Source organism: Bacillus sp. BC05(2025) (genome assembly GCF_056725905.1).
The window spans coordinates 115,343-230,685 of sequence record NZ_JBWYRA010000006.1 but is presented as its reverse complement, the minus strand read 5'-3'; the positions used below and the strand labels follow the sequence as shown (position 1 = coordinate 230,685).

The 115,343-nt window shown below is 36.1% G+C and carries 132 protein-coding genes, 3 pseudogenes, 1 riboswitch and 1 other annotated feature (2 of these 137 running past the window's edge); of the genes and pseudogenes, 45 read left to right on the top strand and 90 right to left on the bottom strand.

Annotated elements, in window-relative coordinates; translation table 11 throughout:
• Both ACZ76X_RS20135 and ACZ76X_RS20130 read left to right on the top strand, forming a co-directional pair.
• Positions 1-362, top strand: partial view of a GyrI-like domain-containing protein gene (locus ACZ76X_RS20135; protein ID WP_479851489.1) — the 3' portion only. 115 nt of this gene lie to the left of the window's left edge; only the last 362 of its 477 coding nucleotides appear in the window; the start codon falls outside the window, past its left edge; it ends in the stop codon at positions 360-362.
• A gap of 175 nt (positions 363-537) precedes the next feature.
• Entirely contained in the window at positions 538-1,785 is a 1,248-nt protein-coding gene (locus ACZ76X_RS20130; protein WP_327922662.1) for an MFS transporter, read from the top strand.
• Positions 1,786-1,802: 17 nt separating this feature from the next.
• On the opposite strand, the pseudogene ACZ76X_RS20125 reads toward ACZ76X_RS20130, so the two are convergent.
• Together ACZ76X_RS20125 and ACZ76X_RS20120 are read right to left on the bottom strand one after the other, a co-directional pair.
• Positions 1,803-2,141: pseudogene (locus ACZ76X_RS20125) on the bottom strand (helix-turn-helix domain-containing protein); the annotation flags it as partial.
• Positions 2,142-2,294: 153 nt separating this feature from the next.
• A pseudogene (locus ACZ76X_RS20120) lies at positions 2,295-2,838 on the bottom strand (helix-turn-helix domain-containing protein); the annotation flags it as partial.
• A gap of 79 nt (positions 2,839-2,917) precedes the next feature.
• Between ACZ76X_RS20120 and ACZ76X_RS20115 the strand changes: the two are divergent.
• A complete protein-coding gene (locus ACZ76X_RS20115) occupies positions 2,918-3,379 on the top strand; it encodes a 2-thiouracil desulfurase family protein (protein ID WP_479851488.1) in 462 nt (153 codons plus the stop codon).
• A 27-nt stretch (positions 3,380-3,406) separates the two neighbouring features.
• On the opposite strand, the gene ACZ76X_RS20110 is transcribed toward ACZ76X_RS20115, so the two are convergent.
• The 4 genes from ACZ76X_RS20110 to ACZ76X_RS20095 form a co-directional block, all read right to left on the bottom strand.
• Positions 3,407-3,760, bottom strand: coding sequence for a YxeA family protein (locus tag ACZ76X_RS20110; RefSeq protein WP_479851487.1), 354 nt, complete (start codon positions 3,758-3,760; stop codon positions 3,407-3,409).
• A 227-nt stretch (positions 3,761-3,987) separates the two neighbouring features.
• Positions 3,988-4,341, bottom strand: a complete 354-nt coding sequence (locus ACZ76X_RS20105; protein ID WP_000573822.1) for a HesB/IscA family protein — start codon at positions 4,339-4,341, stop codon at positions 3,988-3,990.
• A gap of 41 nt (positions 4,342-4,382) precedes the next feature.
• Positions 4,383-5,249, bottom strand: coding sequence for a diaminopimelate epimerase (dapF, locus tag ACZ76X_RS20100; protein ID WP_479851486.1), 867 nt, complete (start codon positions 5,247-5,249; stop codon positions 4,383-4,385).
• A gap of 244 nt (positions 5,250-5,493) precedes the next feature.
• Complete coding sequence (locus ACZ76X_RS20095) at positions 5,494-5,733, bottom strand: YuzB family protein (RefSeq protein ID WP_000595026.1); 240 nt, start codon at positions 5,731-5,733, stop codon at positions 5,494-5,496.
• Between the two features lie 352 nt (positions 5,734-6,085).
• Between ACZ76X_RS20095 and ACZ76X_RS20090 the strand changes: the two genes are divergently transcribed.
• From ACZ76X_RS20090 to ACZ76X_RS20075, 4 genes are all read left to right on the top strand, one after another.
• Positions 6,086-7,156 carry an NAD(P)/FAD-dependent oxidoreductase gene (locus tag ACZ76X_RS20090; RefSeq protein WP_000682075.1) on the top strand — a complete coding sequence of 357 codons (1,071 nt, stop codon included), beginning with the start codon at positions 6,086-6,088 and terminating at the stop codon, positions 7,154-7,156.
• 230 nt (positions 7,157-7,386) lie between these two features.
• Complete coding sequence (locus ACZ76X_RS20085) at positions 7,387-7,560, top strand: aspartyl-phosphate phosphatase Spo0E family protein (RefSeq protein WP_142286732.1); 174 nt, start codon at positions 7,387-7,389, stop codon at positions 7,558-7,560.
• A gap of 54 nt (positions 7,561-7,614) precedes the next feature.
• Positions 7,615-8,274 carry an ABC transporter ATP-binding protein gene (locus ACZ76X_RS20080; RefSeq protein ID WP_479851485.1) on the top strand — a complete coding sequence of 220 codons (660 nt, stop codon included), beginning with the start codon at positions 7,615-7,617 and terminating at the stop codon, positions 8,272-8,274.
• The gene (locus ACZ76X_RS20075; RefSeq protein ID WP_479851484.1) at positions 8,258-9,055 is read left to right on the top strand and encodes an ABC transporter permease; all 798 of its coding nucleotides are present in this window, start codon (positions 8,258-8,260) and stop codon (positions 9,053-9,055) included. The genes ACZ76X_RS20080 and ACZ76X_RS20075 overlap by 17 nt, the downstream gene beginning before the upstream one ends.
• 174 nt (positions 9,056-9,229) lie before the next feature.
• Here ACZ76X_RS20075 and phnA read toward each other — a convergent pair whose 3' ends face one another.
• From phnA to ACZ76X_RS20045, 6 genes are all read right to left on the bottom strand, one after another.
• Positions 9,230-9,571 (bottom strand): alkylphosphonate utilization operon protein PhnA, encoded by a 342-nt coding sequence (gene phnA, locus ACZ76X_RS20070; protein WP_000212737.1) that lies wholly within the window; start codon positions 9,569-9,571, stop codon positions 9,230-9,232.
• 203 nt (positions 9,572-9,774) lie between these two features.
• Positions 9,775-10,443, bottom strand: coding sequence for a hypothetical protein (locus ACZ76X_RS20065; RefSeq protein ID WP_479851483.1), 669 nt, complete (start codon positions 10,441-10,443; stop codon positions 9,775-9,777).
• Between the two features lie 75 nt (positions 10,444-10,518).
• Positions 10,519-11,301 carry a DUF2628 domain-containing protein gene (locus ACZ76X_RS20060; RefSeq protein ID WP_479851482.1) on the bottom strand — a complete coding sequence of 261 codons (783 nt, stop codon included), beginning with the start codon at positions 11,299-11,301 and terminating at the stop codon, positions 10,519-10,521.
• 298 nt (positions 11,302-11,599) lie between these two features.
• Positions 11,600-12,277, bottom strand: a complete 678-nt coding sequence (locus ACZ76X_RS20055; RefSeq protein WP_479851481.1) for a CPBP family intramembrane glutamic endopeptidase — start codon at positions 12,275-12,277, stop codon at positions 11,600-11,602.
• A gap of 97 nt (positions 12,278-12,374) precedes the next feature.
• Positions 12,375-13,253 carry a nucleotidyltransferase domain-containing protein gene (locus ACZ76X_RS20050; protein WP_479851480.1) on the bottom strand — a complete coding sequence of 293 codons (879 nt, stop codon included), beginning with the start codon at positions 13,251-13,253 and terminating at the stop codon, positions 12,375-12,377.
• Entirely contained in the window at positions 13,222-13,530 is a 309-nt protein-coding gene (locus ACZ76X_RS20045; protein WP_000248590.1) for a YuzD family protein, read from the bottom strand. The genes ACZ76X_RS20050 and ACZ76X_RS20045 overlap by 32 nt, the downstream gene beginning before the upstream one ends.
• A 206-nt stretch (positions 13,531-13,736) precedes the next feature.
• Between ACZ76X_RS20045 and ACZ76X_RS20040 the strand changes: the two genes are divergently transcribed.
• Complete coding sequence (locus ACZ76X_RS20040) at positions 13,737-13,973, top strand: NifU family protein (protein ID WP_000431159.1); 237 nt, start codon at positions 13,737-13,739, stop codon at positions 13,971-13,973.
• 318 nt (positions 13,974-14,291) lie between these two features.
• Complete coding sequence (locus tag ACZ76X_RS20035; protein ID WP_479851479.1) at positions 14,292-14,507, top strand: carbonic anhydrase; 216 nt, start codon at positions 14,292-14,294, stop codon at positions 14,505-14,507.
• 58 nt (positions 14,508-14,565) lie between these two features.
• On the opposite strand, the gene yutH is transcribed toward ACZ76X_RS20035, so the two are convergent.
• A complete protein-coding gene (gene yutH / locus ACZ76X_RS20030) occupies positions 14,566-15,567 on the bottom strand; it encodes a spore coat putative kinase YutH (RefSeq protein WP_479851478.1) in 1,002 nt (333 codons plus the stop codon).
• Between the two features lie 120 nt (positions 15,568-15,687).
• Between yutH and ACZ76X_RS20025 the strand changes: the two genes are divergently transcribed.
• Positions 15,688-16,179, top strand: a complete 492-nt coding sequence (locus ACZ76X_RS20025; RefSeq protein ID WP_000665103.1) for a phosphatidylglycerophosphatase A family protein — start codon at positions 15,688-15,690, stop codon at positions 16,177-16,179.
• 176 nt (positions 16,180-16,355) lie between these two features.
• Here ACZ76X_RS20025 and ACZ76X_RS20020 read toward each other — a convergent pair whose 3' ends face one another.
• The gene (locus ACZ76X_RS20020; RefSeq protein ID WP_479851477.1) at positions 16,356-16,835 is read right to left on the bottom strand and encodes a GNAT family N-acetyltransferase; all 480 of its coding nucleotides are present in this window, start codon (positions 16,833-16,835) and stop codon (positions 16,356-16,358) included.
• A gap of 161 nt (positions 16,836-16,996) precedes the next feature.
• Between ACZ76X_RS20020 and ACZ76X_RS20015 the strand changes: the two genes are divergently transcribed.
• From ACZ76X_RS20015 to ACZ76X_RS20000, 4 genes are read left to right on the top strand one after another with little or no spacing between them, the layout of a single operon-like run.
• Positions 16,997-18,100, top strand: a complete 1,104-nt coding sequence (locus ACZ76X_RS20015; RefSeq protein ID WP_479851476.1) for an HpcH/HpaI aldolase/citrate lyase family protein — start codon at positions 16,997-16,999, stop codon at positions 18,098-18,100.
• The gene (locus ACZ76X_RS20010) at positions 18,045-19,391 is read left to right on the top strand and encodes a phosphoribosyltransferase family protein (RefSeq protein WP_479851475.1); all 1,347 of its coding nucleotides are present in this window, start codon (positions 18,045-18,047) and stop codon (positions 19,389-19,391) included. Before ACZ76X_RS20015 ends, ACZ76X_RS20010 begins: the two co-directional genes overlap by 56 nt.
• A 5-nt stretch (positions 19,392-19,396) precedes the next feature.
• Positions 19,397-20,509 (top strand): cysteine protease StiP family protein, encoded by a 1,113-nt coding sequence (locus ACZ76X_RS20005; protein WP_479851474.1) that lies wholly within the window; start codon positions 19,397-19,399, stop codon positions 20,507-20,509.
• The gene (locus tag ACZ76X_RS20000) at positions 20,506-21,321 is read left to right on the top strand and encodes an HAD family hydrolase (RefSeq protein ID WP_479851473.1); all 816 of its coding nucleotides are present in this window, start codon (positions 20,506-20,508) and stop codon (positions 21,319-21,321) included. The genes ACZ76X_RS20005 and ACZ76X_RS20000 overlap by 4 nt, the downstream gene beginning before the upstream one ends.
• Positions 21,322-21,758: 437 nt before the next feature.
• On the opposite strand, the gene ACZ76X_RS19995 is transcribed toward ACZ76X_RS20000, so the two are convergent.
• Both ACZ76X_RS19995 and ACZ76X_RS19990 read right to left on the bottom strand, forming a co-directional pair.
• The gene (locus ACZ76X_RS19995) at positions 21,759-24,332 is read right to left on the bottom strand and encodes an FtsX-like permease family protein (RefSeq protein WP_479851472.1); all 2,574 of its coding nucleotides are present in this window, start codon (positions 24,330-24,332) and stop codon (positions 21,759-21,761) included.
• Positions 24,316-25,104 (bottom strand): ABC transporter ATP-binding protein, encoded by a 789-nt coding sequence (locus tag ACZ76X_RS19990; protein WP_479851471.1) that lies wholly within the window; start codon positions 25,102-25,104, stop codon positions 24,316-24,318. The genes ACZ76X_RS19995 and ACZ76X_RS19990 overlap by 17 nt, the downstream gene beginning before the upstream one ends.
• 221 nt (positions 25,105-25,325) lie before the next feature.
• On the opposite strand from ACZ76X_RS19990, the gene ACZ76X_RS19985 reads away from it, so the two are divergent.
• The gene (locus tag ACZ76X_RS19985; protein WP_479851470.1) at positions 25,326-25,907 is read left to right on the top strand and encodes an NAD(P)H-dependent oxidoreductase; all 582 of its coding nucleotides are present in this window, start codon (positions 25,326-25,328) and stop codon (positions 25,905-25,907) included.
• Positions 25,908-25,939: 32 nt separating this feature from the next.
• Here the strand turns inward: ACZ76X_RS19985 and ACZ76X_RS19980 are convergent, their stop codons facing one another.
• The 4 genes from ACZ76X_RS19980 to ACZ76X_RS19965 all read right to left on the bottom strand — a co-directional run bounded on the left by ACZ76X_RS19980 (position 25,940) and on the right by ACZ76X_RS19965 (position 28,607).
• A complete protein-coding gene (locus ACZ76X_RS19980) occupies positions 25,940-26,470 on the bottom strand; it encodes an iron ABC transporter substrate-binding protein (RefSeq protein WP_479851469.1) in 531 nt (176 codons plus the stop codon).
• Between the two features lie 112 nt (positions 26,471-26,582).
• Positions 26,583-27,347, bottom strand: coding sequence for a TIGR01457 family HAD-type hydrolase (locus ACZ76X_RS19975; RefSeq protein WP_001974289.1), 765 nt, complete (start codon positions 27,345-27,347; stop codon positions 26,583-26,585).
• 107 nt (positions 27,348-27,454) lie between these two features.
• Positions 27,455-28,087, bottom strand: a complete 633-nt coding sequence (locus tag ACZ76X_RS19970; protein ID WP_479851468.1) for a helix-turn-helix transcriptional regulator — start codon at positions 28,085-28,087, stop codon at positions 27,455-27,457.
• 79 nt (positions 28,088-28,166) lie between these two features.
• Positions 28,167-28,607 (bottom strand): DUF86 domain-containing protein, encoded by a 441-nt coding sequence (locus ACZ76X_RS19965; protein WP_098668841.1) that lies wholly within the window; start codon positions 28,605-28,607, stop codon positions 28,167-28,169.
• Between the two features lie 147 nt (positions 28,608-28,754).
• On the opposite strand from ACZ76X_RS19965, the gene glpX reads away from it, so the two are divergent.
• The 3 genes from glpX to ACZ76X_RS19950 all read left to right on the top strand — a co-directional run bounded on the left by glpX (position 28,755) and on the right by ACZ76X_RS19950 (position 30,880).
• On the top strand, positions 28,755-29,726 hold the full coding sequence (glpX, locus tag ACZ76X_RS19960; protein ID WP_479851467.1) for a class II fructose-bisphosphatase: 972 nt from the start codon (positions 28,755-28,757) through the stop codon (positions 29,724-29,726).
• Positions 29,727-29,742: 16 nt separating this feature from the next.
• A complete protein-coding gene (locus ACZ76X_RS19955; protein ID WP_000392610.1) occupies positions 29,743-30,009 on the top strand; it encodes a DUF3055 domain-containing protein in 267 nt (88 codons plus the stop codon).
• 373 nt (positions 30,010-30,382) lie between these two features.
• Positions 30,383-30,880, top strand: coding sequence for a cytoplasmic protein (locus tag ACZ76X_RS19950; RefSeq protein WP_479851466.1), 498 nt, complete (start codon positions 30,383-30,385; stop codon positions 30,878-30,880).
• 36 nt (positions 30,881-30,916) lie between these two features.
• On the opposite strand, the gene ACZ76X_RS19945 is transcribed toward ACZ76X_RS19950, so the two are convergent.
• Positions 30,917-31,219 carry a YutD family protein gene (locus ACZ76X_RS19945; RefSeq protein WP_000435943.1) on the bottom strand — a complete coding sequence of 101 codons (303 nt, stop codon included), beginning with the start codon at positions 31,217-31,219 and terminating at the stop codon, positions 30,917-30,919.
• A 118-nt stretch (positions 31,220-31,337) separates the two neighbouring features.
• Here ACZ76X_RS19945 and ACZ76X_RS19940 point away from each other — a divergent pair, with 118 nt between their 5' ends.
• A complete protein-coding gene (locus ACZ76X_RS19940; protein ID WP_000744032.1) occupies positions 31,338-31,916 on the top strand; it encodes a YhcN/YlaJ family sporulation lipoprotein in 579 nt (192 codons plus the stop codon).
• 37 nt (positions 31,917-31,953) lie between these two features.
• Here ACZ76X_RS19940 and ACZ76X_RS19935 read toward each other — a convergent pair whose 3' ends face one another.
• The gene (locus tag ACZ76X_RS19935) at positions 31,954-32,685 is read right to left on the bottom strand and encodes a MerR family transcriptional regulator (RefSeq protein WP_479851465.1); all 732 of its coding nucleotides are present in this window, start codon (positions 32,683-32,685) and stop codon (positions 31,954-31,956) included.
• Positions 32,686-32,785: 100 nt separating this feature from the next.
• Here ACZ76X_RS19935 and ACZ76X_RS19930 point away from each other — a divergent pair, with 100 nt between their 5' ends.
• The gene (locus tag ACZ76X_RS19930) at positions 32,786-33,601 is read left to right on the top strand and encodes a YhfC family intramembrane metalloprotease (RefSeq protein WP_479851509.1); all 816 of its coding nucleotides are present in this window, start codon (positions 32,786-32,788) and stop codon (positions 33,599-33,601) included.
• Between the two features lie 24 nt (positions 33,602-33,625).
• Here the strand turns inward: ACZ76X_RS19930 and ACZ76X_RS19925 are convergent, their stop codons facing one another.
• Positions 33,626-34,069, bottom strand: coding sequence for a hypothetical protein (locus ACZ76X_RS19925; RefSeq protein ID WP_263698084.1), 444 nt, complete (start codon positions 34,067-34,069; stop codon positions 33,626-33,628).
• Between the two features lie 135 nt (positions 34,070-34,204).
• On the opposite strand from ACZ76X_RS19925, the gene ACZ76X_RS19920 reads away from it, so the two are divergent.
• Positions 34,205-34,759: a histidine phosphatase family protein gene (locus tag ACZ76X_RS19920; protein ID WP_479851464.1), complete on the top strand. Its 555-nt coding sequence runs from the start codon at positions 34,205-34,207 to the stop codon at positions 34,757-34,759.
• A gap of 74 nt (positions 34,760-34,833) precedes the next feature.
• Complete coding sequence (locus ACZ76X_RS19915; RefSeq protein ID WP_479851463.1) at positions 34,834-35,316, top strand: YbaK/EbsC family protein; 483 nt, start codon at positions 34,834-34,836, stop codon at positions 35,314-35,316.
• A 17-nt stretch (positions 35,317-35,333) separates the two neighbouring features.
• Here the strand turns inward: ACZ76X_RS19915 and lipA are convergent, their stop codons facing one another.
• Positions 35,334-36,230 (bottom strand): lipoyl synthase, encoded by an 897-nt coding sequence (gene lipA / locus ACZ76X_RS19910; RefSeq protein ID WP_000166369.1) that lies wholly within the window; start codon positions 36,228-36,230, stop codon positions 35,334-35,336.
• A gap of 189 nt (positions 36,231-36,419) precedes the next feature.
• Between lipA and ACZ76X_RS19905 the strand changes: the two genes are divergently transcribed.
• On the top strand, positions 36,420-37,403 hold the full coding sequence (locus ACZ76X_RS19905) for a M23 family metallopeptidase (RefSeq protein ID WP_479851462.1): 984 nt from the start codon (positions 36,420-36,422) through the stop codon (positions 37,401-37,403).
• Positions 37,404-37,439: 36 nt separating this feature from the next.
• Here ACZ76X_RS19905 and yunB read toward each other — a convergent pair whose 3' ends face one another.
• The 19 genes and pseudogenes from yunB to ACZ76X_RS19810 form a co-directional block, all read right to left on the bottom strand.
• Positions 37,440-38,171, bottom strand: coding sequence for a sporulation protein YunB (gene yunB, locus ACZ76X_RS19900; protein ID WP_479851461.1), 732 nt, complete (start codon positions 38,169-38,171; stop codon positions 37,440-37,442).
• A 54-nt stretch (positions 38,172-38,225) separates the two neighbouring features.
• Entirely contained in the window at positions 38,226-38,528 is a 303-nt protein-coding gene (locus ACZ76X_RS19895) for a YunC family protein (RefSeq protein ID WP_000248463.1), read from the bottom strand.
• Positions 38,529-38,593: 65 nt separating this feature from the next.
• Positions 38,594-39,985, bottom strand: coding sequence for a bifunctional metallophosphatase/5'-nucleotidase (locus tag ACZ76X_RS19890; RefSeq protein WP_479851508.1), 1,392 nt, complete (start codon positions 39,983-39,985; stop codon positions 38,594-38,596).
• Positions 39,986-40,568: 583 nt separating this feature from the next.
• The gene (gene sufB, locus ACZ76X_RS19885; RefSeq protein WP_001118827.1) at positions 40,569-41,966 is read right to left on the bottom strand and encodes a Fe-S cluster assembly protein SufB; all 1,398 of its coding nucleotides are present in this window, start codon (positions 41,964-41,966) and stop codon (positions 40,569-40,571) included.
• Positions 41,967-42,015: 49 nt separating this feature from the next.
• Positions 42,016-42,447: a Fe-S cluster assembly sulfur transfer protein SufU gene (gene sufU, locus ACZ76X_RS19880; RefSeq protein WP_000009523.1), complete on the bottom strand. Its 432-nt coding sequence runs from the start codon at positions 42,445-42,447 to the stop codon at positions 42,016-42,018.
• Positions 42,437-43,657 carry a cysteine desulfurase SufS gene (gene sufS / locus ACZ76X_RS19875; RefSeq protein ID WP_001020769.1) on the bottom strand — a complete coding sequence of 407 codons (1,221 nt, stop codon included), beginning with the start codon at positions 43,655-43,657 and terminating at the stop codon, positions 42,437-42,439. The genes sufU and sufS overlap by 11 nt, the downstream gene beginning before the upstream one ends.
• A complete protein-coding gene (gene sufD / locus ACZ76X_RS19870) occupies positions 43,657-44,949 on the bottom strand; it encodes a Fe-S cluster assembly protein SufD (RefSeq protein WP_078418196.1) in 1,293 nt (430 codons plus the stop codon). Before sufD ends, sufS begins: the two co-directional genes overlap by 1 nt.
• A 15-nt stretch (positions 44,950-44,964) precedes the next feature.
• A complete protein-coding gene (gene sufC, locus ACZ76X_RS19865; protein ID WP_000929160.1) occupies positions 44,965-45,750 on the bottom strand; it encodes a Fe-S cluster assembly ATPase SufC in 786 nt (261 codons plus the stop codon).
• A 238-nt stretch (positions 45,751-45,988) separates the two neighbouring features.
• Positions 45,989-46,165, bottom strand: a pseudogene (locus ACZ76X_RS19860) (MetQ/NlpA family ABC transporter substrate-binding protein); the annotation flags it as partial.
• The gene (gene metQ, locus ACZ76X_RS19855; RefSeq protein ID WP_458466002.1) at positions 46,156-46,968 is read right to left on the bottom strand and encodes a methionine ABC transporter substrate-binding lipoprotein MetQ; all 813 of its coding nucleotides are present in this window, start codon (positions 46,966-46,968) and stop codon (positions 46,156-46,158) included. The gene metQ and the pseudogene ACZ76X_RS19860, both read right to left, overlap by 10 nt.
• Before the next feature lie 23 nt (positions 46,969-46,991).
• Positions 46,992-47,657: a methionine ABC transporter permease gene (locus ACZ76X_RS19850; RefSeq protein WP_479851460.1), complete on the bottom strand. Its 666-nt coding sequence runs from the start codon at positions 47,655-47,657 to the stop codon at positions 46,992-46,994.
• Positions 47,650-48,675 (bottom strand): methionine ABC transporter ATP-binding protein, encoded by a 1,026-nt coding sequence (locus ACZ76X_RS19845; RefSeq protein ID WP_098668823.1) that lies wholly within the window; start codon positions 48,673-48,675, stop codon positions 47,650-47,652. Before ACZ76X_RS19845 ends, ACZ76X_RS19850 begins: the two co-directional genes overlap by 8 nt.
• 179 nt (positions 48,676-48,854) lie before the next feature.
• Positions 48,855-48,962: riboswitch (SAM riboswitch) on the bottom strand.
• A gap of 125 nt (positions 48,963-49,087) precedes the next feature.
• Entirely contained in the window at positions 49,088-49,432 is a 345-nt protein-coding gene (locus ACZ76X_RS19840) for a hypothetical protein (RefSeq protein ID WP_048528307.1), read from the bottom strand.
• Between the two features lie 154 nt (positions 49,433-49,586).
• Positions 49,587-49,895: a thioredoxin family protein gene (locus ACZ76X_RS19835; protein ID WP_479851459.1), complete on the bottom strand. Its 309-nt coding sequence runs from the start codon at positions 49,893-49,895 to the stop codon at positions 49,587-49,589.
• 3 nt (positions 49,896-49,898) lie between these two features.
• Positions 49,899-50,243, bottom strand: coding sequence for a toprim domain-containing protein (locus ACZ76X_RS19830; RefSeq protein ID WP_098668822.1), 345 nt, complete (start codon positions 50,241-50,243; stop codon positions 49,899-49,901).
• Between the two features lie 618 nt (positions 50,244-50,861).
• Positions 50,862-51,245 (bottom strand): glycine cleavage system protein GcvH, encoded by a 384-nt coding sequence (gene gcvH / locus ACZ76X_RS19825; protein ID WP_000026900.1) that lies wholly within the window; start codon positions 51,243-51,245, stop codon positions 50,862-50,864.
• A 41-nt stretch (positions 51,246-51,286) separates the two neighbouring features.
• Positions 51,287-51,652 (bottom strand): arsenate reductase family protein, encoded by a 366-nt coding sequence (locus tag ACZ76X_RS19820; RefSeq protein WP_000218968.1) that lies wholly within the window; start codon positions 51,650-51,652, stop codon positions 51,287-51,289.
• 527 nt (positions 51,653-52,179) lie between these two features.
• Positions 52,180-52,443 (bottom strand): DUF3937 family protein, encoded by a 264-nt coding sequence (locus ACZ76X_RS19815; RefSeq protein WP_479851458.1) that lies wholly within the window; start codon positions 52,441-52,443, stop codon positions 52,180-52,182.
• Between the two features lie 234 nt (positions 52,444-52,677).
• Positions 52,678-53,205 carry a hypothetical protein gene (locus tag ACZ76X_RS19810; protein WP_479851457.1) on the bottom strand — a complete coding sequence of 176 codons (528 nt, stop codon included), beginning with the start codon at positions 53,203-53,205 and terminating at the stop codon, positions 52,678-52,680.
• Positions 53,206-53,348: 143 nt separating this feature from the next.
• On the opposite strand from ACZ76X_RS19810, the gene ACZ76X_RS19805 reads away from it, so the two are divergent.
• Positions 53,349-53,996, top strand: a complete 648-nt coding sequence (locus tag ACZ76X_RS19805; protein WP_479851456.1) for a phosphatase PAP2 family protein — start codon at positions 53,349-53,351, stop codon at positions 53,994-53,996.
• Between the two features lie 57 nt (positions 53,997-54,053).
• On the opposite strand, the gene ACZ76X_RS19800 is transcribed toward ACZ76X_RS19805, so the two are convergent.
• From ACZ76X_RS19800 to ACZ76X_RS19780, 5 genes are all read right to left on the bottom strand, one after another.
• A complete protein-coding gene (locus tag ACZ76X_RS19800; protein ID WP_000666177.1) occupies positions 54,054-55,067 on the bottom strand; it encodes a PTS sugar transporter subunit IIC in 1,014 nt (337 codons plus the stop codon).
• Positions 55,068-55,089: 22 nt separating this feature from the next.
• Positions 55,090-56,040, bottom strand: coding sequence for an L-lactate dehydrogenase (locus ACZ76X_RS19795; protein WP_479851455.1), 951 nt, complete (start codon positions 56,038-56,040; stop codon positions 55,090-55,092).
• Between the two features lie 248 nt (positions 56,041-56,288).
• Positions 56,289-56,537, bottom strand: coding sequence for a spore coat protein (locus tag ACZ76X_RS19790; RefSeq protein WP_001002987.1), 249 nt, complete (start codon positions 56,535-56,537; stop codon positions 56,289-56,291).
• A 13-nt stretch (positions 56,538-56,550) separates the two neighbouring features.
• Positions 56,551-56,736, bottom strand: coding sequence for a hypothetical protein (locus ACZ76X_RS19785; protein ID WP_001180555.1), 186 nt, complete (start codon positions 56,734-56,736; stop codon positions 56,551-56,553).
• Between the two features lie 146 nt (positions 56,737-56,882).
• On the bottom strand, positions 56,883-57,596 hold the full coding sequence (locus ACZ76X_RS19780; RefSeq protein WP_479851454.1) for a CPBP family intramembrane glutamic endopeptidase: 714 nt from the start codon (positions 57,594-57,596) through the stop codon (positions 56,883-56,885).
• A 241-nt stretch (positions 57,597-57,837) separates the two neighbouring features.
• Here ACZ76X_RS19780 and ACZ76X_RS19775 point away from each other — a divergent pair, with 241 nt between their 5' ends.
• The gene (locus ACZ76X_RS19775) at positions 57,838-57,966 is read left to right on the top strand and encodes a hypothetical protein (protein WP_002193867.1); all 129 of its coding nucleotides are present in this window, start codon (positions 57,838-57,840) and stop codon (positions 57,964-57,966) included.
• Positions 57,967-58,015: 49 nt separating this feature from the next.
• Here the strand turns inward: ACZ76X_RS19775 and ACZ76X_RS19770 are convergent, their stop codons facing one another.
• The 7 genes from ACZ76X_RS19770 to ACZ76X_RS19740 all read right to left on the bottom strand — a co-directional run bounded on the left by ACZ76X_RS19770 (position 58,016) and on the right by ACZ76X_RS19740 (position 65,863).
• Positions 58,016-58,303 carry a DUF2178 domain-containing protein gene (locus ACZ76X_RS19770; protein ID WP_098624864.1) on the bottom strand — a complete coding sequence of 96 codons (288 nt, stop codon included), beginning with the start codon at positions 58,301-58,303 and terminating at the stop codon, positions 58,016-58,018.
• Positions 58,300-58,527, bottom strand: a complete 228-nt coding sequence (locus ACZ76X_RS19765; protein WP_075312353.1) for a helix-turn-helix transcriptional regulator — start codon at positions 58,525-58,527, stop codon at positions 58,300-58,302. The genes ACZ76X_RS19770 and ACZ76X_RS19765 overlap by 4 nt, the downstream gene beginning before the upstream one ends.
• Positions 58,528-58,702: 175 nt before the next feature.
• Positions 58,703-59,251 (bottom strand): TetR/AcrR family transcriptional regulator, encoded by a 549-nt coding sequence (locus tag ACZ76X_RS19760; protein ID WP_479851453.1) that lies wholly within the window; start codon positions 59,249-59,251, stop codon positions 58,703-58,705.
• Between the two features lie 3 nt (positions 59,252-59,254).
• Entirely contained in the window at positions 59,255-59,977 is a 723-nt protein-coding gene (locus ACZ76X_RS19755; protein WP_479851452.1) for an MBL fold metallo-hydrolase, read from the bottom strand.
• Positions 59,978-60,117: 140 nt separating this feature from the next.
• The gene (locus ACZ76X_RS19750) at positions 60,118-61,902 is read right to left on the bottom strand and encodes an acyl-CoA dehydrogenase family protein (RefSeq protein WP_048528292.1); all 1,785 of its coding nucleotides are present in this window, start codon (positions 61,900-61,902) and stop codon (positions 60,118-60,120) included.
• Positions 61,903-62,287: 385 nt separating this feature from the next.
• Positions 62,288-63,460, bottom strand: a complete 1,173-nt coding sequence (locus tag ACZ76X_RS19745; RefSeq protein WP_001206335.1) for an acetyl-CoA C-acetyltransferase — start codon at positions 63,458-63,460, stop codon at positions 62,288-62,290.
• Positions 63,461-63,481: 21 nt separating this feature from the next.
• The gene (locus ACZ76X_RS19740) at positions 63,482-65,863 is read right to left on the bottom strand and encodes a 3-hydroxyacyl-CoA dehydrogenase/enoyl-CoA hydratase family protein (protein WP_479851451.1); all 2,382 of its coding nucleotides are present in this window, start codon (positions 65,861-65,863) and stop codon (positions 63,482-63,484) included.
• A 235-nt stretch (positions 65,864-66,098) separates the two neighbouring features.
• Here ACZ76X_RS19740 and ACZ76X_RS19735 point away from each other — a divergent pair, with 235 nt between their 5' ends.
• Both ACZ76X_RS19735 and ACZ76X_RS19730 read left to right on the top strand, forming a co-directional pair.
• Positions 66,099-66,245 (top strand): YuzL family protein, encoded by a 147-nt coding sequence (locus tag ACZ76X_RS19735; protein ID WP_001096344.1) that lies wholly within the window; start codon positions 66,099-66,101, stop codon positions 66,243-66,245.
• A gap of 97 nt (positions 66,246-66,342) precedes the next feature.
• Positions 66,343-67,182, top strand: coding sequence for a D-alanyl-D-alanine carboxypeptidase family protein (locus tag ACZ76X_RS19730; protein ID WP_098668809.1), 840 nt, complete (start codon positions 66,343-66,345; stop codon positions 67,180-67,182).
• Positions 67,183-67,204: 22 nt separating this feature from the next.
• On the opposite strand, the gene ACZ76X_RS19725 is transcribed toward ACZ76X_RS19730, so the two are convergent.
• The 4 genes from ACZ76X_RS19725 to ACZ76X_RS19710 form a co-directional block, all read right to left on the bottom strand.
• On the bottom strand, positions 67,205-68,122 hold the full coding sequence (locus ACZ76X_RS19725) for a proline dehydrogenase family protein (RefSeq protein WP_479851450.1): 918 nt from the start codon (positions 68,120-68,122) through the stop codon (positions 67,205-67,207).
• Between the two features lie 310 nt (positions 68,123-68,432).
• Positions 68,433-68,678 carry a YusU family protein gene (locus tag ACZ76X_RS19720; RefSeq protein ID WP_001290594.1) on the bottom strand — a complete coding sequence of 82 codons (246 nt, stop codon included), beginning with the start codon at positions 68,676-68,678 and terminating at the stop codon, positions 68,433-68,435.
• 48 nt (positions 68,679-68,726) lie between these two features.
• Positions 68,727-69,029, bottom strand: coding sequence for an MTH1187 family thiamine-binding protein (locus tag ACZ76X_RS19715; RefSeq protein ID WP_098668808.1), 303 nt, complete (start codon positions 69,027-69,029; stop codon positions 68,727-68,729).
• A gap of 77 nt (positions 69,030-69,106) precedes the next feature.
• Positions 69,107-71,107: a methyl-accepting chemotaxis protein gene (locus tag ACZ76X_RS19710; RefSeq protein ID WP_479851449.1), complete on the bottom strand. Its 2,001-nt coding sequence runs from the start codon at positions 71,105-71,107 to the stop codon at positions 69,107-69,109.
• A gap of 186 nt (positions 71,108-71,293) precedes the next feature.
• On the opposite strand from ACZ76X_RS19710, the gene ACZ76X_RS19705 reads away from it, so the two are divergent.
• A complete protein-coding gene (locus ACZ76X_RS19705; RefSeq protein ID WP_479851448.1) occupies positions 71,294-72,052 on the top strand; it encodes a TrmB family transcriptional regulator in 759 nt (252 codons plus the stop codon).
• A gap of 29 nt (positions 72,053-72,081) precedes the next feature.
• On the opposite strand, the gene ACZ76X_RS19700 is transcribed toward ACZ76X_RS19705, so the two are convergent.
• The 7 genes from ACZ76X_RS19700 to ACZ76X_RS19670 form a co-directional block, all read right to left on the bottom strand.
• Entirely contained in the window at positions 72,082-74,238 is a 2,157-nt protein-coding gene (locus ACZ76X_RS19700; protein ID WP_479851447.1) for a SpaA isopeptide-forming pilin-related protein, read from the bottom strand.
• Positions 74,239-74,507: 269 nt separating this feature from the next.
• The gene (locus ACZ76X_RS19695) at positions 74,508-74,678 is read right to left on the bottom strand and encodes a hypothetical protein (RefSeq protein WP_479851446.1); all 171 of its coding nucleotides are present in this window, start codon (positions 74,676-74,678) and stop codon (positions 74,508-74,510) included.
• Positions 74,679-74,755: 77 nt separating this feature from the next.
• Complete coding sequence (locus ACZ76X_RS19690; RefSeq protein ID WP_479851445.1) at positions 74,756-76,000, bottom strand: MFS transporter; 1,245 nt, start codon at positions 75,998-76,000, stop codon at positions 74,756-74,758.
• A 99-nt stretch (positions 76,001-76,099) separates the two neighbouring features.
• Positions 76,100-77,413, bottom strand: a complete 1,314-nt coding sequence (locus tag ACZ76X_RS19685) for an APC family permease (RefSeq protein ID WP_479851444.1) — start codon at positions 77,411-77,413, stop codon at positions 76,100-76,102.
• 65 nt (positions 77,414-77,478) lie between these two features.
• Positions 77,479-77,715 (bottom strand) — a binding site (T-box leader).
• A 291-nt stretch (positions 77,716-78,006) separates the two neighbouring features.
• On the bottom strand, positions 78,007-78,822 hold the full coding sequence (locus tag ACZ76X_RS19680; RefSeq protein ID WP_479851443.1) for a hypothetical protein: 816 nt from the start codon (positions 78,820-78,822) through the stop codon (positions 78,007-78,009).
• 129 nt (positions 78,823-78,951) lie between these two features.
• Complete coding sequence (gene yidC, locus ACZ76X_RS19675; RefSeq protein ID WP_044791216.1) at positions 78,952-79,734, bottom strand: membrane protein insertase YidC; 783 nt, start codon at positions 79,732-79,734, stop codon at positions 78,952-78,954.
• Between the two features lie 28 nt (positions 79,735-79,762).
• The gene (locus ACZ76X_RS19670; protein ID WP_000394930.1) at positions 79,763-80,047 is read right to left on the bottom strand and encodes a hypothetical protein; all 285 of its coding nucleotides are present in this window, start codon (positions 80,045-80,047) and stop codon (positions 79,763-79,765) included.
• A 277-nt stretch (positions 80,048-80,324) separates the two neighbouring features.
• On the opposite strand from ACZ76X_RS19670, the gene ACZ76X_RS19665 reads away from it, so the two are divergent.
• Complete coding sequence (locus ACZ76X_RS19665; protein ID WP_001974449.1) at positions 80,325-81,218, top strand: YitT family protein; 894 nt, start codon at positions 80,325-80,327, stop codon at positions 81,216-81,218.
• Between the two features lie 93 nt (positions 81,219-81,311).
• Here ACZ76X_RS19665 and ACZ76X_RS19660 read toward each other — a convergent pair whose 3' ends face one another.
• Positions 81,312-81,836 (bottom strand): GNAT family N-acetyltransferase, encoded by a 525-nt coding sequence (locus tag ACZ76X_RS19660; protein WP_479851442.1) that lies wholly within the window; start codon positions 81,834-81,836, stop codon positions 81,312-81,314.
• 451 nt (positions 81,837-82,287) lie between these two features.
• Between ACZ76X_RS19660 and ACZ76X_RS19655 the strand changes: the two genes are divergently transcribed.
• Entirely contained in the window at positions 82,288-82,674 is a 387-nt protein-coding gene (locus ACZ76X_RS19655; protein WP_001077770.1) for a DUF3938 domain-containing protein, read from the top strand.
• 239 nt (positions 82,675-82,913) lie between these two features.
• On the opposite strand, the gene ACZ76X_RS19650 is transcribed toward ACZ76X_RS19655, so the two are convergent.
• The 10 genes from ACZ76X_RS19650 to ACZ76X_RS19605 form a co-directional block, all read right to left on the bottom strand.
• Positions 82,914-84,347 (bottom strand): sensor histidine kinase, encoded by a 1,434-nt coding sequence (locus ACZ76X_RS19650; RefSeq protein ID WP_479851507.1) that lies wholly within the window; start codon positions 84,345-84,347, stop codon positions 82,914-82,916.
• The gene (locus tag ACZ76X_RS19645; protein WP_479851441.1) at positions 84,347-85,036 is read right to left on the bottom strand and encodes a response regulator transcription factor; all 690 of its coding nucleotides are present in this window, start codon (positions 85,034-85,036) and stop codon (positions 84,347-84,349) included. The genes ACZ76X_RS19650 and ACZ76X_RS19645 overlap by 1 nt, the downstream gene beginning before the upstream one ends.
• A 12-nt stretch (positions 85,037-85,048) precedes the next feature.
• Positions 85,049-85,819 (bottom strand): ABC transporter permease, encoded by a 771-nt coding sequence (locus ACZ76X_RS19640; protein ID WP_479851440.1) that lies wholly within the window; start codon positions 85,817-85,819, stop codon positions 85,049-85,051.
• Between the two features lie 10 nt (positions 85,820-85,829).
• Complete coding sequence (locus tag ACZ76X_RS19635; RefSeq protein ID WP_479851439.1) at positions 85,830-86,648, bottom strand: ABC-2 transporter permease; 819 nt, start codon at positions 86,646-86,648, stop codon at positions 85,830-85,832.
• A complete protein-coding gene (locus ACZ76X_RS19630; RefSeq protein WP_479851438.1) occupies positions 86,645-87,373 on the bottom strand; it encodes an ABC transporter ATP-binding protein in 729 nt (242 codons plus the stop codon). The genes ACZ76X_RS19635 and ACZ76X_RS19630 overlap by 4 nt, the downstream gene beginning before the upstream one ends.
• A gap of 227 nt (positions 87,374-87,600) precedes the next feature.
• On the bottom strand, positions 87,601-87,741 hold the full coding sequence (locus ACZ76X_RS19625; protein WP_000404783.1) for a DUF3985 family protein: 141 nt from the start codon (positions 87,739-87,741) through the stop codon (positions 87,601-87,603).
• 96 nt (positions 87,742-87,837) lie between these two features.
• The gene (locus tag ACZ76X_RS19620; protein ID WP_479851437.1) at positions 87,838-88,920 is read right to left on the bottom strand and encodes a M50 family metallopeptidase; all 1,083 of its coding nucleotides are present in this window, start codon (positions 88,918-88,920) and stop codon (positions 87,838-87,840) included.
• 12 nt (positions 88,921-88,932) lie between these two features.
• On the bottom strand, positions 88,933-89,640 hold the full coding sequence (locus ACZ76X_RS19615; RefSeq protein ID WP_479851436.1) for a DUF3169 family protein: 708 nt from the start codon (positions 89,638-89,640) through the stop codon (positions 88,933-88,935).
• Positions 89,630-89,851, bottom strand: a complete 222-nt coding sequence (locus ACZ76X_RS19610) for a helix-turn-helix transcriptional regulator (RefSeq protein WP_000776168.1) — start codon at positions 89,849-89,851, stop codon at positions 89,630-89,632. The genes ACZ76X_RS19615 and ACZ76X_RS19610 overlap by 11 nt, the downstream gene beginning before the upstream one ends.
• 210 nt (positions 89,852-90,061) lie before the next feature.
• Positions 90,062-90,676, bottom strand: a complete 615-nt coding sequence (locus tag ACZ76X_RS19605; protein ID WP_098671111.1) for a DedA family protein — start codon at positions 90,674-90,676, stop codon at positions 90,062-90,064.
• A 413-nt stretch (positions 90,677-91,089) separates the two neighbouring features.
• Between ACZ76X_RS19605 and ACZ76X_RS19600 the strand changes: the two genes are divergently transcribed.
• The 10 genes from ACZ76X_RS19600 (at position 91,090) to ACZ76X_RS19555 (ending at position 101,335) form a co-directional block, all read left to right on the top strand.
• On the top strand, positions 91,090-91,533 hold the full coding sequence (locus ACZ76X_RS19600; RefSeq protein WP_479851435.1) for a DUF3978 family protein: 444 nt from the start codon (positions 91,090-91,092) through the stop codon (positions 91,531-91,533).
• Between the two features lie 30 nt (positions 91,534-91,563).
• On the top strand, positions 91,564-92,025 hold the full coding sequence (locus tag ACZ76X_RS19595; protein WP_479851434.1) for a L,D-transpeptidase: 462 nt from the start codon (positions 91,564-91,566) through the stop codon (positions 92,023-92,025).
• A gap of 364 nt (positions 92,026-92,389) precedes the next feature.
• Positions 92,390-93,055 (top strand): response regulator transcription factor, encoded by a 666-nt coding sequence (locus tag ACZ76X_RS19590; protein WP_000148833.1) that lies wholly within the window; start codon positions 92,390-92,392, stop codon positions 93,053-93,055.
• Positions 93,033-94,478 (top strand): sensor histidine kinase, encoded by a 1,446-nt coding sequence (locus ACZ76X_RS19585; RefSeq protein WP_479851433.1) that lies wholly within the window; start codon positions 93,033-93,035, stop codon positions 94,476-94,478. The genes ACZ76X_RS19590 and ACZ76X_RS19585 overlap by 23 nt, the downstream gene beginning before the upstream one ends.
• A gap of 140 nt (positions 94,479-94,618) precedes the next feature.
• On the top strand, positions 94,619-95,521 hold the full coding sequence (locus tag ACZ76X_RS19580; RefSeq protein ID WP_479851432.1) for an EamA family transporter: 903 nt from the start codon (positions 94,619-94,621) through the stop codon (positions 95,519-95,521).
• Positions 95,522-95,593: 72 nt separating this feature from the next.
• Positions 95,594-95,848 (top strand): hypothetical protein, encoded by a 255-nt coding sequence (locus ACZ76X_RS19575; protein ID WP_000154150.1) that lies wholly within the window; start codon positions 95,594-95,596, stop codon positions 95,846-95,848.
• Between the two features lie 246 nt (positions 95,849-96,094).
• Positions 96,095-96,913 carry a class I SAM-dependent methyltransferase gene (locus ACZ76X_RS19570; protein ID WP_479851431.1) on the top strand — a complete coding sequence of 273 codons (819 nt, stop codon included), beginning with the start codon at positions 96,095-96,097 and terminating at the stop codon, positions 96,911-96,913.
• A gap of 412 nt (positions 96,914-97,325) precedes the next feature.
• Complete coding sequence (locus tag ACZ76X_RS19565) at positions 97,326-99,020, top strand: methyl-accepting chemotaxis protein (protein WP_479851430.1); 1,695 nt, start codon at positions 97,326-97,328, stop codon at positions 99,018-99,020.
• 188 nt (positions 99,021-99,208) lie between these two features.
• A complete protein-coding gene (locus ACZ76X_RS19560) occupies positions 99,209-100,900 on the top strand; it encodes a methyl-accepting chemotaxis protein (protein ID WP_098254844.1) in 1,692 nt (563 codons plus the stop codon).
• Positions 100,901-101,017: 117 nt separating this feature from the next.
• Positions 101,018-101,335, top strand: a complete 318-nt coding sequence (locus tag ACZ76X_RS19555) for a metal-sulfur cluster assembly factor (protein WP_000076425.1) — start codon at positions 101,018-101,020, stop codon at positions 101,333-101,335.
• Between the two features lie 191 nt (positions 101,336-101,526).
• Here ACZ76X_RS19555 and nprB read toward each other — a convergent pair whose 3' ends face one another.
• From nprB to ACZ76X_RS19515, 8 genes are all read right to left on the bottom strand, one after another.
• Positions 101,527-103,176 carry a neutral protease NprB gene (gene nprB, locus ACZ76X_RS19550; protein ID WP_479851429.1) on the bottom strand — a complete coding sequence of 550 codons (1,650 nt, stop codon included), beginning with the start codon at positions 103,174-103,176 and terminating at the stop codon, positions 101,527-101,529.
• 152 nt (positions 103,177-103,328) lie between these two features.
• Entirely contained in the window at positions 103,329-104,027 is a 699-nt protein-coding gene (locus ACZ76X_RS19545) for a pirin family protein (protein WP_479851428.1), read from the bottom strand.
• A 50-nt stretch (positions 104,028-104,077) separates the two neighbouring features.
• Positions 104,078-104,488 (bottom strand): MarR family winged helix-turn-helix transcriptional regulator, encoded by a 411-nt coding sequence (locus tag ACZ76X_RS19540; protein WP_000845457.1) that lies wholly within the window; start codon positions 104,486-104,488, stop codon positions 104,078-104,080.
• Between the two features lie 112 nt (positions 104,489-104,600).
• On the bottom strand, positions 104,601-105,035 hold the full coding sequence (locus tag ACZ76X_RS19535) for a DUF3920 family protein (RefSeq protein ID WP_098671174.1): 435 nt from the start codon (positions 105,033-105,035) through the stop codon (positions 104,601-104,603).
• 257 nt (positions 105,036-105,292) lie between these two features.
• Entirely contained in the window at positions 105,293-105,886 is a 594-nt protein-coding gene (uptA, locus tag ACZ76X_RS19530; protein ID WP_164691188.1) for an undecaprenyl phosphate transporter UptA, read from the bottom strand.
• Positions 105,887-105,965: 79 nt separating this feature from the next.
• Positions 105,966-107,165, bottom strand: a complete 1,200-nt coding sequence (locus ACZ76X_RS19525) for a cation:proton antiporter (protein WP_000380217.1) — start codon at positions 107,163-107,165, stop codon at positions 105,966-105,968.
• Positions 107,166-107,663 carry a cation:proton antiporter regulatory subunit gene (locus ACZ76X_RS19520; RefSeq protein WP_001026071.1) on the bottom strand — a complete coding sequence of 166 codons (498 nt, stop codon included), beginning with the start codon at positions 107,661-107,663 and terminating at the stop codon, positions 107,166-107,168. It lies immediately after the preceding gene.
• Between the two features lie 55 nt (positions 107,664-107,718).
• Positions 107,719-107,892 (bottom strand): hypothetical protein, encoded by a 174-nt coding sequence (locus ACZ76X_RS19515; RefSeq protein WP_479851427.1) that lies wholly within the window; start codon positions 107,890-107,892, stop codon positions 107,719-107,721.
• 181 nt (positions 107,893-108,073) lie between these two features.
• On the opposite strand from ACZ76X_RS19515, the gene ACZ76X_RS19510 reads away from it, so the two are divergent.
• The 3 genes from ACZ76X_RS19510 to ACZ76X_RS19500 all read left to right on the top strand — a co-directional run bounded on the left by ACZ76X_RS19510 (position 108,074) and on the right by ACZ76X_RS19500 (position 110,811).
• The gene (locus ACZ76X_RS19510) at positions 108,074-109,507 is read left to right on the top strand and encodes an alanine/glycine:cation symporter family protein (RefSeq protein ID WP_479851426.1); all 1,434 of its coding nucleotides are present in this window, start codon (positions 108,074-108,076) and stop codon (positions 109,505-109,507) included.
• Positions 109,508-109,719: 212 nt separating this feature from the next.
• Positions 109,720-110,160: a Dps family protein gene (locus ACZ76X_RS19505; RefSeq protein ID WP_048528223.1), complete on the top strand. Its 441-nt coding sequence runs from the start codon at positions 109,720-109,722 to the stop codon at positions 110,158-110,160.
• Positions 110,161-110,613: 453 nt separating this feature from the next.
• Positions 110,614-110,811 (top strand): hypothetical protein, encoded by a 198-nt coding sequence (locus tag ACZ76X_RS19500; RefSeq protein ID WP_479851425.1) that lies wholly within the window; start codon positions 110,614-110,616, stop codon positions 110,809-110,811.
• Positions 110,812-110,828: 17 nt separating this feature from the next.
• Here ACZ76X_RS19500 and ACZ76X_RS19495 read toward each other — a convergent pair whose 3' ends face one another.
• Both ACZ76X_RS19495 and ACZ76X_RS19490 read right to left on the bottom strand, forming a co-directional pair.
• The gene (locus ACZ76X_RS19495) at positions 110,829-111,110 is read right to left on the bottom strand and encodes a hypothetical protein (RefSeq protein WP_479851424.1); all 282 of its coding nucleotides are present in this window, start codon (positions 111,108-111,110) and stop codon (positions 110,829-110,831) included.
• 118 nt (positions 111,111-111,228) lie between these two features.
• The gene (locus ACZ76X_RS19490) at positions 111,229-111,807 is read right to left on the bottom strand and encodes an LOG family protein (protein ID WP_048528219.1); all 579 of its coding nucleotides are present in this window, start codon (positions 111,805-111,807) and stop codon (positions 111,229-111,231) included.
• A 73-nt stretch (positions 111,808-111,880) separates the two neighbouring features.
• On the opposite strand from ACZ76X_RS19490, the gene ACZ76X_RS19485 reads away from it, so the two are divergent.
• Positions 111,881-112,204 carry a MazG nucleotide pyrophosphohydrolase domain-containing protein gene (locus ACZ76X_RS19485; RefSeq protein WP_001990794.1) on the top strand — a complete coding sequence of 108 codons (324 nt, stop codon included), beginning with the start codon at positions 111,881-111,883 and terminating at the stop codon, positions 112,202-112,204.
• A gap of 53 nt (positions 112,205-112,257) precedes the next feature.
• Entirely contained in the window at positions 112,258-112,764 is a 507-nt protein-coding gene (locus tag ACZ76X_RS19480; RefSeq protein ID WP_000949392.1) for a ferritin, read from the top strand.
• Positions 112,765-112,789: 25 nt separating this feature from the next.
• Here the strand turns inward: ACZ76X_RS19480 and ACZ76X_RS19475 are convergent, their stop codons facing one another.
• From ACZ76X_RS19475 to ACZ76X_RS19465, 3 genes are all read right to left on the bottom strand, one after another.
• Entirely contained in the window at positions 112,790-113,023 is a 234-nt protein-coding gene (locus ACZ76X_RS19475; RefSeq protein WP_479851423.1) for a hypothetical protein, read from the bottom strand.
• Positions 113,024-113,111: 88 nt separating this feature from the next.
• The gene (locus ACZ76X_RS19470; protein ID WP_479851422.1) at positions 113,112-114,293 is read right to left on the bottom strand and encodes a NupC/NupG family nucleoside CNT transporter; all 1,182 of its coding nucleotides are present in this window, start codon (positions 114,291-114,293) and stop codon (positions 113,112-113,114) included.
• Between the two features lie 350 nt (positions 114,294-114,643).
• Positions 114,644-115,343: the 3' portion of a NupC/NupG family nucleoside CNT transporter gene (locus ACZ76X_RS19465; protein ID WP_000673853.1), read on the bottom strand. Its footprint extends 482 nt past the window's final position; the window shows 700 of its 1,182 coding nt (coding positions 483-1,182); its start codon lies beyond the right edge, outside the window — the gene reads right to left on this strand; its stop codon occupies positions 114,644-114,646.

Below are 115,343 nucleotides of genomic sequence, written 5' to 3'. Positions count from 1 at the left end.
AATACTTCCAAGAACAAATCATGCATCACATCCCAAATCAACAAACGAAAGAAACATTCGCTTTCTACTCAAATTACGAATCGGATGAAACAGGTACATATAAATACACAATTGGCATGCCTGTTTCTTCATTAGAAGACATTCCTGAAAATATGACAACTTTAACAATACCTGCTGCTACGTATGCGGTATTTACAACCAGAAAGGGGCCAGTGGCTGAAGTCGTTTGCGAAGCTTGGGAATATATTTGGAAATGGTCAAAAGAAAACAAACGTGCTTTTACAACAGACTTTGAGCTTTATGATGAAAAAGCAACAGATCCAACTAACGCACAATTAGATATTTATATTGCATTAGCCTGAACGACAAAAAAGAAGATACCAAATGGTATCTTCTTTTTTGTCGTTAAATAGCCACTGTGCAAATTCCACATTATTGTCTACAATGAGAAAGTGCAGTATAGAAATATTAGAAACTGTATAAAGTGATTGTTAACAAGTTTTTTAGTTTAAATTTGTCGTATAGAAAGGAAGCAATATGGAAGAACTACAACAAAATAAATCTGCTTTAGAGGGAAGCGGAAAACCGTTATTAAAAAATACGAATTTCCTTTTTCTTTGGGCAGCTACACTCTTTTCAAGTTTTGCTTTAGCCTTTTTTACTTTTTCACAAACGTGGTACATAGCAAAAACATTAAACCTTGAGGCTTCACTCGGTGTTGTTTTCGTAGCTCTTAGTGTTCCAAGGCTTATTTTTATGATTATCGGCGGCGCTGTAGCTGATAAATTCCCGAAAAAAAACATTATGTTTTATTCTAATATTATTCGTGCAATTCTCGTCGCGACTATTCTTACATGGTTCATCGTAGGTGATGTAACACTATATACATTTGCTTTATTCGCTTTATTCTTTGGACTCGCTGATGCTTTTTTCTGGTCAGCTGATGGATCTATCTTACCTGAACTTGTAGAAAAAAGCCGTCTAACACAAGCAAACTCACTTACACAAATGACGAACCAAGCATCGGTTATTTTAGGCCCTGTACTTGGCGGCATTCTTATCAAATTTACGAACTATGAAACGATCTTTTCGATCACGATTTTATTGCTGATCGTCGCAGCCATACTCGTTCAAAAAATACAATTTACAATGCCAGAGCAGCAAAATACAGACAAAAGCATGTTCACTTCTATTAAAGAAGGAATCTTATATGTAAAGGAATCACCATTCCTTTCAACTTTCCTTATTTGTAGCGCCTTTTTAAACTTATTTTTAATCGGTCCGATGCAAGTCGGTTTCCCGCTCTTCATAAAAAATGTTCTGCACGGTGACTCGCTTCAGTTTAGTTACTTAGAAGCATCTGTAGGAGGTGGAATGGCGATAGGCGCTGTCATTGTCGGTTTAAAAAATATTAATCGTAGACGCGGTCTATTTTGCATTATCATGATGCTACTGTCTGGTGTATTCTTCTTATCCATCAACTTTAGCACCGTACTTTGGCAAGCATTATTAGCTGGCATGTTTTACGGTATTACAATCGCAATGGCAATCGTTCCACTTATGGCGATGATTCAATCGACAGTAAAAGAAGAAATGATGGGACGCGTAATGAGTTTACTTATGCTATCATCCATGGGCTTTATTCCGCTTTCTTATGCATTCACATCAATCGCGCTTGCAATAGGAATTCCGATCGTAACCGTTATGAAAAGTGGTGCAATTGCCGTTATCGTCTTCGTACTATTTGTAGCGATTCGTGTTCCAGTTGTAAGAAAGTTTGATTAGCTACTTGGAGTCATGTGTTAGACGCATGGCTCTTTTTTAGACGGATCAAATAACGATACTCCCTTACTTCTTCTCATAGCTGCTCCCCATTCTAATCCAACTTCTAAAAATAGATCCCGCACTGTACTATATAAAAGAGCCTTCACATTTTTACGGATTTCCCCATACTTATACGCTCTCACAACAATCTTCACTCGCCAAATGAAGTTTCCATACACTTCTTCATCAGCTAATATTTGCTCCAGTAACACACCTTGCTCTAGTAACCCGCTCTTTTTATACGCAAGTTCCACCTTACTCCAAAATATATTAATCTTCTTCGGATTACGCGTCATCGGCACAAGTGCGTATATAAAGTGAAACTTTAATCAGTGGGGGTTTTCTTCATCCTCCACTGATTATCAGCACTCACCAATCGGACTTTTATGGGCAGTTGATCCCCCACCTAACTTCTTTGCTTTCGCTGTATTTTGAGGTAGGGGTCTTACTGCCCATTAAAGTGGGATAAAAGGCTTCGGTATATCGTGACGGCAATACGTCTCATCAAGCTCGTACGTTTCTTTTCTATTCTCTTTTATTTGTGGAATGTTTTTAGAAAAAATTGTTTCCCCCTCATTTTTTTGCTCATTTTTACTACAGCCAGCTGCATGATTCTCACTTTCACATGCGGACATTTTCATACGGTCATCCATGCGGTCAATTGCAGATATAAGAAAAACATATAAGTTCGCACTATATCCGCCGTGCTTATGTCTTTCTTTTGTCGCAACACGCTTTATAATTCCTAACTCCTCTAACTTTGCAATAGAGCGGCGTACTGTACGAATACTTTTTCCAACATTCGTCGCAATCGTCTCCATTAACGGACAAGCAACTCCTACTGTTTTTTTGTTTCTCATTCACTGCATACTTTCCTAAAAAATGAATAATAGTAGTATCCGTTTTATTTAATTGAAATCGATAATATTTCAAAACTTGTTTTTGATATGTATTAAACTCTTCTTTACTTCGAAATTCACTATATGGTTTCATTAAATTATATAAGCTTCCCATTTTTATCACCTCACTTATAAATAAGAGGCAGGAAGAGAAATTGGCGTGATAGTTAATATTTTTTATTGGAGATGAAAATATGATTGTAATCAGTGCTTGTTTAGGTGGCATCGCTTGTCGGTATGATGGAAATGACAATCTCGTTTCAAAAATAGAGGAATTATTACAAAGTGAAGATACCTTACTTGTTTGTCCTGAAGTATTAGGAGGATTGCCAACACCTCGTCCCTCAGCTGAAATTATCGGCGGGAATGGCGATGACGTTTTAGATGGAAAAGCAAAGGTGATGACAAAAGACGGTGAAGATGTTACAGAAGCTTTCGTAACTGGTGCTTATAAAGCATTGGAACAACTGAAAGGCTTACACCCAGAATATATTATTTTAAAAGAACGTAGCCCATCTTGTGGTAGTTCTACAATTTACACTGGAGAATTTAACGGGAATAAACAGACTGGTTACGGGGTAACAACCGCTTTATTCAAAAGACATGGATTGAAAGTCATTTCAGAAGAGGATTTTGAGAATATAAAAAGGAATTGACCCTGTTCGTCAATTCCTTTTTCTTTCTTATTTCGCCCCTAATTTTTCTTTCACTTTTGCAGGAAGCTCATCTTTCTTTACTTCTTCCCAAGCTGTTACACCTTTTTTATCTGAATTGTATACGCGTAAGAATGCATCTTTACGTAAGTTTTTTTGTGCAGTAAATTCTAATTCTTTCTCTTTACCTTCCTTATCAAAACCAGTTAGTTTATATTCGTAATCTTTATACGGCTGACCATTATCGGCTTTACCATTATATTCTTTTCCATCTACTGTAATTTGAACGTAATACTCGTCCTTACCCATACGATTTAAATCACAGCCAACTAAAAGGCTTGCAAATACAACTAAAATACTAAAAAGTGCAATATATCTTTTCATTTCCTTCACCTCATGTGTTTTTCTTATATTGTTATCTTAAAGCCTAAGCTTTAGTGAAGAAATTCAAAAACATGACATGAACATTACACTTTTGTAAGATAATAATTATCTCTTCACTTTGGAGACTGTCATTCCCTTACTAATTGGACTTTCACGGCAAAAGAAAAGACCTCCTTAACGATTTTATTTCATCGCTAAAAAGGTCTTTCTCTATTTCTGCTAAAAACTTAGCACTCTTCTGGCTTACCAGCATTCGTCGCTGTACGGAATGATGATCCACATCCGCATGATGCGATTGCGTTTGGATTATCAATTGTGAATCCGCCGCCAAGCATAGATTGTTTATAATCAATTTTTACTCCTTTAACAATAGGAGCACTTTCTTTATCGATAACAAATTCGACACCGAAAAACTCAAGAACTGTGTCGTCTTCTTTTGGTTCCACTTCAAATCCTAATCCGTAAGAAAGACCACTACATCCGCCGCCATGTACAGCAAGGCGCACGTACTTCTCTCCATCTTCAGCATCTTTTAACATATCTTTAATTTGAAAAGCTGCTTGTTCTGTAACTTCAATCATGAAATACACCATCCTTTCTGTTCTCATTCTATTATACATCTTTACGCTTCTATCTTGTACTCATACACTCCGCGGCAAATTACTTCCGCTGGTCCTTTCATTAACACATTGCCTTCTTCTGTCCATGCAATCATTAAATCGCCGCCAGCTAAATGAACTGTAATTTCCTTACCACGTTCCATTTTCCCATTTAAAATAGAGGCTACAACCGCAGCGCACGCCCCCGTTCCGCAAGCTTGTGTTACACCAGATCCACGTTCCCAAACGCGGAAGTTCATCTCTTCCTCATTCAAAATTTCGATAAACTCAACATTTACTCGCTCTGGAAACATTTCATGTGTCTCAAGGACTGGTCCAAGTGTTGTAAGAGGTGCTTGTTCTACATCATCCACAAAAATAACCGCATGCGGATTCCCCATTGAAACAGCTGTAAATGCATAACGATGATTATTGTATAAGAAGTTTTCACGAATAAATGGTGTTTCACCTTCACCAAGCATCGGTATTTCTTCACGCTTTAAACGCGGTGCTCCCATATCGATTTTCGCTAATGTAACTTTCCCTTCTTCTACCGTTACTTCCGCCGTTACAATGCCAGCTAACGTTTCAATTGTGAAAACTGTATCTTCTACTAGTTTATGCTCATACGCATATTTCGCTACGCAGCGTAAACCATTACCACAGCTCTTTCCTTCTGATCCATCATTATTAAACATGCGCATTTTCACCGGAGCTACTTCAGATGGACAAATTAAAATCATTCCATCTGCTCCAATACCAGTATTAATATTTGAAACCTTTTCCGCCACAAGAGCTAAGTCTTCTTCAGGGATTTGTTCTTCAAACATATTTACATATATATAACTATTGCCAAGACCATGCATTTTTGTAAAAGAAAATCGGCTCATTTGTATTCACTCCAAAAATAATTTGTTATTTCAAGTATAAAATGCACGCTTTTAGAACACAATATGAATGTCCCCCGTTTCTCATATTTGACGACATTTGGCGATGAGCCATTCTTGCGCAAATTGTGTAAGAAAAAAGCCCTTCTAAAAGGGCCTTTTTTTATTTACACACAATATTATCCTCTCCTGTGAAACAAAATTTTATCTCATAGAAAAAGAAAGAGGTGCTGCCGATTGCAACACCTTAAAACATTGGATTTTCATCTAAATACTCATATACATTATTAACAAGTTCTTCTACTGTAGCACCTTGTACTACTTCACCATTTACAAGTGCAAACGGTCCTTCAAAACAAATACCACAATACCCTAAACAACCATACTCCATTACATCTAAATTCGGATCTTTTTCTAATTTCTCTAAAGCTGCTTGTGAACCACTTGCAAGGTTACCTACACAAAATTCAATTAATGGTTTAATCAAAATTCTCCCCCCTGTACCTACAAAACAAATTACTTTCTGACTTCATCTATAAGAAAAAAACTAAGCTGTTTCTTGTTGTTTTCATTACACCTTCTAAACTATTTAGTTACTTCATTATTTCACTTCAAAATAGATGATTCCTTCTATATAACATGCTATTTGCGATGAAATGGTAACTAAATAAGGAATACAGTTTACTCTACTTTTCTTCTTATTGTACAACAGAGTATTCATTCATGCATTGTTATTTGTTCACAAATTCGATATAATTTGATTGAGTAAAGTCAAAATATTTTATTAATATAAAATTTTATGATTAGGGGATATTTCAACAGAAAAGGGGTAATCCATCATGAAACACCTCGTAATATTAGGTGGCGGCTACGGTGGAATGAGAATTCTGCAGCGGCTACTTCCAAGCAACCAACTTCCAGATGATGTACAAGTGACATTAATCGACAAAGTACCATATCATTGTTTCAAAACTGAATATTATGCATTAGTTGCGGGTACTATTTCAGAAACGCATATTCGTATACCGTTTCCTGAACACCCACGCCTCAATATTCAATACGGCACAGTAACAAATATTGATCTCGAAGAAAAAGCTGTTCATCTCGATGGCGGCGAAGCGATCCAATATGATGATTTAATTATCGGTCTTGGCTGTGAGGATAAATATCATAACGTTCCTGGGGCGAAGGAATATACACATAGCCTACAATCAATTGAACAAACACGTAAAACATATGAACAATTAAATAGTCTAGAACCAAATGCAACAGTAGCTGTCGTTGGTGCTGGATTAAGCGGCGTTGAAGTTGCAAGTGAACTTCGCGAGAGTCGTTCTGATTTAAAAATCTACTTATTTGATCGAAAAGATAGAATTCTATTCCCATACCCAGAGAAGTTAAGTAGATATGTAGAAGAATGGTTCGTAAAACATAAAGTTACTATTATACGAAACTCTAACATTACAAAAGTAGAGCCAAATATTGTGTACAACCACGATGAGCCACTTGAATGTGATGCAATCGTCTGGACAGCTGGTATTCAAGCAAATGAAGTTGTTCGAAACCTTCCAGTTGAACAAGATGGTAGCGGACGGGTTGTTTTAACAAAATATCACAATATTCCAAATAACGAGCACGTGTATGTTGTAGGAGATTGCGCAGCACTTCCACACGCACCATCTGCACAACTTGCTGAAGGTCAAGGAGAACAAATTGTCCAAATATTATTAAAACGTTGGAATAATGAAACACTTCCTGACGAACTACCTGTAATTAAATTAAAAGGTGTTCTCGGCTCTCTTGGTAAAAAGCACGGCTTCGGTTTACTAGCAAACCAACCATTAATGGGACGTGTACCGAGATTATTAAAATCCGGTATCCTCTGGATGTACAAATATCATAACGGTTAATACTTTACAGGCTGTCTACTAAGTAGGCAGCCTCTCTTATTCGTTAAAATATAATTATCAGACACATCTTTCTCAATATGAATCATGATTTATTTTTCATTTTCATATTAAAAACTAACGATAAACAGTGTATGCTATTTATAAGTTGTTTTATTTCCTTCAAGGCCGAAACCATTCGGTCTTATTTTTTGTGTTGTAAATACTTTTACAGGAGGCATTCCATTTCACTTATGAACTTAACGAAACTAAACGATCGAATAGAAGCGAAGAAGAAAGAGTTGATTCATCTCGTTGAACAATATGGATTCACTCATCATAAAGTAATTTCTTTCAGCCAAGAATTAGATCGTTTACTTAACTTATTAATAGAACTCAAGACGAAGAAAAAACGTTGCTCTTTATAACCGTTACCTTCTCTTTTTTGATACGATATAGCTAGAATCAGAAAGGAGACATTTATGTTTATATTAAAAAATGTTACATATAAAGATATATTACACATTCCTTATTTACAGATTCAAAAAGAAAAAATCACATGTATTATCGGTGAGAGTGGGAGCGGAAAAAGTACATTGCTCCGCATGCTAAATGATTTGCAGTCTCCCACATCCGGTACAATTGAATATAACGGAAAGCTAATTTCTGACTATCCCCCTATTCAATTACGACGTGACGTAGTCATGCTTGGGCAAATTCCACCTATTTTTGATGGAACGATTAAAGACAATCTATTAATGGGACTTCGTCTTTCTGAAAAACCATTTCCAAATGATGATGCCTTGCGAAGTGCATTAACGACTGTTAGCTTAGAAAAAAATTTAGAAGACAACGCTGATTCATTATCAGGTGGGGAAAAACAACGACTTGCTTTTGCACGTATCGTACTTATGGATCCGCCTGTTTATTTATTAGATGAGCCAACATCGGCGCTAGATAGCGATACAGAACGCCGTGTTATGAAACAATTTACTACGCTAGCAAGAGAAAAGAACAAAACAGTTATCTTCATCACACACTCACAACAACTTCCAGAAGAAATTGCAGACGATATTATTGAGATTAGCAAAGCAAACGGTGCAACTAGAAAGGAAGTGCTCTCAGTTGAAGGGCGTTATTGAACTCCAAATTTGGCAACTTGCCGCTGCATATATTTTTATTCTTATATTAATTGGACTTGTAAAATTAAAAGGAATACCACGCGAAAAACAAATTGCACTCGCAACGTTCCGTATGACGATTCAGCTCGTACTTGTTGCCTATGTCCTTACATACGTATTTGAAAATAGTAATCCATTTTATACAATTGCTCTTATTACTTCTATTACTACCTTTGCAATTTTTAATATTTATAAACGAGTCAACATCCCAATGTCAAAAGATTTAAAACGAGTAGCCGCGCTTTCCATGGTTGCCGGATCAATTGGACCACTTCTACTATTTATCTTTGTTATTATCGGTCATGACCCGTGGTATGCACCGCAATATATCGTTCCTATTACCGGAATGTTAGTTGGGAATGCGATGACAGGTGTTTCTCTCGGTGCAAATACGTTCTTAAACAATATGAAATCACAAAGAGGTCAAATTGAAGGAGCACTTATGCTCGGCGCAACACCGAAAGAAGCCGCTGCTCCGCTCATACGCGAAGCTTTTGACTCTGCTATTTTACCAACAATCAATTCTATGGTCGGAATGGGAATTATAAGCTTACCGGGCATGATGACCGGTCAAATCTTATCTGGTGTATCACCATTTACAGCTATTCAATATCAAATTGCTATTATACTTGGGATTTCAGGAAGCACTGCCTTTGCTGTCATTATCTTTTTACAGCTTGGATATAAGACCTTCTTTAATAAGCGGTGTCAGTTGAAAGAAGTTGATCATGGCAGGCGGTAAATCGTGAACTGTTCATGGTAAATGAAATTATATCGACGATTTTTCGAATATATCTATCGTAACTCAAAATATATCAATGATTTTTGAAATATATCGACGATTCGACAAGGAATATCGACTTACCGACAAAAAATGACAATAAAAAAGAGGAGGCTACTCGCCTCCTCTTTTTACTTACGCCTTCTTAACGAATTGTGATTTTAACTTCATCGCTCCGAAACCGTCGATTTTGCAATCAATATCGTGATCGCCATCAACTAGACGGATACTTTTTACTTTCGTACCGATCTTCACAACTGAAGAAGTTCCTTTTACTTTTAAATCTTTAATAACAGTAACAGCATCGCCGTCTTGAAGAACGTTTCCGTTCGCATCTTTTACAACTTTTGCACCATCATTATTTTCAGCTTCTGCTTCTTGGCCCCACTCATGAGCACACTCAGGACATACGAAAAGAACGCCATCCTCATACGTATATTCTGAATTACATTTTGGACAATTTGGTAAAGTAGCCATAAATTCATTTCCTCCGTTCATTATTTATACGTAAAAATCAAAATTGATGTTTACATCTCGATAAATAAAATTTGTACAGCATTTCTTTATAGTGCCATAGTCTCACGTTATTGACAAGCCTACCTCAAATTCTCATTTTTTATTGTATTTTACAAAATTTCAATTCGTATGGTGTTTTGTATTCACACTTTTCATTAATTCGCTTATTCGACATGTACTTCTTCCATCCAGCTGCTCGTCTTAGATTTCACTACTATTAATTGCTCATTTTCCCATTTTAGTTTGCCTAAAAACCTAGAATAGACTACTTCATTCCCTACTTCTTCTACGAGCAATTTATTTACCACTCTGAGTCCTTTATCGTTATACACTTCACACATTAGCTGAAATCCTTCTGAGCGATGAATTCCTTTTAATATAGCCGTTTTCTTTCGGCTCGGGCTCTTCTTCGGTGTTTTATCCACTAAGAACACAATCTCGTAATTCTCTTTCTCTATTTCTTGAAGCGCTTCATTCACATACTCTTTAATCATTTCTGATGATATTTTTGAATATTTTTCAATAGCTGGTACAACGTAGAGGTGTACCAACTCACAAAAATGCTTATACTTCTCCTCAACTGATTCCAAATTTAAAAATTGCATATAATCATAAGGTACGAATATACGAATCTTCTCCAGAGCCTCATATAGTTCATAAGAGAGATCTTCATTAGGGTTTGCTAGGCAATATATATCTATATTTTCTAATCCAAGATCCAAGCTACTTAACTTCTTTGAAAAAATCAATTCAAAAATTCTCATTTCATGTAATCGATTATAATGTTTTTTAGGACGTTTCTTAGCCCAATCATAAAAATGAACATCTACCATACTACCTTTTCCTCCTAACATATAAAAAGAAGAACCTTCACAAGATTCTTCTTTTCAAAATAAACGAGTTTCTCTCTAGAAAAACCACATATTTTCTTCAACGTACATTTGATATTCTTCTACTTCTTCTTCACTTAACTTTTTATTATTTACATACACTTCTTGCCATTCAAAATAATCATCATTTAAGTATACAGCGAATTTAATTTTCACGTTTTTCTTTTCTTCATAATCATAACCAGTAAATTCTACTACGTCATAATCCTTTTCTTTCTTTACATACTTCCAATTTGGCTTATCTGTAATAGACTCTAAAGCCTCTCCTTCAAGGCTTAGGCGAACAACGTTTTTAATATTAGGTTCAGTTGGTACATAAGATAAACCAAAGCTAGCACCTGCAAACAATACAAATACTATCGCTTGCAAACCAATCATAAGCCCGATATGAGCGCCGCCTTTTGATTGTAAATAATACTCTTTCTTATACTCAGGTACATCTTCTACTTTATGTAAAATACGGATAACATGCTTATAATACAATCGATTTCCTTGCCATCCAGTAAACAGCATCGTTCCAGCATATATGATAAAATCTATCCACATTGGTATATCAATAAAAGTAGCTATAATGAAAGTAGGTACCGCCAATAACGTAAGTATAATAAACAACTTATACATTTTACGATAAGCTAACCAAAAAATTGGGAAGAAAAAGGCTACCCAATTCCACGTATTTCCTTGCGCTGGATTTTCTACTTTTCCCCACTTAAAGTCATAATACGCCGTATTCTTTTGAACGACTGTATGTAACTGTTGCGGAGAAATTGTTTCTTGTAAAACAGTGTCCTTCACGTACATCATCCTTTTCTTATTTCTACATACATGTATTTTATAGAAATAAAAAGAAGGAATCTAACAAAAAGTACATATATTTCATAAAAATGAACGAAAATCGAATATAATCCGACAATTATCCGTTTATTATTCCATTTTATTTTTAAATATATTAGAATACTTATGAATGATATATTTAATACACTAAGTTAATCATTTTGTATATTTGATAATAAAAATGTTTCACATGAAACTATCCATGTTTCGTATTATCTTTCCTCTACAAAATATGAAAGACGCCCTTTTCAAAAAGGACGTCTTTTTACAGTTGAAAATTTACTAATATAAAAAATGCATTATTTAATAAATGAATCCCCCATGGGACGAGTAAATTATTTGTTTTCTTATATGTGTAGGCTAAACATACACCTATACCCCAAATATATAAAACACTACCTACTGTAAGGGGATGACCTAAAGTAAATATGAAAGCACTTATAACGGCACTACTCAGTGTAGAGAAACGCTGAGATAATTTCATAAAAAACATACCTCGGAATACAAGCTCTTCCCAAATCGGTGCGAAAATCGTGAGTACAACTACATATACAATGATTTCACTTTTAGTAGGTTCTATTACTAGATTAGATTCATCCACACGAAGCCCATGTGGTAAAACTAAATTTAATACCGCAAGATATATAAGCAGTACGATCATCGTCATTACTATTGTTACATAATGCTTAAAATTATTGAACTGTATTGATTTTAATAAATGCACGCAGTAATTTCTTGCTGGTGAGTATATTAAAATAATAGTGAGAAACGTTACAGGTGGAATAAGATGATCTACATACCCTGGATATAAGGAAGAGTCATATATAAGGTTCAAAAAACCCATTCCATACATTACCCCAAAAATAATTATTATCATGCTAATTACTTCGCGTATACTCATTACTACATTCTTTTTTTCATATGTAGCTAATTCTGTATTCACCCTATCCCCTCCAGTATAATTAAACCTTTTAAACCATTATATACCATTTTTAACACAAAAACAGACGATACAATCTACTGTATCGTCTGTTTTTTCCCTACCATTTCTCTCTACACGTTTCAATTAAGTGCAGTAAGTACTTCCTCGTCATATCTGCCCTTCTCCATCTTGAGAGCATTCGCTTTTCTTTTGGATTTTTCCGTATTCTTGCTACTTCTTTTAATAAAATCTCCCATTCTTCCCCTGAACGTTCTGACAAGTATTGCAATCCTCTATCTTTTGAAACGATTGTTTTATGATCCAGTGTATATAAAATGCGGCCCATCGTAACGACTGCTGATTCTACCCACTCTTCTATAAAAAATAAATATGGCTGCTTCGCCTTTCCACTCCAGTACTGTTCTACGTTGTATTTCATCGTATTGACTACATCATCCCACCTTATTTGAAACGAAAGATCTTCCGCTTCTTTCCCGATTACTGTAATACCTTGATTTTTCAATGTCCACCATGTAACCGCATTAATATCCCAATGACCTACATTCGCTTTACCATCTGCACAATATACGTACTCATTCAGTTCATCATTGTATTTCCCTAAATCAGCAAGCGGAATATACATACCATCCATTCTTTTCCCTAACGTACTATCACTAAGTTTCTTATGAAGTTCTACGAGTTGCTGTTTTTCAGCTTCATTCACGGAATCATTTATTACCGTAACAAAATCAACATCGCTCGTTTCTGCATGAAATGCACCGAGTGCGATGGACCCGTAAATATATACGCCGACTAATTTTTCATCTAAAAAAATTTCTTTTAATTCTATTGTGTACCGCTCCATTAACTGTTGTACTTCCGTTGGTAACGCATGCTTCACTCCATTTTTCACATCTATCCCTCCAATAAAAAAAGCCTTTGCAAATTCGCAAAGACTTCCTGCTTTATAAATATTTCTCGATTTCTTCGTAAACATCCTTCAAACGAGGATTTCCTTCTCCAACAATTTCTCCATTTACAAGAACGACCGGATAAAATAAATCTTCCTCCACTACGCGCTCTGCGAATGCTTTTTTATCTTCATCTTCTTGTTCTTCTTGGAAATCGATATACTCGAAATTAAATTTATTTTCTTGTCCTTCATATTTACGACCAATTGCCGCTTGTAACCACTCAAACGTTTCTGTTGAAGATGGCATTCCAACGCAGCTCGCACAAATTACTTTCGTCCCATACACTTGCACATTAACCATTTCTTCTCCCCCACTTCTTGTTTCAACAGTATATTCAGATGTATTAGTGCATAAGCACATCATTTTACAAACTTATTCCATACCCCTATACTGAAAAAACACGTTGTAAACATGATAAAAAATTTCGACATTAAAACAAGAACAGAAAAAATAGATTTTCCCCTCTATCTTGATTATAATAAAACTGATGAAAGGAGTCGATAAAAATGGAAAACCCACATATGCAAGAACAAGTACTAGAAGTATTAGATAAATTACGTCCATTCTTACTTCGCGATGGCGGAGACGTTGAATTAGTAGACATTGAAGAAGGTATCGTAAAATTACGCCTTATGGGTGCATGCGGAAGCTGCCCAAGTTCTACAATCACACTAAAAGCTGGTATCGAACGCGCATTACTTGAAGAAGTACCAGGCGTTATTGAAGTAGAACAAGTATTTTAATTAAAAGCGGCAGCGGCTCGTTTAAAATGTGAGGGGGATGGAGCTTCTGACATAGAGGCGTTTTTTGCCTCGGCGGAAGAAGCGAAGCCACCGAACATTTTAGCCGCTGGAGCTAGATATTAATCTAAAAGCGGCAGCGGCTCGTTCAGAATCGCTTCCTAGAAAGAGACCCAAATGGGTCTCTTTTTTTTATTCAAATCATACTTCTCCTTTAACATCATAAAACAAAATTGGAAATCCTTCTCAAAAAATGAGATAATTGATACTATATAGTGAATCGTTCACACATATAAAGTAAAAAACATAGGGGGACGACACATGCCAAGAATGAGAAACACTTTTTTAACAATTCAAGAACTAGAAAAGAAAAAAGAATATTTATTAGACCTTTCATCCGTTATACCAACGTGGAATGCGAGCTACCAATTTTTATTTAAAGAAATCCAGCAAGAATTATTAAGTAAAGTAAATGAAAAAATCGAACAACATCAATTCATTTTAAATATATGTGCAGATCAACAAGTAGGGGCATAATGTATTACATACAATTGTAGTATAAAAAAAGAGACCTCACCCGGTCTCTTTTTTCATTTTAAGACAGCCAATCTAATTTTCTAATCCCGAGCTTATCAACTGGTAAACGAAGTGATCCATAAAAGTGCTTCATAAATTGCTCAGAGCGGTTCACATCGTGTAAAATGACTTCTAAGCGATCTCTATATATGCTTTTTTGTTCTTCGTTTCCCGTTTGGTAATATCGTTCGACTGTTTCGAAATAGTGAAGTGGGAACAGGAGCCTTGCAAATAATAAGCGCCAACCAAATGAGGATAGCGAATAATTTCGTTCGTAATCTGTAACAAATTGAACGATTGTTTGCTCCCAGTCTTTCTTTTTTTCTATCATCATATAGCGGATTAATTCTGCCATATCTCGAGTTGGGTGATCATATACCCAATCAAAAGGAAGTTTGAGACGCTTCGTTTGATGCCATAATAAAGGTGTGAATCGTTCTTGGCAAATGGTTGCTGCATCAGTTAGTTGCGGCGTATCATCCATCTCTGTATCAACAACATATTGAATGGCATTTTCTGCAACTCCTAAGTAATACGGGAAGGATTCAATAAACAATTGATCGAATACGTCTGTAGGGTGGTTCATCACTTGTGATTGCCAAAACTTTTCTAATTGGTCGAGCCTTTTTTCCCATAACGCTTTCCATTCACCAATACGGCTTAATTGTTCGATCTCTTCCGGAAAAAAAGCACCTCGTTTATGGAATATAGAAAGCTCACTTCCTAATGATGTAGCATGTCGTTCTAACGCACGCATACCTTTTAATAAGCAGTAATTTTGTTCTTCTATCTCACTTACATAGTAGCCGTGTATAGTCGGAACGAAAGTCGCTACAGTTATATCCCCTTGCTGGTTCATATAGTCACTGAGCTTTTTCATCTCTACAAGTACTTCTTCCTCCATTTCTCCAATTGGAACAAGTACATAAATTTTGTTGCGAATCCAAAAGCTTTTATAGGGGCCAAGGGGGATTAATTCTTTAACATGCATATGATAATGCTCATAAATATGATGAATCATCGCATTCGCCACCTATGGTTTTTCTTTATATATATGAGCTTGTGCTCGCCTTTCATTCCTATGCACGTGATAAAGCAACGAAACGTATACAAATACTAAAAAGAAAAAAAGGTGATAAACATGAAAGAATCAAATCAACTACAAGAAAGAGCATTACAACTATTACAAGAGCGCGGTGTAACAATTGACGATATTGCTGAGCTTGTTCATTTTCTTCAAAAAAAATATCATCCAAATTTAGAGATGTCAGAATGCCGTTATAACGTTGAGCGTGTATTATCAAAACGTGAAGTACAAAACGCACTGATTACTGGTATCGAACTCGATGTCCTTGCTGAAAAAGGAATGTTAAGCGAACCGTTACAAGATATCGTAAAACGTGATGAAGGCTTATACGGAATTGATGAAGTGATCGCACTTTCTATCGTTAATGTGTACGGCTCTATCGGTTTCACGAACTTTGGATATATCGATAAATTAAAACCTGGTATTTTAGAATACTTAAATGATAAATCAACTGGAAAAGTGCATACATTCCTTGATGATATCGTTGGCGGAATTGCTGCTGCTGCTTCAAGCCGCTTAGCGCACAGAGCTGAGCATTCGGAATAATAAAGTGAAACTTTAATCAGTGGGGGTTTTCTTCATCCCCCACTGATTATCAGCCCTCACCAATCGGACTTTAATGGGCAGCCCGCCCCCCACCTAACTTCTTTGCTTTCGCTGCATTTTGAGGTGGGGGTCTTACTGCCCATTAAAGCGGGATAAAACATGAAAGACCGTCAGTTTCATACTGACGGTCTTTCGTATTCCATAAGCATAAATTCTTTTCCACGGCTCAAAAAAATAGGGCCTTGCTGAAAACCTATGTTTTTATAAAGCGTAATCGCCCTTGTATTAAATGTCGCTACACTAAGTCGAAACGTTTTCGGCTTACATTCTTTAACAGCAAAGGCTATCCCAGCTTGAAAAAACATTTTCCCCAGCCCTTTCCCTGTTAACGCCGGCTTCATGCCAAGTCCGATATCAATTACATCTTCTCCACCATATAAATGAGCATCTCTTCCCCCCGGCACTTGTGCATTTTCCCCAAAACAAAAATAGCCGATAAACTCTCCCTTATCATCACAACAACCATAATACGTCCCATCTAATAATTCTTCTATTACTTCTTCCTCGCCTGAAAAACTGTATAAATTATAAGGTTCTTCGTACGTCCACGTATTTATCTCATTTGCTTCTTCTACCGTTAACTTATGTATATCCATCTTTCTCTCCCCCTATTATATTTCTACTAACACTATTCGATATCCATCTTATAATTCATCTTTCTCAATATATTTTTAAAATTTATCACTTCATTTTTATGGAAGATTTTTCTTATTATGTTACGATTAAACAGAATTATTTGAAATAAGGTGGTGACAATTTGAATTACTTTTCTTATCTCTCCTTAGAAGAACGTCAAAATTTTTTCTATAAAGAACCTCTTAGTTTTTCAAAAAGTATAGAGAAAGAGCAATTAGCGTACGCATTAGGGGCTACACTGTATACTCCTGGTACGAAAGAAACGATCGCGGAAGATATAATTAGAAAAAAACATGTGGAAGCTATCTCGATGATTCTTTGTCTAGAAGACTCTATCAGTGATGAGGAAGTAAAACTTGCAGAGCAAAACATCGTCGTTCAAATACAGCAAATCGCCAACTTAGTCAGTGCCAACATACTAAGTCAATCAGACATTCCACTTCTTTTTATTAGAGTTCGACAGCCAAGTCAAATGAAGACAATTATTACCGAATTAGGTAGTGCTGTTCATTGCTTATGTGGCTTCGTCTTTCCAAAATTCACACACGTTAATGGAAAGACTTATATCGACCAGCTTGCATATATAAACGAGCTATATTCATTATCCCTTTATGGAATGCCGATTCTAGAATCACCAGAAATTATGTATAAAGAAACACGCTTAGAGTCCTTATTACAAATAAAAGATTTACTAGATTCCTATCGTGATTACATCTTAAATGTACGTATTGGTGCCACTGATTTTTCAAGTATATTTGGTATTCGGCGTAATAAATACACACCAATCTATCATATTACTGTTGTTCGTGATTGTATTTCAGACATTATTAATATTTTCTCCAGAGCTACAAATGAATATGTTATTTCAGGATGTGTATGGGAATATTTTTCTAATGATTACGAAGAAGGGCTCATTCAAGAGGTATCGCTTGACCATGCAAATGGATTAATCGGAAAGACAGTTATTCACCCATCTCATATTAAAGTTGTACAAGCAATGCACATTGTCACAATGGAGGATTATTTAGACGCAAGGTCAATTCTACAAAATGTAGATACGTATAACGGAGTGTTAAAAAGCAGTTTTGCTAACAAAATGAATGAAGTAAAGCCTCATTATAACTGGGCTCGCAAAACCATTTTAAAATCTAATATTTACGGGGTGCTACATGAAAACAAACAATTTACCGATCTCCTTATTACAAACGCAAAACAACACGTATAACGTTTTAAATACTATAAAAGTTCATGTAGAAGTACGTGATAATCCATATAATTTAGCGTTAGATAATCTTTTTCAAATGGCGGCGAGGATAAATAAGAAGCGGAGTTTTTTATTTGTGAGTACAATTCTTGGAAAGCATCTTCCTATTAAACCTGCAGTCTCTCTAGCAAGTGGGTTTGCCCTTGCTGCAAGATATATGGAAATACTAGATCATACTTTTCATCCGTTTCAAAAAGAAATTTTAAATCTTATTTCATTAGAAGTTGATGAAATTCCAGAAGAAGTATTTCATTATCAATATCCCTTGCAAGAAGAAGTGTTATTTATCGGATTCGCTGAAACAGCAACAGCACTTGGCCATTCTATGTTTCAATGCTTTCAAAATGCAAAGTATGTACATACAACTAGGGAATCGATACCCAATCTCGAATCTGTCATTACATTTGAGGAAGAACATTCCCATGCAACATCACACCGTTGTTATGTCGATAAGAGTTTTTTTCAAAACAACAATCCAATCGTTCTCGTAGATGATGAGATGACAACCGGAAAAACCGCACTAAATATTATCAGGTCCATTCAACAGCAATTTCCACGAGAAGAATATACCATTGCTTCTTTATTAGACTGGCGTTCTAATACTAATAGAAGACAATTTAAACAACTAGAAGAAGAACTTCAAATAAAAATTCATGTTATTTCTTTATTAGAAGGAATCATTCATACAACTGACCAACCGTTGAATATTTCAAAACCAACTATACAAACTGAAGAAACAAAACCTTATTTCAAAAAACATACCATTACTTGTCCAACATTACCCTATACATTAGATTACATAAAATATACTGGGCGCTTTGGTATTTCATCATATGAACAAAAGCACATTCATTCTTTTACTCAAGAAGCAGGAAAAACGTTACAAAGAAAAAGAATTGGAAAACGAACACTCTGCCTCGGAACGGGTGAATTTATGTATATTCCAATGAAAATCGCTGCTGCAATGGGTGAAAATATTTTATATCAATCTACAACACGAAGTCCGATCCACCCTGTTTCAAATGATATGAACTACGCCATTCATAATCATTTCCCATATCCAAGTCCTGAAGATTCTACTATTACAAATTACTTTTATAATATTTCCCCCCATGATTACGATGAAGTATTTGTTTTTATGGAACGTGATGTAGGAGAAGAAGCTCTATTTCCTCTTCTACATCAGTTACAAACGGTTATTCCCTGTATTCATATTGTCTCATTTTCAAATAGCATAGAAAAGGAAGGTTGATAATTATGATAAAATTAAATTCCCATATTAGTAGTTACGATCCAGATGATGCTATTTTTCTATTAAAAGATATTAGTGATTTAATGAAAGAAAGTTCCACAGAAACGAGAGAACAGGCAATTCAAGCTGGTACACATTATTCTGAAATGTTACCAGTAGAATATAAACCATCTAAAGCATATATGGATTTATTCTTTTCCTCCCTGCAACAATACAAGCACAAACTAGCAACCGCAGTTGTAGTTGTTGCTGAACAAATTATACAGACTAAAGGAACGAATCTTGTCCTCGTCTCATTAGCTCGTGCTGGTACACCAATCGGTATTCTTATAAAACGCTATATACGCTATCAATATAACCTTGATGTACCTCACTATTGCATTTCCATTATTCGCGGACGCGGTATCGATGAAAATGCACTTCACTATATTTTAGAACATCACCCTAAAGAAACAATTCAATTCATTGATGGGTGGACTGGAAAGGGTGCAATAAAAAAGGAATTGGAACATGCAGTACATACATTTAACGAGAGAAATAACACACACCTTTCTCATTGTATGGCTGTACTTGCTGATTCAGGTTACTGTACTTCAATTTACGGTACACGCGAAGATTTTCTTATCCCTAGCGCTTGCTTAAATGCAACCGTCTCTGGACTAATTAGCCGTACTGTACTAAATGACACCTATATTGGCCCAAATGATTTTCATGGTGTTAAATATTATAAAGAGCTAGAACAAGAAGATTTATCAAATTTCTTCATCGATGAAGTAACAGATTTATTCCCTTCTGTTCATTCTCATATAGATAATCAATTACATCATATCGCTTCAACATACACCGATCCATCTTGGCAAGGATTAAAAGATATACAGTCTATCCAAACTCACTTTGAAATTGACGATATTAACTTAATTAAACCAGGAGTCGGTGAAACAACTCGCGTATTACTCCGAAGAATACCATGGAAAATTTTAATCCGTAAGCAAAACAATCCCGATTTAAGGCATATTTTACTTCTTGCTAAAGAAAGGAATGTCCCTATTGAAGTATATGAGGATATGACGTATTCATGTTGCGGGCTCATTAAGCCTCTTAGGAGGGAAACGATATGATTTTCGCTAGTGATCTTGATCAGACACTTATTTATTCCCGAAAATCATTTCGTGCCCATATAGAAGATGAGTCAATTCAACTCATTGAAACTTTAGACGGAAAAGAAATTTCTTTCATATCACATAAAACCATTTCACTACTAAAAAAATTGCAACTGCATTCATATTTTATCCCAGTTACAACAAGAACGATTGAACAGTTTCAGCGTATTGTTTTATTCCAAAATGAAATCATTCCTGAATATGCCATTACGAGTAACGGCGGTAATATCCTTCATAACGGCAAGCAAGATGTTACTTGGAACAAAGAAATAAAAAAAAGACTTTCAGCAGAATGTTTAGAGAGAAACGATATACTAAAGGAATTTACACAAATCGCTCATAAAGATTGGGTTATATCACAAAAAACAGCTGATGATTTATTCCACTATTGCATCATTAAACGGGAGAACATTCCTTATGATGAATTAACATCCTTCATTTCTTGGTTAGACAAACAAGGGTGGGCTCATTCACTTCAAGGTAGAAAATTATATTTTGTACCGAAGCCTATTAACAAATGGGATGCCGTGCAATATATAAAAGAAGTGCTACAAATAGACACTATTATTACCGCTGGAGATTCTTTACTTGATTTATGCATGCTTGAAAAAGCTAACTATGCCTTCGCACCACTTCACGGTGAATTAGGGACAACATATAATCATTTACAACCCCAGATTATAAAAACAGATGCAATTGGCATATATGCCGCAGAAGAAATCGTAAGTAAATCCCTTCAAATTATTCATAGTTCATTACCTACCTCATAATTAAAATATGCACAATTGCATACGCATACTTATAAATCAAATGGTACAATTTATCTAAATCGCTGTTGCTACACTTCTTGATCAAAGAAAAGGCGTTAAAACGGATATTAGCGCCTTATCAAACTCAAGCAATTGGCACATTTTGTCATCATGAAAGACACTCTAAAGAGTGTCTTTTTTTCTATACCTCACAAGGACTTACTCATTTCAAAGCATAGACACATAAAATAATGTAACTCTTTACATGCATGAGTCCTTTTCTCAAAGTTTTGAAGTAGACTCAAAATAAAAAAGCACTCTTGGCTAGAGTGCTTTTTACTTTCAAACAAGGAGGTTACATAATATGGATAGTACTCTCGTATTTAACTTCGGCATTGGTATTGTCATCATTTTATTTGTTTTCTTTGTTCTTTGTATGAGCGGGGTATAGCAATTTTTTATGCTGATAACTCCTTTAAAGTATCACTTAATTTAAACTTTCTTACTTGTAATGAAGCAATCAGTGCTGCGCCTGCTCCGAGCATCACGCTAGCTAGAGCCAGTATGACAACTTGATTATACGGAATAATAATAACCGTTAACTCTAAGCTTGATAACACGATATAGCTAAATAGAATCCCACCAAAGATGCCGATACAACCAGCTATCGCTCCAAGTAAAGTTCCTTCCAATAAAACGATCCGTCTCATTTGCTTCGGAATAGCTCCTACCGCACGAATCATACTAATTTCAGCACGTCTTTCATGCAAACTTGCGACAATTGCATTCATTAATCCTATACCAGAAATAATGAAAACAATTACAACTAACAAGCGAATTAACATCATCATTTGCGATAATAACTGCTCTTGTTCTTTCAATAAATCATAACTATTTATAACTTCTACATTCTCTTTATTCTTTGTAATTTCTTTTACTTGCTTCTTAATTGCTTCAAATGATTGATTCGAATTAGTCATAATTTGAATTGCCTCATATCCTTGTACATGAAACTTATCACGAGCCCATTGTTCATTTACAAAAATATCTAATCCTCTTAACCTTAATCCTTGCTCAATAATCGAAACGACCTTAATCGTTTGTTTTTCTTTCCCTTTTCCTTGTACTTCAATTGTATCATGCAACTGAATCCCTAATGTTTTAGCAGTTCTCTTCGTAACGACTCCCTCACCATCTTGTAATAGCTTATTTAACTCTTGTCCTGTAATCACTTTCGCTTTCGTTACTTTTTGATAAGCAACAATATCATTCCCCACAACCTCTATCCCATCATATTCAAAACCATTTTTCCTTGCATGTTCATACCACTCTTGATCCGCTTTTTTAAAATCATAATTTATAAGCTTCGCTGTAAAGTCAGTAACATTTGCTACGCTCTCTTCTACACCATCTATTTTTTTAATCTTCTCCATCCAACTAAATGGTAATACTTCGGTACTTTGCGACTCTATTGGAATTCTTATTACTAAATCAGCTGGTAAATGTTTTTGTAACCCTTTTTTCATACCTTCATACATAGAATTTACATACATCGTTCCAACAAGTGCTAACATAAAACCAAATGCTAGTATAGCAACCGACACAGCTGCCTTATTCCGATAACGAATGACATTCCGGCTACTAATCGTCGTTTCAATTCGTAATATCATTTGAAACGGTTTTGCAATCACTGGTGCTATTACACGAATAAATAACGGAATGGCCAATAACAAACCAACTGCAAATAACAGCGCTCCTATCGCACTTGGATTAAAACCGATATACTGCTCTAATATGCTACCCGTGAGTCCAATAACGGTACCAATGATTAAAGTGCTAAGGCTAAAAGCACTCCATCTTTTTTCTTTTTTCTCATTACTAGGAAGACCTGGCCGAAGTGCTTGAACTGGTAGAATCTTTCTAACCATGAAAGCAGGTATAATAGCTCCTATGACAGACATAACAATACCTAGTAAAAACGTAATGAGTAGAATCTCACCTGAAATCGAGAATGATGCTTTCCCTCCCCCCTCAATATTCACCCATTTGTTAATAAAAGATGCGGCGATTGTTTGCGTACCTCCCCCAAGAATAACTCCTGCTAGCGATCCAATTGCTCCGATGCATAAAGCCTCTAATAAAACGACTAATATAATTTGATTTGGGTTACTACCGAGCGCACGTAATAATGCCCACTGCTTAAATCGACTTCTAACAGATAAGAAGAAACTTCCCATTATTAAAAGAGCTACAACAAATAAGGCAATACCACCTAAACTAAAAATTAACGGCTTCATTACATTTAATCGTTCAAATGCCTTATCAACATAAGTACGTTGGTCCACCTTTATATTCTCAATCTTTTTATGTACATCAAAAGCAATTGCTCTTTTCACATTTACATCGGCTGTTTTCACTTGAACGAGATTGAATTGATTTGGTAGATTTAATTCTTTTTGAAGCCAATGGATTGGAAAATAAGCACTATGCCCCATTGCTGCCATTAACGGCGGATTTAAAATCCCGACAACTTTCACAGTCTTTTCTCCATGCTGCGGGAATGGCAACTTAATCGTATCTCCTACTCTTATATTTTCACGATCTGTATACCCTTTTGTCAGTGCTACTTCAGCATCTTCTTTCGGATATCGCCCTTCTACTATTTTATAAGAATGCATTTCTGGAGAATCTTGCTCAACACCCCAATAGGACGGTTTTCCCGATAACTCTTTATAATGCGGAAAAGGATATGGTATAAGTGCTTTTGATATTTTCTCAGCATTTTCTAAGCCATCTATTTCTTTTAAACTTTCATTATTTAAATATATATCGTTTTTTATATAGCCAAATTGTAAATTATAATCTCCATACCGGGTTATGACTTGTTCCTTCACACTTTTCTCTACTGATTGATTGCCTAGCAATAACATCGTCGCTAACATAACACCTAAAGCTGTACCGAGAGCAATCAACATATTTCGCAGCCAATTTTGTTTCATCGATTTTACTGCATACTTAATTACCCATCGCATCACCTTTACCCCCTACTTTAAAGTGGCGATTCATAATCTCTTGAATGTGAGTAACTTGTTGTGGGATATTTCGAAACTTCCACCCTTTACTTTCAGCGTGTTCATGAATTACTTCACCATCTACTAAGAAAACAACTTTATCCGCATGAGCCGCTACGAACGGGTCGTGCGTTACAATAACAGCTGTTTGCCCTAACTCATCACACGCATTGCGAAGTGCCGCAATTATGTTTTTGCTATTTTCCGAATCTAATGCCCCTGTTGGTTCATCTGCTAATATAATAGCCGGCTCATTTGCAAAAGCTCTTGCGATCGCAACCCTTTGCTGTTGCCCGCCTGATAACTGTGCTGGTAAATGTTTTTCTTTTCCCTTCAATCCAACAAGTTCTAATAAACGAGTTGCTGTCACCGTTGCCTTCTTTTGCGAGACATTATCTAACAGTAACGGTAACCCTACATTCTCTTCTGCACTAAACACTGGAATCAAATTAAACTGCTGAAAAATAAAACCGATTTTATGCCTTCTAAATAAAGCGAGCTCTTTTTCTTTTAATGTGGAAATCTCTGTACCATCAACTCGAATACTACCTACCGACGGAATATCTAATCCACCTAACAACTGAAGTAAGGTCGTTTTACCCGATCCACTTGCCCCCATAATACAGACGAAATCTCCTTTTTGAATTTGAAGATTAATGCCTTTTAATATTTTTACTTTACTATCCCCAATATCAAACGATTTTTCTAACCTTTCAATTTCAATAATATTCATCCAAAAATCCCCTTCTCTCTCTATTTACCAATCTATATATTCTATTCAGAATGCAAAATCCCTACTTTTTTGTATTTTTTTGTCACATATTAACATGTATCCCATATTATCTAATTACATTTCCGCTTTATTTCTCACGTCAAAAAAGTTGACTCTCACAACAGAAGTAACCATAATAGTTACATAAATAAAAAAACTATCCACAAATAGGAGGAAGAACAATGAAACATGTAATCGTTTATGCACACCCAAATACAGAAAGCTTCAACCATGCGATTTTAGAAACGGTAAAAAGTCAATTAGAAGAAAAAGGTCATGAAGTACGCGTTCGCGATTTATACGAATTACACTTCAACCCAGTATTAGGCGCTTCCGATTTCATCTCATTTTCTCAAGGAAACACACCAGAAGATATTAAAGAAGAGCAAGAGCATATCTCTTGGGCTGATAGCATTACATTCATTTATCCAGTTTGGTGGGCGGGACTTCCTGCTATTTTAAAAGGATACGTTGACCGTGTATTTAGCCACGGCTTCGCTTATGCTTACGGTGAAAATGGTATTGAGAAGTTATTAAGCGGTAAAAAAGGCTTATTATTATCTACAATGGGAAATACGAAAGAGGCATACACAGCAGGCGGTATGTTTGAAGCAATGAAGAAAACAACAGATGTTGGTATCTTTGAGTTTACAGGTATTGAAACAATTGAGCATACATTCTATACGAGTGTTCCTTCTGTGGATAATAGTGTGCGTAAGCAATATCTTGAAGAAGTTAAAGATGTTGTGAATCGTGCATTCTAATAAAAAACTCCGGTTGTTAAAACCGGAGTTTTTTATTTCATCATTAATTTCGGAATATATCTTTGAAGAATGCTTTCTAATTCATTCATATCTTCCTGTCTAATAAGTAAATTTACATTGTCATTCATTTTTTCTCGCCCGCGATATAAAAATATATTTTCTTTTGGATTCTCCCATGTTGATGTTTTATAGCCTTTTAATTCTTCGTATGAATAAAAGTTTAATCCGTCTACTACGCCTTTTTCATATATATGTACACTTTTAATAAGATGGATAGCTATTAACGTCATAAAACAACTTGCTACAGCATAACTACCCGACTGAATGAGAAACTGTTCAACTGTATCAATATCGCCACTTACGTACTGAGCATATATATACATACATTGTCCAATGAAATATGCTGGTCCAAGTAATGCAATCCAACGTCTTTTCACCCGAGGGTACATTGCAATGAGTTTTCCTGCGCTTTTTTTCATTTCATTTATTTTATATATCCTCCATAGAACAAAAAACAAAACACATAATGTAAAAACAAACATAATACATGACATCCAGTACACGCTGATTCCCCCTTGTATCATCACATATAAATTTTACATTTTATATAACAACAGCGAATATGCAATTATGCATAAAAAAAACAGGTAACCCATTCCGGTTACCTGCATTTCATTACATCTTCTCAATCCACTCCGTCAAGTTATGCACAACTTGCGTTGGTTGTACTTCATATTCTGTTAACTTCTCCACAGTTGTTACTCCTGTGTGGACAAGAAGGGTATGCATACCAGCATTTATTCCTGCTAAAATGTCTGTATCGTAGTTATCCCCAACCATTAATGCTTCATCTTTTTCTATGCCAAGCACTTTTAAAGCTTGTTCCATAATGATTGATTCTGGTTTTCCAATAAAGATTGGATCTACACCTGTTGATACTGCGACAACTGATGTTAATGAACCGTTACCTGGTAATAATCCGCGCTCAGTCGGAATAGCAATGTCTCCATTTGTAGAAATAAACGTTGCGCCGTTACGTACAGCAAGACAAGCTTTTGCTAATTTTTCATATGTGATGTCACGATCTAAACCAACAACAACGAAATCAGGATTTTCATCCACAAGTTCAAATCCCTTTTCCACAAGTGCATCATGCAAGCCTTCTTCACCAATCATATATACAGTTGCGTCTTGTTTACGTTCATAAATGAAGTTCGCAGTCGCCATACTCGTTGTGAATACTTGCTCTGCTTTCGCTGGAATATCGAAACGAACAAGTTTTTCTGCCACTTGTTCTGGTTTACGCGTTGAGTTATTCGTAACGAATAAATAAGGAATGCCGCGCTCTCCTAATGCTTTTACGAAGTCGCTCGCTTCTTCAATTTGTTCTTCACCGCGATACATCGTACCGTCTAAATCAATTAAGTAACCTTTATACATATTATGTCTCTCCTTCTATGCTAACGTTCTCACCTTATCATACCACTCTTATATTACCCGCTTTTTCCAAAGAAAAAAACGCTTTACCTAAAAGCGCCCCATAACGTTCATTTTTTCTCTTTTACTTGGTAAGAACAACTACAATCGCCCTCACACATATTTGCTAACGTCTTTACATCTGCTCCTGCAAATAAACGCTTATACATCTCTTTTTCATCTTCGCATACTTGCGGGAATCTCTCTGCAATTTCCTTTAACGGACAGTTTTGTTTTTCAATTACGAAAGAATTCTCTCCATCTCTCTTTATTTGAACCATATAACCATTTTTCTCTTGCATAGCCGCTATCTCTTGCACTTTATATGCTAAATTCTTTTGATTACTCACTCGTTTTTGCAACTGTTCTTCCATTCGCTTCGTTCTCTCTTTTAAAACGTAGCGAAGTATTTTTTCATCACCCATTCGAGCTAAATCTTCTAGCATATCAATCGCAAATTGCTTATACTCTTTCGGGAATGTATCTTCTCCCTTTTCACTTAATCCATACAAATAAGTTGGTCTTCCGACATGTTGCCTTACCATCTTGGAATAGATGAAACCATCTTTCTCAAGATTACTTAAATGTCTTCGAATGGCCATTTCTGTAATCTCTAAAATGTCTGCTAGTTCCGCTACCGTATGCTCTCCCTTTACTTTCAACAATTGTACAATTTCATCTTTCGTCGTACGTGCTTCCCCCATGTTTCAACCTTCTCCCTTTTCTTTCTCACATACAATATAAGATCCCCAAATAGGTACCTTGGGGATCTTATAAGCATAATTATTCTGGTACAAATGCAGATACAGGCCCTAATTCCTTCTCTAAATAACTGCGAATATTTGCTGGGTATTTCTCTACCACTGCAATATGTTTTTGAATCGTCTTATATAATTCATCATGATTCATTTGAATATAATCTTGCGTAAGCATTTTTCGAAGAAGAATCACTTCTTTCATGCCTTGTCCTTCTTCTGCACTTATTACTCGCTCGTCCATCAAAATGTCGATAATATCTTCATAACTTCCTGGATCGCGCATAATAAATCCATCGATCATCGCATTCCCCACATCTAATACAGTATCAATCATTAGATGAGCTATGCGTTCTAATGCGTAAAATTCAAACTCGGTTTCATATATCTTTTTCTCTTGAAATGTATTTGTTGCTCGTTCTAAACATACTAGCATTTGTTCTATTTTCTTTCTGTCTACAAAATACATGAATGTCACCTACCTGGAAATTAAAGCATTTACATTTTAATTGTAACGCTTTCTTCTGAAAAAATCGACAATTTTTCGAATTCACCTTTTCTCCGTTATTTGTTATAGTTATATTTGTATGATTTTTGAAATTGGAGGAATGAAATCTTGGAACGTGAACTCGCACTAGAAATTGTCCGTGTAACAGAAGCAGCAGCATTAGCATCCGCACAGTGGATGGGCCGCGGAAAGAAAAACGAAGCAGATGATGCAGCAACTACAGCAATGCGTGATATGTTTGATTCAGTAAACATGGCAGGTACAGTTGTAATTGGTGAAGGAGAACTTGATGAAGCACCGATGCTGTATATTGGTGAAGAACTAGGAACAGGTAACGGTCCAGAAGTAGACATCGCCGTTGACCCATTAGAAGGTACAAACATCGTTGCAAAAGGTCTTGCAAATGCAATGGCAGTTATCGCAATCGCAGATAAAGGAAACCTTCTTCATGCTCCTGATATGTACATGGAAAAAATCGCGGTTGGTCCAAAAGCAGCTGGTAAAATTAGCTTAGATGATCCAATTGAAAAAACAATTGAAATTGTAGCAGAAGCTAACAATAAAAAGATTCGCGATCTAACGGTTATCGTTCAAGAACGTGAACGTCATCAAGATATTATTGATCGTGTTCGTGCAAAAGGTGCACGCGTAAAATTATTTGGTGATGGTGATGTTGGTGCGTCAATCGCAACAGCACTACCTGGGACAGGTATCGACTTATTCGTAGGTATTGGTGGAGCTCCAGAAGGTGTTATTTCTGCAGCAGCATTAAAATGCCTTGAAGGTGAAATGCAAGCTCGCTTAGTTCCAATGAACGAAGAAGAAGAAGTTCGTTGTCGTGAAATGGGATTAGAAGACCCACGTCAACTTCTAATGCTAGAAGATTTAGTATCTGGTGATGATGCAATCTTCTCAGCAACTGGTGTATCTGCTGGTGAATTATTAGACGGCGTGAAATTCCTTGGCGGAGATTTAGCTGAAACATATTCTATCGTAATGCGTTATAAAACAAGAACAGTACGATTCATTAAAACGCATCACCATTTAGATCATAAGCCACACTTAAACTTAGATATTTAATAAAGGAGCCATGTGTATGGAAGAACGTTTCTTTCTGTACGACGATACTGTCGCTACAAAAACGCGTTTCGTTAGCTTTATGGGAGAAAATGAGCGTCATGATTTAGCGCTTTTATACTCTGATCGTCATTACGGTAAAACAATTGTCCTTGATATGCAGCGCAATAAATTCGCAATCATCGGCACTGACGATTTAAACGAACCAGGCTACTTAGAACACGCATTTTCTATGACTGAAGAAATTGCAGAAGAACTACGCTCATTTTTATTTGAACTTATATAATTTATCTTAGGCACCAGCTGTTTTAGCTGGTGTTTTTTCGCCAAAATAGTTTTGAATTTTCAATCTTTTGTGTTATAATTAAGAATAACTCTATTTGGATAGAAAGGACGTTATCTACGTATGCCAACATTTACTTTGTAATGGACCAGCAATTGGATAGCATTGCTCTCAAAAAAGCACCACGCTTTTTCAAGGGAGTAGTCTGCCCATTCCCATTACAAAGGAGCGTAACGCATCTGTAGTATGATGTTTACGGAGGTTCCTCTTTGGGGAACCTCCTTTTATTTTTGTCTATTTCTCATGTCTTCATACTACAAGACATCCAAATAGCTGTATTACGTTCCTTTACCAATCTTATAAGAGGTGAAGGAAAATGCAGAAAGTACAACTTTCTTGGAGTTTATATGAAAATGAACAAAACACAATCGAAAAGTATTGTAAAAATTGCAGACGCACTACCCTATTTACCGACACAAATATTCGTAGGCATAACGCCAACGGAAAAAACATATATCGCTTTGCCATTTATAAATGTCCGAAAGATCATACGTGGAATCAAAAACTTCGTATTTATAAATCATTTACTGATCATGTGGAAACAGTCGATATGCCTCAGCAAGATCAAACGGAAACAACTACTACCATTTCCATTACACAGCATAAAGAAAGTGGCATAGCCGAAATTACGATTGTATTAGACCTCGTTTTCGGTTCCCACCGAATGGATAAAGCCTTATCCACATATATTTCCGACTGGAGCCGTACACGCATTGTGGATAAAATTAAAAACGGAGATATTCAATTGAACGGACAACAAATGAAACCAAATACAATACTATCTGAAGGAGATTATATCTCGATTTGTTTATAATGCAAAAAATCCTCTTACAATCGTAAGAGGATTTTTTTATTTCTTCACTTTTCGTAATACGAAGTGTGCACAACCGAAGTTACAGTACTCATATAAATACTCCGTTAATGTACTAATTTTCGTATCATATGTCGCACGCTGGTTACTATCATCAAAGAAGCCGCGCAATCTAAGTTGCTCATAACCCCAGTCTCCAACGATGTAATCATATTTATTTAAAATTTCTGCATAGCGCTCTTTAAATGCTTCTTCACTAAAACCGTCACGAAAGTTTTTAATTACTTCGTACTGAACATTATTAATGCTCACCGTAGCATGAATCTCTTGCTTTTGCTCCATCATTAACTTCCTCTCTAAGCATTCTTCTTTTTATCGTATCACAAAGCATAACAACCAACAATTTCAAATACAAAAAATTGAAAATTAGTGCATGCTATGGAGAAGGAGGTGATACATCGTGAAAAAACAAATTATACTCTCTCTCCTCACTCTTTCCTTATTTGCAGGCTGCCAGCCAACTAATAAAGCCGAAATGGAACGTGAAGAAGGAAGCCGTGTTCTTGTTTCCAACAAAAACGACATGTATCATACGGAAAATACAAATACACGATTAACGAGAGTCGGTTATTCATCTAAACAAAAACATGAAGTGTCTAACAAACAAGTAGGGGCCATTAACCGTGAGAAAGTCGCTGAAATGATCACAAGCATGACAGTCAAACTTCCTGATGTTACAAACGCTGCTACGCTCGTTACCGATGATGAAGTATTTGTTGTATACCGTGCAAACACAACGGATCCAAAACTCGTAGCAGATCAAGTATATAGAGCTGCTTTGTCCATCGTCCCTCGCTATTATAAAGCATATGTCTCAACAGACCAAAAGTTGATTTCTCAAATTCAAGGCCTGCAATCTGGCGCATTAAATGATACAGAATATACACAGAGCCTTGATATGTTAAAGCGTGAAATGAGTAAAAATCCTCATTTGAATAATACAGGGGATCAGACTTTGAATGATATGATTAAAAAATAAAGAAGGTGGAGAAAATCTCCGCCTTCTTTATTTTTAACTATTTCTTACGATCCGCATAAACCTCCATCGCATCACACATAAACTGCGCTAATCCCTCACCAAACTTATCGATATTTTTCGTGAAGCGCTCATCAGCAACGTACATTTGACCGAGTCCTTTAAAAGCATCTAATGAATATTCACCGAAGTTTTGCAAGTAATCGTACCATACTCCGATTGCTTTCTGTGCTTCTTCAGAATCTGGTGCGCCGTGTCTAAGCGCCGCTAAATTTCTGTAAATCGTATTAAACTCTTCTTGATTGTCTTTTGACATACCTTTCGCATATTCATTCGCTTTATCTACAGCTGCGTCTCCCCATTTTTCACGCGCTTCTTCTTCGTACGGATTATGGCTGAAATCGAAGCCTTCAAATTTTTCTTTATTCGTCATTTCAATCTCTCCTTTTGTATGCTGAATTGTCTTATCAATCGTCGCGATCACTTTATCTAACCTAGCACGCTTTTCAATAAGCATTTTCTTATGAAGCTGCAATGCTTCTTCTCGGTCAAATGATGGACTCATGATAATTTCTTTAATTTTCTTCAAAGGGAAGCCTAGTTCTTTAAAAAATAAAATTTGCTGCAATGTCTCTAAATTTTCATTGGAATACAGACGATATCCAGACTCTGTCGTCTCGTCTGGGGTTAACAACCCAATTTCATCGTAATGATGCAGTGTGCGCACACTAATTCCAACTAAATTAGCTACTTCTTTTACCTTCATTGTCATGTGTATCTCCCCCTTAATACATACGATAAAGTATGACGCAACGTTAGAGTCAATAAGTAAATTCATTTTTTTGTTAAAAGTTTCATCTCCACTATATTTCATGCATAATAGATATGTACATATATTAGAAAGCGGTGAAAGTATGGTTTCAAGTACAGTAATTGCCAGTATCACAATTCAACTTGTGCTTTCGATTCTGGTACCTATTATTGCGTTTGTTTATTTTCGTAAAAAATATCATATTAATTGGAAAGTAGTCGGCATCGGTGTTCTTATTTTTATTGGGTTTACTCAAATTCTCGAGACACCGTTCCACCTATTTATGCGCGGAAATCCGGCAATCGCTCCAATTTTAGAAAATCCATTTGTCTTTGCACTTTATGGCGGACTAACCGCTGGTATTTTTGAAGAATTAGGACGTTTCGTTGCCTTCTTTTTCCTACTAAAAAAGTATCAAGAATATAAAGATGGTTTTGCTTACGGAATAGGACACGGCGGGATTGAATCCATTCTAGTCGGCGGATTCTCGGCATTACAGGCACTTATATTCGCAAATGCTATTAACAACGGTAGCTTCGCTCAAATGGCAGAAAAACTACCACAATTAAATGTTGTAAAGGATATGTTAATAGAACAACCTGCTTATTTATACTTCCTTGGCAGCTTGGAAAGAATGATGGCTCTTGTGTTGCAAATTGCCTTTACGATGCTTGTCTTATATGCAGTAAAACAGAAAAAATATATCTTCCTTGTTTACGCGATATTATTCCACGCATTTGTAGACTTTTTCGCGGCACTTTACCAAACAAAAACAATCAACATCTTTGTTGCAGAAGGAATTACCCTTCTCTTCACAATTGGTGCTGTCATTCTTATTCGTAAAATGAAAGAAAAATTAATGAGTGTGCCGGAGTAAAAATAACCCACCAAAATTGGTGGGTTATTTTTTATATAAATTATTACAATGATGATAACTTTTCCCCTCTCGCAGCTCCCTCTTCGTTTCTGCATCTATAACGATGTACTTATGTAACTCTTTTACCTCATTTTGAGAAAAGGAAGCAAAAAAATAAACTTGGCGATTAGGGTGAATAAAAGACTCATGAAGCATCACTTCACTCCGACAACCCGCGGCTGTTTTTTGTAGAAAAGAAAACTCTTCATCGGGTACTTCTTTAAATAAGATCTTCTTTCGAACACTATACGCTGCATTGTTGTATTCTCTATACATTTTCTTATCTAACTTTTCGTAAAACACATCCTCACTAACAAATGACTTATTTCGATTGCTCGGATAATCTACTTTTGGATTAGATTGTGCATATGCTGTGGACATTTGCGTAAGAAAATAAATCATGGATACGAGACAGATCATTTTTTTCATCATTGCACCTCAATTTTTTTTATTATCCACATTACTTTTCCACATGCTTAGATCATTATGTCGTTTCCAATAAAAAGGAATTATTTCCACTTTTGTCGAAGTATATAGCGTCAACTTGAAAGATGGGGATAAATTATGAAGAAATTGATTGTAATACGACATTGTTCAGCAACTGGCCAAGAACGTGGTGCCGAATTAACGATTGCAGGAAAAAATCAAGCAAACATTCTTGCTACATTCCTCTTAGAAAACCAACCACAAATAGATCATATTATTTCAAGCCCATTTGTGCGAGCTATCGATTCTATTCGGCCTTATGCGCTCCAAGCTAACTTGTCTATCCGAGAAGATGAACGATTAGCTGAACGCATATTAAGCGACGTTCCAATGGACGGTTGGATGCAAAAACTAGAATCCACTTTTACAAATATAGATATTGCCTTTTCAGGCGGAGAGTCGGCAAAACAAGCAACAGACCGTGCTATATCGCTTATCCAAGACGTTTTACAATTAAACCATACTACAACACTACTCGTTACACATGGCAACTTACTGACGCTCATTTTAGAGCACTTTGATCATACGATCGGCTTTAATGAATGGAGAGCTTTAACGAATCCTGATGTTTATGAAATTATAATCGATGAACAGTGTATTATAAAACGATTATGGGAAGCACCATCCAAGTAATATCTCTTTCCAACACATTCAGTTGACGCCACGAGAAGAAACTGTACTAACAATAGAAAGGGGTATCACTCCATATGTACGAAGATGTACTTGCTTTACTACATAAAACAAATGCTTCTTATGAAAAATTTGAACACGAACCGGTACTCGATTATGAGACAGATCGGATCGTACGTGAAAGGCTTGGCTTACAAGGCACTCCAAGTAAAAGTTTATTTTTAAAATCCAAGGCTGGAGATTATTACGTATTTTTCACGTTAGAGGGCACAAGGCTTAATCGGGGAGAGATGAAAGAATTAACAGGAGAACGCTTATCTCTCTGTTCTCCTGATGAACTGCGAGACAAAACTGGTTGTACGCCGGGATGTGTAGCTCCTTTCGGGTATTCACACGATGTAACAATTATTGTGGATAACGCTATTTATACGTACGATAAAATTTTAATTACACCTGGTGTACCTGAATTTACAATTGAATTATCCACAGAGGAATTAAAGAAAATCTTATTAACATGCTCAAATACTGTTTTAGAATATAAACAAAAAGAGAGCTTATAATAGCTCTCTTTTTTTCATTATTTTGCTTCTGCTGTTTTTTCTTTTGCAGAACGAACTTGCTCGTCCGCATGGTAAGAAGAACGCACAAGTGGACCAGCTTCACAGTGGCTAAAGCCTTTGCTAAGTGCAATTTCTTTAAGCTCTGCAAATTCTGCTGGTGGGTAATATTTAAGAACTGGTAAATGCTTCTTAGATGGTTGTAGGTATTGTCCAAGAGTTAAAATATCCACATTGTTTGCACGTAAGTCATCCATTGCTTCAATTAAATCTTCTCTCGTTTCACCTAAGCCCACCATAATGCTCGATTTAGTTGGAATATCAGGCTGCATTTCTTTTGCTCGACGTAAAAACTCTAATGAACGATCATATTTTGCTCTAGCGCGAACTCGGTCAGATAATCGACGTACTGTTTCAATGTTATGGTTTAAAATATCTGGTTTTGCATCCATTAACATTTTTAAGTTTTCTTCTACTCCACCCATATCAGATGGTAATACTTCGATTGACGTAAATGGATTTTTACGACGTACAGCGCGTACTGTTTCAGCAAAAACAGCTGCTCCACCATCTTTTAAATCATCACGTGCAACCGCTGTTATAACAACGTGCTTTAAGCCCATCTGTACTACAGAATCTGCTACGCGTTCTGGCTCTTGTAAATCAAGCTCAGTTGGTAAGCCTGTTTTAACCGCACAAAAACGACAAGCACGTGTACAAACCGCACCTAAAATCATAAATGTTGCTGTTTTTCTTACAGCCCAGCATTCATGAATATTCGGACATTTCGCTTCCTCACAAACTGTATGAAGATTTTTAGAACGCATCATTTTCTTTAAGCCTGTATAGTTTTCATTCGTGTTTAACTTAATTTTCAACCATTCGGGCTTGCGCTTATATTCTGTTTGTTTTGTCATGGTTATCAACTCCGCACAATATGAAATAGTTTACCGTGTTCGCTTCTTTCAATGTAACATATCTATTCTAACGTATGAAAGCGATTTGCTCAAATGAAGATTCTAAGATTTTTTCCAATCGTTCCCTATAATGAAATACTCCGTATATCCCACACTAAAAAGAGTGATGATGTGAAAGGAGTCTATTTCATGCTTCGAAAAATTTCTCTTTTGCTTTCGATTTGCTTTCTTCTCCACCAAAACATCGCTTACGGTGAAGATAATCAGCAAAGCATATACGAAAAGCGCATGGCACTATATAAAGAAACCGAGCAATCTTCAGGCATTCCGTGGTATTACTTAGCTGCAATGGATCAATACGAAAGAAATATACGGAGCGTAAGAAAAGATATTCCGAAAAAACCAGATGCCATCATTTCCCTTTATTTCAAACCAGAAATATGGGCTGGACCTGTTAATAGTAACGACACTCTTCCCCATACAATTTCTTTATTTGGCGGGTTAGGTTTAGATGGTGACAAAGATGGATTTGCAAATGCAAATAACGACCGTGATCTTTTGCATACAGCAGCAACAATTTTAAAGAAACAAGGAACGTCCGAAGACCGTATTAAAATCATGCTCTGGGAATATTATAGACGTGCAAAAACAGTTGAATTAATTACCGAATACGCCCAAATTTATAAACATTACGGACGTATTAATTTAGAAGGAAATGCGTTCCCTCTTCCGATTCGTAGTGACCATAGCTACCGTAGTACTTTTGGCGCTGGAAGAAGTTTTGGAGGACGAAGAGTTCATGAAGGAACTGATATTTTTGCAGGCTATGGCGTACCAGTAAGATCCACTTGCTATGGCATCATTGAAACAAAAGGCTGGAATCGCCTTGGCGGATGGCGCATCGGTATTCGCGACCTTCATAATAATTACCATTATTACGCTCATTTAGGCGGATTCTCAAAAGAAATACAGCTCGGACAAATTGTCGAGCCTGGAAAAGTAATCGGATTTGTTGGTAGCACCGGTTACGGCCCTCCCGGCACAGCTGGAAAATTCCCACCTCACTTACATTTCGGCATGTATAAAGACAATGGCTACACAGAATGGGCTTTCGATCCATACATCCATTTAAGTCTTTGGGAGCGAAAAGAACGCGCGAATACAAAACGATAACCGTAGCACATTGCTACGGTTATTTTTTATTTACAGCTAACTATCCGTTTTCTTTTTATCAGGTACAACAACACTTCCGCTTCCATAATACGTAGGTACTTCCCCTTGAACGATACGCGTTGCAATTGGAACATCTTGTTTTACCTTTATTTCCTTCGTATGAAATGGAATAATGACTTGCAACGTTACTTCCATCTCCATAATAATTTGAATCGCTGTCGTATTGATTCCGTGCGGCTCAATTTTTTGTTTAATATCCGTATTCACATGACCAATCGTCGTGAAATCAATTGGAATATCGGGTCCTATATTTCCAAGAAGCGCATTATCCGTTATGCGACCAAAAGGAACTGCCATCGTCGCCCCATTTTTTTCAGAAATACCTAGCCCCTTCAAATCACCTTGCTCTACTTGCTGTAAATATTTTTCTATGTACGTGGTCGTTGACGTTACGATTTCATTTACTTGCTTCGTATTTAAATTAATTGTGGATACTTTTCCGTTTTTATCATTTTGTACTTTCATTAATGAATCGACATCGAACCCTTCATTAATTCTGTCCTTTACCGCCTTCGTCATAACCGCTGTCGCCATCTTATGTGTCTCTACTTCTCCATATTTCATTAATGTCGGCTGAATACTACTATTCACAATCCATAATCCTTGCACAAGTAATATGATAAAAAGAATAAACGACATAAGCAGTATGTGCCGAAAGGAAATAGGCCCCCTTCGAAACCGCGAATTTTTCGAACTAAATATACTCATAAAAAACCCTCCTTCTTATATCATTTCTATGCAAGAAGGAGGGGCGATATATGCTTATCTCATTTTTAATAATGCTTCTTTTCCGATTGTGCCAGCCGTAATACCTAAAGCTTCGGCTTCAATCGTTACTGATTCTAGCGGTGCTTCAAGAAGTTGTTCAATCGTTCTTACACCAACCGCGCGGCCAGCAATAATTCCTCGATCCCCTAACTTCTCATTTAAAAGACCTACATCTAATGCACCGCACATAATATATCCTTTATCGCTCATTACAGCTAGCAAATTTGTCTTTGGAAGTTTGACGCTAACCGCAATAAACGTATAATTATCGATTATAATTGGCTCCACATTAACCATAGTTCACACTCCTCTCTTTCTTATCTGTATGACAAGAGAAAAATGAGTGTTACAAGTTAACTAGCCTATAGTTTGACGGAAGATGTATGAGTTATTAACATGTCTGTTAACACATCTCTAAGTAGTTCTGGCATATAATATTGTTTGTCAGAAAGTGTGGATAGCTCTGGGTATAAGTAGCCGAATGTAAACATATCAATCGTTCCTACTGTATATATGCGATCTAATTCCAGCGATTCCCCGTTAATTAATACATCTTCGAGTAAAATTTTATTCCCAGGAATCGTATCTGGAATGACTTCTACACCAGCGTAAATCATTTTCCCCATCACTTTTCCGCGAAATCCGAATCCTTTTACCTCAAGGTTCTCCATATTCGGGCGACGTGCTTTCAAAATAACTTCTCGTAACGTTTTCCCCGGCACTTTTAATAAACATGGATTAATGGGATGTGGACAAATTCTGTGAATATCTCCGCGCGTCACAACACCTTCTTCTAATCCTTCAAGAAGTACACCCGCGTTCACCATTCCAATCTCTGCACCGCACCACGTTTTCAGCGCATTTGCTAACATGTGCGAAAATGCTGTCTCCTGAAACCAATCGACTGGTAATGATTCCTTTACATGAACGACAGGCTCTGCCATAATCTGTTTACTTTCTTCCTGCAGCAATTCAATTGTGGATAACGGTTTGCTATAAGCACCTAAACGTTCTGTCTTAATTGCCCTACCGTCCTTTTTCAACAGCTTCTTCGTCTCTTTATCCACAGTAAGCTGAACGTGCCCAACGTAACGTCCCCACTTTTCACAACAACAAAGTAGCGTATTATTCATAAGAACGCCTCGCTCGAATAAATGATGCGTATGCGCTCCTAAAATAACATCTACATCATAATGCTCCGCCATATACTCATCCATGCTTTTTCCAAGGTGAGAAAGGACAACTGTAATATGAGCCTCATCTCGCACTTCTTCTAAAATAGACTCTAAATGGATAAGCGGATCTTCAATATGCCAATCGAGCATATGATAAAACTCCGGATAAGCTACCGTTAATCCGATAAAAGCAATCGTAATCCCATCTGTCGTTGTATGTAATTTATAAGGCTTTGCCCAATCTGGACGTACACCTTCTTTTTCAAATAAATTCGCGACGAGCACCTCAAATCCAGCATCATCATATAGACGATTCAAATGCTCCTTCGCTAACGTAATTCCTTCATTATTTCCGATCGTTACATAATCATATAACGCCTCATTCAAAAGCTTCGTATTGCCAAGTCCATTCGTCGCTTCCGAAATACTATGAAAACGATCCACATGATCGCCGATATCAACCGTCAAGACGGTCTCTCCCGCTTCCTGTCTTCGCTTTTTCTCCCCTTGTACAAACCGAGAAATTTGCGGCCAATTTTCAAAATGACTATGTATATCGTTTGTATGATAAAGATGGATGATTGTTTCCTTATTTATATTCAGAGAAAAAACCTCCCCTCAGTTCCTTACTGCCATTTACGCTATGCGTACGCAATAATCCTGTAAATACTTTTCGTCTTTTCTTGCTATTTTACATTGTACTCGCATTATGGGAAAAAGCAAAAGATTGCCCTTTTTAATATGAAAACTTTATTTTCTAGTTTGTGGATTAGTTGGTAAAGGGGGGATTTGTCAGAAAGTTTGTTGAGTGGTTTTGCGAGTATTTTGGTGGATTTCCCCCATGGGTTTGTCAGTATCTTAGCATCAACTACTTCAATTCGGTGCTTTATGAATAGGTGCTCCTCTTTCCTCTAAATATTGAGGGGTATATGCCCAGTTCTGCTATGTCGTAATTTGTTGATAAGTCGATATTCCTTGTCGAATCGTCGATATATTGAAATAATCGCTGATATATTCTGAGTTGTGGTCGATATATTTGAAAAACCGCTGATATATTTAACTGAACACCCACCTGGGTATCTCAACCTGCCCTAAACTGATTCCAACCAAGCACAACATAAAAAAGCGCCCTGCACAGCAGGGCGCTTTCTTCATACTTATATTAACCGATAGAACCTTCCATCTCAAACTTGATTAGACGGTTCATTTCAACTGCGTATTCCATTGGAAGTTCGCGAGTGAATGGCTCGATGAAGCCCATTACGATCATTTCTGTAGCTTCTTGCTCAGAAATACCGCGGCTCATTAGGTAGAATAATTGTTCTTCTGATACTTTTGATACTTTCGCTTCGTGCTCAAGTGAAACGTAATCGTTTTTGATTTCGTTATAAGGAATTGTATCAGATGTAGATTGGTTATCCATGATTAACGTGTCACACTCGATGTTAGAGCGAGAGTTTTTCGCTTTTGGTCCGAAGTGTACGATACCACGGTAAGTTACTTTACCACCATGCTTCGCAATCGATTTAGAAACGATTGTTGAAGACGTGTTTGGTGCTAAGTGAATCATTTTCGCACCAGCATCTTGGTGTTGGCCTTTACCAGCAATCGCGATAGATAATGTTAAACCACGAGCGCCTTCGCCTTTTAAGATAACTGCTGGGTATTTCATCGTTAATTTAGATCCGATGTTACCGTCAATCCATTCCATCGTTGCGTTTTCTTCACAAACCGCACGTTTTGTAACTAGGTTGTATACGTTGTTCGCCCAGTTTTGGATTGTTGTATAACGGCAATATGCATCTTTCTTAATGATGATTTCTACTACCGCACTGTGAAGTGAGTTAGTCGTGTAAACAGGTGCTGTACAACCTTCTACGTAGTGTACATGTGCGCCTTCGTCTACGATGATAAGCGTACGCTCGAATTGTCCCATATTTTCAGAGTTAATACGGAAATACGCTTGAAGTGGTGTATCAACTTTCACACCTTTTGGAACGTAGATGAATGATCCACCAGACCAAACTGCAGAGTTTAATGCAGAGAATTTGTTGTCTGTCGGTGGGATTACTTTTCCGAAATGCTCACGGAAAATATCTTCATTCTCTTTTAATGCGCTATCTGTATCTTTGAAGACGATTCCTAGAGCTTCTAGGTCTTCTTTCATGTTGTGGTATACAACTTCAGATTCGTACTGTGCAGATACACCAGCTAAATATTTTTGCTCAGCTTCTGGAATACCTAATTTATCAAATGTCGCTTTAATTTCATCAGGTACTTCATCCCAAGACTTCTCAGATTTCTCAGATGGTTTTACGTAGTACGTAATTTCATCGAAATCTAAGTCGTTTAAGTCGCCGCCCCATTGTGGCATTGGCATTTCATAGAACTTATCCAGTGATTTTAAACGGAAGTCTAACATCCACTGTGGTTCTTCTTTCATACGTGAAATCTCTTCAACGATCTCTTTTGTTAAACCGCGTCCAGCACGGAAAATCGAAACGTCTTTGTCTTTGAAACCATATTTATAATCGCCGATATCTGGCAGTTGCTTCGCCATGTTGGTGTGTCCCTCCTTAGATAACCTCGTTTTTAGGAACCTTTAAACATTACTTATCTTCGTTTAAGCCCTTTTCTAACGCTTTCCACGCTAATGTTGCACATTTAATACGTGCAGGGAACTTGCATACGCCTTGTAATGCTTCAATATCTCCTAAATCGATGCTGTCATCGTACTCTTTTCCTAGCATCATGTCAGAGAAAATTTTAGAAAGCTGAAGTGCCTCTTCAATTTTCTTACCTTTTACTGCTTGTGTCATCATGGAAGCTGAAGACATTGAGATAGAACATCCTTCTCCTTCAAACTTCGCTTCTTGCACAATACCTTCTTCTACTTTCATCGTAAGTTGAATACGATCGCCACAAGTTGGATTGTTCAAGTTTACTGTAACACTATCTTCTAACACGCCATGGTTACGAGGATTTTTGTAATGATCCATAATAACTTGACGATATAACGTATCTAAATTATTAAATGACATTTGTGAAATACTCCTTTGTCTTGATTAGCGATTCAACAAATGTATCAATTTCTTCTTTTGTATTATATAAATAGAAGCTCGCACGTGCTGTTGAAGAAGCTTTTAGCCACTTCATAAGCGGTTGTGCACAGTGGTGTCCTGCGCGAACCGCAATACCTTCTACATCTAATACTGTCGCTACATCGTGAGGATGTACGTCTTCAATATTAAATGTAACAAGACCAGCGCGATGCTTTGGACCATAAATTGTAACGCCATCTACTTCTGATAGTCTTTCTAAAGCGTATTGCGCTAATTCATGCTCATGCTTTTCAATATTATGAAGACCGATTTCTTCTAGGAAATCAATTGCCGCACCAAGTCCGATTGCATTACCGATAATCGGTGTACCTGCTTCAAACTTCCACGGAAGCTCTTTCCACGTAGATTCTTGTAAATCTACGAAATCAATCATTTCACCGCCAAATTCAATTGGCTCCATATTGTTTAGCAATTCTTTCTTACCATATAATACGCCGATACCTGTAGGTCCACACATCTTATGAGCAGATAATGCGTAGAAATCACAGTTTAAATCTTGTACATCTACTTTCATATGAGGTGTACTTTGTGCACCGTCAACGACCATAATTGCGCCATTTTCATGTGCGATTGCTCCGATTTCTTTTACAGGGTTAATCGTTCCAAGCACGTTTGATACTTGCATAATAGAAACGATTTTCGTATTCGGTGTAACTGTTTGACGAACATCTTCTAAAGAAATTGTACCGTCTGGTTGAAGCGGAAGGTATTTTAAAGTTGCACCAGTTTTCTTCGCAACTTGTTGCCACGGAATGATGTTACTATGGTGCTCCATGTAAGAAATAACGATTTCATCGCCTTCCTTTACATTTTCAAGACCATAGCTAGCCGCTACTGTATTTAATGCAGTTGTCGTTCCGCGCGTGAAAATAATCTCTTCCATTGATTTCGCGTTAATAAACTTACGAACTTTCTCGCGTGCGCCTTCATACGCGTCGGTAGCTTTCGTACCGAGCGTATGAACACCGCGATGCACGTTAGAATTATATTCTTTATAGTAACGTTCTAACGTTTCAATGACTTGAATTGGTTTTTGAGAAGTTGCTGCACTATCGAAATAAACAAGTTGTTTGCCGTTCACTTTTTGATCAAGAATTGGAAACTGTTTGCGTATTTCATGAATATTCATTAGCGAACTTTCCTTTCAATTACCTCAACAAGCTGTGCCTTTACTCCTTCAATTGGAAGCTCATTAACTACAGGTGCTAAGAATCCATGGATGACTAAACGTTCTGCTTCGCGTTTTGGAATACCACGGCTCATCAAGTAGTATAGTTGGACTGGATCTACGCGACCTACTGAAGCTGCGTGACCTGCCATTACATCATCTTCGTCGATTAGAAGAATTGGGTTTGCATCCCCACGAGCTTTTTCATCTAACATAAGAACGCGAGAAGATTGTTGTGCATTTGATTTAGATGCACCGTGTTCAATCTTACCAATTCCGTTAAAGATAGATGTTGCGCTATCTTTTTGTACACCGTGTTTTAAAATCCAACCTTCAGAGTGCTTACCGAAGTGAACAACTTTAGTTGTAAAGTTTTGTGTTTGGTTACCACGGCCAATTGTTACTGTTTTCGTATCAGCATATGAACCGTCGCCCATTAAGTTTGTAACGTTCTCTGAGATTGTGTTTCCGTCATTCATAAGGCCTAGAGCCCAATCAATGCGACCGTCGCGTCCTACTGTGCCGCGGCGGTTAACGTAAGTTGTTACGTCTTTCGCTAATAGATCAACCGCACCGAATTTCACTTGTGCGCCTTGTTCCACGATTACTTCTGCTACGATATTTGCAATACCTTTAGCATTTTCATTTGCAACGTAGTTTTCTACATAAGTTGCAGTACTGTTCGCATCAGCTACGAATAATACGTGGTTATATACGTTAGCTTCTTCGCCGTCTACTAAGAATACAGCTTGAAGTGGAGTTTCAAGAACAACGTTTTTCGGAACATATACGAATGCACCGCCGTTGATTAATGCAGCATGAAGTGCAGTTAGACGATGCTCGTCTACTTTCACGCCGTCTTTCATTAAGTACTTTTGTACTAGCTCAGCGTGCTCAGTTGCAGCTGTTACGATGTCTGTAAAAATAACACCTTTTTCTTTTGCTTCGTCTGCTAAAGAAACGAATGCAGTTGTACCAGTGCGTTGTACTAATACGCTGTTGTTTTCATCGATTAAGTTTTTCACTGCTTCTGGAAGCTCTGTTAAAGAACTTACAGGCTCTTGCTTAGCAGCGTCGCCTTTTCCGATAAAGTCCCATTTTTCAATTTTCGTTTTATCAGGCGTTGGCATTGGAAGTTCAGTTGCTTGTGCAAGAGCTTGTAAGCGGAACTCAGTCAACCAAGCAGCTTCGTTTACTTCGCTTGCGCGTTGACGGATTGTTTCTTGATCGAAAGGTAATGTACCGATTGTCATGTTTATGCTCCTCTCTTACGCTTCTTGCTCTGTTGTTTCGTCTTCAATACCTAATTCTTTTTTAATCCAGTCGTAACCTTCAGCTTCTAGACGTTGTGCAAGCTCAGGGCCACCAGATTTAACGATACGACCGTTCATCATAACGTGAACGAAGTCTGGAGTGATGTAGTTTAATAAACGTTGGTAATGCGTAATCATTAGGCAACCGAACTCTTCGCCGCGCATTTCGTTAATACCTTTAGATACAACTTTTAATGCATCGATATCAAGACCTGAGTCGATTTCGTCTAAGATTGCGATTTTTGGCTCAATCATCATTAATTGAAGAATTTCGTTACGTTTTTTCTCTCCACCAGAGAAACCTTCGTTTAAGTAACGTTGTGCCATTTCTGGATCCATTTCTAGGAATTCCATGTTTTTATCTAATGTACGGATAAATTTCATAAGAGAAATTTCATCGCCTTCTTCACGACGTGCATTAATTGCAGAACGTAAGAAGTCAGCGTTTGTTACTCCGCTAATTTCACTTGGATATTGCATTGCTAGGAATAGACCTGCTTGCGCGCGCTCGTCTACTTCCATTTCTAATACATCTTCACCGTCGATGATGATGCTACCTTCTGTTACTTCATACTTTGGGTGACCCATAATTGCAGAAGATAAAGTTGATTTACCTGTTCCGTTAGGTCCCATAATTGCGTGGATTTCTCCACCTTTTACTTCAAGGTTTACACCTTTTAAAATTTCTTTGCCATCAATTGATACGTGTAAGTCTTTAACCGTTAATGTAGAACCAGCCATCTCAATACCTCCATTAATCCTATATATACATTTTAAAAATTCCTAAAACGTTCATATTCTCATTTTATTCTCATTCTAATTTTATATCAAATAAAATGATATCGCAAACGACGAAAAAAAGTAACAATTTTTTCACAAATGTATATAAGTATTTCACTTGCATCCTTATATGATACACCTTTCTTCTTATTTATATAAAGAAAAAAGGACTGGGAAATTACCAGTCCTTTCCTTATACTTATTCAGTTACCGGAAGTACAGCACCTTTATATTCTTTAGTAATAAAGTCTTGAATTTCTTTTCAATGTAGTACTTCTACTAGCTCTTTCATTTCTTTTTTCTTCTCGTCACCTTTACGAACTGCAGTAATATTTGCGTACAGAGAGTCAGATCCTTCAATCGCAATTATTCTTTTATAGGAACAACCGCTCCTTTATATTCTTTAGTAATAAAGTCTTCGATTTCTTTAGAATGTAATACTTCTACAAGCTCTTTAATCGCCTTTTTATCTTTATCACCTTTACGAACCACTACTACGTTTGCATATGGAGAATCATCACCTTCAATTGCAATTGCATCTTTTTCTGGGTTTAATTTCGCATCAATTGCATAGTTTGAATTAATTAAAACAGCGTCGCCTTCTTTATTGTTATACACTTGTGGTAACAAACCAGGCTCAATATCCGTTTTGAACTTTAAGTTTTTCGGATTATCTGCAATATCTTTTGGAGTTGCACTAACTGGATCTACTCCGTCTTTAATTTTTAAAATGCCTTCTTTTTGTAAAATTGCTAAACCACGTCCATGGTCAGTAACGGAATTACTCATAATAATTGTCGCCCCGTCTGGAAGTTCTTTTAAGCTCTTATATTTTTGAGAGTATACACCAATTGGTTCAATATGAATTTTCCCTGCTATTTCAAAATCATATTTTTTATCTTTCATTTCTTTTTCTAAATACGGAATGTGCTGGAAGTAGTTTGCATCTAAATCCTTATCCGCTAACGATTTATTTGGCAACACGTAATCTTGGAATTTTTTCACTTCTAATTCAATTCCTTTTTTCTCAAGTAACGGCTTTGCCTTTTCTAAAATTTCAGCGTGCGGTACGTTAGAAGCCCCCACAACTAATTTCTTTTCATCTTTATCTTTCCCGCCACAAGCAGCTAACCCAAAAATTGAAGTTGAAATAAGTGCTGTAAGTAATAATTTTTTCATTTGAAACATCCTCCCGTTTTTTATTATCGTTTATCTATTCGAACCGTTACACGATCACCAATCCACTGAATGAAAAATACAACTAGTAATACACAAATTGTAGCAACGATTGTTACATCGTTATTTCCTCGTTGGAATCCTTCTAAATATGCAAGTGTTCCAAGGCCACCAGCACCAACAACTCCCGCCATTGCTGTATAGCCTACTAAAGCAATTGTCGTAACCGTAATACCAGATACTAATGCCGGTAACGATTCTGGAATTAATACTTTCAAAATAATTGTGCTTGTTTTTGCTCCCATTGCTTTTGAAGCTTCAATTACACCTTTATCAATTTCGCGAAGTGCGATTTCAACCATTCTCGCGTAAAATGGTGCTGCTCCAATAATTAAAGCTGGCAATGCTGCACTCGCTCCAAGAATTGTTCCAAGCAAAACCTTTGTGAATGGGATTAATAAAATGATTAAAATGATGAATGGTATGGAACGGAAAATGTTTACGAACGCTCCAATCGCTGTGTTAACCGTCTTGTTTTCCCATAAATTATCTTTTGCTGTCATAAAGAGTAACAATCCTAAAATGAGTCCTAAAACAAATGTGGCAAGAGCTGCGATTGCCGTCATATATAACGTTTCACCAGTTGCTTCTAACATTTGATTCCAATCGACATTTGTGAGTAACTTATCCATGTGCAATCACCTCCAGCTCTACTTGATCTTGATGTATTCCCTCTATTGCTTGCTGAATCGCTGTTTCCTCACCATTTAAATGAACAACTAAACTACCGTAAGAACCGTCATTCGTTTGTGCGATATTTCCTTGCAAAATGCTAACTTCTATATCACTGCGTTGCATTAATCTTTGAAGTACTGGTCTTTCTACAGCTTCACCGATAAACTGCAAACGAACTACTTTACCATCTGGATATTTTTCAATTAAACTTTCAATCGTTTCATTTGTATCTTCAGAATCTGTTAATTGCTTTACAAATCGTTTTGTAATATCTTGCTGTGGATTACGGAATACATCAAGTACGGGACCCGTTTCTACAATCTTTCCTTTTTCCATTACCGCCACTCGATTACAAATCTTTCGAATCACGTGCATCTCATGTGTAATGAGTACAATTGTTAAACCGAGACGCTTATTAATATCTAATAATAAATCTAAAATTTGATCTGTCGTTTCTGGATCAAGAGCTGACGTCGCTTCATCACATAAAAGCACTTGCGGATTGTTAGCTAATGCTCTTGCAATACCAACACGTTGCTTTTGTCCTCCGCTCAGTTGAGATGGATACGCATCTCCTCTTCCTTCTAATCCAACAAGATGAATTAACTCATCCACGCGTTTTCTTCTCTTCGCCTTATCAACACCTGCAATCTCAAGCGGAAACTCGATATTTTCGCGTACAGTTCTTGACCAAAGTAAGTTGAAATGCTGAAAAATCATTCCGATTTCTTGCCTTGCCTTACGAAGTTCACTTCCTGTAATGGCTGAAATGACGCGATTTGCAATTGTAATTTGGCCAGAAGTTGGTTTCTCCAACTGATTGAATAATCTAATTAAAGAACTTTTCCCAGCACCACTATATCCGATAACACCAAAGATTTCACCTTTGTCTATTTTTAAATTGGCGTTATCTACAGCAGTAACATCACCGCTTTTTGCTTTATATATTTTCTTTACATTCTCTAATAGAATCATGGTGTATCACCCCTTTTTTGTTTGGATCGACTCCGCAATTTTTTATGTTTAATGCGTGTAGTCCACCGGTATCACTACTTGTATTATTTGAATGTCCTCCACATTCAAACAACAAAAAAACCTTTCCGCTTTAGAGAAGCAGAAAGGTTTATATGCGTATATAACAACATTATCCCTCTCTCTCATCTCTCAAAGCATTTGCTTTGCAGGAATTGGCACCATTTCAACATAAGTTGACGGTTGCCGGGCTTCACAGGGCACAGTCCCTCCACCTCTCTTGATAAGAGAAATCAGATTACATTTTCGTCTGATTTGTAATTTATGAAATTGTCTATATTTTATGAATTGAATTGTATCAATATCCACACACCATGTCAACAGAAATTTTCGCAAAAAATGAAACTTCAGAATTTTAAGCCCCTACTGACATCGGTTTACATATGTGAAACATCGATTCGACTAATAGCATCGTTCGATATGTTCCCGAATATTGTACACGTCCATCATTCATTAACATTTGCAATCGTACATTGCCGTTTACCAATTGTTTTACATCTTCTTCATCTACACAAACGATTTGCTCCGTCCCTATTTCCTCATGTAGCAGTTCTATATAATCTCTTGAAATTTGTAACGAACAACTTTCATCTCCAAAGCGGAAATTAACAGTTTTTTCTCCTTGTCTTAAAAGCGGTTCTAAATGATATTGACCATTAGCGTAATTTACAAATGATTGCAGCAAAGAATATAATTTCACCTTAAATCACATCCTTCATATCACTTTCTATTACACATACCATTCCCTCTCACTAAAGAGCAATCCTGTTACTTTCGCTCGACAAATACTGTAACCACCCTGCATCTCGACATATTTCCCAAGAAATATGTCGAGGCGGCAAAAACTTTGCCGCCTACTTTAATTCCGTATATAAATATTCAACCGAATGAAATGCATATATCTTCTTCATGAGTGTCCCATTTTCAAAAACAAGTAAACACGGCACACTTTCGATTCCATACTCTTTCGCTACATGCGGAGCATAATTTAAATCTAACATTCCAATTTTCAAATCTTCAATTGTCATCTCAACGACAGTTAACATCTTTTTTGCTAATTGGCATGTTCCACACATTGGAGTATATACATATAACACTGTTTTTTCTTCGTTCTCTATTAGGGCTGTTGCTTCGGCTCCTGTCCAGTCAATCACTTCTATCATTCCTTACCGTAAATATTCTGTATAAACGTCAATGTCAGCTCCCCATAATACATTTGCTAAGTGTGAAGATGGCGCAGTTGCCACTTCTCGGTACGAGCGATCAATATAAATATGCTCTGCTTGCGGAAATTCTTTTCGAAATTGTTTCCTTAACTTTTCTCCAGCATCATCAGCATCCACAAGTACATACACTTCTTTATCAAAAAACTGATCAACGAGCTCATCCATTTTCGCCAAACCAATTGTACCATTTGTACAAACAATTTCCACCGGTTCCCGAATAATAGATTCAATCTTTCTTCTATCTGATGTACCTTCTACAATAATGACTTTTTCTACATAAATCATATGTCATCACCCGATCACCATATACTATACAACCTTTAACTTAGTATATAGTATATTCGTTATTTTCATGTTGTTTCCTGTTTATTTTTGCAAAAGAAAAGCGGAAGTGGCTCGTTCAGAACAAGAGGACATTGGAACTCCTGAACTAGAGGCGCCTTTTGCCTCAAGTGAAGGAGTGAAATGACCGACTGTTCTAGCCACTGGAGCTAGATCCTAAAGAAAAGCGCAAGCGGCTCGTTCAGATTGTGAGAGGGATGGAGCTTCTGACGTAAAGGCGCTTTTTGCCTTGCAGGAAGAAGCGAAGCCATCGAACAATCTAGCCGTGGAGCTGGACAATAAAAAAAGCGGAACCGACTGTTTAGCCCTGTTGGCTAAGGTTCTTTCGCACAGAAGATGCTTTTTGTCTTCTCGTGCGGAAGGTTCTTAGACATGAAGGACTAGGAGGTGGAGCTGGACAATGAAAAGCGGAACTGACTGTTTAGATTACGAAGCTCCATGAAACCTTACTAAAAACGTTCATTCCCATAATAGCTTATTCATTTACACTCGATTTTAAATATATTATGTAACACAAAATAAAAAAGGACAGCACAAAGGCTGTCCTTTAGTCGACTATAATTAGTCTTGGTTTGTCATTTCTGCATATTTTTCAGCAGTTAATAACTTCTCAACTTGGCTTGCATCAGAAAGTTCAACTTTAACCATCCATGCACCCTCGTATGGAGATTCGTTAACAAGTTCTGGTTGGTCACTTAATTCTTCGTTTACTGCTACAACTTTACCGCTTACAGGTGCATATAACTCAGAAACTGTTTTAACAGATTCTACGCTTCCGAATGGCTCGTCAGCTTCGATTGTTGCACCTACTTCAGGAAGTTCAACGAATACGATATCGCCTAGCTCACTTTGTGCAAAGTGAGTAATACCGATAACAACTTCATTACCTTCAGTTTTTACCCATTCGTGTTCTTCAGAGTAACGTAAATTATTTGGAATGCTCATGACTGTACCTCCAGTGAATGTATTAATTATGTAAAAATACCTTATTGGTACTTTTTCCACACACTTTCAAACTGCTCTTCGTTAAAACCAAGTGTTACATTCGTTCCATCTGTTACAATTGGACGTTTAATCAACATGCCATCAGATGCTAAAAGCTCGTACATTTCGTCTTCACTTGCATCTTTTAACTTATCTTTCAGACCAAGTTCACGGTAACGCATTCCACTTGTATTAAAGAATTTTTTCAATGGTAATTCACTTTTTTCATGTAAATTACGTAAATCTTCTTTTGATGGTGGATTTTCAACAATATGAATCATCTCATATGCTACATCGTTTGCCTCAAACCATTTCTTTGCTTTTTGACATGTGCCACACTTTGGATATGAATAAAATGTTACTGTCATAAATTCACCTACTTTTTTACTAACCTTTACCTTTATCATATAGAAAACGTTTTATTATTTCAAACGATTATTCGCTAAACTTTTACTTATTTCGTGATAATTTTTAATAATCCTGCAAATTTTTCTTATTTTTCCGCCATTTGTTAAGAAAAAATAAATATATAATTTTTTTTGATTCTTCTCTCATCCACCCTCCGAACATACACCTTAAACAAACGTTTGATTAGCTCCCCATTTTTCTTTGTTAACCCATGAATTGCATCAGTTTCTTCCTACCGAACATACATCTTAAACAAACGTTTGATTAACTCCCTATTTTTCTTTGCTAACCCTTGGGCTGCATCAGTTTCTTCCTACCGAACATATATCTTAAACAAACGTTTATTTAACCATTTCAGCCTATAGTCACAAACCTGGCAACACTTTACATGACAAGGCGTACAGATGAAAGAAACTAACGATTTTGGCCGTAATAGTGAGAGTATTCCATGGTGTTGAAGAAATTACCGCAAAGAAAAAAGACGCATCTAAATTGATGCGTCTTTTTGCGATGTTTCTTTTGTGAAATCATATAAAGCAATTGCGCCTAAAATAACCAATATACTTTCAGGGGCATCTAACAAAATAGTTTTCCAAGTTTCTGATATTACCCATTTAATACCTGCCGCTGATTCAAGATATGTTTGAAAATAACTGATTGTAAAATCAATTCCAAATAAACATACAAGTAATGTTAGACCAATTCGAATTAATTTCTTGTTTGTAAACATGTAACACCTCTCAAAATTCATTGGATATTTCTGATTTTAGTTCTTTATATACAAAAATCCCTATATTTAATTTTAACATACAAAATATCCAAATAAATACAATATGCATATTTGCATATTTCTTGCATATTGAGGAATTACTGTTAATAAAAAAAGTCCTACTAGTAACCTCATAACAATGGAATCATTTGGACCATTATATAACCGATTCTTGAATGCGAAATAAAGGAGAAACCTTGTTTACAGGCCCCTTCATCATCTATTCAAATAATCTGCAATTGTTTGAAATACGACGATATACATATTATGAATACTTTCTTCAGTATTTCCACCATTCGATAAACCAACTGCCCATTGTTGTCCTTCACCACTTCCGATATTTGCAAACCCTTGCGTATACATAGCATTTACATCTTTTCGGGCACTGTTATACTCTATCCCTTTTGTAATAAAAATCGAATATGACTTATCTTGTAAACCGATAAAAAACACTGGTTTCTTTAGTGATGAAAATACATTTTTATATTGTTCTGTTGAGGCTTCTTGAAAGTGATCTTTCATTATTAGAAAACCATCCACTTCCTTAGATTTCTTTTCCAGGTCCTCTAAATTCATTTCCTCAAACTTTATATTCCTAAACGTATCTTTCGGTTTTTCTCCAACAACTCCAATGACGAGTGCTCTTCCGTTATATTCTAATTTCTCTCCTTCTTTATCCTTTGCACACCCAGCACCGACTAGGCATATCAATATAAAAACTAAGAAATACGATAAACGCTTCATATAGCACCCTCCCCTTCTTTTCAGTCAAGTGACAAAAACGTAAGGTTCATTCAAGAAAATGTAAGTAAAATCGATAGCCCAAATTACGTTTCTATATTATAATCAATTGAATTTACTTACATTACTAAACATAGGAGATTATCATGAAGAAATTTAAACTTTCATCTTTTCTTCCGTTAAGTTATATACTTCTACTCGTACTCGTAAGTCCCCTTTACGATGTATTAAATAAATCAGCTGTTCATGCAGTAGATGTCACAACTGTAGTAGACGATTGGATTCCATTTGTAAAAGCATTTATTATTCCTTATTTACTTTGGTTTCCTTACTTATACGGCGCACTTATTTATTACTGCTTTGCAGATCGAAAACAATATTATGTCACTTTAAGTAGTATCATTCTTGGAAAACTTTCTTGTTTTTCTATTTATTATTTTTGGCAAACAACTGTACCACGTCCAATAGTCGTTGGATCAGACGTATTTTCCGAACTAGTCCGCTATATTTATAGTATCGATCAACCGGTGAACTGTTTCCCTAGCATTCACGTTCTTACTACCTTTATCATTATGTTAGCTGCCTTTAGACGTAGGGAACAACATGCTTTTGAATATTACATTCTTACCTTCTTCGGTACGCTTATTATTTTATCAACGCTATTTACGAAGCAACACGCATTTGTAGACGCCATTTCTGGAATGACGCTTGCAAGCATACTATACTTCGGCGTGCAGCTATTATTAGCAAAAGAAACAATACGTGTTCCAGTAAAACAAAATCAAAAAATGTAAAAAGCAGACTGTGGCTTCTACAGTCTGCTTTTCTCTATATAAAAGGAGATTTTCAATTTAAGATTGTGGTACAGTCATATCACCAGAGTGAATACGACCTGCTTTTTTAAGAGCAATGTAAAGTATATAAGAAACAGCTACTGGAATGACGATATAAGTGATTACCATCGCTGGGACAACTTCCCATCCTTCGCTGGAAATTAAATTAATTGGTGCGATAAGAGAACTTAATCCAAGACCTGCAATTTCTTTTCCTGCTTCCAGTTGAAAAATTAATGCGGATACTGGACCAACTATCGCACTGGCGACAACAGTTGGGACGAGAATCATTGGATTTTTAGTGATATTTGGCAACTGTACTTTCGGAGTACAAAGTGCTTGAGCTAATATGCCGCCTAAATTATTTTCTTTCGCTGAGATTACAGAAAATCCGATAAACTGGGCAACGCAACCTGCAAGAGCAGCACCACCTGCAACACCATCTAAGCTAAGTGCAATTGCTAACGCAGCTGATGAAGCTGGAGAGATAAGTAATAGTCCCCAAACGACTGCAATGACGATAGAAGCGATGAACGGGCTACCAGCTGAGCTATCTTTAATAAATGCTCCAACTGTATTTAAAACAGGAGTAATATTATGAGATAACCAAATACCGACTAAACCAGAACCTAATATGGCCGCAAATGGAACGAGCATCATATCTAAAGCAGTTTTCCCGCTTAAACGTTTACCAATATATACAGCCAAAGTCGCTGTTAATAATGCACCGATTGGCTCACCTGTTTTAATAATTAGACCTGCTTCAGTAATTGAAATGGATCCAGCACCAATCGCTCCAGCTACCATAGCCGAGAAGATTACAAGACCATTTGCACCGAGCATAAAAGCGATTCCGGCACCAATGGCTGGTGCCATAAGTGATTTTGCAACAACTCCGATTGTAATAAGTAACGGAATATCAACAATTCTTCCTATATTTTCGATTAGTAAACCAATTCCAAGGGATACGAAAATACCTTGTGCGATTCCAGCAGATGCTTTAAATACACGAGACATTATATATTCCTTCATTTGTTTCACCTTCTCCTATAAGTTAGTAACCAATTGTTTTCATATAATCACGTAAAATATCGTTTGATTTTGCGAATCGAGATTCTTCATCCTCTGTTAAGTTTAGTTCCACAATTTCTTTTATACCGTCTCTAGTAATAATAGCTGGTACTCCTGTGCAAATATCGTATTCACCGTACTCCCCATCTAAAATGGCCGATACAGCAATGACACGGTGATCATCGTTAAAGATTGAGCTCGCAATATATGCTAGAGAATTTCCGATTCCGTAATAAGTAGTACCTTTTCGTTTATAAATTTCCCATCCAGCTTTTGCAGTCTTCTCAACAATTTCATCTAAATCTATTTCACCAAATTTGTCTTTTTTCTCTTCTAAAATTTGTAGAATTGGCTTTCCACCAACAGTTACGTGAGACCAAGCAACCATTTGCGAATCACCATGTTCTCCTAATGAATACCCATGAATACTACGAGGGTCTACATGTAACATTTCAGATAAAATTGTTCGTAAGCGAGAAGAATCTAGTGATGTACCAGTGCCGATCACACGATTTCTAGGTAATCCAGATAATTTCCACACTTGATACGTAATAATATCAACTGGGTTCGATGCAAGTAAGAAAATACCATCAAATCCACTTTCCATTACGCTGCCAACAACACTTTCCATAATCTTCGCACTCGCTCCTAAAGTATCTAAGCGACTTTGTCCAGGCTTTGGTGCTGGTCCTGCTGTAATAATAACGATATCCATATCTTTGCAGTCTTCATAGCTTCCCGCATATACTTTTGTTCTTGTATTTGTAAAGTTAATGCAGTGTGATAAATCCATTGCTTCCCCAACTGCACGTTCATGATTTATATCAATTAATAATAGCTCTTCGCAAATGCCTTGATTCACAATGGAATATGCACAACTTGATCCAACTAATCCAGTACCGATAATTGCAATTTTTCTTGTATTTCGTTTCATAGCAATCTCTCCTAATTGATCATATAATCTATTTCTTTTGTTCTTTACACTCCTAATTATAGAGGTTCCCACGATATAAACCATGGATACTTTGTGAAATATTGAACAAACTTTTTGTCCTTTTTGTGAATTGTTATATTCCATTTTCGTCATATTTGTTACAACTGGAAAAATATTTATTTTATATTTATTGACATGCTCAAAACAAAAAAACGAGCGACTTCATTCGCCCGTTTTTTGTCATTCCATTATTCCGCACTTAATTGGCTTTTTAATTGCTGCACAATCATTGGATTCGCAGGTGCTGCCGGTTTGTAATAACTTTTTTGCTTTGCGTACTCGTACATATTACGTTGGCGCATTTCATCTTGATTACGAATTTGGATTAACGTTTGGTGTAATTGTTCATTATCAGACTGAGCAATATAATTTGCATAACTTGTTAAACTTGCATTTAATCCTGCTAAATAATCATTTACCATATCTTTTTCATTCATGTTCCGCTTCCTCCTATCCTAGGAAAGTCATTAATTGTTGCTTCGTATTTCGTGCATCTTGCGCATCCTTTTGTAACATTTGTTTCAATTGTGGATCTGTACACGTCTGTGCATACTGCTCCAACTTGTTAATAATTGTTGCGTGTCCACCGATCAAATGACGTAAGTTTTCTACTTCAAGCTCTGTTAAGTTTTGCATAGAATACTCCTACCTTTCTTTATTCGTTCACTGTTAGTATTTAGCTATTTTTTAATTGTATACATGAATTAACTTTTTCACGTGCATACAAAATAAAAGATGAATAGCTAAGCCATTCATCTTTTATACTGGTTATGTATTTATTTTTATAGAGATACAATCATACTTATACTCACAAGTAAGTTCCATACAATGTGTAAGACAATACTAGGTATAATAGATTGCGTCTTTTTGTATAACATCGCAAATACCATCCCCATAATCGTTGCCGTAATTAAAAGACCCCCATGAAGAATTCCAAAAATGAAGGAAGAAATAATGATACTAACTAAAAAATTATATTTCTTTTCTAAAAATCGATATAAAATACCTCGAAATAGAATTTCTTCTTTAATCGGTGTAATGATAGCGACACTTAGCACATATATAATACTTTGTATGCTATTTTGAAGCCCTAAACTCCCTAATTGTTTCTTTTGTTCTGCTGCACTTTCAAAACTAAATACATGTAACATTAAATATTGTGATAACGCAATGACAATAAAGCCAATTAGTAGATATAAATATGTCTTCCAACTCTTCAAAACGGATAAATCCCAAATAGATTTAATAAAATGAAGAACTGGTTTATAAGCTAATAAAACGATAACAACCACAATTGCATCGAATAAGAGCAAATAATATCCTTCTAATTTAGTACTTAATGCTTCTTCTCCATAAATCCCAAAGGCTAAACCAAGGAATAGTCCTCCTAGGAGTGAAATCCCTATAATCATTGCTATCATTACAAATAGATTTTTATATGTTATATTCTCTATTTTTCTTTCCACACTATACGTTTCTAACACTGTTTTACTCACAGTATCCCTCCAGTCATTCTCATTTACCTTATCGAAATATTTAAATTCAAATATATAGATAATATAACAAAATTTACAAAAAGAATAATATGCAATTTTACATATTATGAAAACTTTATATTTTATAGTTTTAGGAATAGGATTGCTATGCAATAATTATTATATGAAATTTCAAAAAACAATTCCTATCCACCATAACCCTCGCATCATATAAAACTTATTAGTTAAAGGAGCAATGAACATGAAAACACATGACTTCCTTACAGAAATCCAGAAGGGCTCTGAGCCTAGTCCATATCAAGATCCTATCGCATTCAGTTTTGTTTGCTTTTTCTTAGCGATATATACATTTTTCAAACCAGCTAAATAATATCATTTAACAAAAAAGAGCCTCTAAACCACTAGAGGCTCTTTCTCATCTAATATCTTCTTTTCAAAACTACAATAGTTAAAGCATAAGAACAAAGTACTCCAGCTAATAAACATGCATTTGCTAATTTATACTGTTCACCTGTCAATGAATATACATTCCCAATTAAAAAGATAACTAAATATAGAAATAAAAATACAAATAATGAAATTTTAGCTGCATTCCCTGTAATATGCTCGCCTCTTTCATCTTCCCCCTCATTCTTCTGAAAACGTGTTGAATATAAAACACCTATTAGTCCCGCTACTGAGATTATGATCCCTATTACAATGCTCATTCCGTTTCCCCCTCTATTTTATATTGAAAAACTTCATGAAACTCCTTACCTAAAATATGTGCAATTTCAAAAGCTAAAATTAAAGATGGATTGTAACGATTCGCTTCAATTGAGGCGATCGTTTGTCTACTTACCCCCGCTTTGTTCGCTAAATCAGTTTGTGACCAGCGTTTTTCTGCTCTAAGTACAACGAGATTATTTTTTAAATTTCCACTCTGTTTCATAATCTCTCCTCTTTTTACATTATTTTCTATATTTTAATTGTAAATTATTTTTAACATCATGTAAACTATTTTTAACAACAATAAAGTGAAACTTTAATCTACCTACTGTTCTTTTCGAATCATATACACTAAAAAACCTTAGAATCACTTCTAAGGTTTTTGTTTGCCTTGCTTCTCATTCACGTAATCCTTTAATAAACGTTTCCAATAATACATGTAAACTTGTATCTAAATCTAGTGGCAAACCAAATCCACCTTGCTGTTCAATCGACGCAAACCCATGACAAATACTTCTGAATCCACGTGTCGCATGAAGTGCATTCTCCCCTTCTAAGCCGTACTGTTGTAACACCTGCAGACAAAGCTTTACAATCCCGTCACCTGCTTTTCTTACTTCTTCATCTCGTAAAAAGGTTGCTTCATACAGTCCAGGATGTTTACGTACGAATGCTACATACGCTTCTCCTAAAGCATGAATTGCTTCATCCATCCGTTTATCCTCGGCCGCTTCTTCCAGTCTGTTATACAGCTGTTTGATTCCATAAATACCAAGATTTTTTCGTACATCTTGTAAGCCTTTCACATGATTATACAGCGAGGGGGAACGTACCCCTAATGTTTGCGCCAATGAAGCTAACGTTACTTCTTGTATTCCATTTGCATCTGCAATTTCTGCTGCTGTTTCTACAATTTTCTGTAATGTAAGTCCGATTCTCGGTGACATAAATTACCCCTCTTTTCTACTTTCTATATTCCGCTTTGCTTCCTTAATAGCAAGCTCTATGATAGCACCTGGATCTCTTATCATTTTCCCATGCCCTGCCGCAAGCAAGGACGGCTCATATTCTCTTAACTTCTCTGCACTTTGTAATGCGACTTCTTTACTCCACGTTGCCATCGCAGGAAACGGAAACCAAAATTTCATTTGTCCCGAAACAGCCATACCTCCTCTTGTTTGAAATGCATCCCCAACAATAAGAGCTTTATTTCGTACATCAAGAAACGACATGGATCCTGGCGTATGTCCCGGTGTCATAATCGCAAGAAGCGATCCAACTCGGTCGCCATCTTCTAATAAAACATCAGGTACCGTTTTTACCTTTTTAGGTACGCCGCCTTTTATCGGTATATTTGGTTCATCCTTTTGTAGCGTCGTATCTCCTTCTAACAGTTTTGCGTCCCGCTTAGAAATATAGACTGGAACATGAGGGAGTACTTCCTTTAATGCGTCTAATGCACCGATATGATCATCATGCGCATGTGTTAATACAATCTTAGTAATTGGTTTCCCTATTTTTTCAGCCGCCTGTAAAATACCTTTTGCGCTATATGGCAAAGCCGCATCAATTAAAGTTAAACCATCTTCTTCCTCCACAAAGTAACAATTCACAGGAAACACTCTTGGCAAAAATGACAATTGATATACCGTTTTTTCATGCATCATTCTCATATTTCCATCTCCCTTTTCACAAAAACTAATACTATTAGTTTCATTATACTAATGGCATTAGTTTTATGTCACTAAAAATTTCTTTTTTTCAAAAAAAAAAGAACAGTAGTCGTATAAACGACTACTGTTCTTTAAAGATATTAAACTGTGTAACGCTCATCTTCTAAAATTTTCGCAGCGATTTCACGTTTCTTCGGAATTACGTTAAGTGGTGTGTGGCGAGTTAATTTACGTAATGATGATAACATCATGCGTAGCATGTCGCCGTTTTCAACTGCGATAAGTGTTTCTTTCGCATCTGCTTCGATTTCGTTGAATGCTTCTTGGCAAAATACTTCAGTGTATAACACTTTTTGTTTATTCTTTTCAAGACCAGTTGCTTTAATTGCTTTTTCTGTACGAAGAACAGCTGACTCCATTGCGTATAGGTTGCTTACGATGTCAGCGATATTCACAAGAATTTCTTGCTCTTTATCTAATGCTTTACCGTATTTTTGAGCAGCTAATCCAGCTACCATTAAGCCAATTTTCTTCGCGTTACTTACTAAATATTTTTGAAGTGCTAATGGCTCATCGCCCACTTCTTCTGGCATCATCATCATTAACTCTTCTTGTAATTTTTGTGCTTTTTGAAGAAGTGGTAATTCACCTTTCATCGCTTTACGTAAGAACGTACCTGGTACGATTAGGCGGTTAATTTCGTTCGTTCCTTCGAAAATACGGTTAATACGAGAATCGCGGTACATTCTTTCAATCTCGTACTCTGCCATAAATCCGTAACCACCGTGAATTTGAACACCTTCATCTACTGTATAGTCTAGTACTTCAGAACCGAAAACTTTATTTAAAGAGCACTCGATTGCATATTCAGCGATAGAAGCTGCTACTGCTTTACCGTCCTTCACTTCTTCTTCAGATAATGTGCTCATGCGGCTTTCAAATAAACCTACTGTACGATATACAGAGCTTTCAGCTGCATATGTTTTCGCTGCCATATTCGCAAGTTTCTCTTGAATTAATGGGAAGCGAGCGATTGGTTGTTTGAACTGTTGACGTTGGTTTGCATATTGTGCTGAAATTTCTACTGCACGTTTCGCAGATCCAACTGTACCAACACCTAATTTATAACGACCGATATTTAAAATGTTGAATGCGATAATATGACCTTTACCAACTTCACCAAGTAAGTTCTCTTTCGGTACTAATGCATCTTCTAAAATTAACGTACGAGTTGAAGAACATTTAATACCCATTTTCTTTTCTTCTGGGCTTGTAGATACGCCAGCATATTCTTTCTCTACGATAAATGCTGAGAAGTGCTCTCCATCAATTTTTGCGTATACGATAAACACGTCAGCAAATGCAGAGTTTGTAATCCATTGTTTTTCACCATTTAATACGTAATGTGTACCTTCTGCATTTAAACGTGCAGTTGTTTTTGCACCTAATGCATCAGATCCTGAACCTGGCTCTGTTAATGCGTATGCAGCTAATTTTTCACCAGTTGCAAGTAATGGTAAATACTTTTTCTTTTGCTCTTCGTTACCGAATAATACGATTGGTAAAGATCCGATACCTACGTGAGCACCGTGAGTAATTGCAAAACCACCAGCGCGAGAGAATTTCTCTGCGATTAACGCTGAACTTACTTTATCAAGACCAATTCCACCGTACTCTTCTGGTACGTCAGCGCCTAATAAACCAAGTTCCCCAGCTTCTTTTAAAAGACGAACAGAACGATCAAACTCATGTTGCTCTAAATATTCAAGCTCTGGAAGAACTTCATTTACGATAAAGTCCTCTGTCGTTTTTGCAATCATTTTATGCTCAGATGAAAAATCTTCTGGCGTAAACACTTGATCAATCGTAATCTCATCTACTAAAAAGCTACCGCCTTTAACCGCACTTCCTACTGTTTTTTCCATGAAAATTTCCTCCTTCATATTTTCATAAGCCGCTTCTTCCGTTTTGAAAGAAGCTAGCTCTCCCTTTTGTTTTTATAAACCTTTGTTGCTTCCATTCTTTGCATTGGTGACGTCTCGTTCTGAGCGAGCCGCTTCTACTTTTTTATAATCCAGTTCCAGCGGCTAGAATGTTCGGTGGCTTCGCTTCTTCCTGCGAGGCAAAGAGCGCCTCTACGTCTGAAGCTCCATCCCCCTCACATTCTAAGCGAGCCGCTTCTACTTTTTTTCATAATCCAGTTCCAGTGGCTAGAACAGTCGGTCGTTTCATCCCTTCCTGTGAGGCAAAAAGCGCCTCTTCGTCAGGGCCTCCAACGCCCTCCTGTTCTGAGCAAGCCACTTCCACTTTTTATAGTAATTCAAACACTCCTGCTGCTCCCATTCCGCCGCCGATACACATTGTTACGATACCGAATTGTTCGTTGCGGCGTTTCATTTCGTGAATAAGAGATAGTGTTAGTTTTGCTCCTGTACAGCCAAGTGGATGTCCAAGTGCGATTGCACCGCCGTTTACGTTTACTTTTTCTTCATCTAAACCAAGTTCACGAATAACTTGGATTGATTGTGAAGCGAATGCTTCATTTAATTCGAATAGGCCGATATCAGATAGTTCTAAACCAGCTAATTTTAACGCTTTCGGAATGGCAGCGATTGGGCCAATTCCCATTACTTCTGGTGGTACCCCCGCTACTGCAAATGAACGGAATTTCGCAAGTGGCTTCATACCATCGCTTACTGCTTTTTCACGATCCATCAATAGTACAGATGCTGCACCATCACTCATTTGTGAAGAGTTACCAGCTGTTACAGAACCGCGAACGTTAAATGCTGGACGTAATTTACCTAAAATGTCTAATGTCGTTTCTGCTCTTACACCTTCGTCTTGTGCGAAAGTGATTGTTTCTTCTTGTAATTTGTTGTTTGCTCCAACAGTACGTAACGTTACATCTACAGATACTGTTTCATCGGCAAAGTTACCTGCAGCTAATGCTTTCGCAGCGCGTTGATGACTTCTTACTGCAAATGCATCTTGCTCTTCACGAGAAATTCCATATTTCACAGCAACTTGCTCTGCTGTATGTCCCATACCCATATAATATTCTGGAGCTGCCTCTACAAGGCGACTGTTTGGACGAACAACGTGTCCCATCATTGGAACTAAACTCATTGATTCCGCTCCGCCTGATAATACCGCTTCCGAGTGACCAAGCATAATGCGCTCTGCTCCGTAAGCGATACTTTGTAAACCTGAAGAACAGTAACGGTTAATTGTAATAGCTGGAACATCGTAAGAAAGACCTGCTAATCCCCCGATATTACGAGCCATATTTAAACCTTGCTCTGCTTCTGGCATCGCACAACCGAAAATCAAATCATCGATTGGTCCTTCATAATTCGCACGCTTTAACGTTTCTTTTACTACTAACGCCCCTAAATCGTCAGGACGAACTGTTTTTAATGAACCCCTCTTTGCTTTTCCAATTGGTGTTCTTGCTCCCGCAACAATGACAGCTTCTCTCATGAACGATATCTCCCCTCGTTATTAGTTACGTAATGGCTTTCCTTTTACAAGCATGTGCTGCATTCTTGCTTGTGATTTCATCTCACTTACTAAGCTAATAAATGCTTCACGTTCTACATCTAATAAATACTGCTCATCAACTTCTGTTCCGTACGGCACTTTTCCGCCCGCAATGACATATGCAAGTTTCTTCGCAATGTGAAGATCGTACTCTGAAATGTAACCAGATAAGTGCATTGCTTCTGCACCAAGTGCAAGAGTTGCATATCCTGTTTCACCAACAACCGGTATCTTTTTACGAATCGGTGCTTTATAACCCGCTTCATATAAAGCAAGTGCTTTCTGTTTTGCATCGTATAGTAAGTGATCACCATTCACACTAATACCGTCTTTATCACCTAAGAAGTTATGAGAAAATGCTTCTTGTCCTGAAGTTGAAACTTTCGCCATTGCGACTGTTTCGAACACTTTATTTGCAACTTTTTGCAGATCAAACTCTACGCCGTTTGCCATTTTATTTAAGTGTTTAATATATAGCTCTTTATTACCGCCTCCGCCAGGGATTAAGCCAACACCAACTTCTACTAAGCCCATATACGTTTCACTAGAAGCTTGAATGCTAGCTGCTGGTAAGCAAACTTCTGTACCTCCACCAAGCGTCATACCGTATGGTGCTGCTACAACTGGCTTAGAAGAGTATTTAATTTTCGTCATTGCATCTTGGAAGTTTTTCACAACTAACTCAATTTCAAAGTAGTTGTCATCTTGCGCTTCCATTAAGATCATTGCTAGGTTCGCACCAACGCAGAAGTTCTTCGATTGGTTACCGATAACAAGACCTTTGTAATTCTTTTCTACTTCATCAACAGCGTAGTTAATCATTTGCGTAATATCCATACCGATCGCATTGCTCTTCGAATGGAATTCTAAGCAAAGAATACCGTCGCCTAAATCGATTAAGCTCGCTCCGCTATTTTTCTTTAACACACCATTTTTCGCTTTTAATTGTTTAAGAGAAATTGCCTTTTTATTACGCTCAATTAGCTTATATTCACCATTATCGTAATAATAGCTATCTCCGTTATCATGTTTGTAGAAAGTAGTGAAACCTTTCTCTAACATTTCTTTCACCCAAGTCGGAACAACTACGCCGTTTTCTTCCATCTTTTGAACGGACTTTTCAACGCCGATTGCATCCCAAACTTCAAACGGTCCTTGCTCCCAGCCGAAGCCCCACTTCATCGCTTGGTCGATTGCAACGATATCGTCAGCAATTTCTTTATGAAGTTTTGCAGAGTATAAAAGAGTCGGTGTAATGATGTTCCATAACAACTCTCCTGCGCGGTCTTTCGCGTATACAAGCGCTTTCAATTTATTCGATAAACCTTTTTCTTGTTTACTTAACTCGATAGATGCAGCTTTTAATTTTTTGCGAGCTTCGTATTCCATCGTTTCAGGATTTAATTCTAAAATTTCTTTTCCTTGTTTTAAGAAGAATCCTTGACCAGTTTTGCTTCCAAGCCATTTTTTATCAAGCATGTCATGCATGAAAGCTGGTACTTTAAATACATCGCGCTCTTCTTCTTGTACGTTTTCATATACGTTATTTGCAACGTGTACGAATGTATCTAAACCGACAACATCTAATGTACGGAACGTTGCGCTCTTCGGACGACCAATAAGCGGGCCTGTTACAGAATCAACTTCCCCAATGCTATAGCCGCGTTTTACCATCTCTTGAAGAGTTACAAGTAAACCATACGTACCGATGCGGTTTCCAATAAAGTTTGGTGTGTCTTTTGCGATAACAACGCCTTTTCCAAGAACGTCTTCGCCAAATAATTTCATGAAGCTTAATACTTGTGGATCAGTTTCTTTCGTCGGTATTACCTCTAGAAGTTTTAAATATCGTGGTGGGTTAAAAAAGTGTGTGCCTAAGAAGTGTTTCTGGAAGTCGTCTGAACGACCTTCTGCCATTTTTTCAACTGAAATGCCTGACGTATTGGAGCTTACAATAGAACCCGGTTTACGAACAGCATCTACTTTTTCAAATAGTTTCTTTTTAATATCTAAGTTTTCAACTACTACTTCAATAATCCAATCTACATCAGCTAGACGCTCAAGATCATCTTCTAAGTTACCTGCTTCAATCAGTGCTAGATTTCCTTTCACTGTCAGAGGAGCTGGTTTTTGCTTTAATAGTTTTTGCAGTGCCGTATTACTAAAACGATTTCTCACACTTTTATGTTCTAATGTAAGTCCCTTCGCTTCTTCTTCTTTCGTAAGCGCAGGTGGTACAATATCAAGCAATAATGTCGGAATACCAATATTAGCTAAGTGTGCCGCAATCCCTGAACCCATTACGCCTGAACCTAGAACAGCAGCCTTTTTAATTTGGAACATCCATTTCTCCCCCTATTCTTGAATGAATGCTCATTCAATTTTTCGACATAAGTCGCAATCAATGAGTGAGCCTCTACTAATAAATATATGATACTGTTTAAATTTTCGCAATATATTTATTGATAAAATTTTCTGAAATAAATATTTTTCTTTTATTTGCCCATGCTATATATGTATTTTCTTCACTAAAATACACTTTCCCTTTTTATAATCTGACGAAACTGGAGGAATATATATGGCAAAACTTAAGAAGAACCCTTCAAAGGCTGGAATTAGTGCAGCAAGCGTAACTGGAAATGCAGGTCCGCATAATCACGGTGTGGAAAAGGGCCGTCAAGGTAATAACCAGCAATATAAGAAGCATAATATGGGCGAAAAATAACGCTATATTTTTGGGCAGAGAACGTGGCATAATGGGTAATGGCTACTTTTTCTGCCCAATTTATTTGTACATATGGAAAACAAAAGAGGGAACGATGATGAAACGAACAATAGTTATGATTGTAATGATTGCCACACTATTTACAGGGATGATTTTCTTCTCTTACGCACAAAGACAGCAAGCTGTAAGATCCGATCAACCTAGTATCACTGGACAATACGCCGTTACAATCGATGCAGACACAGGTGAAATTTTGTATGGAAAACGAGAAGACGAACGCTCTTATCCGGCTAGTATAGCCAAAATGATGACAACCCTTCTTTTACTAGAGAATGTAAAAGAAGACGAAGAAATTACAGTTACAGAGAACGCAATTAAAACAGAAAGTCAAAGTAAAAAAATTAAACTTCGTGCTGGGGAAAAGTTAAAGCGTGATGAGGCATTAAAACTGATGCTTATCATTAGTGCAGATCCAATAGCTGAATCCATCGCAGAACATATTGCAGGATCAAAAAATGAATTTGTAAAAATGATGAATGCTAGAGCGAAGGAACTTGGTACAAAGCATGCGACTTTCAAAAACGCAAGTGGTGCTGATGCACTCGGAAATAAAGTATCACCATATGACATTGCTATGATTACGAAAGAAGCATTAAAGTACCCAGTTGTTTTAGAATATATGAATTCAACACGTACAACTCTACATACTTCAGAACGCTCTCCAAACATCGCAAACTATGGACGAGAAGAACTATATGACGATCCATATGCAATTGGAAGTAAAAGCGGTCTATCGGCACTCGGCAAATATACGGTCGTAACAGTAGATGAGAAAGATGGTAAACGCGTCATTAATGTTGTATTATCTTCTACTCGCAAGCAACTGTATCCTGATACAAAGAAAATGGCACATTACGCATTTCAGCAATTAAAATAACCAAGGAGTATTTTCTCCTTGGTTATTTTTTAATCATACCTTTTAATACGAACGCAACGTTTGCTGGACGCTCTGCTAGACGACGCATGAAGTAGCCATACCAGTCGTTTCCATAAGGTACGTAAACACGCATTTTGTACCCTTCTTTTACTAGCTCAAGTTGACGCTCATTACGAATACCATATAACATTTGGAATTCAAATTGGTCTCTTGGAATGTTGTGTTCTTCGGCAAGTTTTTTCGTATATTCAATAATCGCTTCGTCATGTGAAGCAATTGCAGTATAATTTCCATTTAATAAGTGCATTTTAATAATTTTTTTATAGTTATCATCTACATCTTTCTTATCCGGGAACGCTACCTCTTCAGGTTCTTTATAAGCTCCTTTTACAAGACGTAAATTAGGACTATAAGCATTTAATTCTTCCATATCTTTTTCTGTACGATATAGGTAGGCTTGAATAACTGTACCAATATTATCGTACTCAGATTTTAACTGTTTAAAGATATCAATTGTCTTTCCGCAGCGTGTATAGTCTTCCATATCAATGGTAACGAACACACCATTTTCTTTTGCAGCTTCCAAAATACGGCGCATATTGTTCATTACGATTTCATCAGAGATATCTAATCCCATAGAAGTCATTTTTAAAGAAAGTTGCGAATCAAGACCTTCTCTTCCAATAGCACGGATCGCTTCAATCGATTGGTTAGCCATTTCATTTGCTTCCGCTTCATTATCAACGAATTCCCCTAAATAATCGATTGTTACACAAAGTCCTTGCTTGTTCAATTGTTTAATAGCTGCTGTCGCTAATTCAATTGTCTCCCCTGCGACAAAGCGACCTGCACCAAAGCGTAAACCGTACTTTTTAGCCAGTTTTGTTAGCGCTTTATTTTTAGATAAGAAAAGAAACGAATTTCGCATTAATTGTTCCATGTAATTCACCCCTATGACTTAATTTATCTGTTTTTTACCCCTCTTCAAAATTATATCATTGTTTAAAATTATTGGATACAAATAATTATTTAGATAATTTATAAAATACTATAAAAACATTTAAAACCCTATATTCTCGCTTATAAATATGTCTGAAATATTTTTCGACATTTAGAAAAATGGAGTTTACTAGGCACAAAATAAGCATGTCGAAAATATTCGACATGCCTATAAAACCCTTTATATTCCATGTAAATTATACAAGGATATTAATACAGAAAACTTGAGATTATATTTGCCTCAAGTTTTTTTATTGCTCATTTCTCTTCTCTTCATTCAGCCTTTTAATATCTGTAATTAACTGTACCATCTCTTCTTTCGCATCAGGATATGTTTCATTCCAATGCTTCACTAAAGCCGGCATCGTCTTGGCTATGTAAGAATACAGTGCCCACTTCTGCACCTGTTCTTTTCTCTCTTCATTGCTCTCTCCAAGTAATAGTTCCGTGTATTTCTCTAACAACCCGTCAAATTGTTCGTTAAACTTTTCACTCATCTTATCTACCTCCTATATGAAAAAAGCAGCGAAGATCGCTGCTTTTCTTTATAATTTTGATCGAACAGAGTTTAATTTCTTCTCCATTGTGCTTACTTTATCGCGACGATCATCAATACGAATTGTTGTCGCAACGCGCTGCGCACCTTTCGCATATGGAACTTCATGCATTTGTTGAATTACTTCTAGAATGACAGGAAGATCTCCTTCAATAATTGTATTCATTGGTGTTAATTGATACTTCACGCGATCTGCATTTTTCTCTAGCACCTTTTGTACTTCTGCTACATATTCACTCACACTTGGATTACCTGTTCCTACTGGAATAATCGATACGTCAACAATTGCCATAGTAGTCTTCCTCCTATAATTGCTTCTTATATATCCATTGTCTATTTTACCGAAATACTCATCATTTTACTAATTTGTTATTCCTCTATTTTAAACTGCTCAACTAATCTTTCTAAGTCTCTCATATGCTCGGTCAAACTTTCCATCGTATGAGCTACCTTTTCTAGATGATTCACTTGTGATTCAGTTGCAGCATTTACTTCTTCCGAAACAGCTGCGCTTTCTTGACTCGTACCAGCAATTGTATGCATGACCGCTGTAATTTCTCCTTGCTCGTGACCGATATTATATACCTCTTCTACAATTTGTTCCACTGACGTACTAATCGTATTTACAACTGACATAATTGTGCGGAATTCCGTTTCTGCCTCTGTCGTAACTTTATTTTGTATATCCGCAATGTCTTTCAATTTGCTTACAACTTCTACTACTCTTCTTACTTCTACTTGTACATCACCGATCATCGTCGCAATTTCTACTGTTGCATCCTTTGATTGTTCCGCTAATTTCCTAACTTCTTCCGCAACAACAGCGAAGCCTTTACCTTGTTCACCCGCACGTGCTGCCTCGATTGAAGCATTTAAAGCAAGTAAATTCGTTTGATCCGAAATACCTTTTATAAGCTCTACAACATTTTGAATCGATCCAACCCTTTGCTCTAACTTTCCGGATGCTTCCTCTGTATGAACAACAATTGAAGAGGATTGGCTCCTCGTACGAACTAAATTGCGCATCGTATTTAATCCTTGCTTAGATGCCTCTTCAGCTTTGCCAGCCACACCTTTTATTTCCCCAACAGAGTTATTCATTTGTTCCACTGACTGTGCCATATTCTCGAGCTGCTCTGAAACTTCATCGACACTATTAGCAAGAGTGGACGCTCCTCCGCTCACATCATCCATTGCACCTGACACTTCTCTACTAGCTGCTACAGTTTCATTCGTTAAATAATGTAGATTATTCGTTGATTGTTGCACTGTTGATACACTATTTTTAATTTTGCTTACCATTTCATTCATTTGCTCAACCATATGATTAAAATGGTTCGTCAGTTCTCCAACTTCATCCTTACTTGTCACTTTCATTTGCAACGTTAAATCACCTTCTGCTACTTTTTGAACGTGATTCGTTAATAGTTGCAGCGGTCTTGCTAATCTTCTTGAGAACAAGTATGAAGCTGCAATTCCAACTAATAAGCTAATACATGCCATTATAACGACTGTATTTCTCGTACTATGTAATAACCCATCAATTGTTTCTTTCGGATAAAAAATTCCTATCTTCCATTTCATCAAATCAAATGACTGACTATATACAACTACATCTTCACCTTTTAATGTAGTGACAGCATACTTTGTTACATCTTTATTTAAACTCTTCACAAGTGCCTCTTTTGAAACATCTTTACCTACTTTCTCTGGGTAAACAAGAGCCATATTTTTATCATTTATAATAAACATTTCTCCGCCGTTATTGTATTGAATATTATGAAGTAATTTCTGAATTGTTCCGAGCGATACATCCATTGCCACAACACCTAATACAGATCCATCTTGAGCCGTAATGGCTTTAGAAACTCCCACGCTTAACTTACCTGTTGCAATTTCATACATAGGTTGTCCCCAGTGAACTTTCTTCACATCAGCTTCTGAGTCTTTATACCATGGTCTTGTCGTTGGGTCATATCCCTCTGGTACTTTTCCACCTTCAGCAAGATTGGCACTTAATGTTTTTTTATCTTTCGTACCAATATATAAGTCTAAAATGCCCGGATGATTCTTTTTGTACTCCGAAAACTCTTTCGTCAAAAATGCTTCCTCTTCTGGAGTAACTCCGTCTTGAAGCATATTACGAATCATCTCACTGTTCGCATAATACCCCATGTCTTCATCCGTTCTTTGAACAAATGTCGTAAGTTGCTCTGTCACAAGATCCATCGTATTTTGAGAATACTGATCTAAGGAGCGCACTTCCTTCTCTTTCTGCAATTGATACATAGCTGTACCTAATATTACGAACATCATAGAAATAAGCACCGAAAATACTACCGCAATTTTTAAACGTAAACTTCTCAACATCTTCCCCCAAACATCTCCTTCTCGTTGTATCGCAATCATATTAATCAATATATTAAGTATAATGGATAAAATTAAAAAATTGAAATTAATTCTCATCTCAATTTGAGTAGAAAACCCACTACCACTTGTGCAAAAACAAATAGTTCATTATCCTTAAAATATAATCTCATTCGTTCGGAGGGAACTATGTTACAAAAATTCGGTTTCTCACAATATGAAAGCCAAGCTTATGAAGTTGTCGTATCGAGCAATGAACCATTAGATGCTACAACAATCGTGAAGCATTCTGGTGTTCCAAAAGCAAAAATATATGAAGTGCTAGCACGACTGATCGATAAAGGGATGGTAATGGATTCTGTTTCAGAAAAGAAAAAGCTGTATACAGCATTACCACTCAAGCTAGCAATTGAGAAATTAACGACAGAATTTCAATCAAATATTAAAGAATTGGAAACGAATATATCAAAAAAATCTTTTACAGATGACCGTGTGTGGAGCTTAAAAATGCAATCTTCTATTCGAGTTCAAAGTAAAGAACTCATCGAAGGTGCAAAAAAGTCCATTCTTATCTCAGCTTGGAATGATACTCTTTTAGAATATCTTCCGTTATTAGAAGAAAAAGCAAAACAAGGCGTCAAAACCGAGTCCCTTATCGTTGGAAAAGTCGAAACAGACTTAGAAAACATGCATTTTCTAATCCCAGCGGAAGAGCCTAACGCGCTAGAGCGATACTTACTGCTCATCGTTGACGACCGTGAAATTTTATTTGCTGGCGTAGAGCAAGAGTCATGGCAAGCGATGAAAACAATGTCACAACCTTTCGTAAAGTTCTTTACAGAATTTTTCTATCATGACGTTGCACTTGCAAAGATTACCCAGAAACACCATGACCTCTTTATGGAAGATGAGGAAATTAAGAATTTATTAATGAAGTTGAGATACTAAAAAAACGCCTCTATTACAAGGCGTTTTTTCTACATTTCTTTTCTATTTTTCAACCTTAACACATAAGCACCAGCAATAATAAAACCTATTCCTAAAACGAATAAAGTTGTAAATTCATTGCCGACGCTTCCTGTAGCTGGTAAACGCACTTCATTATGAGTACTAGGTTGTTGCACCTGCTTCACATCAGCGGAAGGTTTCACTTCTCCATTCGGTGTTGGCTTATTTGGCTTAGAAGGAAGCGATGTCTTTTCTTCTTTCTTATTTTTCACGATATGTTTAATAATTTCTCCATTCTCTTTTATTTCAAAGGCGAATGTCTCTTCATTTATTACATATCCATTCGGCGCTATGGTTTCTTTATACGTGTACTTTCCGTATGGTAGTTTGAATTTCGCTATACCTTTTTCATCCGTTTTCCCTTTTACTACTTCTTTTCCTTGTTCGTTATAGATTGTAAACTCTGCATTTGGTAATTTTGTATTCCCATCCGCTACGTCTATTTTCGTTATTTCTAATTCACCTTCTATTTTCTTATCTTGAACGATATGTTTAATAATTTCTCCATCCTCTTTTATTTCAAAGGCGAATGTCTCTTCATTTATTACATATCCATTCGGCGCTATGGTTTCTTTATACGTGTACTTTCCGTATGGTAGTTTAAATTTCGCTATACCTTTTTCATCCGTTTTTCCTTTTACTACTTCTTTTCCTTGTTCATTGTAGATTGTAAATTCTGCGTTCGGCAGTTTCGTATTTCCATCCGCTACATCTACTTTCGTTATTTCTAATTCACCTTCTACTTTCTTATCTTGAACGATATGTTTAATAATTTCTCCATTCTCTTTTATTTCAAATGTGAATGTTTCTTCATTTATTACATATCCATTTGGCGCTATGGTTTCTTTATACGTGTACTTTCCGTATGGTAATTTGAATTTCGCTACACCTTTTTCATCCGTTTTTCCTTTTACTACTTCTTTTCCTTGTTCGTTGTAAATTGTAAACTCTGCATTTGGCAATTTTGTATTCCCATCCGCTACATCTACTTTCGTTATTTCTAATTCACCTTTTACATTTTCATTTTTCAACTCTAATACAGCAGTTTCACCAGTTTTCACTTCAATTTTTTTAACACTTCCGTCTAACACATATCCAGCTGGCGCTTGAATTTCTTTGACGCTATATATACCAATTGGAAGATTTCCTAACTCCGCAATTCCCTTATCATTAGTCGTAACATTTTGTTTAAAGTTTTCATTAGAAACTTCAAACACAGCCCCTTTTAATAATTCCTTTTTTTCTCCTAATTTCATAATCTTTAAAGAGCCTACTGATTCCCAATTTACAACTAAATCTGTACTGATTTTCTCACTATTTCTTTGTAACAATACCGTTGTATTTTGAACTTTTTCTGATCCTTTAAAAGCTATTGCTTGTAAATTTGTTAAAGTAGACTTCACTTTCATTTTAAAATTACCACTACTTGTATCTTTCGGGATTAATATTTTAAATTTTTCGTTAATTGATAATGTACTTTTTTCTTCTCCATTTTCATTTACAATTCGAAGCCCTTTAGGAGCATTTTCAGGAAGAATTGTATAAGAGCCAGAAATCGCATTTGTGTGCACTGCATAAAATCCTGTTTCTAAATAATTACCTTTTTGTGTAGCAGTTTGTGGATCTACAGGATTAACTTTAAAAAATATATCTTGTGATCCAGTTTCTTTTTTTGAAACCTCTACTAAACGCTTCATAAGATTATGTACTCGTTCATTTTTTGCAACTAAATCTTCTTCCGTTAATTCATTTGCTGCAATCCATACCGCTAATTGTGTAGCATAATGCGCCTCTTCTACTGTCACTACCCCTAATTCCGATGGGCTTTTTTGAGGATACCCATTTAATAAAACACGATATACGGCATCAGATGATTTCCCCATCTCAGGCAAATCATCTCCATTTGGAGAACGCAAATCAGGCGTTAAACAATACGCAATACTACCCGAAGCCGTTTTAATTATTTCTGTCTTTATTTCACGCTGTTTCGACTTACTATAACTCCAATCCATTTTATATGTTTCTCTGTTCATTACTTCTGCCTTCACTTGCGGCATTGCAATTCCTAATAAAATAATAAGAGCACTTAAAAAACTAAACCATTTCCCTACCATCTTTCGTTTCATTCTCTCCACCACCATATATAAATTTCTACATGAAGCAATCTTACTGTTTCATTGTACTTATAGTGAAAAAAAGAGAATAGGTGGTTTTTTTGTAGTATCTTGTCGAATTGTTGAGAAAGTTTCAAAGTAATAAGCAACATTAAAATTGTTTGTTGTCATGCTGCTATTGACAAATGAACATTACATATTTTTAATTTTCAAACACAATAAAAAAGCACTTTATAAGTGCCTTCATAACTTATGAGAAACAAATTTTAAACGAATATATATTACTTATCTTTTTCCTTTATCTCCGTCAACAGCTCAATTATTTTCTCATTTTGCTCCACTTGTTTCTCTGAGTTTTGATAGATGAAACGAACCCATCTAAGTGCAAGAACAACAAGAAACAACGGAAGCATTGAAATTAGAAAGCCAATAATCGAAAAATTTGTATACATATAGATCACCTCGCTACATACAAATTCTCCACTCCTCTACCAAAACCTGCAATTTTTTACAAATAAAAAAGAACCTATCAAACGATAGATTCTTCTTTTGCAAACTGAGCAGAACGTCCTCTCGTAATCGAGAAAATTGCACAAAGCAGCGCTAATATAATAAAGCCGCCTCCTACCCAAGCGTTGTATATAACAGATGATTTTTCAATAACAACTCCGCCTACCGTTGAACCGAGCGCAATTCCTAAGTGAAGGGCAGAGTTATTTAAACTTTGCTGAATACCAGCTGATTCTGGTGCAATTTCAATTAAATAATTTTGTTGTGCTGGTGAAATAGCCCAGCTAAGCATACTCCAAATTCCCATCATAATAATGAACAGCGGGAATGAAAATGTCATCATTGGCAATACGAAGATCGCACACGCAAATACGATAATAATTGAGATAATACTTTTCTTCGATCCCCATTTATCCGCAAGCCAGCCACCGAAGCCGCCACCAATTACTGCTGCAACTCCGAAAATGAAGTAAAATACACTAATCCAATTTGCCTCAACATGCATCACATCTTTTAAAAATGGTGTTAAATATGCATATAGTGTTAAATGACCCGTTAAAAATAAGAATGACGTTAACTGTGCACTGACAATTTTTTTATCTTTTAACGTAGCGATTTGCTCTCTTATCGATAGCACTGATGTTGGTGGTACTTTCGTTAAGAATAATGAAATACATGCGATTGCCATTACTGTTAAGATCGAAATGAGTACAAATGGTGCACGCCATCCATATGCATTTCCGAGTACAAGGCCAAGCGGTACTCCAAGTACAAGTGAGCCACTAATCCCCATGAAGATGATTCCAATTGCACGCGCACGAAAATGTGGTTCTACAACGCTAGAAGCAAGTGTTACTGACAGTGCAATAATAAGCGAACCACTCGCCGCACAAATAACCCTTGAGAACATTAACATCCCATAATTCACACTACATGCTGAAATAATATTTCCGATTAAGAAAATTGATAATGCCCCAATATATAATTTTTTTCTTTCAGACTTTCCAGTTACCGCCAATAAAACCGGACCTGACAAAGCAAATACTACTGAAAATATTGTTATAAGCTGACCAGCTGCACTAATAGATACTCCTAAGTCATTGGCAACTAAATCAAGCGTTCCTCCTATAATTAGCTCAACCGTTCCGACTACGAAAGCCGCGATAGCTAAAATATACACACGAAAATTCAAGTCTTTCCCCACGCTTTCTATTTTGGTTACTACGACTATAGTAACCAAAATAGAAATTGAAAACAAGTACAATTTTTTTACAGTAAAAAAGGTAGGCGTATTATACGCCTACCCTTCAATCATGATACTTCAGTTTTGTCCGACTTTAATGAGCAGTAAGACCCCCACTGATTAAAGTTTCACTTTATTCTTCTTATTTAAATACCAATATACCGGCAGTCCAGTAAAGACAATTCCAATGGATAAGAAACAACTTACCGGATCATTGATAATTGCACTACCGATTACAAAGAGCGAACCGAAAATCGCAACGATTGGTACGATTGGGAATAACGGTACACTATATGCACGCTCTTTATTCTTATTGCGTTTTCTTAAAATGAAGACACCAATAAACGTCATTACATAGAAAATATAAATAATGAATACGGAAATCTCAGATAGCTTATTCGGATCACTAATAATCATTAAAATAATTCCTAAAATGATTTCAACAGTAATCGCATTTGCTGGTGTTTTAAATCTTGGGCTTTCCTTTGCAATAAACTTAGCAAATGGAAGCTGTCCACGTTCTGCCATCGACATCGGGATACGTGGGAACGTTAAAATCTTTCCATTTAAACAACCGAAAATAGACACGATAATACCGATACTAATAATTTTTCCACCATATTCACCAAGTAGCATGCCCGCAGCTGTCGCTGTTGCATTTTCTCCAAGGTCCACAATTTCCACTGCTGGTAATACATTTAATAATGCCAAATTAATTAATACGTAGGCAGCTGTTACAATTAAAATCCCAACTGTCATTGCTTTCGGTAATAACTTTGTTGGATTCTTCATTTCTCCGCCAATTGACGCAAGCAGGATCCAGCCGTCATAAGCAAATAATGTTGCTAAAATTGCCATACCGATACTTTGATTTTCAGATATCGGCACAACTACATTAAAGATATCGCTATTTCCTTTCCAAAAACCTAGCACGACGATTAATACGATCGGAATCATTTTCCCGATTGTCGTAACTGTTTGGACGATACCTCCGTATTTTGTTCCCATACTATTTACAACACCAAGGAACACAACAGTTCCAATTGCAATTGGTAAATTCCATACTTTATCTAAATAGAAGAAGTTAATCATTAAAGAACTAAAGTACAACCCTAACGTTCCAATAATAGCTGGTCCATAAACAATCGTTTGCATCCAGCCTGATAAATATCCCCAAAAACTTCCGTAAATCTCCTCTAAATACGTATACAACCCACCATTTTTCGGGATTTGCGCTCCAATTTCAGCTACTGTTAAACCGCTTGCTAGCGTCAACAGACCACCAATTACCCAAGCAAGAATCGCCATATTAGAACTCCCCGAGTAATCTAATACGCTCCCTGGTTTCATAAACACACCAGATCCAATAATCGTTCCTACTACGATAGAAAGTGCTACCGTTAAACCAATCTTGTTCTTCTCATCATGATGCATGCTGCGTATCCTCCTTCCAATCCTAGTGTGATGCAAAAATGAAATAAAAAAACACTCCTCCCTAAAAAAGGGACGAGTGTTATATTCGTGGTTCCACCCTTGTTTCAATTCGTAAAGTAACACACTTCACCAATTTCTCAAGTCTAAATAACGGTTTTTGCCGGCAAGCAATTACTAGATGTTCGTTCACTGCTGCAGTTCAGAGGTGGTAATCCATTTTTTCGTATTAGGAAGCTCACAGCCAAAGGCTTCCCTCTCTGAGAATCGTAAAAAATTGATCGTGTCCTCATCATCACTTCTTGATGTCGAATTTTGTAGTTATTGTTCATTATATTGAATTGTTAGAAAAAATCAATATATTTTTTATATAACATACGAAATGTTTCTCTTCTTATATTATAACAGAATTTACGATACTTCTCTAATTCCCTAGTATCTTCGGAACAGTGTAGCGGCAAAAAATTATATCAGCGATTTTTCAAATATATCGATTTACCAACAAAAAACGACAATAAGTAAGAGGAGACTTTCTAAAAGAAAGTCTCCCCACATACATACCTTCCGGTTGCCCACACGAAAGATACATAATTCGCTTATTTATCTTCTTTGTTCATAAAAAACTTGTGATGCGGAAGGTCCACATTTAATGCCTCTAATTGTTTCTTTTCATTATCTAAAATCGCTTGTGCTTTTGTTTTTGTTGCCTCATCTAATCCTGCAAAGATGTCTCCATGCTTACCCTTCTCTGGGAACTTCACGCCTAGTTTTGTTAATTCTTCTTTTGCTTGCTTATGTGTTAATTTTCCGGACTTTTCCTGTTCAAAAATAGACTTTGCTTTTTCCTTTGTTGCTTCATCTAAGTTAGCAAGTATGTCTTTATGCTTACCCTTCTCTGGCATTTTCACGCCTAACTTCGTTAATTCCTCTTTTGCTTGTTCACGTGTTAATTTGCCGGATTTCTCTTGCTCTAAAATTGATTTTGCTTTTTCTTTTGTTGCTTCGTCTAAGTTAGCAAACATGTCTCCATGCTTACCCTTTTCTGGGAACTTCACGCCTAGTTTTGTTAATTCTTCTTTTGCTTGTTCACGTGTTAATTTTCCAGACTTTTCTTGCTCTACAATTGATTTCGCTTTTTCTTTCGTTTGATCATCTAATCCCGCAAACATATCTTTACGTTTTTCTTTCTCTGGAAGCTTTACACCTAGCTCCTCCAACTGTTTCTTTGTATCGTCCATAATCGTTTTTACTTTTTGTTTTGTAGCATCATCTAAATCTTTTTTCGCCGTTTTTGTCGCTTGCTCAGGTGCTGGAGTATTCGTTGCCGCGAATGCCGGAATACCGACTCCTCCAATGATTCCGAATGATAAAGCACCTGCAATCGCTAAATACCCAACTGTTTTCTTCTTCATAGGAAATTTCCTCCTTCATATTTCTAAAGCATGTACACTTTCGTATACAATGCCTATAGTAATGTTGGTTTCTTAAAATTTCCTTAACGCCTTAACAAAAAAACACCGCTCATCCCGAGCGGCGTTGTTCTATGCTTTTTGTAATTGTAATTCTTCACGTTCCATTATTCTTCTTAATACAATTGTTTGTGTCATTGTAAATAAGTTACCTGTTATCCAGTACAACACAAGACCTGATGGCGCCGCAAATCCCATAAATAAAATCATTGCCGGCATCATAATTTGCTGCATTTTCAGCATCTGTACTTGTTCTCCAGGTGTAATATTAGATTGGAAAACTTTCATCTGAATAAATGTCGTTAACGCTGCGATAATCGGTAATATATGATAAGGATCTGCATGTCCTAAGTTTACCCATAAAAACGAAGATGTGCGAATCTCTTCTGTTCGGCTAATCGCATAATACAAAGCAGAGAAAATCGGCATTTGTATAAAGATTGGCCAGCAACCAGCAAGTGGATTCCAACCGCCTGATTTCATTAGTTCTGACATTTCTTTTTGATACTGCTTTTGTTTTTCAAGATCTTTACTTACATCACCGTATTTTTTCTTTAGCTTCTGTAATTCAGGTTGCATTTTTTTCATTTTCGCTTGGCTACGATATTGCGAAACAGCTAATGGAATCATTGCTGAACGAATAACGAGCGTCATAATAATGATAGCAATCCCGAAGCTAGCTCCCGGTATATGATGAGCAACAAATTGAATCATAAACGAAATTGGATATACGAAATAATGATCCCAAATTCCGGTACTATGTGCATCAATTGGGGCTGCATTACTGCAACCAGATAAAACAAAAACAAGTAATAATGATAAACTAACGAGCACAGCTCGGTATGATTTTAACATGTTCATTCCTCCAATGTTTCGTAATTATTTAGCGAAACATTGGTGTATACGGACCAACCTCGTCATTCTCTTCACTTGATTCTTGTCTGCGTACAGAACGAATCATTCCATATTTATAAAAAATCGAAAATAGCGGTACATTTCCCGCACTATCTTCACATGTATCAACTAACGCAAAAGCTCTTTGTCTACCGCTCGATGCTTGCTGACGCACAAAGCGAGAAACGTTAGCAAGGAAGAAAACTTCTAATAAACAAAGTGCTGTCGTTACAAACGATATATATAGAATTGCATCCTGCAATAAAAATTCCATCGCTTCACATCCTTAATAAAGTCATTTTAGCACATTCGGCAAACATTCTCTATTTCCTTTTATCGTCAAAAAAAGTATTTTGCATATTTTCTCAAGAAAACAATAATTAAGAAACATTGTATTCGCTTTCTTTAGTATATTCACACACATCAATGAATAGGCTTGATTTATTAGAAATTTATAAAATTTTTGCATTATAATAAAACTATTGCCAGTTTTTGAAAAAACCTTTATTCTCTTCTTGTAATCAAAAATGAATATGGAGATGAAACATACTATGGGTCAACTAGGAGACGCCGATTACGTTCCCGACACCGCCTTTTTATCCTTCCCAGCAGCTAAAACATTTCACTTAGAATTTATCATACAGTTGGTTGTTATTTTCGTAGCTTCTATTTTGTATGCAATTTCTATGAATATGTTCTTTATCCCGCATAACATGATTAGCGGTGGATTCGCTGGAGTAGGGATGATTATCGGTTATTTAATGCACTACAATATCGGTGCACTTATCTTTTTACTAAACATTCCTCTTCTTATTTTAAGTCACTTTTACTTAGGCAAGAAGACAACCTTTTTAACAGCGTACTTTGTAGCTATATCATCGTTAGCGATGAACATTATCCCTGTACACCAAGTTTCAGACGATATTTTACTATCTTCTGTATTCGGCGGTGTAATCTGCGGAGCAGCCTCAGGAATCATATTCCGATTTGCTTCTTCAACAGGTGGATTTGATGTTGTTGGATTGATTGTAGCGAAATATCGCGATGTTTCAATTGGAGCAATCATCTTCGGATTCAACTTAATCTTACTTGTTGTAGCAGGATTTATTTTCGGATGGGATATTACACTTTATACGTTAATCAGTCGATTTGTAGTCAGCAAAGTAATCGATGCTGTGCATACGAAACATATTAAATTAACGATAATGACAATTACAGAAAAAGGCGAGGAAATAAAAAGCGCCCTACTACATCACGGCATACGTGGCGTGACAATGGTAGATGCTGTCGGCGGCTATACAAACCATAAGAAAAAAATGATTTACACTGTCGTGACTCGCTATGAGTTAGGCGAAATGAAACGTATTATCCGTCAAGTGGATAACAAAGCATTTATGAATATTACTGAAACAGTTGAAATTGTCGGCCGTTTCAAACGTATATAAAAAAGAGTAATACATGAAAGGGCATAACATATTAGTTATGCCCTTTGTTATTCAACTCACGCACCCTTTAGCATAATAAAATTACTACGTTTATTATGACAAATCAGTGGATAGCATTCCATATACAATACTATCTGTCCATTCATCTTTATTCCAAAAGTCTTGCATGAAATGTGCTTCCTTTCTCATGCCTATTCGTTCACACAATTTTTGTGAAGCTGTATTACGTGCATCAAGATTAGCTTGTATACGATGTACATTACATTCATTAAATAATTTAAATACCAAACTACTTACTGCTTCTGTTGCCAAACCTCTCCCAGCTACTTCACTTGAAAAACTATAACCAATCTCAACAGTATCTTTCATATTTGTGTACCATACGGATAAATCACCAACTACTTTAGTTTTGTATATAACCGCCAAACTTAATACTGATTCTTTAGTAAGTACATTGTTTGCTAGCTTCTTATTAAATCTCTCCTGCATGTCTTCATGAGTCCACTTATTATGTAATAGAAACTTACATGTATCATCATTATTATAAATAGCAAATACATTCTGTAAATCAGTCCTCTTAAAAGGTCTAATTATTAATCTTTCTGTTGTGATTTCCAAGCTAGTTCCCCTCTCTTTCCTTTATGCTACAAAACATTTTTATAGTATTTAATTCCCCTTCTTATATCCCACCTTAATTACATATTTCATCATAGTAAATGAAAATCCTTCTTCCACTAAACTGCACCGCTAATGGTATTTCCTTGCGATTTTTATTTTTTACACTTATTACAAAATCAGATAATTCTATCATTATGGTTCTAAATGTGTTATAATGAAAACAGACTCACAAAAAAAGAGTATATAGACTTGGAAGTTTCTCTTATTTTACAAGCAAAAAGAAACGAGCAGTCGGGTATATTTCAGACACCATACACGTAACGGTTTAAAAAACCGATCACTCTTCAATGATCTTTTTTATAAAAAGATACGTACAACTAAAACTCACTTCAATATACTATACCTACCTTTTTGACTTCCAAATCATCTTATTACATAAGGAGATGAACATATGAATCAATATATACGATATACAATAGCTGTCCTGTTTGCTATTATCGGCGGAACAATCTGCTTCTGGACAAACACTCAGCTTGGAGAGAATATCATTTTTAATGGAATCGAAACACTTGTAAGCGCTTCAATTTTAGGCGGATACATTTTCTTCCTCTTCAATCCAGAAGAAAATGCGCAAAAAACAATGCTACTAACAATGATCGGAATCGTTGGCGGATGTATTTCCTACTCAATGACTAACTATACATTACCACTTCAATTAAGCTCAGCTTTCTTCCACGGTCTATGGACTTGGTTCATTGCATTCTGCCTAGCAGACGTATTCAACCTATTACAAGACAATGAAGAAGAAAACGGTCGCCAAATTGAAAGTAACTCGTAAGCTGGAAGATGTTCTTCCAGCTTTTTCAAATCAGTTTGCATACCCCGGTTGGTATTCACCGAAATATACCAACGATTCTCCAAATATATCTGCGATTTCTTCACTTATATCAGCGATTTTTTCATTTTATCGACGTTTCGACATAGGATATTGACTTACCGATATCCTTCGACACTCAAAGCGGACGACATACCCTATCACCACAAGAAAAAGAAGCTACCTTCACGGCAACTTCTTTTTCACATACCCCCGCCCGGAACCCGAAACGAAACATGTGCCCCACCTCGCACCTTGCTATTCTCTACCTGAATTTTACCACCATGCTTCTCAACAATTGTCTTAGCAATATATAACCCGAGTCCAAAATGTTCCTTGCTTCCTGAGCGTGACTGATCTCCTTGATAAAAACGTTGCAATACTTTTTTCAAATCTCCTTCTTGAAAACCAGGTCCTGAATCATATACATGGAACTCTATTGTGTCATGCCAAATACATACTTTAACGAGCACCTTCCCTGACACCGGGGTAAATCGAACTGCATTCATTACGATATTATCCATGACTTGACTAATTCGCTCTTGGTCAAATACTGAACTCTGTACATCCTCATTATTTTCAAAGGTGACGTCCCACTCAATTTCTTTTTTCCTGGCTATGCATTCATATTCCTCTAGTTTTTTTAGAAAGAATGGGTTTATATGTACTTTATTTAAGCGTAATTGAAACGAGAAACTTTCTAACTCATTTACTGTTTGGAACTCTTCAAGAAGTTTTGTCATTCTGTTTGTATTTCGTTCGATCGTTTGTAAATACCTATGTAACAAGTCTTCATTTTTCCATAAACCACTCTGCAAACCTTCTGTATGACCTTGTACAATCGTTAATGGTGTCTTCAAATCGTGAGAAATAGCTCTAATATATTCTCTTCTCTCTTCTTCTAACTCCCATTGTCGTGACAAACTAGTAGCTAATGCTGCGCGCATATTTTCAAACGAACCGACTAATTCACCAATCTCATTTTGCCCGCTATATTCTAGATGAAAATTTAAATCCTGCTCTTGAATTCTTTTTGAAGCCTCTGATAGTTCAGCAAGTGGTTTCTTTATTCTTTTTCCCATTCGGTTTGAAACGATATAGGATAAAATTGTAATGTATATAAAGGGCGAAGCTAAAAATAAAATTATAAAACAGGAATCAACTGCCGAAGCAGTAGACATTGTCAAATGATAATTAAGCCCTATCGCTCCCTGCAAATCTCCATCCTTATCTACTAAAGGCAGATATGTTGTAACTTCATTATCATCTTCTTCTCCATAAATATTCGTATTAATAACACTCAAAATCGGTCTCTCATTTGTGATCAATTTTGTTGTATATGTACCGTAGGAAATATTTCCTTGCCTATTCACAATTTGATATTGAATGCCCTCCCTAGGGACAATTTTCTCTAATTCATTTCGCTCTTTCTCGTTTAACAATAGCGCGCCTTTACCATTTACGTATTCTTTTATCGTAGGAATTTTCTGCTCATAATAATTTGCAGGAAATACTTTCCCATTCTTCGTTAGCCAATACCAACCACTAGCCGCCGTTAAAACCGTTAGTATTAAACTACCAATTAAAACTATTAAGAAGCCAATTACTAGCTGTTGTTTAATCCGCAACCTTTGCATCAATTTTGTACACTCCACTTATACCCGATTCCCCATACCGTTTGAATATATGTATTTTCTCTGTCATATACACTAAGCTTTGTTCTAATTTTCTTTATATGCTCAACTATAGTAGAGACATCACTTTCACTATCATATCCCCAAATCTTTTCAAATAGCTGCTCTTTTGTCAAAACTTGGCCGGCATGAAGTGCTAACATTTTCACTACTTCATACTCCTTTTTTGTAAAGTGAATTTTTTCTTTTCCAGCCATTATTTCATAGTTTTGTAAATCTATTAATATACTTCCATAGCGTAGAAATTCCTTTTGATCCATCATGCTTAAATTTGTTTTACGGCGCAAATTGGCAATAATTCTCGCTTTCAACTCTTTTAAACTAAAGGGCTTACTAATATAATCGTCTCCACCAATCAATAACCCTTCTATACGAGATCGTTCACTACTATCGGCACTTAAAAATAGGATTGGGCATGCATAAGACTCTCTAATCTTCTCGCACACTGTAAATCCATTCATATCTGGCAACATAACATCTAATATAATAAGATCCACGCTACTATCTAATTTTTTCAAAGCCTCTTCACCGTTTAATGCACTTCTTACTTCATATCCTTCCATGACAAGACTATCTTCAATAAATGTAAGGATATCCGGTTCATCGTCTACAAGTAGTATTTTGTCCGTCATGGTAAGTCCCTCCTAATTAAATACATCTTTTTTACACCAACTAAACATAGCGGCTATTGCACATCCTCCTAAAATTGTACCATTTATTAGGTAAAATGTTACTTTCCCCTCACTTAATATTCTTAGAATTGATTCACTTCCAATTACAAAATAACTTATGTCTTCACTCACATACAAACAAGCTACTAGTAAACCTACTATCACAAAATATGTAATAATAGAGTTTTGAAACCAAAGGCTTACAAAGCTACTCAACATGATTAAAGCACTTGCGATAAACCATAATATTAAATAATATTTCATAGTGTATAAAATAGAGGCACCCGTTCCATAAATGGCTTGTTTATCTAAAAAGAATGTCTCTTCTGCATGCCTTATAAAAAACGTCCCATATATATAACTCTCAATGAATGCCATTAACAAAAACAAACTTACAATACTCATTTGAGTAATCCATTTCGCCAATAATAATTCCCATCTACCTACGGGACGAATCATAACAAGCCGATACGCACCAGATGAAATTTCACTATTAAAACTATCAATAAATAAGATCGGAAAAATTAATAAGAATAAAGTAAAATACCATTCTCTTGTAACTGCGACAGGAAAATTTAAATTACTTAAGATTGCTTCTGTCCCTTTTGTATCATAAATAGCAACTCCAAAAGTGTGAACCCATACGCTATGCAAAATAAGTAGTAGCCCAAAAATAACTAGTAATGCTTTCGTCTTTTTTCTATTAAAAATCCGTTCAAATTCACTTATAAGTATTTGTCTCATTATTCACACCTCACACAAAATTATCTTTTTTTCCTATCCAATAAACTGTTACAGTATTACAAACAACAATGTATATAAGTAAAATTACAGAGCCAAAAAAAATCATTCTTGAACTACCAGATAAAGATATAGCAATTCCTTCATGTTGCAATTTAATTAAAGAAGAATAATTAATATAAAGAAATGCCGGTGATTTTCCTACCACTAGCGCCATCGCTGGATATCCAAAAGAAAATATAATGAATCCCATACCAAGAAGTGTTGCACTTGTTGTCGATTTACTTATAACCGCCAGCATAATTAATATGCTGGCCATCGCTATTAAAGTAAGATACGCAATTCCGTAATAAGAAATACAGTATAAGAAAACATCAAGTGCATTCATTTTTTCCGTAAAATAAAACAAAAGAATACTTGATTCATGCTCAAAGAAAATATAGCCAATACAATAGCTACAAATAAAATAGGCACCCATAAATAGCAAACTTACTGCCAATATCGTAATTATTTTCGCAACAAGAACTTCCGAATACGTATATGATCTTTGGATTACCATCCGAATTTGACCACTATGATACTCTTGAGCAAACACAAGAACAATCAAAACAAGTAAAACGAGATTACATATACTCATAAGCATTTCAGATAATGCAAGTATTGGGAATGAATTCGCATATGTATAATCAACAGCGATTCTTTCTACTTCTTGATTATGTTTCAAATAGTACTTCGCAGCCCCAAGTAACATCACCGGTATCATCAAAAAACAAAGCCATGTTACTTTCTTCGCCCAAAGCCGCTCCCATTCCGAGCGTACTAACCTCATCATGAACTCATCATCTCCACGAAAATATCTTCTAATTCTTTATTCCTACCTTGTAACTCTTCCGTTGTTCCCCGCCATATTAATGATCCTTCACGAATCATGACCCATGAATCACACATAAGCTCCAATTCGCGAATTAAATGACTAGAAATGAAAAAAGTTATTCCCTTATCACGCTGTAAGTCGAGTACAATTTTACGAAGTTGCTTAATTCCAACTGGATCTAATCCATTAGACGGTTCATCCAAAATAATAAAATCTGGATCCCCAAGCAAGGCCTGTGCAATCCCTAAACGCTGCTTCATCCCTAACGAATATGTACCAACTTTATCGTCCGCACGTTTTTCTAAACCGACGATTTCTAATACTTGCTGAACTTTTTTTTCAAGAGCTTCTCCACCAGTACGTAACGTAATCCTACCTAAATTCCGTAAATTTTTTCGTCCTGACATATAAGGAAAGAAAATTGGAGCTTCTACAATTGCGCCTACATGCTGAAGAGCCTCTTTTCGATTTTTTTGTACGCTAATTCCATTAATTAAAATTTCCCCTTCGTTTGGTCGAATTAACCCCATAATTGTTCGAATAAGGGTTGTCTTCCCTGAACCATTTGGCCCAACAAAACCACAAATTTCATTTTTATAAACAGAAAAAGACATGTGGCTTAACAACGTTCTTCCCTTCATTTTTTTCGTCACATCTCTCACTTCTAAAACCGATTTTTTCATCCCTATCGCCTCCTTACTATAAGAATAGAAGGTAAAAATAAACAATTTATAAACAAATAAAAAGAAGCTACCTTCACGGCAACTTCTTTTCCACATACCCACTTAGTATTCACTAAAATATATCAACGATTTTTCAAATATATCGACGATTTTTTCATTTTATCGACGATTTGACACAGGATATCGACTTACCGACACCCTTCGACACTCAAAGCATACAACATACCCTATCCCCCAAGCAATTTACTGCCGAACTCTACGATTAAAAAGATAACTAATAGGATCGCGAGTATCTTTAATGCTACATACGCTACTTTGAAAACAGCATAAATGAGCAAGACGATTAAAATAATCGTTAAAATTTCCATCTAGAATTCCTCCAAGCTTTGCTCTTCTTATCTTATTTTACTCGCCTCAAACTTTTTATGGAACGGCATAAGACGACATAGAAAAAAGAGGATACCTCACCCATCGTAAGATACCCTCTCTTTCAACTGCTCAAACCATTCTCTCTCTAATTGTAAATATCCCAGCTCATTCTTTTCAGCATTCTGTAATTCTTTATCGGCTTTCTTCATATACATACGTGAAGCTTCTAGATCATTCTCTACATATGTAACAATCGCTTGTGTGCGATAATACCCGTGTAAGTCTATTTTTGTAACCACCTTCCCATGTTCCTTCGCTTCTTGCAGAGAAAGACGATCCATCTCATAAAGAGCTTTATATAAAAGATACCAACTATGAAAACTACTAACGAAAAATTTATTTTCTTTCGTTACAGGGAGTTTCACGATTTGTTCTACATACGGTATCGCTTGTTCCATTCCATTTTGATCCGAACGAGCAAGGAAGACGAGCATAAGTCCGCTCATAATCTCTCTTATACTTTTATTTTCTTTTAGTTTATCTTCACTCTGTTCTACTAATCTCTCATTCCAATCTTTCGGCCTCTTATAACTAAATAACTCACTTGATACTTGAATGTTATGTAAATGTCGCTCAGCTCTTGCATCACCTTTAATTAAAATAAGAAATTGCATACCATCACTCATAAGCGTTCCTTTTATCGGCACAATTGTAACCGCAAAGATTGCAAAATGGAAAAAGGAAAAATATAAAAGATATTGATAATAACTCACCATATATATGTAACCGAAAGTAATACCAAATAGTAAACTTGTCATTGGTCCACCTAAAGTCATCCATGCCCATTTTTTTGAAAGGTTCGGTGTCTCTATAGAGGGCGGCACTAACCTTACGACGCCTCCAAAGTACATCCACAATTTATTTTCTCGAATACGTACTTTCCCCTTCTCTTTTTGAAAAGTAATCGGCCCTACTGTCATAAATTTAAAATTCAAACCACCTATTAAACCGAATACTACGTGTCCTAGCTCATGAATGGCTAACACTAATAATGCAATTCCAAATATTGTCCATATATTCAACATTACTTCTAATTTTCCTGTTCGGATTACTCCGTATAAAATGGACAGAATTAGTGCTACTGTCAGTGAACCAGCTGGCCTTCTTAAAATATCCACCTTTTTCTCCCCTTAATAAATCATTTTTCTATGCATTTCGTACATATATGTTCCAACATGTAAAACCCAAACGAACGAAATCATAATGACCATAAAATAATCTTTCCCATCTAAAAGTGCATACACACTCGCCACTAACCACACACAGGCAAGTGTCATATTTGTATAGCGATATGCTTTATATCCCGCTTCATGAACAATTTGTTTTTGGCCTTCATCTGCGTTTTTCGCCCACATTTCCATTGACTGAGAATATGTTACACTCTGATCTGGATATAGAGCGTTATACCTTTTTCTCATTACAGATCCTAACCAAGTTATAGCAATAAAGCACACTGTAGATACAACAATACTTACACTAACAAAGAGCAAGTTCCCCTCACTTGTATACGTTCTATAAAAAGCAATAACTGAGCACATAAACCATGATGGAATAACAATTTCCATTACTCGAAAATAAATAAGCGCTATCCCTAATCTTCGTCCCTTAACATTTTCTTCTTCATCTTTCGTCTGTGCGAGCGCTCTTGTACGCTTCCAAATATAATATATAGCTATTACGCCAAATAAACTCATCATGCCAATGCTAATAACAGGAGATATTTTACTAGTTCCCTCTGTTGCAATATCTCCTACTATATATCCTATAAACCCGCCGCATACCGCTCCTACTAACAACTTCAATATAGCCGCCATTTTCCCCTTTACTTTACTCTTCATCATCCTCTTCCCCCTCCACTAACGTGAATATTTCCTCCACCGGTACATTGAAAATTTGTGCGATTTTTAATGACAATACAATAGATGGTGCATAATCACCACGCTCAATTAAACTAATCGTTTGCCGTGATGATCCAATCGCTTTCCCTAAATCCCCTTGTGATAAACGATGCTTTGCTCGCAATTCTCTCACTCGATTTTGAAGCTTCATGTCTTCCCTCTTTTTCATTTATTTAATTAAAATTGTAAATAATATCCTTATTTTTGTCAATTATAATTGTCATTTTGACGTTAATAATTGACAAGATAATCTATGAAGTTTTAAACAGGTAAACAAAAACTTATTAAAATAGATTGGAAAATAAAAAAGGCAGTGCATTTGCACTGCCTTCCTAATTTTTGACATAGAATGGATTCCATATTAACTTGCGTTTTGTAATAATGCTCGTTTTAACTGTTTACGGAAACGAACTCCTAACGTAATTGCTACAATCACAATCACTCCAAAAATGATTTTACCGATGTGACCTTCTAGCGCTCCAAAAATATCATGTAAGTTTCCACCTAACCAGTAACCACCAATTAAGAAGAATGATACCCAAAATAGAGCACCTGAGTATATTGTAATCGCAAAACGGCGGAACGGTAAGTTAATAATTCCTGCAAAATATCCTGTAAAATGACGTACACCAGGAATAAAGAAACCGATAAAAATTAGGAAGTATCCATACTTATCAAACCACGTTCTTGTTAAGTCGATTTTTCTCTGTGTTAAAAATACGTATTTCCCATACTTTTGAACAAAGGGCATTCCTAATTTATTTCCTAAAAAGTATTGGATTGTCATTCCTACACTTGTCCCAATAAAGGATAGGATAATTAAAATCGGTAAACTTAAATCACCTTTATGTGCTAAAAATCCCGCATATGCTAACGTTGGCTCTCCCGGAAACGGAAGTGCAATATATTCTAACAGCAAACCAACAAGTACAACATAGTACCCGTATTGCTGAAATAATTCATGAATCCATTCCATGTCATCTCTCCTTTCCATCACGTACAACTTCTTACTATTATTGTATAAAAAAATTGTCGAAATAACTATCACAATAGCTTACATTTTTATTACATTTTTGTAAGGATCACACTAAAATTTCCCGTTCTTTATTTACTTCTATGTACGTTCATTTAAAAACAAATTAACAAATATATACCGAGTGAAACACGGACTTAATATGCATTTTTTATCCATTTTTTAACACTTAACAACCATCTTATTTTGTTCTCAATAAAAAACCATCACAAACTCATACTAACTTCATATTAGCTTCATATACGTATTGTAAGATTATATCGGAATTTGTTGAAAAATTTAACCAATATATGACTAAGCATTAAATTGAATAAATATAAGTCATTTTTCGAAATTGAAAAAAGGGTGAATAAGAAATGGAAGCTTATAAAATGCACGATTTTATTAATACAAATGTTGAATCTCATCAAAATGAAACCGTTTTTAATTTACACATATGTGAAACAAATGAATTTGACGTAAGTTTAACAAAATCTACAACACTGTCTTTTATCGTTTCAAAAAAGAACATTAAAATCGTTACGAAAAAATGGATTAATTCAAATCAAGAAAGCATGATTGGCAAAAGTTACATCATTCCAACGAAAGCTTTCCACTACTTCTTACCAGTTATTTCTGAAACTGAAGATGAACTAAATATTCAAGTGCAAAGTTTTGGACTACACGGTGAACTTTTATTAAACGAAAGATTGCTCATTGATAAAAACAACAAACAGAATCCAAAGATTACTACCTTCTTTGAAACATTAGATGAAAATGTAAATAAAGTATTAAGAGGTTTGCAAATTCATTGTATGTAAGACTATCACAATAGCAAAAAGGAGAATATAATGAAAAAACTATTATTAAGCGCACTATTATCATTAGGATTTTTAACTATCCCATTCACAAATGCTGAGGCAGCTACAACGAACGCTCAACTAATTGTAAACACGCAGTTAAATAAAATGGATTATTATCAAAATGGAACATTCATAAAAAGTTTTACTGTCGCTACTGGTAAAGCAACTACTCCTACACCTAAAGGCACTTTCCAAATCGTAAATAAAATTAAAAATCGTCCTTATTATACAGGCAAAATTAAAGGCGGAGATCCACGTAATCCACTTGGTGATCGTTGGCTCGGACTAAACATGGCAGGAACTTACGGAACAACTTATGCGATTCATGGTACGAACAATAATCAGGCAATCGGTAAATGGACAACACTAGGTTGTATTCGTATGTATAACAATGATATACACTGGTTATTTGAGCGTATTCCCCAGCAGGCTACTGTCACTGTAAAATAACCTATCAACACGATTTACGTGTAGCCAAGAATTTTATGTCTTGGCTTATTTTATTTCTTCATTTACAGTAGCAAAACAACTGTATTTACATATATAATAAGAATAGGTTTCGTTAAACAACATCAAAACATTGATAAACATGGATATTAAAATTATACAGTTATAATATTTTATAAATTTTACAATACATACTATAATAGAATTACTGTAATTCTTAAATATTCAGTTTCACTAAACAACTCCCCTTGCTACTTTCATGATTATTTTATGGCGGGGGCTTATTATATGTATAAACAATCTGAGTCATCGAAAAAATGATGAATTCGAATATTGCAGTAAAAAGCGTTATTTAGGAGGTGTTACTATGACGCATATACTGGTGATTGAAGACAACCCAGATATACAAGAACTCATTCGTGAATTTCTAATGGCACAAAACTTTACCGTTGATGTCGTTGGCGCTGGAACAGAAGGCATTCTTCTTTTCCAAAAAAATTCATACGACCTTGTCCTCCTTGATGTGATGTTACCAGATATAGATGGCTATAGTATTTGTAAAATTATGCGAGGACAATCCGATGTACCAATCATTATGTTAACAGGCTTACATAATGAAGAAAGTGAAATTAAAGGATTTGAATTAGGTATTGATGACTATATTACGAAACCGTTTCATTACACCGTATTTATTAAACGTGTAGAAGCTGTATTAAGAAGGGCAGCAACGAAGGAAGCCGAAGCTGCAACTATACTACAATTCCATGAATTGATGTTAAATTCTACAGCATATGCCGCTTATGTTCATGGTAATCAAATTGAATTGACAACAAAAGAATTTGAAATTATTTATACTTTACTGCAAAATCGGGGAAAAGTATTATCAAGAAGTGATTTGTTGAATAAGGTATGGGGCTATGAACATTATGGTGATGTAAGAGTTATAGATACACATATTAAAAACTTACGAAAAAAATTAGGAATTCCTTATATTAAAACGGTGAAAGGCATTGGCTACAAAATCGAATCGTAGCAAAGACAACATCACCAAAAATATTTTCATCAAAACCTTATTATTTTGTATTCTTTTATCACTTTGTCTTTATCAAATTATTTACTTCCTAGCTTCAAACTATGATAAAGAACGTTTTGCAAAAGAAAATGGAGCGCTAACTACAGAACAAGCGAATTCAAATAAACAAAACGACCAAAGTAAAACGAATCAAAATAAAGCTGGATCACAGGGAGACATTTTTAATTTTCAATCTTCGGTTATAGATTATAAATCACTCTCTACAGCTATCAATCACCTTTTGCAGCCTAGCCAAACTGCAAAAGCAAAAGAACATACTCAAAATATTTCGGGGAAAAATAGCGCTTCTGCTCCACTTACAGAAATGGAAAAGCAAGTCGCTACTAATAATGATGCCTTACATAAACAAAATGCAGCAAGTAAAACAAATGATGCACAAGATAATCCAAAATTAACAGATGTACTGCAGCAATTAGCTCCACATATTGGCGCAACAATGCTTGCATTATCTCTGCTCGGATCTTTAATTTATGCAAAACTAATTGCTAAACCTTTTCAATATATGAGTGAAGCTTTAAAAGATATTATGAATCTTGATTTCTCAGATAAAAAGCTACTTAACAAAAATACTGATCAAACAGATTTTAATTTACAAGTAGCTGCTTCACAAGTACCAAATATAGTGAAGAATTTACATGCAAGCAACCAAGATTTAAGAAATGAACTCAAAAAGGAGCAGCAATTAGAACAATCTCGTAAAGAATTTATGTCTATGGTTTCCCATGAATTAAAAACACCAATCGCAGCCGTTATGGGGCAACTAGATGGCATGATTCACGGGATTGGAGCTTATAAAGATAGAGATAAATATTTAAAACGCTCCTATGAAATGATGCAAGATATTAACATATTAACGGAAAAAATGTCGGAATTATCCAAAATACAAAACCCTCAATTTAAACCAGATTTAAAAGTTATCTCATTAACTAATATTATTGAGGATGTTATGAAGAAAGTAGATTATTTCGTATCTGTAAAGCAATTAAATGTTCAATCTAATATTAAACAAGATGTACAAGTTTTAGCTGATCCTAAATTTATTCAAACTGCCATTTTTAACATTATTTCAAATGCAATTCATTATACAATTGACCATCAGCATGTCTATATAAAGCTTTATGAAAAGCCCAACGGTTACGCATTAGAAGTATTAAATACAGGTTCACAAATAGATGAAGATAAACTTGCCCATTTATTTGAACCGTTCTATCGCGCAAACCCTGACAAACATGGCTTAGTACAAGGTAGTGGTCTTGGGTTATACATTGTAAAACAAATACTAGATAAACATCAATTTCCTTACGGTATACAAAACACACCTCAAGGTGTAAAATGTTCTATTGTATTCCCAAAAGCAATGTAAAAAACCTACTACAATTTCATACCCCAAATTCATACTTCGTATGAGTGGCGGAATTTTGTAGAGTATATGACTCTGTTTCGTTCGCCCGTTATCCTTATTTGGATAGCGGGCGTTTTTTATTATGTAAAAGGAGGATTTTCATGGAGAAATTTAAGTATTCATTACTCGTTTTATTCGGAGCTTGTAGCTACGGCGTACTTTCAACTATTTTTAAACTCGGATTCATTGATGGATTTTCAGCACATCAACTATTAGGAGGACAATATGTCTTCGGATGGATTGGACTTCTTCTGCTCGTTCTTTTCGTTTCACGTCATAAAGTAACAAAAAAGCAATTCTTTTCCTTGCTAACAGTTGGAACGACAATGAGTATGACCGGTATCTTCTATGCTATTTCTGTAGAAGAACTACCAGCATCTATCGCTGTCGTCCTGCTTTTCCAGTTCACATGGATTGGTGTAGTCATTGAGGCAATTGCAAACCGTACATTTCCAAGCCGTGAGAAAGTTATATCTATCCTTATTTTATTTGCTGGAACATTGTTTGCAGGCGGTGTCTTTGAAGGTCTCGGACAAAACTTTTCCACAAAAGGTATTATCTTTGGCCTATTGGCCGCTGTCTCTTTTTCATTCTATGTATTTGCAAGTGGGCGCGTTGCTACAGAAGTTCCAGCTTATACGAAAAGCTTCCTTATGACAACAAGCGCTACTCTTATCGTATGCTTATTCTTCCCGCCAACCTTTTTAACAGACGGTACCTTACAAGCTGGTCTCTGGAAATACGCCTTCTTCCTCGGATTGTTCGGCGTTGTCGTACCTGTCATTTGTTTTTCAATTGGCGTACCGAAAGTTGGAACAGGACTTGGTACAATACTAGGAGCAGCTGAATTACCAACAGCCATTATCGCTTCTATTACACTTGTACATGAAGTCGTAACCTTCATGCAGTGGATCGGGATTATCTTTATACTACTTGGGATTTTTACTCCTCAGCTCCTTACGGCTAGGAGAGAAAAAAAACGTAGTAGCGTGCATAGTGCGTGAGAATAGAGACTTGCATATAAATGTAAATACAGTTACAATGTGGTATAATTTCAAATCTATTTGGAGGTATAAATGACTATTTTAAGCGTAGCCTTTTTTGCTATTATGTGTATCTTCTTCCTAATAAGATATATGAAAGAAAAGAAATTTTACGATTTGCTCCTCATTCCCATCTGTATATATGCTGGGGCAGTCAAAACTCCTTTAGTAGAGTACTTAAACTTTAATACTACATTCAAAATAACATATGATATTGCAGCTATTATTCTCGTAATCCTTGCTGTTCTTTTCTTCTTAAAGGATAAGAAAGAGAATCCTACTGCCTAACAAAAGACCTTTCATATATTTGAAAGGTCTTTTTCTCTATCTCACTTTAACGCACTAAATAGCTTTTCTATCTCACACTCAATTTGTTTTACATCAATTCGTTCAAATAGCGGCTGCACACTATCGATTCTATTGGGCAATGTATTTTACGACTTAATCACAGAAAAATCAAACTTTTATTCAGAAAGAAGAGGAAATCCCACCTTCTCATAGAATAACTATACGTTCACAAAAGGAGTGATACGATTGAATCAAAAACAACTAAGCGCGCGTAATGAAAAAAGCTGGAATGCAGCTGCGTATGAAGCTTGGACGAATCGCCATGGGGCGCCAGCTGATTATGCGAAAAAGCTTATAGAGGATCCCATGCGCGAAGTAGATCACTATTTACCTTATATACAATCTCCAAAAGGAAAACGTATTATTAATTTACTCGGTTCAAAAGGCAATAAAGCCGTTGCTCTCGCTCTTTTAGGAGCTGACGTAACAGTTGTTGATATTTCAGCCAGTAATGCAAAATATGCAAATGAACTTGCAGAAGCAGCTGGGGTCTCTATCCAGTATGTCGTTTCTGATGTATTACATGCACCGCTCTCCGAATCATTTGATATCGTATTGCTGGAACTTGGTGTACTCCATTACTTTCTAGATTTAAAACCGCTCTTTCAAAAAATTGCTACCTTACTGAAAGGAAATGGAATGCTTATCCTTCGTGACTATCATCCTGTTTACACAAAATTATTAGGGAGCGACCACCCATCATTTCGAGCTAATGGAAATTATTTTGATGAAGAATTAATGGAAGATGATGTTGCTTATAGCATTCTTCTTACAGAAGCGCAGAAAGAATCGTTACCTAAAACAACCATCCGTCGCTGGACGCTAGGAGAAATTATTACAACACTTGCAGAAGCACATTTTAAAATTGAAAAACTAGTTGAAGAACACGGGTCTCATCAAAGATGGGTCTTCCCTCCTACTGCACCGGAAGGAATGGAAGAGCGTGTGCCTGGTTTATATACATTAATTGCGACAGCATGCAAAAAAGGATCCCTTCACGGATAGGATCCTTTTTGCATGCTCACGCATATAAGTTGAGGTTGGAGATTACCATAATTCTGTAGAATAGGACACAAGATATTTCAACATTTCGTCTCTGACTTACGTCGTCAAAAAGGGGTATGACCAACATAACGAAGAGTAATGTTTATAGTTGATACTGATAATCGTTATCAACTAATTAGAAGTATACATGATGTTATTTCAAATTACAATAGGATTTCTAATTTTTATTTATGAATTTTTTGATATACAAATGTATACATTTTAAGAACATTTACTCATACTGATTTGCTATCTTCCATTATCTGCTATAATTTTCATTGAACAGATTAATAACTTCATAATAATGTTTTTATTAATTCTGTATAAATATTTATAAATTATAATAAATAGTTTTTAAAAGGTAGGGGTAACGATGAAATATGTTAGTATTCGAAAAAAACTACTCTTCACACTCTTAAGCATTTGTTCCTTATTTAGCATTGCTCTTATTGTTATTCTTTCATTCGCCATGAATCAAGCAAATGAAGTCGAAACCTTAAAAAATGATGTATCAAAAAGAGCAACAATTTTAAAAGAACGTGGCGATTGGTTCCAAGCACAAGTTGCTGGCTTACAAGAATATTTACTATCACATGATCAAAAAGGATTGGATAAATTCAACCGAGAAGGAAAAAAACTAGCTGATACTAGAGAAAAAGTAACAAGTGATAAAAAGCTTCCAGAAGGAATGAAAGAAGCGATTTTAATGGGGGCAAAATGGCGAAGCGTTATAGATAATGAAGTCCTTCCTCTCGCTCGCGAAGGAAAATGGGACGAAGCATCCAAAATCGCTTTGGCTCAAACCGATTATGTAAACGACCTTTTAAGTCGTTTTACTAAATATACAAATGAAGAAAATGATAAACGTGACGCATTAATTGCTGACGTAGAGTCTTCTTCATCTCTTATTCAATATATTATTTTCTTCTCCCTCATTACATGTACAATAACGGCGATTTTATTAGCATGGTGGTTCTCTGGTAAACTCGTTAAACCGATACGACAAATTGATGAGAAATTAAAAGAATTAGCTTCTCAAGATGGCGATTTAACAGCTAGATTGCACGTAACGAGTAAAGATGAAATCGGTGATATCGCCAATTCCTTTAATCAAATGCTCGCTAACTTACAACGTATCATACAACAAGTGCAACAAACATCCACAAGTGTAAAAGAAGCGTCTGAAAATGTGTTTATTGAAACAACTGCTTCTATGGAAAACACAGCAAAAACCGAGGAAACTATGAATGCTCTTGAACATAATATTCGTTCACAGGTTTCCAGCATAGAAGAAAGTTCAACTGCAATGGACGATATGGCAACGAGTGTTCAGCGTATTGCAGAATCTGCCTCTTCTGTTGCTAGCCTAGCTGTTACAACTTCAGAAAAAGCAGATAGTGGGAATAAAGTCATTGAGAAATCTATTACACAGATGCATACCATTAACGATGCTGTTAATGCTACATCACAAGTAGTAGAGCGACTCATTACGCACACCAATCATATTGATACTGCACTTCAATCTATTTCTAATATAGCGGAACAAACGAATTTACTTGCTTTAAATGCTTCAATTGAAGCAGCCCGTGCTGGCGAACATGGGAAAGGATTCGCTGTTGTTGCCGATGAAGTGCGAAAACTTGCTGAACAGTCTCAATTAGCAGCAACTGATATTAATCATTTACTTCATCAAATTCAAGCAGATACAAAAATAGCAAATGAAATGATGGAGCAAGGCCAATCAGAGGCTTCTGAAGGAATTACAGTCATTCGTACCGCTGGATCTTCATTCTCAGAAATTGTTAACCACATTAACAAAGTCTCTACACAAATACAAGAAATGTCTGCAACTGCTGAAGAAATGGCCGCAAGTTCTGAAGAAATGAATGCAGCTTTAAATAACATTGCTTCTATTTCAAATGAAGTTGCCGCCGAAACATCACAAACAGCAACTTCAGCTGGTGACCAAGTAAACAAAATGAGTGTCGTTGCTAAAAAAGCGTCTGAAATGAAAACGACCGTACAAGAACTTGAAGTTCTCGTTTCTCATTTCAAAACAAACATTTAAAGCGAAACTTTCATTTATATTTCTAGGAGCTCCAAACTATTAAAATATCTCTTTCTATCTCTCATTACGTCTGCTATAATTCCTAAAGGAAAGAAGAAAGCTTTATTCCAAATGGGGTAAAGCTTTCTTTCAATTTTTTACATTAATTAATTCTAATACTATGATTTCACAAAGGAGGCTTTTATCATATGAGTTTTATTAGCATTCGAAAAAAACTAATGTTCATGATGGGAACGATTTGCGCTTTATTTGGCATCGCCTTAGCTTTTATTTTATTTTTTGCTATTGATCAATCTCGTCAAGCTGAAGCATTACAAAAAGAAATTTCTCCCCTTGCAACACAATTAAAAGAGCGCGGGGATGCTTATCAAGTACAGCTCTCTGCTTTAAGAGGGTATTTATTACAGCATGATCAAGTTGAATTTGATAAGTTTAATTCGATGAGTAAAGAGCTTGAGAATACAAAAGATAAGCTTCTTTCTAATCCAAATGTTTCTGAGTCCATGAAAAATACAATGGAATCAGGATCCACTTGGAGAAAATTTATTGAAGAAAAAGTTTTCCCTCTTGCAAAAGAACAAAAGTGGGAAGAGGCTTTACAAGTAGCTTATGCAGAAAATGGTACCGTTTATAAAGTAATTGGTGACTTCACAAATTATAGTAATGAACAAGCTAAATTACGTGATCAATCTATCAAAAAAATTGATCAATCTTCACTACAAATTGAATATGTTGTCTTCTTATCACTTGTTATTTGTATTATCGTAGCTATTATTCTTGCATGGTGGTTCTCTGGTAAACTTGTAAAACCAATTCAACAAATTGATAGTAAACTAAAGGAATTATCATCTCAAGAAGGTGATTTAACAGCCCGTCTACAAGTAAATAGTAATGATGAAATTGGTACGATCGCAACATCATTTAATAAAATGTTAGAAAACCTACAACATATCATTAATCGTGTTCAAAAAACATCTGTAGAAGTACAAAGCGCTTCTGAAAATATGCTAGAAAAGACGAATATATCACGCGAGGCAACAATAAAAGTTCAAAGCTCGATGTCCAACTTAAATGAAAGTATTCAATCGCAAGCCTCTAGCATGGAAGAAAGCTCAACTGCAATGGACGATATGGCAGTAAGTGTTCAGCGAATTGCTGAATCTGCTTCATCTGTAACTGAACTTGCTGTAGCTACATCTGAACAAGCTAACGACGGAAGTTCGGTTATTCAAAAATCCGTTTCACAAATGACAACGATACATGACGCTGTAAATGCTACGTCAGAAGTGGTCGAACGTCTAATCACCCACACGAAATATATTGATACAGCTGTACAATCTATTTCTAATATCGCGGAACAAACAAACTTACTTGCTTTAAATGCATCTATCGAAGCAGCTCGTGCTGGCGAACAAGGAAAAGGTTTCGCTGTCGTAGCTGACGAAGTTCGAAAACTTGCTGAACAATCTAAAACTGCGGCAACAGATATTAACCAATTACTACATCAAATTCAACAAGACACTGAAACTGCGAGCTCTATGATGTCACAAGGTCGTTCGGAAGCATTTGAAGGCATTCATGTTATTCGTGAAGCTGGTAATTCTTTCACAACGATTGTGGAGCAAGTAAATAAAGTATCTACTCAAATGCAAGACATCTCAGCAACTGCTGAAGAAATGGCTGCAAGTGCTGAAGAAATGAACGCTTCACTGAATAACATCGCTTCTATTTCGACTGAAGTATCTAGTGAAACAGCGGCAACAGCACAATCTGCTGAGCAAAAAGTCATTACGATGAATGAGATGACACAAACAGCTAAACAAATGAAGCAAACAGTTGAAGAATTAGATCAACTCGTATCACACTTCAAAACTGAATAGCCTTTAAAAAATATCCCTCTTCCAAAAGGGATATTTTTTTGAGCTCATTTCCTGCATATTATACATATTTCCGTTATAATGAGAATCGATATCATTAAAATGCAGGGGGTGCTACTTATGTCACAAGAAGCATTTGAAAATAAATTATATGCGAATTTAGAAGCTGTTATTGATCCAGAACTAGGTGTTGATATCATTAATCTTGGATTAGTTTATGACGTTACAGCAGATGAAAATAATAATGCTGTCATTACGATGACGATGACTTCTATCGGTTGTCCAATGGCTGGGCAAATTGTATCAGATGTAAAAAAAGTATTATCAACGAACGTACCTGAAGTCAATGAAATAGAAGTAAATGTCGTTTGGAATCCACCATGGTCTAAAGAACGCATGTCACGTATGGCGAAAATCGCATTAGGTATTCGCGACTAAATAAAGTGAAACTTTAATCAGTGGGGGGACTTCATCCCCCACTGATTATTAGTTGAACCAATCGGGCTTTTATAGGCAGCCCGCCCCCCATCTAAATTCTTTGCTTTCGCTGAATTTTGAGGTGGGGTCTTACTGCCCATTAAAGCGGGATAAAGAAAGACCTGACATCTTAGTCAGGTCTTTTTCTCTTATTATTTTACGCCTACTGCGTCGTAAGCTTTCGTTACAGCTTGTACAGCTTTAGAGTTTTTACCATATAAATCTTCAGCTGACTGAAGTGCCGCTTGACGCATCATCTTAAAGTCAGAGTTTGCAGTTAAATATTTCGTAAGAGCACGGTAATAAATTTTTTCTGTCGCTTCACGGCCTACTCCTGTTACTTTCACACCGTAATGCTCGCCGCCTTCAGATACTAAGTATGCAGCTTTATTGTTAATACTGCTGTTAATATGAACACCGCCATTATCAGCTGTTCCAGTGTAGCGCTTATTGTAATGATCTGGGTAACCTTCACCTGGTTTTAATGGATTTGGAATAGATGCTGGGTCCTTCAGAGATCGAAGTGCATCACCAGGTTTATCAGGTGTATAAATATCAGCACCTAAATCCCAGCTCTTCTTCTCAACCATGACACCCATAATATCAGATAATGATTCATTTAACGCACCTGATTCATTTTTATAAACAAGATTTGCTGTATGTTCAGTTACAGCGTGTGTTAATTCGTGACCGATAACATCTAGTCCAGCAGATAATGGAATGAATGTTTTTCCATCGCCATCACCATACATCATTTGTACACCATTCCAAGCTGCGTTATTCCAGCTTTCTCCAACGTGAACAGTCGAAATAAGCTTCGCGCCTTTATCATCGAAAGAGTTACGATTAAATGTCTTTTTGTAGTAATCATATACTTTTCCTGCATTTACATGCGCATCAACTGCAGCTTTATCTTCGAAGAACTTAGATTTACTTTCAACTTCTTCTCCTGTATATCCAAGCCATTGTGAGAATAAATTAAACAAGTTTTCATCCATATTTTCTGCATCAAATGTATGAATACCTTGTCCTCGTTTACCATCAAACAAGTTGAATTGTCCTGTTTTCGTATCTTGAGCAATTTCAAATGATTGTCTAGCACCTAATACACCGTAACCAAATCCAGTAATGTTATCTACAGCATTATATTTCTCAATCACATTTCCATTTGTCGCATCAACAAAATAATGCCAATATCCTGGAGCTGGCTTTGAAATCGACGCTTTCACTAAATATGCAAGATAGTAATTTCCATCTTTTTCATACACAAATAAATCTTTTTTCACACCGTCATAACTTTTTACTTTACCAACTTCTTTTTCAATATCTGCCTTTGCAATTGTTTCTGCTTGCTCTGCGCTAATATTTGCAAACGCAGGGATATTTTTATCCTCTAAATTCGGAATCACTTGTCCGAAGAATGCTTTTACATTATTTTCTTTATCTAGTGTAACAGTTTGATCTGAACCATACACAGGGATGTTATTATGTTTCTCAACTAGCTTCACGTGTGTTGTGCCAGATTCAGCATCTTTTTCTTCCCCAACGACATTGAAATGTTTATCAATATTTCCTGCTAATTTGAACATATCTTTCTTACTCTCTAAATATTGAAAGACCGTCTCTTTTTTATCTAGTCCTTCCGGTGCTTTCCATTCTTCACCTATGTATGCAGGCGTTTTAAATTCTTGATGGTATTGAATTTTTTGCTCTTCCGCTTTCGTTGTCGTTGCTCCAAATGTTCCAAATCCCCCGGCGATAACAGTTAACGCTAATGCTGATGAAATGACTTTCTTTTTCACTATAACATTCCCCATTCCCATAAAGATTTTTGACACTTTTATACAATTCTTGTTTTTCAAGGTGATACCTTTACTGAAAAATTGAGAAAGTTTTTTCTGACAATTCCACTCAAAAAAGAGGACATCTATCGGATGTCCTCTTTTCAAACATTTTATTGTTTTTTCAATTCAATTGCTAAATAATGAGATTGCTCTTTCGCTTCAATATGAATATCTTCTTCCACCGCTTCTGCTGCATCACGCATAACAAGTGTCTCACCATTTATTACACTACTTCCTTCAATTTGTACAAGATATAATTGACGGCCTTCTTTCACAGGAAAACGAATTTCTTTTCCAGCATCTAACGATAAAGCATATAAATTCGCATCTTGGTGAATTTGAATTGGTGCCCCGCCGTCTATTGGCGATACCATATGAAACCATTCGTTTTCACGCTTGCTCCAATCAAATGTAAACTCACCATAGTTTGGTTTATGATCCGCACGATCTGGTAAAATCCAAATTTGTAATAAACGTAGTGTTTCATTTCCTAAATTATGCTCACTATGAAATACACCTGTGCCAGCACTCATATATTGAACATGTCCTCGCTCAATTGTTCCGCGGTTCCCCATGCTATCTTCATGTGTTAAAGCACCATCTACAACGTACGAAATGATTTCCATATCGCGGTGGGGATGCATATCAAAACCAGTTTGTGGTGCTACTAAGTCATCATTAATAACACGTAATGCACCGAAGTTCATGTTATTAGGATTATAATAATTCGCAAATGAAAAATGAAAATGTGTATTTAGCCAACCGTGATTTGCTCTTCCCATATTTTTATGATCAACTTTTCTAAACATATCCTTCACCTCATATTATCTCGAATTCAAGATTTATTTTAAAATTTTTCTCACTGTAACTTTTTTAGTAATTGTAATAATTGATGTTGTTCTTCTACATTTAAATTTTGAAACTGCTCCGCTTGGAATGTTTCTTGAGGCGGGACGATTTCCTCATATAAAGCTCTTCCCTTTTCTGTTAACGAAATATATTTTGTAGTACCTTCTTGTTCACGACGAATCCACTCGAGCTGCTCCATTTTATTTAAAAGCTGCGTGATATTTCCCTTCGTAACAAATAGCTTATTTCCAAGCTCTTGCTGCGTCAAACGATCATGCCCTCCAACTTGAGCTAGTACATCAAACTGAGCGGCAGATACATTCCATTCTTTCAAATGCTGATTCGTCTCACGAATACTTTTGTTATAAAAACGTGATAAACGAAACCATAATAGTAATCCGAGCCTATCTTCTGTTTTCATTTCATCACCTCGCTCGTTTCATACCACTAGTTTAGAACTAAACTTTATAAAAGTCAATCACTTATTTTTAGTAAGTGCAAAAGAAAGCACAGCGCCATTTCTCCACTATGCTTTACATTAACTTTCTATTTTTATATTCATCTAACTTCCTCTCCGCGAACTTTCTCGCATCTTTCTCAATCCATCTATCTTCGTACAATTCACTTCCAACATACAATATGTCTCTCTTATGTTGCATTGCATGGCGAAATTCATGCAGTAGTGTTTTGAGCACTTGCTCATACTCTTCCCACATACAAACAAAAATTAATTGTTTTTCTTTATGATAAAAGCCACCTACTGGGAATAAAAATTCCTCTTCTTCTTCTCCTAATGATAGAAGAACATGATTCGCATCACACGTATCACAAAAAATAACTGGCGTTTTACATACTTCAATGAGTGAAAACAAATCGTCTCTAAGTCTTTTGACATCCCAAGGAAGCTCCGAATCCAACACATACCAATTCTCCACCTGTTGATATACATTTTGAAACTGGAGTTCCATTTCTCTTTATTCCCCTTTCCAAGCACCCTTTTTCTATATGTATGCCACAATATGGTAAATATTAAACGTATTCTTTCATCCTTGAAAAAATTCCAATAAAGTGAAACTTTAATCAGCCCTCACCAATCGGACTTTTATGGGCAGCCCGACCCCCACCTAACTTCTTTGCTCTCGCTGCACTTTGAGGTGGGGGTCTTACTGCCCATTAAAGTGGGATAAAAAAGGAATCTATGCCGACATAGATTCCTTTTTCGTAATCACTTTTTTTTCATCATTTTTTTTAATACAAAGTAACCAATTGCACAAACAATAGCAGCAAGTGCAAAGTATTTCACATATGGCCCAGCGACTTTATTAATACTTTCCCACTCTGTTCCTAATTTAAAACCTAAATATACAAATACAATTGACCACGGAATAACAGCTAATGTAGTTAGCGTAATAAACTTAGCATGTGACATCTTTGCAATACCCGCTGGTATCGAAATAGCATGACGCACAACCGGAATAAAACGTGCTGTAAAAATAACACCAGTTCCGTAACGATTAAACCACGATTCCGCATAATCAATATGTTTCTTCTGAATTAAAATATATTTTCCATATCGCTCAAGAACAGGTCTTCCTCCGTATCGACCGATCCAATAAATGAATAGTTGCGCGATTACACCACCAATTGTACCGAATGCGACAGCGCCCCAAAATGTAATGCTTCCTGTTGATACTAAATAACCTGCATAAGATAATACAATCTCACTTGGGATAACCTCTAGCATTAATCCAAGCATAATTCCCCAATAACCAAGTCCTTCTAGAAAAACTAAAACAGAATGAATCAACTCTCCTAACATCATGTACCTCTCTTTACTGTTTTCATTGCAAAAAATAAAAGTACAAGCAAGAAATATCTTGTACTTTTATTTTTTTAATTTAGTTAGCCTTCGTATCCCACTTAAAGATTTTATTTAAAAATTTATATACATTCTTTGACTCTTTCGTCAAAAGTGGACCTAAGATGGATAGTATAAGCACGTATAGTGCTGAGAATGGTTTCAAGACTGACATTAAACCACCGGCGATACCGATATTGGCCATAATGATGGAGAATTCTCCTCTTGAAACGATTGTTAATCCAATATTTGTTGACGCTTTATGAGATAATCCAGCTTGTCGCCCTGCAATCATCCCTGCAACAAAGTTTCCGATGATTGTAAGAAGAACAGCACCTAACGTTAACCATATCGCTCCGCCTAATGAAAACGGATCAATACTTAATCCGAAACTGAAGAAGAAAATAGCTCCGAAAAAGTCTCTAAATGGAACAACGAGATGTTCAATTCTATCGCTATGCTCTGTCTCAGAGAAAACTAATCCTAATAGAAGTGCTCCAATTGCTTCGGCAACGTGAATTGTTTCCGAGAATCCTGCAATAAAGAATAAGGAAGCAAATACTACAATAATGAAAATTTCATCCGAACTAATATTGAGCAGTTTATTTAATAACGGCGTCGCCTTTCTAGCTACAATAAAGAATAGAAGCATGTATCCTAAAGCAATTCCAATTGAAGTCAGAGCACCTAGGAAGGAAGCATGATCCCCTAAAACTAAGCCTGAAACGACTGATAAATATACAGCAAGGAATATATCTTCAAACATGATAATTCCTAAAATTAATTCGGTCTCATTATTACCAGTTCTTCTTAAATCCACTAACACCTTTGCAACGATAGCGCTAGAAGAAATCGTAATAATACCCGCAATAATTAAGATTTCTAGTAAAGGGAATCCCATTATAAATCCGTATAATAACCCAAGTGAAAAGTTAATTAAAATATAGATCGTTCCGCCAATTGCAATAGAGCGTCCAGATTTAATTAGTTTTTTCATCGAAAACTCTAACCCTAGATAGAACAGAAGGAACAGAACCCCAATCCGTCCAAGGAAGGAAATGACACTTGCACTTTCAATAAACTTGAAATCGATCACACCTATTGTCGGCGCATGTGGTCCTACTAACATCCCAAGAACAATTAGAAACGGAATGACTGAGAATTTAAACTTTCCAGCAATTACTGCCGCAATTGCAACTAATACTAACGCTGTACCAACTTCAAAAATTAACGTATCCATCTAGTCAGTCCCCCTATTCGAAAGTAACTCATTAATAATTTTTTTAATTTCTTCTCTCTCGCCTGAAACTACAAGCATATCGCCTTCTTCAATTACCGTTTCTGGCCCTGGATTAAATAGCTTTTTCATATTCTTTTTCATAACTGCAATGATCGTTACGCTATATGTTTTTCTTATTTCAAGATCACCGATTGTTTTTCCAAGCGCTGGAGCAGCATTCTCCACTTTAAACCATTCAATCGCTAAACCTTCAAATACCATTTCAACATTTTCTAATGCTCTAGGCTTGTATACCATTCCACCTAATATTGCTGCGATTTGTCTTGCCTCTGAGTCACGTAACGAAATACTTGAGATACTTTCTTCATGGTCCGAATCAAAATGATACATTTCTCTACGCCCATCATCATGAATAACAATCACCATCTTTTCGTTACCTTTCGTAACGATTTGAAACTTATAACCAATACCTGGAAGTTCACTTTCTCTAATATTCATATTTAGCTCCTCCACAACATCATTTATTTGAAATTTCTGTTTTTCTGTCTTTTATTCATCCAATCAACTTTAGAAATTCTAATCCTTCAGGATACTTATGACCTGGAAATCTTTTATTGTAATAATAAGTGGCTCCTAAAAAGATACTTACAGATGTAATGATAAAAAATATATTACTTCTCATTTTCAAACTTTTAAGGCTTACTTTCAATAAAGTTTCTTCTTTCAAATTATCCCCTCTTTCTCGCTTTACATTTAGTTTTTTAAAATGTAAATAATTCTAAAAATATTACGATGTAACATAATCATAACACAAAATGTATTTATGTAACATGATTTTTTAGAAAAATTGATTCTCGTATATTTTTTGCATATAATTTTCTTATTACGGAAAAAAGGAAGTGTATTATATGGTTGATATCTTTAGCAGATTCCTTGAGGTAACGAATAATATTTTATGGTCATATATTCTTATTGCAATGCTAATCGGCTTCGGTCTTTATTTCTCATTTAAATTAAAATTCGTCCAAATTACTCATTTCGGTGAGATGGTCGGTTTAATTAGTAAAGGATTTAATCGAAAAGAAAAAAAGAAAGATAGCATCTCTCCATTCCAAGCATTTTGCTTAAGTGCAGCAGCACGTATCGGTATCGGAAATTTAGCTGGTGTAGCATTAGCCATTTCAATGGGTGGACCTGGCGCAGTATTTTGGATGTGGTTTATCGCCATCCTTGGAGCAGCTACTAGTTTCGTAGAATGTACGCTCGCGCAAATTTATAAAGTAAAAGATGGAAGTAGATTCCGTGGTGGACCAGCATATTACATGGAAAAAGGATTAAACAAACGCTGGATGGGTGTTTGGTTCTCACTTCTTATTACAGTTGCGTACGGATTAATTTTCAATTCTGTACAAGCAAATACAGTAACAATAGCATTTGAAAATGCTTTTGGATTTGAGCGAACTCTCGTAGGAGCTCTATTAGCTTTATTAGTAGCAGTTATTATTTTCGGTGGTATCAAGAGCATTTCACGTATTACAGAAATGATTGTTCCTCCAATGGCAATTATTTATATTGGTGTGGCTATTTTTGTCGTTATTAACAACTTCACTATGTTACCAAGCATTTTTATAGAAATATTTAATGGTGCATTCGGTTTAGACCAAGCTATCGCTGGTGGTATTGGAGCAGCAATCAAGTTCGGAATTCAGCGCGGTCTATTCGCGACAGAAGCAGGTATGGGTAGCTCTCCTAACGCAGCAGCAACATCAGATGTATCTCATCCTGTAAAACAAGGACTTGTTCAAGCATTGGGAGTTTTCGTAGACACATTCTTAGTATGTACATCAACAGCGTTTATCGTATTATGTTCTGGACTTTACAAAGGATCGAATTTAGAAGGGATTGAATTAACACAAAATGCATTAAGCTCACAAATTGGACCGTGGGCAAGCACTTTCTTAGCGATTATTATTTTCCTATTCGCTTTCAGTTCTTTACTAGGAAACTACTATTATGGTGAAACAAATATCGCATTCATTAAAGAAAGCAAAGCATGGTTAATGATTTATCGCGTTGCAGTTGTCGGAATGGTATTCTTCGGATCAATTGCTGCTCTTAAAACCGTTTGGAGTTTAGCTGATTTATTCATGGGACTAATGGTATTCACAAACTTAATTGCCATCTCATTCCTAAGCAAATTCGCCTACGCAGCATTAGTAGACTATATTAAGCAAAGGAAACAAGGAAAAGATCCTGTTTTCGTTGCAAGTTCTATCCCTGGCTTACAGAATACAGAATGCTGGGATGGACAGGATATAGAAGAAAATAAAAAAGCTGTATAACATTTAAGAGTGGAAGTGGCTCGTTTAGAACAAAAGCTATATATCAAAGCAAATCCCTATTACTCCACGGTAATAGGGATTTTTATTTACACAGTTCATAATTTGTTCAAATTAATTCCGGCAAAAGGGTTGATTTATATCAATTACTAGATTATAATAATTATAAATTAGTAATTGATATCACATAACAACTCAAAAGGAGATTGATCATAATGAACAAACAAGTAATCGAAGTATTAAACAAACAAGTAGCAGACTGGAGCGTTTTATTCACAAAATTACACAACTTCCATTGGTACGTAAAAGGACCGCAATTCTTCACATTACATGAGAAATTCGAAGAGCTTTATACAGAATCAGCTACTCACATCGACGAAATTGCAGAACGCATTTTAGCAATTGGTGGTAAACCAGTAGCAACAATGAAAGAATACCTAGAAATATCTACTATTCAAGAAGCAGCATACGGAGAAACTGCAGAAGGGATGGTCGAAGCAATCATGAAAGACTACGAAATGATGCTAGTCGAACTGAAAAAAGGCATGGAAATCGCTCAAGACTCTGACGATGAAATGACATCTGACCTACTACTAGGCATTTACACAGAACTAGAAAAACACGCTTGGATGCTACGTGCGTTCTTGAATCAATAATAGATTTTAAAGCGGAAGCGGCTTGCTCAGAATCGCAGAGCACTTCAAGCTCTCGACCTTGAAGCGATTTTTGCTTCGAGCGAGAGAGCGAAATGACCGGAGATTTTAGCCGCTGGAGCTGGATATCATTAAAAGCGGAAGCGGCTCGTTCAGAGTCGCTTTTTTCTATGCGGTTGTCGCGCGTGCTGGCACATGAAATTTATATCAACGATTTTTCAAATATATCGACGATAACTCATAATATATCAACGATTTTTTCATTATATCGACGATTCGACACAGGATATCGACTTACCGACAAATCACGACAATATCAGCACCCCTCTCCCCTACTTTTATCAATATATTACAATCCTCTTTATGTTAAAATATAGAAAACACCCTTTCGTAAAATAGATCCAAAAAGCTTTTCCATATTCATCATTTACTACTTAAATGGCGGGAGTGGTTCAGTTGAAAGACTACTTAATTAGAGCGTTTTTTGCGTTAATAACAGTTGGGATTGTCTTACTTATAGCTAATATTTTCAACATACGTATCGAGGTAAAAGACTATGCTTTCCTCGTTGTTATAGCAATTGGTGGCGGCTGGGGTGGCTGGTACCTGTATAAAAAACAAAGTAATCAAAATGATAAAGGCATTCCAAAGTAATACGGAATGCCTTCTTTTTATTTCCGTCTATAATAAATAATAAAATTCAAACCATTAATACAGCCAATCGTAATAAACATACAAAACGATTGTGCATCTCCACCTAAATTATACTCATCAACAATAAACCCAGACATAAACAACGTGATTGCGGAAACACCGATACATAGTATCGAAATAAACCAAAGCGAAAACGCATTAATGAGCTTTTTCTTCTGCATTGAAACAATTAGCATAACAAGAATAGATGCTGCTAAAATACATTTAAAAACCGGCCTTAAATACACAAACTCCTCCATCTATTTCTCCTTTTCCGAAAACATAATACCTCAACATTAACATATTTAACCAAATTAAAAACACATGCCTTTTCAATATAAAATGACATGTGTTTCCAAAAAACTTTATAATTTTGTATTATGATAACTGCTTCCACTTCGTTCCTAAAACAGGTCGCTCGTAATTTTGGATCTCATGAATTAGTTTATCTGCCGTCTCAGCTGAAACGATCAACTCTTTATTTGACGGATTCATAAATCCTTCTTCCGCTGCGCGTTCAACCATTTGCAAAATCGGTCCGTAAAAGTCTTTTATATTCAATAAACCAACCGGCTTATTATGTATACCAATTTGTGACCAGCATACTACTTCAAATAACTCTTCAAACGTTCCGTATCCGCCTGGTAATGCGATAAAAGCATCCGCAAGTTCTGCCATTTTCGCCTTGCGCTCGTGCATCGTTTCTACTTCAATTAATTCTGTTAATCCTGTATGCACAATTTCTCCTCGGAATAGACCGCGCGGCATAACACCTGTTACACGTCCTCCTAAACGAAGAACTTCATTCGCTACTTCTCCCATTAATCCAACGCATGAACCACCGTATACAAGCTCATAATCGTTCTCAACAAACATTTTTCCTAACGCTATTGCCTGCTCTTTAAATTCTGGTCTCTCCCCTAAGTTGGAACCTGCAAACACACAAATCTTTCTCATTCCTACACCCCGAAACTATATATTGTTATGATACAATGAACATTGTACAACATATTGAGGGGATGAGGAAGAAATGGATATCGTTGCATTTCAAAGATGGGTTGAGGAATTTTACGAAAAACGAAGCTGGTCACAGTATAATGCCTTTATTCGGTTAAATTTCTTAACAGAGGAAGTTGGGGAAGTTTCACGCGTTGTTCGCGCTATTGAAATCGGTCGTGATCGTCCTGATGAAGACGCTAAGACAGAAGAAGAGCTAAAACAAGAACTAAAAGAAGAACTTGGTGATGTACTATCTAATCTTATTATTCTTTCACAAAAATATGATTTAGACCTGCAAGACATTATGGAAGCACACGTCACAAAGCTTTCGAAAAGGTTCGAAACATCTAAATGAGAATATTATCAATTATGGTATAATATTTTTGTCACAATACTAAGGGGGATTTTATGTTATCTAAAAAATTGCACGACGCATTAAACGATCAAATGAACTTTGAATTTTACTCTGCCCATGCTTATATGGCGATGGCTGCTTACTGTACAGCGGAGAGCTATGATGGATTCGCTAACTTTTTCCTTGTACAAGCTGAAGAAGAACGTTTCCACGCAATGAAGCTCTACAACTACATTAATGACCGCGGTGAGCGCGCTATTATTACTGGATTCGATAATCCTAATAATGAATATGAATCTGTACTGAACGCTTTTGAAGTAGCACTTGAGCACGAGCGTGAAGTAACGAAGCGTATTTACAACTTATCTGATATTGCTTGGGATGAGCGTGAGCACGCAACAATTACATTCTTAAAGTGGTTCGTCGATGAGCAAGTAGAAGAAGAAGCTTCATTCGATAGCATCATTCAAAAATTAAAACGTATTACAAGCGATTCGAACGCATTATTTATGCTAGACGCTGAATTAGAGAAACGTACATTTACGCCTCCAGCTGAATAATATTTCAATCACCTTAATGAATGTATTAAGGTGATTTTTTCATTTCTCCTCTCAGCTCAATAACCTTAGCCAAATCCTTCTTATAAAACTCTGAAACCTTTTCAACAAAATCACTATGAGTAAAAGTCCCATCGCCTTCTTCTACTATGCTTAAATACCCATATATAAATTTCAAAAACGCTCTAGCATCTTCATCAGTTAATTGATCAATGTTCTCTATAATCTCATCAAACTCCCTTAAACTATCCGCTTCTTTCACCCTAATTCCCCCTCTCTATACTATTTATCATACCAAAATAAAAAAGCCGTTCATCTCTCTAGACGAGAAATGAACGACTTCTTTACTATTAAAGCATAACCCCAACGATAATCGCTGATAATATACTTACTAACGTTGCACCGTATACAAGTTTTAATCCGAATGAAGATACAACGTTTGCTTGTTTGCCATCGATACTCTTCGTTGCACCTGCGATAATTCCGATAGATGAGAAGTTCGCAAATGATACAAGGAAGATAGATAAAATACCTACTGTACGAGCTGATAAATCACCAGCTACTTTACCAAGGTCAAGCATTGCAACGAATTCGTTCGTTACTAATTTCGTTGCCATAATTTGTCCTGCTGTTAGCATCTCTGATGTTGGGATACCCATTACGAATGCTAATGGTGAGAAAATGTATCCTAAAATGCTTTGGAATGTGATGCCGAAAATTGAATCGAATACACCGTTAATTGCTGTAATTAATGCTACGAAACCGATTAACATCGCCGCTACTGTTACAGCGATAGAGAAACCAAGCATAATATATTCGCCTAACATTTCAAAGAATGTTTGTTTTTTATCTTCTTGTAATTCTAAAATGTCGTCTTCTTCTTTCACGTCATATGGATTAATAATATGAACGATAATGAATCCACTAAATAAGTTTAATACTAGTGCTGTTACTACATATTTTGGATCAATCATTTTCATGTAAGAACCGACGATTGACATCGATACTGTTGACATGGAAGATGCACAAAGTGTGTATAAACGATTTTTTGGTAGTTTGCTTAATTGATCTTTTACTGTAATGAATACTTCCCCTTGACCAACAATTGCAGCTGCTACCGCATTATATGATTCTAGTTTTCCTAAACCATTAACTTTACTTAATAGGAAACCGACTGCACGAATGATAATCGGTAAAACTTTAATATGTTGCAGGATCCCAATTAGTACTGCTAAGAAAATAATTGGTAATAATACTGTTAAGAAGAATGGTGCTTGTCCATCATTTGCTAGACCACCAAATACGAAATTAACCCCTGCTTCCGCAAATTTTAAAATAGCGCCAAACCCATCTGCAATCCCTTTTACTAATACAAATCCGACCTTTGTATTTAGTAAGAAATACGCAAGTACCAATTGAATGACAAGCATAAGTGCAATTGGTTTATATTTAATTTTCTTACGATCTGAACTGATAAGGAAACCTAGTACAAATACTACAAGTAAACCGACTAGAAACATTACTATTTTCATATGTGAATCCTCCTCTTCTCCCATGAGTTATCGGTCGTACAACGTATAACGAATGACGTCTGACCATTGATGTTAAAAAAATTTAAAACCCCTAAATATGATTCAACTGTTATCTAAAATCAGTAAGCGTTTACATAAATTGCAATTTATAAAAGGTAGCCTCTTCTCTCCTACCATATTTGAAAGTCTGAAATTGATACCACCTACAAATCAAATTGTAAGCGTTATCTAGACGAAATGCAATATAAATTTTAAAAGATTTTCATATGTTAATATATTCCTAATTAATTGGTTTTTTCATGCAAATTTACCATAAAAATAGCCCTAGCTATGAGCTAGAGCCATCTTTTTTATAACATAACACCAACGATAATTGCTGATAGAATACTTACTAATGTCGCACCGTACACAAGGCGTAGACCAAATGATGATACAACATTTGATTGGTTTTCATCGATACCTTTCGTTGCACCTGCAATAATGCCGATAGATGAGAAATTCGCAAATGATACAAGGAACACAGAAAGAATTCCAACTGTACGAGTTGATAAATCACCCGCTACTTTTCCAAGATCAAGCATCGCAACAAACTCGTTTGATACTAATTTTGTTGCCATAATTTGTCCCGCTGTTACCATCTCTGCTTGCGGGATACCCATTACGAATGCTAATGGTGAGAAAATATATCCTAAAATAGCTTGGAATGTAATGCCGAACATGGAATCAAACAAGCTATTAATTGCTGTAATTAATGCTACGAAACCAAGTAACATTGCTGCTACTGTAATCGCGATTGTGAAACCAAGCATAATATATTCACTTAACATTTCAAAGAATGATTGTTTTTTCTTATTTTCTAATTTCAGTGTATCTTCTTCTTCTGTAATATCATACGGGTTAATAATATGAATGATAATGAAACCACTAAATAAATTTAATACAAGTGCTGTTACTACATATTTCGGTTCGATCATTTTCATATAAGAACCTACGATTGACATTGATACTGTCGACATGGAAGATGCACATAATGTATATAAACGATGTTTT

Coding starts and splice junctions, on each gene's coding strand:
- ACZ76X_RS20130 (WP_327922662.1), top strand. CDS start 538: ATGGAAGAACTACAACAAAATAAATCTGCTTTAGAGGGAAGCGGAAAA.
- ACZ76X_RS20115 (WP_479851488.1), top strand. CDS start 2,918: ATGATTGTAATCAGTGCTTGTTTAGGTGGCATCGCTTGTCGGTATGAT.
- ACZ76X_RS20110 (WP_479851487.1), bottom strand. CDS start 3,760: ATGAAAAGATATATTGCACTTTTTAGTATTTTAGTTGTATTTGCAAGC.
- ACZ76X_RS20105 (WP_000573822.1), bottom strand. CDS start 4,341: ATGATTGAAGTTACAGAACAAGCAGCTTTTCAAATTAAAGATATGTTA.
- dapF (WP_479851486.1), bottom strand. CDS start 5,249: ATGAGCCGATTTTCTTTTACAAAAATGCATGGTCTTGGCAATAGTTAT.
- ACZ76X_RS20090 (WP_000682075.1), top strand. CDS start 6,086: ATGAAACACCTCGTAATATTAGGTGGCGGCTACGGTGGAATGAGAATT.
- ACZ76X_RS20085 (WP_142286732.1), top strand. CDS start 7,387: ATGAACTTAACGAAACTAAACGATCGAATAGAAGCGAAGAAGAAAGAG.
- ACZ76X_RS20080 (WP_479851485.1), top strand. CDS start 7,615: ATGTTTATATTAAAAAATGTTACATATAAAGATATATTACACATTCCT.
- phnA (WP_000212737.1), bottom strand. CDS start 9,571: ATGGCTACTTTACCAAATTGTCCAAAATGTAATTCAGAATATACGTAT.
- ACZ76X_RS20065 (WP_479851483.1), bottom strand. CDS start 10,443: ATGGTAGATGTTCATTTTTATGATTGGGCTAAGAAACGTCCTAAAAAA.
- ACZ76X_RS20060 (WP_479851482.1), bottom strand. CDS start 11,301: ATGTACGTGAAGGACACTGTTTTACAAGAAACAATTTCTCCGCAACAG.
- ACZ76X_RS20050 (WP_479851480.1), bottom strand. CDS start 13,253: ATGTTTACGAAGAAATCGAGAAATATTTATAAAGCAGGAAGTCTTTGC.
- ACZ76X_RS20045 (WP_000248590.1), bottom strand. CDS start 13,530: ATGGTTAATGTGCAAGTGTATGGGACGAAAGTAATTTGTGCGAGCTGC.
- ACZ76X_RS20040 (WP_000431159.1), top strand. CDS start 13,737: ATGGAAAACCCACATATGCAAGAACAAGTACTAGAAGTATTAGATAAA.
- ACZ76X_RS20035 (WP_479851479.1), top strand. CDS start 14,292: ATGCCAAGAATGAGAAACACTTTTTTAACAATTCAAGAACTAGAAAAG.
- yutH (WP_479851478.1), bottom strand. CDS start 15,567: ATGATTCATCATATTTATGAGCATTATCATATGCATGTTAAAGAATTA.
- ACZ76X_RS20025 (WP_000665103.1), top strand. CDS start 15,688: ATGAAAGAATCAAATCAACTACAAGAAAGAGCATTACAACTATTACAA.
- ACZ76X_RS20020 (WP_479851477.1), bottom strand. CDS start 16,835: ATGGATATACATAAGTTAACGGTAGAAGAAGCAAATGAGATAAATACG.
- ACZ76X_RS20010 (WP_479851475.1), top strand. CDS start 18,045: ATGAAAACAAACAATTTACCGATCTCCTTATTACAAACGCAAAACAAC.
- ACZ76X_RS20005 (WP_479851474.1), top strand. CDS start 19,397: ATGATAAAATTAAATTCCCATATTAGTAGTTACGATCCAGATGATGCT.
- ACZ76X_RS20000 (WP_479851473.1), top strand. CDS start 20,506: ATGATTTTCGCTAGTGATCTTGATCAGACACTTATTTATTCCCGAAAA.
- ACZ76X_RS19995 (WP_479851472.1), bottom strand. CDS start 24,332: ATGCGATGGGTAATTAAGTATGCAGTAAAATCGATGAAACAAAATTGG.
- ACZ76X_RS19990 (WP_479851471.1), bottom strand. CDS start 25,104: ATGAATATTATTGAAATTGAAAGGTTAGAAAAATCGTTTGATATTGGG.
- ACZ76X_RS19985 (WP_479851470.1), top strand. CDS start 25,326: ATGAAACATGTAATCGTTTATGCACACCCAAATACAGAAAGCTTCAAC.
- ACZ76X_RS19975 (WP_001974289.1), bottom strand. CDS start 27,347: ATGTATAAAGGTTACTTAATTGATTTAGACGGTACGATGTATCGCGGT.
- ACZ76X_RS19970 (WP_479851468.1), bottom strand. CDS start 28,087: ATGGGGGAAGCACGTACGACGAAAGATGAAATTGTACAATTGTTGAAA.
- ACZ76X_RS19965 (WP_098668841.1), bottom strand. CDS start 28,607: ATGTATTTTGTAGACAGAAAGAAAATAGAACAAATGCTAGTATGTTTA.
- ACZ76X_RS19955 (WP_000392610.1), top strand. CDS start 29,743: ATGGAAGAACGTTTCTTTCTGTACGACGATACTGTCGCTACAAAAACG.
- ACZ76X_RS19950 (WP_479851466.1), top strand. CDS start 30,383: ATGCAGAAAGTACAACTTTCTTGGAGTTTATATGAAAATGAACAAAAC.
- ACZ76X_RS19945 (WP_000435943.1), bottom strand. CDS start 31,219: ATGGAGCAAAAGCAAGAGATTCATGCTACGGTGAGCATTAATAATGTT.
- ACZ76X_RS19935 (WP_479851465.1), bottom strand. CDS start 32,685: ATGACAATGAAGGTAAAAGAAGTAGCTAATTTAGTTGGAATTAGTGTG.
- ACZ76X_RS19930 (WP_479851509.1), top strand. CDS start 32,786: ATGCATAATAGATATGTACATATATTAGAAAGCGGTGAAAGTATGGTT.
- ACZ76X_RS19925 (WP_263698084.1), bottom strand. CDS start 34,069: ATGAAAAAAATGATCTGTCTCGTATCCATGATTTATTTTCTTACGCAA.
- ACZ76X_RS19920 (WP_479851464.1), top strand. CDS start 34,205: ATGAAGAAATTGATTGTAATACGACATTGTTCAGCAACTGGCCAAGAA.
- ACZ76X_RS19915 (WP_479851463.1), top strand. CDS start 34,834: ATGTACGAAGATGTACTTGCTTTACTACATAAAACAAATGCTTCTTAT.
- lipA (WP_000166369.1), bottom strand. CDS start 36,230: ATGACAAAACAAACAGAATATAAGCGCAAGCCCGAATGGTTGAAAATT.
- ACZ76X_RS19905 (WP_479851462.1), top strand. CDS start 36,420: ATGCTTCGAAAAATTTCTCTTTTGCTTTCGATTTGCTTTCTTCTCCAC.
- yunB (WP_479851461.1), bottom strand. CDS start 38,171: ATGAGTATATTTAGTTCGAAAAATTCGCGGTTTCGAAGGGGGCCTATT.
- ACZ76X_RS19895 (WP_000248463.1), bottom strand. CDS start 38,528: ATGGTTAATGTGGAGCCAATTATAATCGATAATTATACGTTTATTGCG.
- sufB (WP_001118827.1), bottom strand. CDS start 41,966: ATGGCGAAGCAACTGCCAGATATCGGCGATTATAAATATGGTTTCAAA.
- sufU (WP_000009523.1), bottom strand. CDS start 42,447: ATGTCATTTAATAATTTAGATACGTTATATCGTCAAGTTATTATGGAT.
- sufS (WP_001020769.1), bottom strand. CDS start 43,657: ATGAATATTCATGAAATACGCAAACAGTTTCCAATTCTTGATCAAAAA.
- sufD (WP_078418196.1), bottom strand. CDS start 44,949: ATGACAATCGGTACATTACCTTTCGATCAAGAAACAATCCGTCAACGC.
- sufC (WP_000929160.1), bottom strand. CDS start 45,750: ATGGCTGGTTCTACATTAACGGTTAAAGACTTACACGTATCAATTGAT.
- metQ (WP_458466002.1), bottom strand. CDS start 46,968: ATGAAAAAATTATTACTTACAGCACTTATTTCAACTTCAATTTTTGGG.
- ACZ76X_RS19850 (WP_479851460.1), bottom strand. CDS start 47,657: ATGGATAAGTTACTCACAAATGTCGATTGGAATCAAATGTTAGAAGCA.
- ACZ76X_RS19845 (WP_098668823.1), bottom strand. CDS start 48,675: ATGATTCTATTAGAGAATGTAAAGAAAATATATAAAGCAAAAAGCGGT.
- ACZ76X_RS19835 (WP_479851459.1), bottom strand. CDS start 49,895: ATGATAGAAGTGATTGACTGGACAGGAGCCGAAGCAACAGCCCTAATA.
- ACZ76X_RS19830 (WP_098668822.1), bottom strand. CDS start 50,243: ATGATTTATGTAGAAAAAGTCATTATTGTAGAAGGTACATCAGATAGA.
- gcvH (WP_000026900.1), bottom strand. CDS start 51,245: ATGAGCATTCCAAATAATTTACGTTACTCTGAAGAACACGAATGGGTA.
- ACZ76X_RS19820 (WP_000218968.1), bottom strand. CDS start 51,652: ATGACAGTAACATTTTATTCATATCCAAAGTGTGGCACATGTCAAAAA.
- ACZ76X_RS19815 (WP_479851458.1), bottom strand. CDS start 52,443: ATGAATTTTGAGAGGTGTTACATGTTTACAAACAAGAAATTAATTCGA.
- ACZ76X_RS19810 (WP_479851457.1), bottom strand. CDS start 53,205: ATGAAGCGTTTATCGTATTTCTTAGTTTTTATATTGATATGCCTAGTC.
- ACZ76X_RS19805 (WP_479851456.1), top strand. CDS start 53,349: ATGAAGAAATTTAAACTTTCATCTTTTCTTCCGTTAAGTTATATACTT.
- ACZ76X_RS19800 (WP_000666177.1), bottom strand. CDS start 55,067: ATGAAGGAATATATAATGTCTCGTGTATTTAAAGCATCTGCTGGAATC.
- ACZ76X_RS19795 (WP_479851455.1), bottom strand. CDS start 56,040: ATGAAACGAAATACAAGAAAAATTGCAATTATCGGTACTGGATTAGTT.
- ACZ76X_RS19790 (WP_001002987.1), bottom strand. CDS start 56,537: ATGAATGAAAAAGATATGGTAAATGATTATTTAGCAGGATTAAATGCA.
- ACZ76X_RS19785 (WP_001180555.1), bottom strand. CDS start 56,736: ATGCAAAACTTAACAGAGCTTGAAGTAGAAAACTTACGTCATTTGATC.
- ACZ76X_RS19775 (WP_002193867.1), top strand. CDS start 57,838: ATGAAAACACATGACTTCCTTACAGAAATCCAGAAGGGCTCTGAGCCT.
- ACZ76X_RS19770 (WP_098624864.1), bottom strand. CDS start 58,303: ATGAGCATTGTAATAGGGATCATAATCTCAGTAGCGGGACTAATAGGT.
- ACZ76X_RS19765 (WP_075312353.1), bottom strand. CDS start 58,527: ATGAAACAGAGTGGAAATTTAAAAAATAATCTCGTTGTACTTAGAGCA.
- ACZ76X_RS19760 (WP_479851453.1), bottom strand. CDS start 59,251: ATGTCACCGAGAATCGGACTTACATTACAGAAAATTGTAGAAACAGCA.
- ACZ76X_RS19755 (WP_479851452.1), bottom strand. CDS start 59,977: ATGAGAATGATGCATGAAAAAACGGTATATCAATTGTCATTTTTGCCA.
- ACZ76X_RS19750 (WP_048528292.1), bottom strand. CDS start 61,902: ATGGAAAAAACAGTAGGAAGTGCGGTTAAAGGCGGTAGCTTTTTAGTA.
- ACZ76X_RS19745 (WP_001206335.1), bottom strand. CDS start 63,460: ATGAGAGAAGCTGTCATTGTTGCGGGAGCAAGAACACCAATTGGAAAA.
- ACZ76X_RS19740 (WP_479851451.1), bottom strand. CDS start 65,863: ATGTTCCAAATTAAAAAGGCTGCTGTTCTAGGTTCAGGCGTAATGGGT.
- ACZ76X_RS19735 (WP_001096344.1), top strand. CDS start 66,099: ATGGCAAAACTTAAGAAGAACCCTTCAAAGGCTGGAATTAGTGCAGCA.
- ACZ76X_RS19730 (WP_098668809.1), top strand. CDS start 66,343: ATGAAACGAACAATAGTTATGATTGTAATGATTGCCACACTATTTACA.
- ACZ76X_RS19725 (WP_479851450.1), bottom strand. CDS start 68,122: ATGGAACAATTAATGCGAAATTCGTTTCTTTTCTTATCTAAAAATAAA.
- ACZ76X_RS19720 (WP_001290594.1), bottom strand. CDS start 68,678: ATGAGTGAAAAGTTTAACGAACAATTTGACGGGTTGTTAGAGAAATAC.
- ACZ76X_RS19715 (WP_098668808.1), bottom strand. CDS start 69,029: ATGGCAATTGTTGACGTATCGATTATTCCAGTAGGAACAGGTAATCCA.
- ACZ76X_RS19710 (WP_479851449.1), bottom strand. CDS start 71,107: ATGTTGAGAAGTTTACGTTTAAAAATTGCGGTAGTATTTTCGGTGCTT.
- ACZ76X_RS19705 (WP_479851448.1), top strand. CDS start 71,294: ATGTTACAAAAATTCGGTTTCTCACAATATGAAAGCCAAGCTTATGAA.
- ACZ76X_RS19700 (WP_479851447.1), bottom strand. CDS start 74,238: ATGAAACGAAAGATGGTAGGGAAATGGTTTAGTTTTTTAAGTGCTCTT.
- ACZ76X_RS19695 (WP_479851446.1), bottom strand. CDS start 74,678: ATGTATACAAATTTTTCGATTATTGGCTTTCTAATTTCAATGCTTCCG.
- ACZ76X_RS19685 (WP_479851444.1), bottom strand. CDS start 77,413: ATGCATCATGATGAGAAGAACAAGATTGGTTTAACGGTAGCACTTTCT.
- ACZ76X_RS19680 (WP_479851443.1), bottom strand. CDS start 78,822: ATGAAGAAGAAAACAGTTGGGTATTTAGCGATTGCAGGTGCTTTATCA.
- yidC (WP_044791216.1), bottom strand. CDS start 79,734: ATGTTAAAATCATACCGAGCTGTGCTCGTTAGTTTATCATTATTACTT.
- ACZ76X_RS19670 (WP_000394930.1), bottom strand. CDS start 80,047: ATGGAATTTTTATTGCAGGATGCAATTCTATATATATCGTTTGTAACG.
- ACZ76X_RS19665 (WP_001974449.1), top strand. CDS start 80,325: ATGGGTCAACTAGGAGACGCCGATTACGTTCCCGACACCGCCTTTTTA.
- ACZ76X_RS19655 (WP_001077770.1), top strand. CDS start 82,288: ATGAATCAATATATACGATATACAATAGCTGTCCTGTTTGCTATTATC.
- ACZ76X_RS19650 (WP_479851507.1), bottom strand. CDS start 84,347: ATGCAAAGGTTGCGGATTAAACAACAGCTAGTAATTGGCTTCTTAATA.
- ACZ76X_RS19645 (WP_479851441.1), bottom strand. CDS start 85,036: ATGACGGACAAAATACTACTTGTAGACGATGAACCGGATATCCTTACA.
- ACZ76X_RS19640 (WP_479851440.1), bottom strand. CDS start 85,819: ATGAGACAAATACTTATAAGTGAATTTGAACGGATTTTTAATAGAAAA.
- ACZ76X_RS19635 (WP_479851439.1), bottom strand. CDS start 86,648: ATGATGAGGTTAGTACGCTCGGAATGGGAGCGGCTTTGGGCGAAGAAA.
- ACZ76X_RS19630 (WP_479851438.1), bottom strand. CDS start 87,373: ATGAAAAAATCGGTTTTAGAAGTGAGAGATGTGACGAAAAAAATGAAG.
- ACZ76X_RS19625 (WP_000404783.1), bottom strand. CDS start 87,741: ATGGAAATTTTAACGATTATTTTAATCGTCTTGCTCATTTATGCTGTT.
- ACZ76X_RS19615 (WP_479851436.1), bottom strand. CDS start 89,640: ATGAAGAGTAAAGTAAAGGGGAAAATGGCGGCTATATTGAAGTTGTTA.
- ACZ76X_RS19610 (WP_000776168.1), bottom strand. CDS start 89,851: ATGAAGCTTCAAAATCGAGTGAGAGAATTGCGAGCAAAGCATCGTTTA.
- ACZ76X_RS19605 (WP_098671111.1), bottom strand. CDS start 90,676: ATGGAATGGATTCATGAATTATTTCAGCAATACGGGTACTATGTTGTA.
- ACZ76X_RS19600 (WP_479851435.1), top strand. CDS start 91,090: ATGGAAGCTTATAAAATGCACGATTTTATTAATACAAATGTTGAATCT.
- ACZ76X_RS19595 (WP_479851434.1), top strand. CDS start 91,564: ATGAAAAAACTATTATTAAGCGCACTATTATCATTAGGATTTTTAACT.
- ACZ76X_RS19590 (WP_000148833.1), top strand. CDS start 92,390: ATGACGCATATACTGGTGATTGAAGACAACCCAGATATACAAGAACTC.
- ACZ76X_RS19580 (WP_479851432.1), top strand. CDS start 94,619: ATGGAGAAATTTAAGTATTCATTACTCGTTTTATTCGGAGCTTGTAGC.
- ACZ76X_RS19575 (WP_000154150.1), top strand. CDS start 95,594: ATGACTATTTTAAGCGTAGCCTTTTTTGCTATTATGTGTATCTTCTTC.
- ACZ76X_RS19565 (WP_479851430.1), top strand. CDS start 97,326: ATGAAATATGTTAGTATTCGAAAAAAACTACTCTTCACACTCTTAAGC.
- ACZ76X_RS19560 (WP_098254844.1), top strand. CDS start 99,209: ATGAGTTTTATTAGCATTCGAAAAAAACTAATGTTCATGATGGGAACG.
- ACZ76X_RS19555 (WP_000076425.1), top strand. CDS start 101,018: ATGTCACAAGAAGCATTTGAAAATAAATTATATGCGAATTTAGAAGCT.
- ACZ76X_RS19545 (WP_479851428.1), bottom strand. CDS start 104,027: ATGTTTAGAAAAGTTGATCATAAAAATATGGGAAGAGCAAATCACGGT.
- ACZ76X_RS19540 (WP_000845457.1), bottom strand. CDS start 104,488: ATGAAAACAGAAGATAGGCTCGGATTACTATTATGGTTTCGTTTATCA.
- ACZ76X_RS19535 (WP_098671174.1), bottom strand. CDS start 105,035: ATGGAACTCCAGTTTCAAAATGTATATCAACAGGTGGAGAATTGGTAT.
- uptA (WP_164691188.1), bottom strand. CDS start 105,886: ATGTTAGGAGAGTTGATTCATTCTGTTTTAGTTTTTCTAGAAGGACTT.
- ACZ76X_RS19525 (WP_000380217.1), bottom strand. CDS start 107,165: ATGGATACGTTAATTTTTGAAGTTGGTACAGCGTTAGTATTAGTTGCA.
- ACZ76X_RS19520 (WP_001026071.1), bottom strand. CDS start 107,663: ATGAATATTAGAGAAAGTGAACTTCCAGGTATTGGTTATAAGTTTCAA.
- ACZ76X_RS19510 (WP_479851426.1), top strand. CDS start 108,074: ATGGTTGATATCTTTAGCAGATTCCTTGAGGTAACGAATAATATTTTA.
- ACZ76X_RS19505 (WP_048528223.1), top strand. CDS start 109,720: ATGAACAAACAAGTAATCGAAGTATTAAACAAACAAGTAGCAGACTGG.
- ACZ76X_RS19495 (WP_479851424.1), bottom strand. CDS start 111,110: ATGGAGGAGTTTGTGTATTTAAGGCCGGTTTTTAAATGTATTTTAGCA.
- ACZ76X_RS19490 (WP_048528219.1), bottom strand. CDS start 111,807: ATGAGAAAGATTTGTGTGTTTGCAGGTTCCAACTTAGGGGAGAGACCA.
- ACZ76X_RS19485 (WP_001990794.1), top strand. CDS start 111,881: ATGGATATCGTTGCATTTCAAAGATGGGTTGAGGAATTTTACGAAAAA.
- ACZ76X_RS19480 (WP_000949392.1), top strand. CDS start 112,258: ATGTTATCTAAAAAATTGCACGACGCATTAAACGATCAAATGAACTTT.
- ACZ76X_RS19470 (WP_479851422.1), bottom strand. CDS start 114,293: ATGAAAATAGTAATGTTTCTAGTCGGTTTACTTGTAGTATTTGTACTA.